Genomic DNA, 115,343 nt, shown 5'->3' on the forward strand with positions numbered 1-115,343 from the left:
GTGGTGTCGACGGTGCTCATCACACGTCCTCGTTTCGGAGCAGCGAACGCACGTAGAAGAAGGCCAGGCCGAGCATGATCAGCGCGAAGATCACCGCGATCGCGCTCGCCTCGGAGTAGTTCCCCTGGGCGACGCCGTAGCGGTAGATGTAGGTGCCGATCACGTCGGTGTTCGCGGCCGCCGACGACTGGCGCAGCGCGTAGACCTGGGTGAACACCCGCAGGTCCCAGATCACCTGCAACATCAGCACCACGGCGATCACCGGCTTGATGAAGGGCACGATCACCTGCCGGAAGCGCTGGACCGGGCCTGCGCCGTCGAGCTCGGCCGCCTCCAGCACCTCACCGGGCACCTGGGTCAGGGCGGCGAACAGGGTGAAGGCGACGAAGGGCACCGACTGCCAGGTCACCAGGAAGACCACGACCATGAAGAAGGTCAGCGGCTGACTGAGCCAGGCGAAGCGGTCGAAGTCCAACCCGATCTGGGTCAGCACGTAGTTCACGACGCCGTAGGAGGTGTCGAACATCCACTGGAAGATCACGGTGCTGGTCAGCGCGGGCATCGCCCAGGCGAGCAGCAGGCCGACGCTGACCAGCAGCTTCATCCCCTTGCCCAGCCGGTTCATCAGCAGCGCGATCAGCATGCCCAGGGTCATGGTGGCGATCACCAGGACGACCATCAGGGCGAAGGAGCGACCCATCAGGGTCCAGAACTCGGCGTCGGTGAGCACCTTCTGGTACTGCTCGAATCCGACGAAGTTCGGTGCCTTGCCGGAGAAGAGGTTGTTCTGCCGGGAGAAGTCCTGCACCGAGAAGATCAGCATCCGCACCAGCGGGTAACCGAGGAACACGGCCAGCACCGCGACGGCGGGGACGAGGAGGGCGAGCGCGGACCAGGAGACGCCGCGGTCGCGGGTGTCCCGGATCCGCTTGCGCTTCGGCGCGCGGGTGGGCGCGGTGGAGACAGACATGGGCGGTCCTTGCAGACGACGTGGATACGGCGAGCGGCGGGGAGCCGTGGGGCCACCGGTGACGGCGGCCCCACGGACCCGCGATGATCAGCGGTTCAGTGCGTCCGTGATCTTGTCGTTCGCGGTGTCGGCCGCCTGCTGCACGTCGTTGCCCTGGGCGATCTCGGTGAACAGGGTCTCCATGATCAGGTCGGACTCGACGTTGGACCAGCCCGGGGCGACCGGGGTCAGCTTCACGTTCTCCGCCGCCTTCGCCGCCGCCTGGGCCACCGGGGTGTCACCCATCTCGGAGGCCAGCGAGACCTTCGCCGGGGTCAGCCCGGCCTTGGCCAGGATGGTCTGGTACTCGTCGGAGAGCATGATCTGCATCGCCTTGTAGGCCAGGTCCTGGTTCGCCGCCTGGGCCGGGATGGCGATGTTCGAGCCACCCAGGAACACCGGGGCGGTGTCGTCGGCGGACTCACCCGGCAGGGCGTAGACGCCGATGTCGGACTCCGAGTCCGGGCAGCCACCGTTGTCGGCGCTGATCAGCGACCCCTGCACCCAGCCCGGGGCGGACAGCGTGGCGACCTCACCGGCACACCACGGGATCTGCGGGTCGGTCTCCTTGGCGTCCGGTGCGGCACCGTTCGCGTTCAGCATGATGTCCTGGATCTTCTCCAGGCCGGCCACCGACTCCGGGGAGTTGATCGCGCCCACCCACTCGCCGTCCTTCTCGACCGCGAGCTCGCCACCCTCGGACCAGATGAAGGGCAGACCGTTGCGCCAGTCCTGACCCGGGTACCAAATGCCCGAGTAGTTCGGCTTGTCGGCGTTGGCGGTCTTGAGGGTCTTGCCGGCCTCGATGTACTCGTCGAGCGTGGTCGGCACCTCGACCCCGGCTGCCTGGTAGGCGGCCTTCGAGTAGAAGACCAGGCGGGAGCCGGCGTAGTAGGGCACCGCGTACAAGGTGTCGTCGTAGGTGCCGATCTCGACGAAGCCGGACAGCAGGTCGTCGCCGCCGAGCTCCTCGTACTTGTCGTCCAGCGGCATGAAGGCGCCGGCCGAGGTGAAGGTGGTCGACTGGGTGTTGCCGACCTCGACGATCTGCGGCGAGGTCTTGGGGTCGGTCATCGCCTGGGACAGCTTGTCCACCAGGCCGTCCCACTGCTGCTCCTCGATCACCAGGTCGGAGCCGGGGTTCTGGTCCTCGAAGGTGGTCTCCAGGTACTCACGGGCCTCGTCGGGGGTGTCCGAGCCGACCAGCCACACCTTGACGGTGGCTCCGTCGCCACTCGAGGTGCTGTCGCCGCTGCCCGAATCGCCGGACGAGCAGGCGGTCAGCGCGAGCGCCGCCGCCGCACCGACGGCCGCCATACGTAGGATCTTCACGTTGGTGTTCCTCCCAGATGCGAGGCGAGCGCCGGTTGGCGTCGCCGGGTTGAAACCAGCACTGCATGAGGCCGGCTCGGGGTGGTCACGTCACTCCGAGCTGGCCGTTCAGGACCAGGGCGGCGGCGCCGGACAGCGCCCCGTCCTGGTCCAACGAGCCCGTCCTGATCACCAGGTCATCGCCTATCAACGGCATGGTCCGGCTCCGGACAGTGGTGAGCGCGGCCTCTCTCAGCGGTCCGTCGAGCAGTTCCGGCGGACCGGAGAGCAGGACCTCGGAGAGGTTGAGCGCACTGACGACGGGTGCCAGGGCCACGCCCAGCTTCCGTCCTACCGACGCCAGCACGGCGTCGGAATCCTCGGGGCTGCGGTCGGTGGTGGCGCGGCGCAGCGCCGGCAGCGACAGCAGGGTCTCCAGGCAGCCGGAGCGACCGCAGGCGCACAGCAGCGGTTCGGGGTCACCGGCGCGCAGGTCGCGGTCGTCGACCACGGTGACGTGGCCGATCTCCCCCGCCGCGCTGTTCGGGCCGCGCACCAGCATGCCGTCCAGCACCAGTCCGGCGCCGACGCCCTGCCCGATGGTGACCACCATCAGTCCGGCCCCGGCGGCCCCGCCGTAGGTGTACTCCCCCAGCGCCCGGGTGTTCGCGTCGTTCGCCACGTAGACCGGCACGCCCAGGGTGTCGGTGAGCGTGGCCGCCAGCGGCAGGTCGTACCAGGCGCGGTTCGGTGCCGAGATCACCACGCCGCGGGGGTCGATGACACCCGGGGAGCCGATCCCGATCCCGATCACCGGCCGGCTCGCGGCCGCCGACAGCAGCTCCCGGCACAGGTCCTCCAGCACCGTCACCGCGTCGGCGCCGGTGCGGCCGTCGAGGGAGGCCGAGTGCCGGGCGACCACGGTGCCGGTCAGGGTCATCACCGCGCCGCGCAGCTTCGCGTCGTCGGCCAGGTCCACCGCCAGGACGTGGAACTCCTCCGTGCGCATCCCGACCAGGGTCGCGGGCTTGCCCACCTTGCCCTCGGGCCGGATGCCCAGCTCGGCGACCAGCCCTTCGGAGATCAGCACCGAGACCAGGTCGGAGATGGTCACCCGGGTCAGGCCGGTGCTGCGCGCCAGGTCGGCGCGGGAGGACGGGCCGTTGTGGAACAGGTGCTGCAGGACCAGCGAGCGGTTGTGCGCGCGGCCGTGCTCCGGAAGGAGCTTGCCGGTGGGTCGCAGGGTCCGCCCGACTCCCCGAGGAGCAGGGCGACCGGCCGACCGCGTCGCTGTGGTCATGTTTGTTAGTGAAGCTTCCTTACAAACTCCGACGCAAGGGGTTCAGGCAACCGTGACCGGAACGTGACCGGGGGTTCACCCGGGCGACATACCGCCCACCGGTCAGGCGTCCGCGCGGGTCCAGCCGAGGGCGCCCGGGTACTGGGTCGACCGGGTCGCCACCGCGATCCCGGCCCGCAGGGCGTCGCCGATCGTCGCCCCGCGGGCCAGCTCGGCGCCGATCGCACCGTGCAGCACATCCCCGGCGCCGAGGGTGTCCACCACGCGCGCCACCGCGGGCACCGGCAGCAGCACCGGGTCGCTCCCCCGCTCCACCAGCCGCGCCGGTCCCGCCCCCGCCGAGCGCGCCACGGACAGCACCCTCGGCCAGCGGTCCAGCAGGACGGCACAGGCGGGGTCGTCGTCGCCCGCAGGCATGACCGGGCTCTGCTCGGCGGGCTGGATGGGCGCGAGAGGTCCCGGGTCGGCGTGATTCGGCAGCGCGAAGTCCGCCGAGAGCACCGCGTGGTCGACGTGCGCCAGCAGCCCGTCCAGCCCCGGCTTCCACGATCCGCCGTCCAGCAACACCGGGATCCCCCGTCGCCGCGCCTCGGCCGCCAGCGGCACCGCCGCGCTCAGATGATGCCCGTCCACCAGGAGCGCCGTCGCCCGGTCCAGCAGGCCCGCGTCCGGGGCGGGCAGGGTCGGCATACCGACGGCGTTGACCGAGGCGACGGCACGCTGTCCGGTGGCCCGGGTGATCAGCACCGTGGACACCGGAGGGCTGGCATCGGTGTCCGCTGCCAGGTCGGTGACCGCCACCCCCGCGTCGGCCAGGCCCGCGCGCACCAGATCGGCGATCGGCCCCGTGCCCACGGCGGTGACCAGTCGGGCCGGCACGCCCAGAGCGACGGCGGTGGCGGCGGCATTGGCTGCCGGTCCGCCGAAGGTCACCGCGAGACCCTCGGCCACCACCTTCTGGTCCGGCGCCGGGACCGCCTCGACCACCTGCGACACGTCCAGGGTCACCAACCCGCAGCACACCAGCACCCGCCCATCCTGCCCGACCGCGCACGTGCCGGGGGCTCCGGCCGCGGGTCCCGGGCGAGGCGGGTGGAGGCGGGACTACGGTTGGTGCCTGACGCACTGTGCACTCGAGAGGGAGACCTGTGAGCACACCCATCGACGCGACCGCGACCGGCGCGTGGACCGCCCTGACCGCGCACCGCGACGGGCTGACCCCGGATCTGCGCGGCTGGTTCGCCGCCGACCCGGAGCGGGCGACCCGCCTGAGCCGGCAGGTCGGTGACCTGCACGTGGACCTGTCCAAGAACCTCATCACCGACGAGACGCTGGATCTGCTGACCCGGCTCGCGGACGAGGTGGACCTGTCCGGCCGCCTGGCGGCGATGTTCGCCGGTGAGCACATCAACGTGACCGAGGACCGCGCGGTGCTGCACACCGCGCTGCGCCGCCCGCAGGGTGCGACCCCGGAGCTGGTGGTCGACGGCCAGCACGTCGACGCGGATGTCCAGGAGGTGCTGGCCAAGGTCTACGCCTTCGCCGAGAAGGTGCGTTCCGGCGCGTGGACCGGCGTGACCGGTGAGCGGGTCGCCACCGTGGTGAACATCGGCATCGGCGGGTCGGACCTCGGCCCGGTGATGGCGTACGAGGCGCTCAAGCCCTACGTCCAGGACGGCTTGGAGCTGCGGTTCGTGTCGAACATCGACCCGACCGACCTGGCGGAGAAGGTCAAGGGCCTTGACCCGACCACCACGCTGTTCATCGTGGCCTCCAAGACCTTCGGCACCCTGGAGACGCTGACCAACGCGCGCCTGGCCCGGGACTGGCTGTGGCGCGGGCTGATCGCCGCCGGGGCGATCGACGACACCGAGGACGCCCGGACCGACGCCGTCGCGAAGCACTTCGTCGCGGTGTCGACCTCCCTGGACAAGGTGGCGGCCTTCGGCATCGACCCGGAGAACGCCTTCGGCTTCTGGGACTGGGTCGGCGGCCGGTACTCGGTGGACTCCGCGATCGGCACCTCGCTGGCGATCGCGATCGGGCCGGAGGGCTTCGCGGACTTCCTGGCCGGTTTCCACACCGTCGACGAGCACGTGCGGAGCACCCCGTTCGACCAGAACGTGCCGGTGCTGATGGGCCTGCTGAACGTCTGGTACGTGAACTTCCTCGGCGCTCACACCCACGCGGTGCTGCCCTACGCGCAGTACCTGCACCGGTTCCCGGCGTACCTGCAGCAGCTCACCATGGAGTCCAACGGCAAGTCGGTGCGGTGGGACGGCTCGCCGGTCACCACCGAGACCGGTGAGGTGTTCTGGGGCGAGCCCGGCACCAACGGTCAGCACGCGTTCTACCAGCTGATCCACCAGGGCACCCGGCTGATCCCCGCCGACTTCATCGCGGTCGCCAACCCGGCGCACCCGCTGAAGGACGGCGAGACCGATGTGCACGCGCTGTTCCTGGCGAACTACTTCGCGCAGACCAAGGCGCTGGCCTTCGGGAAGACCGCCGACGAGGTGCGCGCCGAGGGCACCGCGGAGGAGATCGTCCCGGCCCGGGTGTTCTCCGGCAACCGGCCGACGACCTCGATCCTGGCGGCGGAGCTGACCCCGTCGGTGCTCGGCCAGCTGATCGCGCTGTACGAGCACATCACCTTCGTGCAGGGCGTGGTCTGGGGCATCGACTCCTTCGACCAGTGGGGTGTCGAGCTGGGCAAGAAGCTCGCGCTGGAGATCGCCCCGGCGGTCGAGGGCGACACCGACGCGCTGGCGAGTCAGGACCCGTCGACCCAGGCACTGATCGCGAAGTACCTGGAGCTGCGCGGCTGAGTCCGCTCACACAGCGAAGGGCCCGGTCCACCTCGGACCGGGCCCTTCGTGCGTCGTCAGCGGCTGAACGCGATGGTGGAGAAGGAGACCGCCGGCAGATCGAGGGTGAGGACACCGTCGATGAGCTGGGCGTCCTCACGGGCGACCGGGGTCACACGCTCCGGGTCGTCGGCGCTGTTGCGGGCGTAGGGGTCGTCGGCGTGCAGGGTCGTCGCGGCGGTGACGTGCACGTCACCGAACCGGGACAGGTCCACGCTCAGGTCGGTGGCCTGCTCCGGGTGCCGGTTGACCACCAGCACCGACCCGGTGCCGGTCGACTCGTCCCAGGTCGCGACCGCGTCCACCGCCGGCACGTCGCCGTGCTGGGCGGTCGGGAAGGTGATCGACGTCGGCCGCACGTCCAGCACATCGCCCTTGGCCAGGGCGGCGATCTGGGCGAAGGGGTGGAAGATCGTCTGCTTCCACACCCGGCCACCCGGCTCGGTCATGATCGGCGCGATCACGTTGACCAGCTGGGCCTGGCAGGCGGCGTGCACCCGGTCGTTGTGCCGCAGCAGGCTGATCAGCAGGTTCGCGACCACCACGGCGTCGGCGGCGTTGTACTTGTCCTCCAGCAGCGTCGGGGCGACCGGCCAGTCGTCACCGGAGGGCACGATCGACTCCGCGCGGGACTGGTACCAGACGTTCCACTCGTCGAAGGAGAGCTGGATCCGCTTCTCCTTCTTCAGGGCCGCGCGCACGCTGTCGGCGGTGGCGACCACGTCCTCGATGAACGCGTCCATGTCGACGGCACTGCCGAGGAAGCTGGCCAGGTCGCCGTCGGTCTCCTCGTAATAGCGGTGGATGGAGATGTAGTCGACCTGGTCGTAGCACTCGGTGAGCACCACGCGCTCCCACTCGCCGAAGGTGTCCATGTTCGGACCCGACGACCCGCAGGCCACCAGCTCCAGGTTCGGGTCGACCTGACGCATGGCGCGCCCGGCCTCGGCGGCGATCCGGCCGTACTCGTGGGCGGTCTTGTGGCCGGTCTGCCACGGTCCGTCCATCTCGTTCCCGAGGCACCACATCCGCACGCCGTAGGGCTGCTCGCCGCCGTTGGCCCGACGCTGGTCGGCCAGGGCGGTCGGCGCGGTGCCGTTGCAGTAGTCGAGGATGTCGACGGCCTCCAGCACGCCACGGGTGCCGAGGTTGACCGCCATCATCGGCTCGACGCCGGCCTTGGCGGCCCAGCGCATGAACTCGTCGGTGCCGACCTGGTTCGTCTCCAGGGAGTGCCAGGCCAGGTCGAGCCGGGCCGGGCGCTGGTCCTGAGGGCCGACGCCATCCTCCCAGCGGTACCCGGAGACAAAGTTGCCCCCCGGGTAGCGGACGGCGGTCACGCCCATCTCCCGGACCAGGTCGATCACGTCCTGGCGGAAGCCGTCCGCGTCGGCACTGGGATGGGCGGGATCGTGGATGCCGGTGTACACGCAGCGACCGAGGTGCTCCACGAAGGAGCCGAAGGTGCGCGGACGAACCGGCGAGACGATCAGGGCGGGGTCGACGGTGAGGCGTGCGGTGGGAGCTGCCACGCTGGGTCCTTCCGGGGAATCGCCGCGCCGCGACTCTGCGGGGCGGGGTCGGGGGTGACCGACGGCTGCCACTCTGCCGCAGCTTTACATCGATGTAAAGAGCACCGCGGGACCCCGCGCCCAGGGGATGGAGGCGCGGGGTCCGGGTGGCCGGTCGAGCGAGGGAGGCAGTCGCCGCACCCGCGACCGGCCGGTCAGGCGGCGGGGCCCTCGATCAGGGTCACCGTCGCGGTCTGCGATGCACCGGTGGCGGTGGTCCAGGTCAGCTGGACCTGGTCACCGGGCGCGTGGTCGGCGAGCGCCGCACTCAGCTCGTCGCCGGAGGTCACGGTGGTGCCGTCCACCGCGGTGATGGTGTCACCGGCCACCAGACCCGCCTGGGCGGCCGGGGTGTCGGCGATCACGCCGCCGACCACGGCTCCGGTGCCGGTCGCGCCGGGCAGGCCGGTGCTGGTGGTGGACAGCTGCACGCCGAGGAAGGCCGGCAGACCGATCGTCACGGTGTCCGACGCCTCGCCGGAGACGATCTGCTTGGCGACGGTCAGCGCGTCCTCGATCGGGATCGCGTAGCCGGTGATGTTGGACGAGCCGGAGGACGCGGCGGTGGTGATGCCGACCACCTCACCCTGGTCGTCGATCAGCGCACCCCCGGAGTCACCGGAGACCACATCCGCGTCGACCTGGATCAGGTTGGTCAGGTCCTCCCCCTTGGACACGCCCTCGGACTGCGTGGTGATCGACTGCTCCAGCCCGGTAACCGGACCGGTGGCGGCCATCAGCGTGCCGCCGCCCTCGGCGTTGCCCACCGCGGTCACCGTGTCACCGACGGCCGGGTCGCCATCCTTGTCGACGGTGGCCGTGGTCAGCCCGGAGGCACCCTGCAGCTGGAGCACCGCGATGTCCGCCGTGGAGTCGGTGCCGACCACGGTGGCGGTGTAGGTCTGGCCGGTCGCGGGCACCGTCACCTGGATCTCGGTGGAGCCCTCGACCACGTGGTTGTTGGTGAGGATCAGGCCAGTGGAGGTCAGCACCACACCGGAGCCGGCGGCCTCGGCGGAGTTGTACCCGAGCACGGTGTTGATCAGGACGACCCCGGTGGACTGCTCCGCCGTGGCCTCGGTGACGTCCAGCGACGACGAGCCCTGCACCTGCTCGCCCGGCGTCGTCTGCTGCCCGCTCTGGCCCTGCCCGCCCTGGCCCTGCCCGAGCTGACCGCCGAACGTGCCGAAGGTCGGGAGTTGGTTCTGGGCATCCGTGCTCGGCGCGGCAGCGAGGTCGGTGCCGTGGTCGGCGATGGCGATCCCGATGCCCATCCCGCCGCCGATCAGCCCGAGGGACAGCACCCCGGAGGCGAACAGGGCGATCGCGGTGCGACGTCGGCGGGGGCGCACGGACACGGGCGCGACGGGCTGCTCGGGCCCGAGGTACTGCTGCTGCGGGTCGAACGGCTGCTGCTCCATGACTACCTCCTGCTGACCGGCGCCCCAGTGGCGGCGATGGCAAGAAGTAGACGGCGGCAACCAGGAAGGGGGCTGGGGCTTTCCTGGGAGTGGGCTACGAAACGGTCTCCGGGCTCCCCCAGGTTCCCGGCCCTCGACGACGGGGCGGCACAGGACGGCACGCGCCGCCCCGTCGTCACGGCTCAGCGCGCGAAGCGCTCCGACCGCTCGACCGTGCGGGCCCCCTCGTCCTCGGACCAGGTGAAGACCGTGCGACCGTCGATCAGCACGTGCTCGGCCCGGGCGTGCACGTCCAGCGGGTCGGTGGACCAGACCACGACGTCACCGTCCCGGCCCGGCTCCAGCGCACCGATCCGCCCGTCGAGCCCGAGGAACTGCGCCGGGTTCACCGTCAGCGCCTCGATCGCGACCTGCGGGGACAGACCGTCCTTCACCGCCAGCGTGGCCTGATGCACCAGGAAGTTGATCGGCACCACCGGGTGGTCGGTGGTGATCGCGACCCGCACCCCGGCCCGCACCATGTCGACCAGGTTGGTGACCGCGCGGTCCTTGAGCTCGACCTTGGACCGCGAGGTGAACGTCGGCCCGTAGATCACCGGGATGTCCTTCTCCGCGAGGACGTCCGCGATCTTGTTGCCCTCGGTGCCGTGGTTCACGACCAGCTTGTAGCCGAACTCCTCCGACAGCCGGATCGCGGTGGCGATGTCGTCGTGCCGGTGGGTGTGCTGGTCCCACACCAGCTCGCCGTCCAGCACCCGGGCCAGGGTGTCCAGCGTCAGGTCCGCCTTGAACGGCTCACCCTTCGCCTCTGCCGCCGCCTTGGCCGCCCGGTAGTGCTGTGCCTCGGTGAACGCCTGCCGGATCACGTAGGCCACGCCCAGCCGGGTGGACGGGGTCTGCTTCTTGTCGCCGTACACCCGCTTCGGGTTCTCGCCCAGTGCCGCCTTCACGCTCACGGTGGTGGAGATGACCTGCTCGTCGACGGTGCGACCGCCCCAGGTCTTGATCGCCACCGTCTGGCCGCCGATCGGGTTGCCCGACCCCGGCTTGACCACCACCGAGGTGATGCCGCCGGACAGCGCGTCCCGGAAGCCCTCGTCCTCGATGTTGATCGCGTCCAGCGCCCGCACCCCGGCCATGTTCGGCCCGGTCATCTCATTGGTGTCGTTCCCGGCCCAGCCGAGCCCCTCCTCGTCGATGCCGACGTGGCCGTGCGCCTCGATGAACCCGGGCAGCACCCACTTGCCGGTGGCATCGATCACCCGGGCATCCGCCGGGACCTGCACATCGGCGCCGACGGCCTCGATCTTGCCGTCGCGGATCAGGACGGTGCCGCCCTCGATGACGGGGGCGGACACGGGCACGACGCGGCCGCCGGTGATGGCGACCAGGGAAGGTGTAGTCATGGGACCACACGGTAACTGTGGTCACTGTCGCCACCGGCCGTGCTGTGGCACCGTGACCTGCGTGCGATACGTGATCATCGGCGCCGGCGCGGTCGGCGGGACCATCGGCGGGCTGCTGCACGAGGCGGGACGGGAGGTCGTCCTGGTCGCCCGGGGTGCCCACCTGGCGGCGATGCGGGACGAGGGGCTGCGGCTGACCACGCCGGACGGCACCCGGGTGCTGCACGCGCCCACCGCCGCCGGGCCGGAGCAGGTCGAGCTGCGCACCGGGGACGTCCTGGTGCTGGCGGTGAAGAGCCAGGACACGGCGACGACCCTGGCGGCCTGGGCGGATCGGCCGGTGGACGGTGACCCGGAGCGGACGGCGGCGCAGGAGCTGCTGCTGGTGCTGGCGCAGAACGGGGTGGACAACGAGCGCACAGCGCTGCGCCGGTTCGACCGGGTGGCCGGGATGTGCGTGTGGCTGCCCGCCACGTTCCTGGAGCCGGGCCGGGTGTCGGCGGCGGGCGCGCCGGTGGCGGGGGTGCTGACCCTGGGAACCGTGCCGGTGTCCGACCGCACGGACCCGGATCTGGTCACCGTCTCCGAGGACCTGACGGCAGCCGGGTTCCGCGCGCCGGTGGTGTCGGACGTGCTGGCCTGGAAGTACGCGAAGCTGCTGTCGAACCTCGGCAACGCCGTCGAGGCGCTGTGCGGACCGCTGCGCGGCAACGACGCGGCCCGGGAGCTGCTGCACGCGGCCGTCGACGAGGCGGAGCGGGTCTTGGTCGCCGCCGGGATCGCCTGGACCGGCGAGGACGAGCAGGCCGCCGCCCGGGAGGGCTACACGCTGGTGGACCTGCCGGGTCAGGAGCGCGGGGGCGGCTCGACCTGGCAGTCGTTGCAGCGGGGTGCCGGGTCCGTCGAGGCGAACTGGCTGAACGGGGAGATCGTGCTGCTCGGCCGGCTGCACGGGGTCGCGACGCCGGTGAACGCGCTGCTGCTGCGCCGGGTCGAACAGGCTGCTGCCACGGGCGCGCGTCCCGGCGGCCACGACGCGGCCGATCTCCTGGCCACAGCGGTCGAACACCGCCGATGAACGACGCCCGCATCCTGCGCTGCACCGCAGGACGCCGAGGGGCCCGCGCGTGAGCCGCGTTCCGCCCGGATCGGGTCGGGAACTGCCTGCTGGGGCACCGGGCGCGCCGGGCGCCGGGCAGGAGCAGCGCCCGGAGGCCGCCGCCCCGCGGGTGCCGGCCGGGCCGGCGCAGACCCGGGTGGACCGGTGGGTGTGGGCGGTCCGGCTGACCAAGACCCGGGCGGCGGCGGCCAGTGCGTGCCGCGCCGGGCACATCCGGGTGAACGGTGAGCGCGCCAAGCCCGCGACGAGCGTGAAGATCGGCGACGAGGTCCGGGTGCGCGGCGAGGGTCCGGAACGGATCGTCGTGGTGCGGGCGGTGATCGAACGGCGGGTCGGACCGCCGGTGGCCGTGCAGTGCTACCGGGACGACACTCCCCCGCCCCCGCCGAAGGAGCACATCGCCCTGGCGGCGCAGCGGGATCGCGGTGCCGGGCGACCGACCAAGCGGGAGCGACGCGAGATCGATCGGCTCCGGGGCCGCTAGGTCCGCGCCGCCCGCACGCGCTCGATCAGCGCCATCGCGTCCTTCGGCGCCCGCACCTTGGTGTCGTTGTCGAAGAACACCCAGACGTCCAGCCCCCGGTCGGCCCAGTCGAGCACCTTCGCCGCCCACCGGTCGAGCGCCGGGTCGTCGTAGCCGGAGACGTACAACTCGCTGTCGCCGTGCAGCCGGACGTAGACCAGGTCGGCGGTGACGTCCTCGAAGTACGGCCAGCGACCGGCGGTGTCGGCGACCACCAGACCGATGCCCAGCTCGCGCAGCAGCTCCGGGAACTCCGGCGTGCGGAAGGTGTCGTGCCGCACCTCCAGCACATGTTGGATCGGCCGGTCGTCCTCGCTCGCGGTCCAGGCGCGCCCCTCACCGTCCAACCGTTGATCGTGCTGCCGGGCGAGGGAGGCGGCTGCCCCGGTGCTGCGCGGCAGCTCGGCGGCGAAGGCGCGCAACCGGTCGGCGTCGTAGCCCAGGGTCGGCGGCAGCTGCCACAGCACGGGGCCGAGCACGGGGCCGAGGGCGAGGACCCCGGAGGCGAAGAAGTTGGCCAACGGGGTGCGGGCGTCGGCGAGCTTCTTCATGTGCGTGATGAACCGGGGCCCTTTGACGCTGAACCGGAACCCGTCCGGCACCTCGGACCGCCACCGCTGGTACGACGCCGGCCGTTGCAGGGCGTAGAAGGATCCGTTCACCTCGATCGCCGTCATCCGCTCGGCGGCGTAGGCCAGTTCGGCGCGCTGCGGCAGGCCCCGCGGGTAGAAGTCGGCACGCCAGGGGGCGTAGCGCCAGCCGGAGATGCCGATCCGGATCTCGCCTACCATGCTGGCCGACGCTAGGCACCGACGCCTGGCCCAGCAACCGCGCCCGGCAGCCACCCGCTGTTCACCGGCCGGACGGACGGAGGCGGTACACCGTGGCCGTGGCCCCGCAGACAGCAGTCGTCGACACCGTCCCCCGCCGCCGCGTGCTGGCCTGGGCAGCCTGGGACTGGGGGTCGGCCGCGTTCAACGCGGTGGTGACGACCTTCGTGTTCACCCGGTGGCTGACCAGCGACGCCTTCGCCACCCCCGGCCTGACCGGCGCCGCCCTGGACCGGGAGCTGGCGGCGCACTCGTCCTGGCTGGGCTGGGGGCTGACGATTGCCGGGGTGCTGGTCGCGGTGCTGGCCCCCGCGCTGGGCCGCCGGGCCGACGGCACCGGACACCGGCGCCGGGCGCTGGCCTGGCTCACCGGGCTGACGGTGCTGGTCTGTGCGGCGATGGCGCTCGTCGTGCCGGACCCGGACGCGCTGACCCTGAACCTGGTCGCCGGGATCGCCCTGCTGGCGGTGGGCACCGTGACCTTCGAGCTGGCGTCGGTGCACTACAACGCGCTGCTGTCCGCCGTCTCCACCCCGGCGACGGTGGGTCGGGTGAGCGGGATCGGCTGGGGCGCCGGGTACCTGGGCGGCATCGTGCTGCTGGCGGTGCTGCTGGTCGGCTTCGTGCAGCCCGACGTGGGCTGGTTCGGGGTGACGGCGGACAACGGCGCGAACATCCGGGCCGCCGTCTTCGCCTCCGCCGTGTGGTTCGGGGTGTTCGCGGTGCCGGTGCTGATCGCGGTGCCGGAACCACCGGTGGTCGCCGGGGCACCTCGGGTCGGCTTCGTGGAGAGCTACCGCCGGGTGCTGGCCGATCTGCGCGGACTCTGGCGGGAGGCGGGCGGTCTGCGGGGCACCGTCGGATTCCTGCTGGCCAGCGCCGTGTACCGGGACGGGCTGACCGGGGTGTTCACCTTCGGGGCGGTGATCGCCTCCGGGACGTTCGGGTTCAGCGCCTCCGGCGTCCTGGTGTTCGCGGTGGCGGCGAATGTGGTGGCCGGGGTCGCCACCCTGGTCTGCGGACGCTGGGACGACGTGCTCGGGTCGCGTCGGATCGTGCTGGCGGCGCTGGTCGGCCTGGTGATCACCGGCATCGCGACCTTCGCCCTCGCCGACCGGGGACAGGCGGCGTTCTGGGTCTGCGGGCTGCTGCTGTGCCTGTTCGTCGGGCCCGCCCAGTCGGCGAGCCGCAGCCTGCTGCTCCGGGTCACCCCGCCGGGTCGGGAGAGCGCGATGTTCGGGCTGTACGCCACCACGGGGCGGGCCGCGAGCTTCCTGTCGCCGCTGGCGTTCTCCGTGGCGGTCGGGGTGTCCGGCAGTCAGCGGTGGGGCATCCTGGGCATCGTGCTGGTGATCGCCGTCGGATGTGGGCTGCTGCTCGCCGTGCGTCCCCGGGCGACGGCATGACGCTCGACTGGCGGCCCGATCCGCTCGGCCCGGGCTGGGAGTCGGCGGAGCTGCCGGTGTCCGTGCACGACCCCTCGTTGGTCGCCACCCTGGTCCGGCACGGTGCGCAGACGGCCGGTCCCGCGATGCTGCACCTGCACGGCTTCAACGACTACTTCTTCCAGACCCACCTGGCCGACGCCGCCCGGGAGGCGGGGCTGGCGTTCTACGCCCTCGATCTGCGCCGGTGCGGGAGGTCGTGGCGGCCCGGGCAACTGCCGCACACCGTGGCCGACCTGGCCGAGTACCGGGTGGACCTGGCGCTGGCCGCCCGGTGGCTGCGGGCCCTCGACCACGACCGGCTGGTGCTGCACGCCCACTCGACCGGCGGCCTGACGGCGGCGCTGTGGGCGGCCAGTCCGGCGGGGCGGGAGGCGGTGGACGCGCTCGTGCTGAACAGTCCGTGGTTCGACCTGAACGCGCGCTGGTTCCAGCGGGTGGTGTCGACCTGGGTGCTGGACACCCTGGGGCCGCTGGACCCGGACCGGGTGATCGCCGACGGGCCCTCCGCGTACTCGTACCACCTGCACCGTGCGCATGGCGGGCGCTGGGACTACGACCTGACGATGAAGCCCGCCGACGGGTTCCCGGTGCGTGCCGGGTGGCTGCGGGCCGTGCGTCGTGGTCAGGCCCGGTTGGCGCGCGGGCTGGGCATCGACGCGCCGGTCCTGGTCGCCACCGCGGCGGAATCCGGTCCGAACCGGCTGGACAATCCGCTGCTGGACGCGCAGGACACGGTGCTGGACGTGCGGCAGATCTGGGCCCGATCACGACAGCTCGGACCCGACGTCACCGAGCTGCGAGTGCCCGGGGCGATCCACGACCTCACCCTGTCCGCCGACCGGCCCCGCGCGGTGTACCTCGACGGCATGCTCGCGTGGGTGCGCCGGACGCTGGCCGACCGAGCCGCCTGAGCAGCGGGCCGGGCGGCCTCGAGGTCGTCAGTTCCGCCCCGAGTTCGGTGTCGGGACTGCCGAACTCGGGCGCGAACCATCGAACTCGGCGTGGGCGACGGCGAGCGGCGGTCCGGGCGGGCGATCGTGGGGGCGCGTGTGACCTGCGGGATGGTGGGCATGTCGGCGCCGTCCGGCATGCTGGCGCGGTGCCGTCGTCCCGCACCCATCGCCCGGACGGTCCCCTCGACCTCCGACTGACCCTGAGCGCCCTGCGCCGGGGTGCGGGTGACCCGACCCTGCGGATGGTCGCCGACGGATCGATCTGGCGGACGGTCCGCACCCCGGACGGCCCGGCCACCCTGCACCTGACCGCCCGGCCGGGCGAGGTCACCGGCACCGCGTGGGGGCCCGGTGCCGATCGGGTGCTGGACACCCTGCCCGCCCTGCTCGGCGACCACGACGACCCGCGCACCTTCGACCCGGCCGGACATCTCGGCCTGCACCGCGCGGCCCGCGCCCTGCACGGTCTGCGGATGACCCGCAGCCTCGACCTGTTCGGCTCCCTGGTCCCCGCCGTCCTGGAGCAGCGGGTGGTCACCGTCGACGCGCAGGCTGCCTGGTCGTTCCTGGTCCGGCGACACGGCTCGCCCGCCCCCGGCCCGGCGCCGGAGGGGATGCGGGTCGCCCCCGACCCGGCCGGCTGGCGCGAGGTGCCGGTGTGGGACTGGCGACGCGCCGGGGTGGACGACGCCCGCACCGGTGCGATCCGGCGGGTGGCCTCGGTCGCCGCCAAGCTGGAACAGGCGGTGGAGCTCGGGTCGACGGCGGAGCTGACCCGGCGGATGTGCGTGGTGCCCGGGATCGGGCCGTGGACCGCCGCCGAGGTGGCCCGCCGGGTGTTGGGCGACCCGGATGCGGTGTCCGTGGGCGACCTGCATCTGCCCCGCCTGGTCGCCGCCGCGGTCGGGCACCGGGTCGAGCAGCACGAGGTGCTGGACGCCCTGGGGCCGTGGGCGCCGCACCGCGGGCGGGTGGTGCGACTGCTGGAGCTGGTCGAGCACCGCACGACCGGCCGGGACCGGCCGCGACCGCGCCGGGCCGCCAGGTTCGGCTGACCGGGCGGCACGAATCGCTGGACCGGGAATGCCACGCCGACCCCGCACGCTGCACAATGGATCGGTCTGGCCCCGAGCAGAGGAAGCATCCGTGAACCAGCCCCGCATGAACGTCGAGTCGTTCAACCTGGACCACCGCACCGTCGCCGCGCCGTACATCCGGCTCGCGGACAAGAAGGTGCTGCCCGCCGGTGACGTGATCAGCAAGTTCGACGTGCGCTTCACCCAGCCGAACAAGGCCCACCTGGAGATGCCGGTGGTGCACTCGCTGGAGCACATGTTCGCGGAGCACTCCCGCAACCACTCCGACCGGGTGATCGACTTCTCCCCGATGGGCTGCCAGACCGGCTTCTACCTGATCCTGCAGGGCGAGTGGGCGCAGGAGGAAGTGCAGGAGCTCGTCGCCGCCACCCTCACCGACATCACCACCGCCACCGAGGTGCCCGCCGCCAACGAGGTGCAGTGCGGCTGGGGCGCCAACCACACCCTGACCGGCGCGCAGGAGGCGGCGACGACCTTCCTCGCCCACCGCGACGAGTGGAGCCAGGTCACCGCATGAGCCTGACGCATGTGCGCGCGGTGATCGCCGTCGCGATGCCGGACGAGGCGGCGCCGTTCCTGGAGCGGGCGGACCACATCGCCGAGCCGGTGACCGTGGGTGGTGCCGAGCACCACGAGATCGAGCTGTCCGGGCAGCCGGTGCTGCTGGTACGCGGCGGGATCGGACTGGCCAACGCCGCCTCCGCCGCCTCGGCCGCCCTGGTCCTGGTCAGCGCTGCCGGTGGGCAGCCCGCCGCCCTGATCTCCGCCGGGTCCGCCGGCGGCGTGCAGGCCGGGGTGCACGTCGGCGAGGTCGTGGTCGGCACGGAGCACCTGTACACCGGCGCCGACGCCCGGGCGTTCGGCTACGCGCTGGGCCAGGTGCCGGGGATGCCGCCGGTGTACACCGGTGACCCCGAGCTGCGCCGGGCGGCCCTGGCCGCCGAGGTGGGCGACCTGACGCTGCGGGCCGGGCTGATGCTCTCCGGCGACCAGTTCGTCGACGCGCAGCTGGTCGGCCCGGTGCGGGAGCAGTTCCCCTCCGGTCTGTCCACCGACATGGAGACCACCGCCCTGGCCCAGGTGGCGCACGTCTACGGCGTGCCGTTCCTGGCGGTCCGGGGCATCTCCGACCTGTGCGGCCCGGCCGGCGCCGACGACTTCCTGACCCATGTGGACGACGCCGCGGAGCGGTCGGCCACCGTGGTCGCCGGGCTGCTGGCCCGACTGTCCTGACAGCGCGGCGGGGCCGGGTGGTGCGCGCACCACCCGGCCCCGCCGCTGTCGTCACTCCTCGCTCGGGCCCAGATCCGGTCCGGCGACGAAGCCGACCCGTGGCCGCGCGGCACCGTGCAGGTCCAGGATCACGATCCGGTTGTCGCGCTCCCGGAGCAACGGACCGGGCACGTACAGCGTCCCGGTGGGTGAGGCCGACCAGTACCGGCCGAGCAGGAAGCCGTTCACCCAGACCAGTCCCTTGCCCCAGCCGTCGGTGCGCAGGAAGTGATCGGCACCCGCCACGGTGTCGAAGCTGCCCGCGACCAGCACCGGACCGGACACCGGTGCGGACGGGTCGAGCCGGGCACCGCGGTCGAGGGCGGACAGCAGCTCCGACCCCAGCGGGTCGAGGGCCAGGGACACCGTGTCCCAGTCGGTCAGCTCCCGGACCGCGGTCCGGGCACCGCCGATCAGCCCCTTGGCCTCACCGATCCGCTGCCCGTAATTGACCCGGCCCTGGTCCTCGACCAGCACCGTCAGCTCACCGGCCCGGCGCGGCAGCGACACCGTGGTGTCGTGCGTGGTGCGGGACAGCACGCCGACCGGTTCGCCGTCCAGCAGCACCACCGCCCGATCCCGTGCCTCCCCCACCGTGAGCACCGCGTCCTGTGCGGTGATCGTGGTGCGGTAGGCGATCAGGCCGTCCCACTGCTCGGCGTCGTCCATCGTCGGCAGCCGGTCCCAGTGCCGGGTGTCGCCGAGCAGACCGGCGTCGATCGCGTCCAGCAACGACAGCCCGGTCGACAGCGTGACCGCGAACTCCGGCGCCGGTTCCGGGTCGGCGGGCAGTTCCTCCGGCACCGGGGCGTACCGGGCGATCACCGACCGCATGGCGTGGTACTTCGCGGTCGGCGCACCGTGTTCGGCCAGCGGCGCGTCGTAGTCGTAGCTGGTCGTGATCGGCAGGTAGGTGCCCTTGTCGTTCGCCCCGTTGGTCAGACCGAAGTTGGTCCCACCGTGGAACATGTACAGGTTCACCGACGCGCCCTGGGCGAGCAGATCGTCCAGGTCCTGCGCGTTCGTCTCCGGCGGGGCGACGTGGTGGTGCTGCCCCCAGGAGTCGAACCAGCCGTTCCAGAACTCCATGCACATCAGCGGCCCGGTGGGCTGGTGCCGCCGCAGCAGTGCCAGCTTCTCCGTGGCCCGGGAACCGAAGGTGACGGTGCGGTGCAGCTCGGGCAGTGAGCCCCGCTCCTGCATCGCATCGTCGGCCTGGTCGCAGCTGAGCAACGGCACGGTGATCTCGTGGCCGCGGACCAGCTTGATCAGGGCGCGCAGGTACTCCGCGTCCTCGCCGTAGGCGCCGTACTCGTTCTCCACCTGCACGGCGATGACCGGCCCACCGTGGTCGATCTGCCGGGCGGCCACCAGTGGCAGGTGCTGGTCGTAGTACTCCGCGATCGCGGCGAGGTAGCGCGGCTCGTGCCGGCGCACCCCGACCTCGGGATCGGCCAGCAGCCACCCGGGCAGTCCGCCGCCGGTCCACTCCGCACAGATGTACGGGCCGGGCCGGACGATGGCGTACATCCCCTCGGCGGCGACCAGGTCCAGGAACCGGCCCAGGTCCCGCTGCCCGGTGAGGTCGAACACCCCGGGCCTCGGGGCGTGGAAGTTCCACGCCACGTAGGTCTCGATGGTGTTCAACCCCATCAGCCGGGCCTTGCGGATCCGGTCCGCCCACTGGTCCGGGTGGACCCGGAAGTAGTGCAGCGCCCCGGAGATGACCTGGAACGGCTTCCCGTCCAGCAGGAAGTCCTGCTCGCCGATCTCGAACCTGCTGTTCATCACTTGACCGTGAAGCCCTGCTCGTTGCCGTAGCTGATCGTCTTCTGCTGCCAGTCGGCCAGTCCCTCGGTCAGCGTGGTGCCGGAGACGTACGCCTGGCCCACGGTGTCGTTGAAGATGCTGTTGGCGTAGACCTGGTAGGGCAGGTACTGCCAGCCCTCCACGACGTCCTCCGCCGACTGGGAGAGGACCTCGTTGATCTTCTGCCCGCCGAAGTAGTCGAACTCCTTGTTCAGGAACTCGTCGGACTGCAGGTCAGCGGTGGTCGCCGGGAATCCGCCCATCTCGATCCGGGTGGCGACGCCGTCACCGACGGTGGCGTAGTGCAGGAAGTCGTAGGCGAGCTCCTTGTTCGCCGATGCCTCGGTGACCGACAGACCGGAGCCGCCGTTCTCCGCGGTGGCCGACTGCCCCGCCTCCCACTGCGGCATCGGGGCGACCCGCCACTGCCCCGCGGCCTGCGCGACACCGGACTCCAGGTTGCCCGGCATCCAGGCGCCGATGGTCAGGGTGGCGATGGTGCCGTTGCCCAGGCCCTGGTACCACTCGTCGGACCAGGAGCTGATCGGGGCCAGCAGGTCGTCGTCGATCAGCTGCTGCCACAGCCCGGCGAACTTCGCGGAGCCCTCGTCGGTGAAGTCGACGGTGACGTCGGTGCCCTTCACGCTGTACGGCTTGCCGCCGGCCTGCCAGATCATGCTGGTGGTGAAGCCGGCGTCACCGGTGTCGTTGGTGATGTAGACGTTCGGGTCGGCGGCGTGCAGGGCCTTCGCCGCGGCGACGTACTCGTCCCAGGTGGTCGGGATCTCGATGCCGTACTTCTCGAAGACGGTGGTGTTGTAGAACATCGCCATCGGGCCGGAGTCGGCGGGCAGGCCGTAGATCCCGTCGCCGGACTGCACGGCGTTCCACGGTCCGGGGCTGAAGGTGCCGTCCAGGTCGGAGGCGCCCAGGTCGGACAGGTCGGCCAGCGCACCGCCGAGGGCGAACTGCGGCAGCGCGTAGTACTCGATCTGCGCGATGTCCGGCACCCCGGATCCCGCGGCGACGGCGTTCTGCAGCGCGGTGTACTGGTCGTTGCCGGTGCCGGCGTTCACCACGTCGATGGTGACGTCCGGGTTCTCCTTCATGTACTGCTCGGCGATCGGCTCGACCGTGTTGTCCCAGGCCCAGACGGTGAGCTTCCCGCCGTCGGCGGCGGCGTCGGTGGAGTCACCGCCGGAGTCGGAGCCGGACGAGCAGGCGGTCAGGCCCAGGGCGAGGGCCCCGACCACGGCGGCAGTGCGCCAGAGGGTGCGATGAGACATGCCAGTTCCTCACATCATTGTGTAGAAGGGGTGGGTCATTCCTTGACGGAGCCGGCCGCCAGCCCCGACTGCCAATAGCGCTGCAGCAGGAGGAAGGCGACGACCAGCGGGAGGATGGTCAGCAGGGCACCGGTGATCACCAAGTTGAAGATGGCCTGGCCACCGGCAGTGGCTGCCTGCGCGTTCCAGGCGTTGAGCCCGAGGGTGAGCGGATACCAGTCGGGGTTCTTCAGCATGATCAGCGGCAGGAAGTAGTTGTTCCAGGTCGCGACCATGGTGAACAGCAGCACCGTGACGATGCCGGGGCCGAGCAACGGCAGGCTGATCTGGCCGAAGGTGCGCAGTTCGCTGGCACCGTCGACCCGCGCCGCCTCCATCAGCTCGGTCGGGATCGCCTCGGCGGCGAAGGTCCACATCAGGTACAGCCCGAACGGGGAGATCAGGGACGGGATGATGACCGACCAGGGCGTGTTGGTGATGCCCATCTTGCTGAACATCAGGAAGGTCGGGACGGCCAGCGCGGTGCCCGGCACGGCCACCGCGCCGATCACGATGGCGAACACGGCCTTCTTGCCCGGGAACCGGAACTTGGCCAGGCCGTAACCGCCGAGCACCGCCAGCAGCGTCGCTCCCCCGGCGCCGACCACCACGTACAGGATCGTGTTCAGCAGCCAGCGGACGAAGATGCCGTCCTGGTAGGTGAGCGTGTCGGCGATGTTGCTGAACAGCGCGAAGTCGCCGCTGAACCACAGGCCGAAGGAGTCGAAGAGCGAGTTCTGGGTCTTGGTCGCGTTGATCAGCAGCCAGGCCAGGGGCACCAGGCTGTAGAGCAGCACGATGCTGGTCAGCACGGTGAGCAACGGGCTGCGTCGGGTGCGGGGCTTGTCGGCCCTCGGGGTGCGGGTGCGCAGGGCGGTGGCGGACATCGTCACGACTCCTTCCGCATGCCGCGGAGCTGGACGACATACGCGACGATCATCGTGAGGACGCCCATGATGATCGCGACCGTCGCCGAGTAGTTGTACTGCTGGCCGGAGAAGCCGAGCGAGTAGGCGTACAGGTTCGGGGTGAAGGACGTGGTGATCGCGTTCGGCGCCAACGACTGCAGGATGCTCGGCTCGTTGAACAGCTGGAACGACCCGATGATCGAGAAGATGGTGGCGATCACCAGCGCGCCCCGGATCGCCGGGAGCTTGATCGCAGAGATGATCCGCCACTGCCCGGCGCCGTCGATCTCCGCCGCCTCGTACAGGCTGTGCGGGATCACCCGCAGCGCCGAGTAGAAGATCAGCATGTTGTAGCCGACGAATTCCCAGGTCACGATGTTGCCGATCGAGGCGAGCACCAGATCGGGTGACAGCGGGTTCGGGAGGCTGATCCCGAAGGCGTCGTTGATGTTGCCGATCAGGCCGAACCGGGTGCCGTACATGAAGCCCCACATCAGGGTGGCGACCACGGCCGGCACCGCGTAGGGCAGGAAGATCGAGATCCGGAAGAAGCTCTTGCCGTACAGCCGCCCGGAGTCGATGGCCAGCGCGACCAGCAGCGCGATGCCGAGCATGATCGGCACCTGGACCACCAGGAACAGCGCCACCCGACCGGCCGCCGACCACAGCTGCGGGTCGCTGAACGCCCGGGTGTAGTTGTCCAGACCGACGAAGGCGTTGCCGCCCACCAGCTGCTGGCGGAACAGGCTGAGGTAGATCGAGTAGCCGATGGGTGCCAGGAACACCAGGGCGAACACGATCATGAACGGTCCGACGAATCCCCACCCGGTCCAGCGCCGGGAGACACCCCGGGCACTACGTCGAGCGGGGGCCGCCACGGCGGGTCTCGCCAGGGCGGGTGGGACGGTCTGCGTCACGGGGGCCACTCCTTCGTGGGCTGATGTTGACGTCAACATCCGGTGCGGCGTCACGCTGCCACAGCGCCGGGACCGCCGTCAACACCGGGAGGGTCACGGAATGGTGACGTCACCATTTCACCCGTTCCGCTCGGATGTTCACGTCATCACCGCTACCATCGCCGCATGTCCCGGGTCTCCCGCCCCAACCCGTCCATCGCCGACGTCGCTCGGCTGGCCGGTGTCTCCGCCCAGACCGTGTCCCGGGTGTCCACCGGTGCCGACAACGTCCGGCCCGCCACCCGCGACCGGGTCCTCGCGGCGATGGACGAGCTCGGGTACTCGCCGAACCACGCCGCCCGCGCGCTGCGATCCGGCAGCTTCGGGACCATCGGGATGATCGCCCACCGCCTGGCCCGCACCGGCGAGTCCCGCACCGTCGAGGCCGTGGTCGAGGCAGCCAGGGCCGAGGGCTACACGGTCAGCCTGGTCGACGTCAGCTCGCCCTCCTCCGACGAGGTCACCGAGGCCGCCGCCCGGCTGTCGCACCAGTCCATCGACGGGCTGGTCATCATCCGCGCCGAGACGGCGACCCCGACCAACCTCGCCCTGCCGCCCCGGGTCCCGGTGGTCGTGTCCGACAGCCGGTTCGCCGGGCACCACCCCGCCGTCGGCGCCGACCAGGTCACCGGCACCCACCTGGCCGTGCAACACCTGCTCGACCTCGGCCACCGCACCGTGCACCACCTCGCCGGACCGGTCAGCTCCGCTCCGGCCGAGATCCGGGTCGAGACCTGGCGCGAACACCTGATCGGTTCCGGCCGCGCCGTGCCCGAACCCCTGCGCGGCGACTGGTCGGCCCGCTCTGGCTACCAGCAGGGCCAGCGGATCGCCGCCGCCGCCCGCCGCGACCGGATCACCGCCGTCTTCACCGCCAACGACGAGATGGCCGCCGGGTTGATCCGCGCGCTCTCCGAGGCCGGGCTACGGGTGCCGCAGGACGTGTCGGTGGTCGGCTTCGACGACATCCCGCTCGCCGAGTTCCTCTGGCCGCCGCTGACCACGGTGCAGCAGGACTTCCAGTTGATCGGGCACCAGCTGATGGACCTGCTGCTACGCCAGATCCGGCACCACGAGCAGCTCTCCGATCAGCGGATCGTGGTGCCGACCCGGCTGGTGGAACGGGGCAGCACCGCCGCACCACGGGAGTGACGGTCCGACGGGACCCCGCCGGCGACCAGCGAGGTGTGACCGACCCGACCGAGGCCCCGACCTACGCGGTGTGACCGGCCCGACCGAGGCCCCGACCGGCGCGGCGTGACCACCACCGGAACGAGTGGACCCGCGCCCGCTCCACAGCGCCCAGCCGGAACACCCCGGACCGCGCGACTCAGCGCGCCGTCCGTTCCGGTGCCACCGGGGCGTCCTCCGCCGGCCCGCCGCGCTGTCGAGGCACCGCCGACAGCGCCCCGATCGCCCGGCTCACCGCCTCCGGGTCCCGGGTCACCAGCACCGGGCACTCGGCGCGGTGGGCCACCGCGCGGCTCACCGACCCGAGCACGAGGCTGACGAACCCACTCCGTCCCCGGGCGCCGACCACCACCAGCGCCGCATCCGCCGACCGTCGCACCAGCACGTCCTGCGTGCGCCCCTCGACCAGCCGCACCTCGGTGCGCAGCTCCGGCCGGGTGGCGCACCAGCTCACCGCCCGGTCGGCGACCTGCTGCGCCGCGAGCCGGGCACCCTCGGCGGTGGACGGCGCTCGCAGGCCGCACAACGGCGGCGCCGAGGTCTGCGCCACCGCGGTCCACGCCACCAGGACCTGCAACGGGACGCCCAACGCCTCCGCGGCGTCGCGCCCCTCCTCGATCGCGACGAAGGATGCCGGCGACCCGTCGAAGCCGACCACCACCGGTCCCTGCCGGATCGGCGCGGCATCCGGCACCACGGCCACCGCCGTCGGCGCATTGTGCAGCACACCGGAGGCCACCGACCCGATCAGCGGACCGCCACGGCGACCCGCTCCGTGGCGACCGATCACCACCATCGGCGCATGGATCGCCCGCTCGGTCAGCACCGCCACCGGCGAGCCGAAGTCCAGCACCGGCCGCACCGTGATCTCCGGCGCCGCCTCGGCCGCGATCCGTGCCCCTTCGGCGGGCACCTCCCGGACCTGCTCGACCACCCGTCGACCGAGCCAGGTGTCCCCGGCTCCACCATTCGGTTGCCCGGCGAATCCCCAGGCGCACACCACCTCGACCGGCCTGCCGCGTTCCCTGGCCCGGGCGGCCGCCCACCGCACGGCGGTGGCGGCCTGCGGCGACCCGTCGTACCCGACCACGATCGCGCTCCGCATGACGCCCTCCTCGACGTTGCCATCTCCACCATGCGTCGAATCGCGACCGCGCGCCAAGGGACGAGGGTCCCGGACCGACGCATCGCGCGGATCCGGCACCACCCGCCCTATCGTGGGCGCACCGCACCGCACCGCACCGCACCGCACCCACCCCACCACCCGCCTCCGCCCGCACCCACCCCGCCACTCACGCCCGGCCCGCCGCCCGCCTCCGCCAGCACCCATCCCCCGGCCGCTTCGGCTTCCGCCGCCGAGTTCGGCAGTCCCGCCCCGAGGTCGCTGTCCTCGATGCCGAACTCGGGGCCGATGTCACGACTTCGACACCCACCCGGGGGACGCCGACCCCCGCACCCTCCGCCGACCGAGAGGTTCCCCGTGCGCCGTCCGGCCCTGATCCTCGGCACCGTCGCCCTCACCGTCGTCGCCGTCGTGCTGGTGGTCCTGGTCCTGCGCGATCCCCCGGCCCCGACCCCCACCGCGAGTGCCACCATGCAGCCCACACCGAGCGTCACCCCCGTCGTCCCCACCGAGCTGAGCACGGTGCTGACCACCGACTTCGACGACCCGGAGCAGGACGCGGCGGGTTGGGAACCCCTGGGTGAGGGCGTCGAGGCGCTCCGCTCCGAGGAGGTGCCGCACACCGGGACCGGGTCGTTGCTGGTGACCGGCCGGTCGGCGCCGTGGAACGGGGCACAGGTGGATGTCACCGGGCTGGTCTCCCCCGGCATCCAGCACACCGTCGCCGCCTGGGTCCGGCTGGGCCAGGGCGGTGGTGACGATCCCGGTGCCGTGCGCTCCGGCACCGTGCGCATGACCCTGCAACGCACGGGGGACGCCGAGCAGTTCTGGCACGTTGCGGACGCACGGGCCACCGCCGACGGCTGGACCGAGCTGACCGGCACCGTCACCCTGCCCGCCGACACCACCGACGGTCAGTGGCGGCTGTACCTGGAGAGCGCCGATACCCTCGCCGACCTGCGACTGGACGAGGTCCGGGTGTCCCGGCCGACACCGCCGGTCCAGACGGAGATCGCCTCGCTGGCCGGATCCACCGACGTGCCGATCGGCACCGCGGTCGCCGAGCAGGACCTGTCCGGCCGCCCGGCGGAGCTGCTGCTGCGGCACTTCGATCAGCTCACCGCCGAGAACGCGATGAAGCCGTCGGTGGTGCAGCCCACCGAGGGGCAGTTCGACTTCGGTCCGATGGACACGATCCTGGACTTCGCGGTCGCGCACGGCCTGGCGGTGCACGGCCACACCCTGGTCTGGCACCGGTCGACGCCGGACTGGTTCTTCACCGACCCGGACGGCCGCCCTCTGACCGCGGACCCGGCCGACCAACAGCTGCTCCGGGACCGCATGCGCGCCCATATGCAGGCCATTGCCGAGCACCTGACCGAGCGCTACGGCGCAGCGAACCCGGTGAACTCCTGGGACGTGGTCAACGAGGCACTGGACCCCGGGGAGGGCGACGGTCTGCGTCATTCCCGCTGGTACGACGTCCTCGGCCCGACCTACATCGGCACTGCCTTCGACACCGCCCGTGCGGTCTTCGGTCCCGATGTCACGCTCGTCCTCAACGACTACGACACCGACGCCCCGGACCGCCGCCGCGCCCTGTCGTCCCTGCTGAGCACGCTGATCGCCGACGGGGTGCCGATCGACGCGGTGGGCCACCAGATGCACCTGCGGGTCGGGTCGTCGGTCGCTCAGGTGGACGCCACGCTGGATGCGGTGGCGGACCTCGGTCTGCGGCAGGCGATCACCGAACTCGACGTGGCCCTCACCGCGCCCGACCAGCAGCTCGACACGGTCACCGCCGACCAGCTCACCGCACAGGGCACCCTGGTGCGGCAGCTGGTGGAGACCTTCCTCGCCCACGACCCGGAGTTCATCAGCGTCTGGGGCCTTTACGACACCCGGACCTGGCTGCGCAGCTGGCCCCGCGACCGACCGCTGGAGGCACCCCTGCTCTTCGACGACGACCTGCAGGCCAAACCCGCCTACCACGGCTTCCTCGCCGCCCTCACCTCCTGATCCCGGCCCCGCAGCTGCGAACCCGGGCCAGCAGGGTTCGCCGGACCGGACGGCGGGGTCGCGGACCGGCGGACCCGAGTCGGGCGGGGTCGCGGACCGGCGGACCCGAGTCGGTCGGGTTCGGGGCCCGGGGGCGGTCAGCGGCGCGTCGACGCCGTCACGGTGAACTTCGGGTTCCGGGCGACCTGGCGGGTCGGTCCGACCAGCGCGTCCAGGCTCGGGCGGTACCGCAGGTGGGAGTTCCACACGCACCAGAGTTCCCCACCGGGCCGCAGCACCCGGGCGGCGGCGGCGAACAGCTCGCGCGCCAGGGAGTCCTCCACTGCCGCCCCGATGTGGAAGGGCGGGTTCAGCAGCACCAGGTCGACGCTGCCGGCGGCGATGCCGTCGGTCCCCCGCGCCCGCTGCACCCGCACCCGGTCGGTCAGGTCGTTGGCGGCGACGGTGGCGCGGGCGGAGGCGACGGCGGCGGCCGACTCGTCGGTGGCGATCACCCCGATGTCCGGTCGGCGCAGCGCGAGCGTCCCGGCGAGCACCCCGGTGCCGCAGCCCAGGTCGACAGCCTGCCGGGCATCCGGCACCGCCGCCGCCAGGTGCTCGACCAGGAAGCGGGTGCCGATGTCGATCCGCGCCCCGGCGAAGGCCGCCCCGTGCGCGCAGACGGTCAGCCCCAGGTCGTCGTGCCGCACGGAGACCGGCCACCGGACCGGCGCCGAGGCGGGGCCGCTGGCGTGCAGCACCCGGGACTTCTGCCGACCCCGGCTGGCGTGCACCGCCGAGAAATGACGGCCCAGCACCTCGTTCATCGCCGGTGACATGTGCTTGTCCCGACCCCCGGCGACCAGGACCACCTGCGGGTCGGCATGGGCGGCGATCAGGCCGGCGACCTCGTCCAGCGCGTCCAGTGACCGGGGCAGTGCGAGCACCACCACCCGGGCACCCGCGACCAGCTCGGGCACCAGATCGCATGACCGGTACGCGGCGGTCATCCCGGCCCGTTCGGCGTTGGCCGCGAGCGCCAGTTCACCGGTCAGCCGGTCGGAGTGGCTGCGCAGCCCGGTCAGGCCGAAGCGCGCTGCCGCACCCAGGGTGAGTGCCCCGTACCGGTCACCGATCACCACCACCGTCCCCGGCGCGGCATCCGCCAGCGCCGGTGCCGCCTCGTCCAGGATCAACCGGTCGGCGGCGTCGACGGCGACCAGATCCGGCGACGGGATCTCCGGCTCGCATCGCAGGGCGGCGAACAGGTCGTCGGTCATCCGTCCAGTATCGCAGCGGCCGGGTGATCACCTGTCGTGATCACCCGGCCCCGCTGGCGTCGAACCCGCGTCGGCCTCATCGGGCTGCGCCGGGCCGTGTCGGGCTGCGCCGGGCCGTGTCGGGCTGCGCCGGGCTGTGTCGGGCTGTGTCGGGCTGTGTCAGTCCAGGATCGCCTTGGTGACCGCCACCTGCTCGGTCAGCACCCCGCCGATGGTCTGCTGGGTCTCGTTGATCCGCTCGACCACGCCGCCGATCTTGGCCAGCGAGGAGATCACTCCGTCCACCTGCTGCTGGATGGTGCGCACCTTCTCCCCGACCTGCGTGGTGGCGGCGGCGGTCTCGTTGGCGAGCTCCTTCACCTCGTGTGCCACCACGGCGAAGCCGCGGCCTGCCTCCCCGGCCCGCGCCGCCTCGATGGTGGCATTCAGGGCGAGCAGGTTGGTCTGGGCGGCGATCTGCTGGATCACGGTCACCACCTCGCTGATCTCGGCACTCGACGCACCGAGTCCGGCGACCTCACGGTTGGCGTCGTCGGCCAGGCGCTGCCCGTCACCGGCGACGGTGGTGGCGGCCAGCACATTGCGCTCCACCTCCTGGATCGAGGTGACCAGCTCCTGGCCCGCGGTGTGCAGTCGCGCCGCGGCGGCGTGCCGCTCCAGCGCCTGTCCGACCAGGAAGGCGGTGTTCCGCAGCGCCTCGCGGCGGCTGTCGGACAGGTCCAGCGTCCGGGTGGCGAAGAAGTCCATAGTGCCGACGACCCGTCCGTTGACCTGGATCGGCAGGCACACGCCCGACTTCACCCCCGCGCGCTGGGCGGCCGGTGCGCGCACGCAGTCGGTCAGCTCGCCCAGATCGGCGACGAACACCAGGTCCCGTGCCCGCCAGGCACGTCCGGCCAGTCCGACCCCTTCGGCGAAGGAGGCGGTCCGGGTCACCTGACGGAACTCCGCCCCGGCGTCGCCCAGCTCCTGCAGGAAGGTGAGGGCACGCTGGTGCTCGTCCAGCTCCCACACCGAGGAGTACGCCCAGCCGAAGCCCTCCTTGATCGCGACCTGGGCGCGGCTGATCGCGTCCTGTGCGGTGTCGGCGCTGGTCACCTCGTGGATGACCCGGTTCACCGCCGCGATGTCCTGTGCCGCGTCGGCCTGGCGCTCGGCGGTGGCGATCCGCTCGATCGCCTGGGAGACCAGGACGCCGATCGCGCGCAGGGTCTCCAACCGTTGCGCGGACGGGGCGAGGGTCTCGGTGCTGAAGAAGTCCATCGTGCCGGTGACCTGGCCGTCCTCGGTCAGCGGGAAGCAGATCCCGGACCGCACCCCGGCGCGCTGGGCGGCGGGCGAGCGCACGCAGTCGGTCAGCTCACCCAGATCGGCGACGAACACCAGCTCCCGCGCCCGCCAGGCGCGGCCGGAGAGTCCGACGCCCTCGGTGAACGATGCCGAGCGGGTGACCTGTCGGAACTCCTGCCCGGCGTCACCGGACTCCTGGGCGAAGTGCAGCGCGTTGTCCTCGGCGATCCGCCAGTAGGACCCGTACGCCCAGCCGAACCGCTCCCGCACCACATCGAGGGCCACGCGCACGGCGTCCTGGGAGGTGTGCGCCTGGGCCAGCGCGAGCACCACGGCGGTCACGGCGTCGACATTCGCCCGGGATTCGGACAGTTCCAGGGCGGCGAGCGACGACGCGACTCGGGATCGGGACAGCATTGTGGGGACTCCTCGGTTCTCGGCACACACCCCCGTCATCGGACCTGATCGGCCCGCGCTCAGTGGGGATGAGGCAACCGCCCGGGGTTCACCCGCAGGTCAGGCACCTGGGGTCCACGATGCATCGCCGCTGGTCATGCGGCCACCCGAAGACGAACGGGGCCCGGGTGAATCCCCGGACCCCGTTCGTTCACGACCGACCTGGATCAGGCCTCGTGACGGCTCGCGCGACGCCGCAGCAGCGCACCTAGCCCGACCAGCAGCAGGGCGACCAGCCCAGCGCCGCCGACGCTGGCACCAGTGATCGCCAGCTTCGTGGTGGTCGACGGCGGAGCGTCGTGCGGCGGGTTCCGCGTCGTCGGCGGGTCCGCCCGCGGCGGGTCGTCCTGCCCCCGGTCGGACGCCGTGTACACCGCGGTGCCGGTGCCGGTCACCGTGCTGCCCGCTTCGGTGCCGGTCGCGGTCACGGTGAGCGTGTGCGATCCGGCCACGGCGGTCTGCGTCGCGGTGACGGTGAGCGACTCGCCCGGTGCCAGGTTGCCGGTGAAGCCGGCGGGCAGCTGCCACGCGACCTCGTCCGACAGGGTGATCCCGGTCAGGGTGGTCGCCCCGGTTTTGGTGATCACCGCCGAGACCTCCAGTTCGTCACCGGTGGTCACCGCGGCACCCGTGCCGGTCGGGTACTCCTGGTCACCGATCAGCACACGAACGCCGATCGCCGACGCCGCGGGGACCTGCACCTCGGCCTGCGCGGCCGCGGTCAGGGTCGCCCCGGAGCGAGTGATCGCGGTGACGGTGACCTGCGAGCCGACCAGGTGCGCGTCCAGATCCGCCTGGGTCAGGACACTGGTCGCGGTCGCCGTGGCGCTCGCCCCCGGTGCCAGGGTGCCGTCGCAGTCCAGCGTCCAGCCCGCGCCGAGGCTCACCCCGGTCAGAGTGGCCGGACCGGTGTTGGTCACGGTGGCTGTCCAGGTCACGGTGCCGCCGACCACTGCCTCACCGGCCAGCACGCCGACCTCCGAGACAGTGACCGCGGAGGCGGTGACCAGCTCGGCGGAGACATCGGCACTGGCGGTGACGGTCTCGGCAGCGATGTCCGTCCCGGTGGCGGTGCCGGTCACGGCGAGGGTCCCCGCCGCCACCTGCTCCTCGGTCAGCACGCTGCTGACCACCACGGTCACCGACTCACCCGGAGCCAGCTCACCCGGGGTCCCGGGCCAGGTCCAGGTGAGCTCGGCACCGGCCAGCGCGGTGTCCACCCCGAGGTCGGTCAGGGTGTTCTCCCCGGTGTTGGTGATCGTGTAGGTGATGGTCACCGGGTCACCGGCGATCGGGTCGGCCGGCAGCGGCGTCAGCTCGGCGGTCACCGACATCCCGGACTCCAGGAGGTCGTAGCCGAAGTCGACGCCGGTCAGTGCCTGCGATTCGGCCACGGTCACCGCGGCGGAGTCGCTGCCCGCCGGGGAGACGGTCACCGCCGCGCGCCCGGCGTTCACCGTCGACCGGTCGACGGTGACGGTGTAGTCGCCGGCCACCAGCCCGCCGAACCGATAGGTCCCGTCGGCGTCCGTGGTGGTGGTCGCCCCGGTGGACAGCGTGACGGTGACGCCCGCGATCCCCGGCTCGTCGGCGGTCAGCTCGCCGTCTCCGTCGAGGTCGGCACGCACCTGCCCGGTGATGGACGAGGCGCTGATCGGTTCGGCGGTGTAGGTCGCCGCGTCGGTGGCGGTGATCGTCGCACCGTCCGGGCCGCCAACGGCGGTGACCGTCACGGTGCCGGTGTGCTCGCCCAGCGCGGCGGTGGTCGTCCCGGTGACGACCGCCGACTCCCCCGGCGCCAGCGTCCGGTCCGCCAGGGTGATGCCGGTCAGACCATCGGCGTCGACCAGGGTGATCCCGGTGAGCGTGGTGTCACCGGTGTTGGTCACGGTCGCCGACCAGGTCAGCGCGTCCTTGTCCGTGACGATCAGACCCGGTGCTGCCTGGTGCTCGCCGTTCACCGTGAGGTCGACGGTCACGGTGGACTCCGGAGCGAAGGTCACCGCACCCGAGCCGGTCGACGTGGCCTGCTCCGCGGTGGCGGTGATCGCCCCGCTCGCCGACCCCGCGTCCACCTGCGCCTGGGTCAGGGTCGAGGTCCCGGTCACGGTGACCGACTCCCCCGGCGCCAGGCTGGTCGGCACACCGGTCCAGGTGACGGTGCCGTCGGTGCCGTCGCTGCCGGTCAGGCCGGTGAGCGTGACGGCGCCGGTGTTGGTCAGCGTGGCCGACCAGGTGTTCCCGGCCCCGGCCTTCGCGGCGCCGTCCAGGACACCGGTCACCGTGCTGGTCATGGCAGCGGCGGCGTCGAAGCTGACCGCCACCTCCTCCGTGGCCGTCAGCCCGGTGCCCGCGTAATCGGCGGTGGCGGTGCCGGTAGTCGACACCCGCCCGGCGTCCACATCGGCCTGGGACAGCGTGTAGTCGACGGTGTAGGTCGCCGACTCGCCGGCCGCCAGGGTCCCGGCGGTGCCGGGCCAGGCCCAGCTGCCGTTGCTCTGTGCCGCGTCCAGCCCGTGTCCGACCGCCACCTCCGAGACCGGGGTGTTGCCGGTGTTGGTCACGGTGAAGGTCAGCGTGACGGTGTCCCCGGCCTTCGCGGACTCCGGTGCGGTGCCGGTGGCGTCGAGCGTGATCGCCGCGTCGGCCTCGTGGTAGCCGAAGTCCTGTTCGGCGACCGTGCTGTCCTGCGGCACGCTGACCGTCGCACCGCTGCCCAGGGTGTCGCCCATACCGGCGGTCTGCAGCACCGGGTTCGGGAAGGTCGAGCCGTCGGCGGTGAGGGTGTAGTCGCCGCTGCTCAGCTGCGTGAGGGTGTACCCGTCCTGCGCGTCGGTCCGGGTGCTGTGCTCGACGCCGTCGGCACCGACCAGGGTGATCAGCACACCGCCGATGCCGTTCTCACCGGAGCCGCGGATGCCGTCACCGTCCGCGTCGTTCCACAGCGTGCCGGTCACGGTGGAACTGACCACCTGCACCGGGTAGCTCGGGCTGGACACGCTGACGCTGCTGCCGACCCACGCCTCGGCGCTGTTGGCGAGCACGTCGCCGCCGTGCTGACCGGTGGCGTTCAGCACCAGACGCACGGTGCCGGCCGCACCGCTCGCCGGGGTGGCGACCCGCACCGCGGTCACAGTGGACATGTCCGTGTCGGCGGTCAGCGGCGCCCAGGTGGCTCCGGCCCCCTGGGTGCCGATGCTCGCGGGGTCGGTGCTGGTGACCTCGATCGCGCTGTCGGCCAGATCGCCGAGCAGCTCGACGCTGGCCAGGCTCAGGGTCGCGGAGGTGCTGGTGCCCCGGCTGTCACCCTCGTACGGCAGCACGTCCAGCAGGTAACCCGCCTGGTTCGCGGTGGACGCGCCGTAGTTGTACCAGTTGGCGTTCCATTGCACCGTGGTGTCGGCGGTCTCGATCACGGTCGGGGTGGCCGTCCCGTCGACCGCCAGCGCCTGCAGCTGCGTGATCCGGGTCGATCCGCTCGCCTTGGCCGTGCCGTCCCCGAGGGGGTCGACCGAGTAGGTGAGCACGGAGTTGGCGTATGCCCGATCGGCGGGGGGCGCCCAGGGCGGTGGTGCCGAGGAGGTTGAAGGCGTACATCGTGGTGGTCGTGCTCGACACCGTGATCGGGTCGTGCTCGAACACCAGGACGGGTCCGCTCACGTCGTCGCTGGTGGCGGGCAGACCGTCCGGGCCGTAGTCGGCGTCGGTCATCGACACCAGCGTCCAGCCCTGGTCCAGTGCGTCCTGGTAGTCGACCGTGGTCAGCACCGCCGGCAAGGTCACGGTGAGACTGACGTCCTCGACCACCAACGGATCGGTGGTGGCGGGCGTGAAGCGACCCAGACCGAAGCCCTGCCGCACCAGGTACGTGATGTCGCTACCGCTCATCACCACGTCGGTCGGCGCCACCAGGCTCGACACGACCAGAGGGGTGACAGCGAGGCTCGCCTCCCGGGTCAGGGTGTCCTGGCCGTCGGCCGTCCAGACCGCGGTGGTGGCGAAGGTGGTCGATCCGAGGGCATCGGTGTGCACTTGGACCGGGACGTTCAGCAGCAACTGGGTGGCGCTGGATGCCGTCCCGCCCACTGCCCACGGGTCGGTCAGGACCACCCGGACACCCTGCACCGCGTCGGCACCACCGGCGGCCGCGACGGAGTCGACCCACGTGTTCGCGGCCGGATCGGTGGTGGTGTTCCCGGCGGTGTACTGCACGGTGTACCGGTCGGGATCCACGGCCTGTCGGGCGGCGGTGAACACCGCGATGTCCGAGGCGTCGCCGACCAGGGTGCCGATCGAGCCGTCCCAGAACTGGTAGCCGACCAGGTTCGTCGCGCCGACCGATCCGGCATCCCGCCAGTACGCGGGCACGTACTGGGTGCTCAGCAGGGTGGTCGCGTCGTTGCCGATCGGCGAACCGGAGCTCATGGTGGTCCAGTCGACGTACGGCAGCCACCCCACCGGCAGTGTGTCCACCGGGTCGGCGGTGCCGGAGTACCCGCCGATGGTCTCGGACGCCGAGGCGTTGTACAGCTGGTCCGGGTCGGTCTTCTCCTCGTAGTACACCGGGATGGCCCTGCTCGCCGAGTAGGCGGGCAGCAGCGTGCTGCCGTCGGCGGCGGTCACCGCGTCGTAGCTGGTGGTGTACGTGACGTTCGTGGCGTCCGCCTCGGACTGCGGGAGCTTGGCCGCCTGGTAGTACAACGAGACGGTCGGCTCAACCGTGCTGGTCGGCATCTGCAACAGACTGAGCGTGATGGTGTTGCCGTCCACGCTGTCCACCCGCAGGTATGCGGCCGAGGTGCCGTTCACCGTGACGGCGTCCGCCACCGGACCGTCGTAGCTGAGCGTGATCGTGATCGGCAGCGTGAGGGTCGACGGGTCACCGGAACCCGCCTGCTCCACGACCGCGCGCACCTGGACACCCAGGGAGACGCTGCTGGCCTTCTCGGTGCCGGACCCGAAGTCGTAGCGGGTCGGGGTGGTGAGGCTCGGGGTGGTGGCGGCGACCAACACCTTCAGCTTGCTGGCCACGGTCAGCGCGGCGGCGGTGGCGGTCTTCGTGCCGGTGCCGTCGGTGCCGATCAGCTCCGGGGTGTACACGCTCCCGTTGGGCACCGTGTTGGCCGGTGTGGCCTTCAGCCCGGGGATCGTGACCATGGTGCTGTTCGGCACGGACATGGTCGAGGTCAGGGTGCGCCCGCCGTCGGTGACCTGGTAGCTCGACGAGTACACGGCGGAGGTCGAGTTCAGGTTGGTCGGCGAGCTGGTGACCAGGTCCAGCCCTCGGGCAGCGTCTGGCTGATCGTGCCGTCGACCAGGTTGCTGGCGGTGATCGACCAGGCGAAGGTGGCGGCGACGTTGGTGCCGATGATGCCGTTGCCGTCGACGGTGTCGTCGACACCGGGCGCCGTGCCGTCACCGGTCACGCTGATGCCCAGCGCGTCGATGGTGCCGGTGACGGCGCGGGCGGAGGAGGCGGGCATGGTCACCAGTCCGACAGCCGTCAGGATGACGACGATCAGGCCGGCGACCGCACGGACAGCACGGGCGCTGCCAGGCGAGGCTGAGATGGACAATGAGGCTCCCAAGAGGACAGGTGCCGCCAGACGATCTGGGCACACTGCCTGTCAGGTTCAGCCTGCTGAGTAGGCCCCCTACGCACAGCGGTGGAGCGAAGCGGGAAGATCAGCGTCGATCTGAGTGCGCATGCCCGACGTTCTGGGTGGGACACCCCTACGGCTCATGGCCGGAGCTGCACGCTCCACCTACCGGCGGTGTCCAGCCCCACCAGCACCGGCCCCGCCAGCTCGAGGGTCTGTTCCACCCCGCCGTCCGCACCGAAGCTCATCGACCGCCGATCGCCCGTCAGCGCCACGGCGCGGGCCGTCAGTTCGGCGTCGGCCAGCACCCAGAGCTGCGCCCCGGTGTCGGTCAACCGGACCACGGCGGGGCCGGTGCCTTGCTGGACACCGGCCGACGGCGGGACGTCCTCGGCCGCCAGCACCCGCAGCGACCACTCACCCTCGGCCTCGACCAGCAGCCCGGGATCGTCACCGCGGCTGAGGTCCACCAGGTACTGCCCGGTCAGCGGTGCGGCACCGTCGACCCAGCGGCTGCCGGTGGCGACGCTGCTCACCGCGACCGGACCCGAGCAGGCCGAGCAGTCGAGTGCGGCGACGACGGCCGGGTCGCCGCTCGGGGCCGTGAGGTCGACCACCGCCGGTCCGGTGGCGGTGACCTGCGCCGGGGCGCCGGCCAGCACCGCCCCCAGCTGGAGTTCCTGATCCGGCAGCTGGACCGTGGACGCCGTCGGCATCAGCGGTGACTCGGTGCTCGGCACCGGCTCCGGGTCGGCCGGCGATGAACACCCGGCGACGACGAACACGCAGAGGACGAGGAGGGCGGGACGCACCCGACCATTCTCACCGACCGCGGGCCACCCACCCCCGGGACAGCGGTCCCGGGGTCAGTCCGGCAGGTGGCCGTGCACCAGCCGACCGCGGGACACCACGGCGACGATGTTCTCGGTGCGCAGGTCCGCGATGTCCTCCCACGGCCGTCCGCGCAGGATCACGAAGTCGCTGCCCAACCCGGCACGCAGCCGCCCGGTCACCCCACCCAGACCGATCGCGTCCGCGGCGTCCGAGGTGGCCGACACCAGAGTGCGCTCGGCCGACCAGCGGAACATCGCCGCCATCGTGCGCACCTCCTCCATCTGGTCGCCGAACTGGACGAACTGCCCGGAGGCGTCGGTGCCGAGCACGAACCGCACCCCGGCCTCGGCGGCGGTGGTGAACCCGGCGTCCCGGATCGCGACGACCTCCTGCGCCTTGGCCTGGGCCTCCGCGGAGACCGGGCGCCGCGCCTCGGCGATGATGTCGTTGATCAGCAGGGTGGGGGCCACCGGCAGGTTCCGCTCGACCAGGGTGGCCAGGTGCCGCTCCTCGATCGCGGTGCCGTGCTCGATCGAGTCGACGCCCTCGGCCAGGGCGATGTCCAGGCCCTCGGCGGAGTGGGTGTGCGCGGCGACCAGCAGGTTCATCGCGTGCGCCTCGTCGACGGTGGTGGCGATCTCGGCGCGGGTCTGGTTGCGCCAGCCGACCTTGTCGCCCATCGAGAGCACCCCGCCGGAGGTGTAGATCTTCACGCCGCTGGCCCCGGCCCGCGCCCAGGTGCGGACCAGCTTGCGGCACTCGTCCGGGCTGTCGGCGGTCGGCGGGCGGTACGGGTAGTGCGGCGGCACGAACAGGTCACCGTGGCCGGCGGTCATCCCGACCTGGCCGTGGGACAGCAGGCGCGGACCGGTGAGGATCCCGGCGTCGAAGGCACGGCCGACCGCGAGCTGGATCGAGTCCGCCGCCAGGTCCCGCAGCGTGGTCACGCCGCCCCGGGCGCACCGCAGCGCATTGGCCGCCAGGTGCAGCGAGCGCTCCTCGGCCGGGGTGATCAGCGGCCAGGTCGACGCGTCCTTGGCGGGTTCACCGGCCGGGTACCCGAGGTGCACGTGGGTGTCGATCAGCCCCGGGATCACCGCCAGGTCGGTGTGCCGTCCGGCCGCTTCCTCCACCGCGAGGATCCGGTCCTCGGACCAGGTGAGGCGGCTCGGGCCGTGCAGGCGCTCGCCGTCCCAGAGCGGGAGCCCGTCCAGGTGCTGCTCGATCGTCATGCTGAAAGTCTCTCCTAGAGCTGGGGATGAACGGTGGCCAGGACGGTGCCGTCGTCGCCGACGACCGGGATCTCCCGCCACCGGTCGAACGCACCGCACGGGTGGCTGATCCCGAACCGCAGCGCGGTGCCGGGGGCGAGCCGGACGCCCGCGGGCAGGCGCAGGAACGCGTGGTGGTCGTTCACCCCGGTCACCGTCCAGTCCTCGTGGCCGAGCACCACCGGCAGCCGGTCGTCGGTGGGCACCTCGCGCCGGCCGAAGTCGACGATCGCCAGGGTGTCCTCCGGCTGGGACAGCACCCGGGCGTGCAACTCCAGCGCCGCCCGGAAGGTGTCCCGCAGCGGCGAGGTGCGCTGGTAGACGCCGTGATCATGGGTGAGGTAGCAGCCGGAGCGCAGCACCAGGGTCCCCGGCAGATCGCCGAGGACCGCCAGCACCTCGTCGAAGTAGGAGGAGCCACCGGCGGTGACCAGCGGGGCGTCGACCTGCTCGGCCAGCGCCCGGACCCGGTGCAGCAGCGCCGCGCGGGGCGCGGGGTCGTGAGTCAGCCCCTCGAAGGCGGCGATCCCGGCGAAGGCCACCGCCGGGGTGCCGCGCAATCGGTCGATCAGCGCGCGGGCGGCGTCGTCGTCCCGGAACCCGGTGCGACCACCCGGGGCGCCGAGCTCCACCAGCAGCCGCAGCGGACGGTCCGGGGTGTGCCGGGCGAGCCGGTCCAGCACCAGGTCGAGCCCGGCGTCCGAGTCGACGTAGGTGAGCAGGTCCGGCGCACCGTCGACCAGCAGGTGTCCGGCCACCCAGTCGATCGCCTCGGGGTCGACCAGCAGGTTCGCGTGCAGGATCCGCGGCACGCCCCAGTCGGCCAGCGCGCGGATCTGCCGGGGGGTGGCGGCGGTCATGCCCCAGGCACCCGCGGCCAGCTGCCGACGGACCAGTTCCGGGGACATGTGGGTCTTGGCGTGCGGGGCCAGTGCGGCACCGGCGGCGCGGCAGTACTCGGCCATCGTCGCCAGGTTGTGCGCGAGGGCGGACTCGGAGAGCACCATCCGGCTCATGCCCGCAGCACCCGGCCCGCCCGCTCACCGGTGAACTCGCCGTCCACCACCACCGGGGTCCCGGCCAGCACCGTCCACCGCACGCCGGTCGGTCGCCGCCACGGCTGCTGCACGGTGCCGTCGTGGCCCACGGTCTGCGGGTCGATCACCGCGATGTCCGCGATGGCGCCGGGGGCCAGGTAGCCGCGGCCGGGCAGCCCGATCGCCCGGGCCGGCAGGCTGGTCATCTTGCGCACCGCCTCCGGCCAGCTCAGCACCCCCAGCTCGCGGACGTAGCGGCCCAGCACGGTCGGGAAGCAACCCCAGCCGCGTTGGTGGGCGTTGCCGACCGGCACCGAGTTGTCCGAGCCGATGGCGATCAGCGGGTCGGCCAGGATCGCGCGCACGTCTTCCTCGGCCATCAGGCGGTAGACCATCATCGCGCCGGGGTCGGCCACGATCAGGTCGCACAGGGTGTGCCAGGGATCGCCGCCCAGCTCGGCCAGCGACCGACCGAGCTTCGTGGTGTCCCGGTGCATGGAGACGAACACGCCGTCCGGGCTGGTCTGCGACCAGGAGCCGGAGCCGGGCCCACCGGCGGCGCCCCGCTGGAACAGGTCATGTCGACCCTCCGGCGTGGACAGCCGCCGCACCAGTGCCTCGCGGCCACCGATCTGCGCGGCGGCGGGCAGCAGGGCGGTCAGGAAGCTCTCCCCGGTGGTGTACGGGTAGGCGTCACCGAGCACCTCGATCCCCCGGCCGCGCGCCTCGTGCAGGGTGGCGAGCAGCTCCGCCGACCGGCCGTGGTTCGCCGATCCGGCCGCCTTGCAGTGCGAGACCTGCACCCGGACCCCGGTGCGCCGCGCCACCTCCAACGTCTCGGCCAGGGAGGCGGTCAGACCGTCCCCCTCGTCGCGCATGTGGGTGGCGTAGGGCCGACCCCAGCGCGCGGCGACCGCCGCCAACGCAGCGACCTCCTCGGTGTCGGCGTACACCCCCGGGGCGTAGATCAACCCGGTGGACAGGCCGAACGCCCCCTCCGCGAAGGCCCGGTCGGCCAGCGCGACCATCCGGTCCAGTGCGCCGGGTCGCAGACCCTCGTCCATGCCGTTGGCGCTGATCCGCAGGGTGTGGTGCCCGACCAGCGACGCGACATGCGTGGTGGGTCCGTGCTGCTCGACCGCGTCCAGGTACTCGGCGAAGGACCTGGGCCAGGAGTCCACACCGGCGGCGACCGTGGAGCTGATCGGCCGGTGCAGCTCGACCGCCGTGTCGTCGACCAGCGGTGCCGCCGAGTTGCCGCAGTTGCCGACCACCTCGGTGGTCACTCCCTGCAGCACCTTGAACGGCTGCGGGTCGGCCATGAACGGCACCACGTCGGAGTGGGTGTGCGGGTCGATGAACCCCGGCGTGACCAGCAGGCCGTCGGCCTCGATCACCCGGGTGCCGGTCGGGGTATCCAGGTCGGTGCCGATCGCGGCGACCCGGTCACCGATCACCAGGACATCGGCACGCACCCCGTCGGTCCCGGTGCCGTCCAGCACCGTCCCACCCCGGACCAGCAGGCTCACGACAGCTGGCCCATCCGATCCAGCACCAGGGTGTCCGCGATCGAGACCACCGCGTAGGCCAGCATGGTGACCGCCGCGATGGTGATCGCCGCCGCCCACATCTGGTCGTAGCCGAAGGACCCGGCAGCGCGGGAGATCGCCCCGCCCAGACCCTCACCGGTGGACAGCCACTCGGCGATCATCGCGCCGGTGACGGCGGTCGGCACCGACACCCGGGCGGAGGCCAGGGTTGCCGGGATCGCCGCCGGGAGCGCCACCTTGCGCAGCACCGTCCAGGACGATCCGCCGTAGGCCAGCACCAGGTCGCGGTGCTCGCCGGTCACCGAGCGCAGTCCGAACAGGATGTTCGCCAGCGCGGGCAGGAAGACCACCAGCAGCACGATCACCGTGACCCCGGTGACGTCCCGGCCGAAGATCAGCGTGATCAGCGGGGTCATCACCACCAGCGGGATGGATCGCAGCACCATCGCGGTCGGCATCACGATCCGCTCCGCCACCGGGGAGATGCAGAAGACCACCGCGAGCAGGAAGGCACCGGCCAGTCCGACCAGGTAGCCGATCCCGGCGTCACGCAGCGTGACGGCCAGGTTGTCGGCGATCACCGTGCGGTTGTCGGCCGCGCCGTCCGTGGTGAACAGCCACTCGAACACCTGCCACGGCTGGCGGGCGATCAGCGGGTTGACGTCGAAGGCGAACAGCACCAGCGACCAGATGGCGACGGCGATCACGACCGCGATCAGCAGGGTGCCGATCCGGCGGAGCAGGAAGGTGGTCATCCGCGGCGCTCCTTCGCCCAGGGGGTGGCCAGTCGGCCGAGCAACCCGACCAGCCCGTACCCGGCCAGCGAGATCAGCCCGGTGAGGATGCTCAGCGCCCACACCCGGTCCGGCATGATCTGGCGCTGCGCGGCATTGAGCGCCACGCCGATCCCGGAGTCGATCCCGCCCAGGTACTCCCCGACGATCGCGCCGAGCAGCGCGCCGGGCACCGCCACCTGCAACGCGGTGGCCAGGGCGGGCAGCGCGGAGATGAGCTGCACCTTGCGGATCTGGGTCCACCGACCACCGCCGTAGGCGGCGACCAGGTCCAGCGAGCTGCGGGAGGCCGACTTCATACCCAGCAGCGCACCGACCAGCGTGGTGAAGAAGACCAGCAGCGCACCCAGGAAGATCGCCGAGGCCCGGCCGCCGAACATCGCCATGATGATCGGGCCGATCGCGGTCAGCGGCAGGCAGGAGCTGATCACCCCGACCTGGGTGACCACGCCCTCCAGCTTCGGGACGACCAGCACGAGGGAGGCGACCGCCAGGGCGATCAGGTTGCCCCACAGGTAGCCCTGACCGGCCCGGCTCAGCGTCGGTGCCAGGTTCGCGGAGTAGAACGACCAGCCGTCCCGGCCGACCGAGCGCAGCACGGCGTCCGGGGTCGGGAAGCTGGTGGAGTTGGTCAGCCCGGCGGTCATCGCCCACCACAGGGCGATCAGCAGCAGGATGCCGACGGTGCCGCCGACCCAGGGGCGGGCCAGCGCGGAACGGAATGCCGACACTCAGTGCTCCCCGAACAACAGTCCGGACAGGTGGTCGACCACCTCGTGGAACTCGGGTGTGCGCATCAGTTCCGGGGTGCGCGGCCGCTCGAACGGGATCTCCACGATCTCGACGATCCGGCCCGGCCGGGCGGACATCACCGCGACGTAGTCGGACAGCAGCGCCGCCTCGGAGATGCCGTGCGTGACCATCAGGGTGGTGGCCGAGCGCTCGGTCCAGATCCGCTGCAGCTCGAAGTTCAGCCGCTGCCGGGTCATGTCGTCCAGCGCGCCGAAGGGCTCGTCCAGCAGCAGGAAGTCCGGGTGCACCGCCAGCGCCCGGGCGATGGACGCGCGCTGGCGCATGCCGCCGGACAGGTGTGCCGGACGGGCGTTCTCAAAGCCGGTCAGGCCGACCAGCTCGATCAGCTCGTCCACGGTGCCGTCGTCCTGGCGACCCTGGATCTCCAGCGGCAACTGGATGTTCTTGCGCACCGACCGCCAGGGCAGCAGCGCCGGGTCCTGGAAGGCGATGCCCATCCCGGGGGCGCGCTTGCCGGTGGCGACCTCGGTGCCGTTGACCGCGACGGTCCCGGCCGTGGCGGTCTCCAACCCGGCCAGGATGCGCAGCACCGTCGACTTGCCGCAGCCGGAGGGGCCGAGCAAGGACAGGAACGACCCGCGCGGGGTGCTCAGGCTGACGTCGGCCAATGCCTGCACCTGGCGGCGGCCGGTCGTGAACACCTTGTCCAGGCCGGTGATCTGGATGCCGGGCGGAACGGGCGCACCCGCCCCCGCGTCCACCGAGGGGGGCGGGGACGGGGAGGCGGGTGCGGTCTGGGGGGATTCGGTCACTTCAGAAGATCCGGGTTCTCCGCGATGACCTCGTCCAGCAGGCTGAGGTCGAACAGTTCGTCGGCGGTGATGTCGATGCCGGCGAAGGCCAGCGAGTCGATGGTGCCCTGCTGCAGATCGTCCGAGATCGTCAGCAGGCCGTTGGCCTGGGTGTCGTCGGTGGCGATCAGCTCGGCCTGCCGGTCGAAGGCCAGGGTCATCGCGTCGCGGTCGTACTCCTGGTCCTTGCCGTACTTGTCGACGGTCAGGGAGACGGCGCGCTCCGGGTCGTCCAGCGCGCCCTGCCAGCCCTGCACGGTGGCGAGCAGGAACGCCTTGAGCTCGTCCGGCCGCTCGTCGATGGTCTGCTGCGAGGCGACCAGCACCTCGCCCACGATCGGCAGCCCCTCGTCGGCGAGCAGGAACTCGACGGCGTCGAAGCCCGCCTGCACCAGGGTGGTGGCGCCGGAGGTGGTGTAGCCGATGTAGCCGTCGACCTGGCCGGTGGTCAGCATCGAGGTGTCGGACAGCGGCACCGTGGTCACGTCCGCGGCGTCGATGTCGTTCGCGGCCAGGAACGCGTTCCAGACCAGAGTGTTCGAGTCGGAGACGGCGATGGTCTTGCCCGCCAGGTCGTCCGGGCCCTCGATCGGGTCGGAGGCGGCGGAGACCAGCGCGAACGGGTTGCGCTGGTAGGTGGCACCGATGATCTTGACCTCGGCACCCGCCTGGATCGCGGGGGCGGTGATCAGCGGGGAGGACAGGCCGACCAGCGCCTGGCCACCGGCGACCGCGGCCTCGGCGGAGGTGGCCGAGGAGCCACCGGCGGTGAGCGTGACGTCCTCGAACCCGGCGTCGGTGTAGAGCCCGTCCTCGACGGCGACGTACTCACCGGCGAACTGGGTGTTCTTCAGCCAGGACAGCTGCACGCTCACGGCCGGGAAGCCGCCGTCGGAGCCGGAGGTACCGGCGGAGCTGGTGCCGTCGGCACCGTCGGAGCTGGAGCAGGCGGTCAGCAGCAGGAGTCCAGCGGCTGTTGCGGCGACCGCGGAGAGCAGCCCCTTGACACGGGCACGGGAGGTGCGGGTCACGTCTACCTCGGATCAGGTTCGGGCGGCCCTCGGACGGGCCACGAGTACGACGGGGTTCATGCAACCCTCCAGCCCCGGCGCGCCGCCATGTGGGATCGTCCGAAGTCCGACCGCCCCGATGGTGCGATCCGTTGTGCATCCCACCGAGGGCGGTCACATGCCGGACATCTGATCACCCCGCGCTGGCCGATCCTCCAGCCGCAGGAGGCACCCGCGGCCTGGTCGTTGGGTGATCGTCCGATGTTGCGTCCGAGACCGCTGTGATGGACTTTTCGGCACCCCCGATTCCCCTGTCGAGAGGACGCGCGTCCCTGTGTGGCCCACCGCTGAACTCCATGTGCACATCGAGGGCACCCTGGAGGCGCCCCTGATCCGTGCCCTGGCCCAGCGCCACGGCCTGCCCGTCCCTGCCGGGATCGACGACCGAGCTCCCTACCCTGATCTGCAGGCGTTCCTGGACGTCTACTACGCGAACCTCACGGTGCTGCGCACCGAGCAGGACTTCGCCGAGTTGACCACCGCCTACCTGGAGCGGGCTGCGGCCGCCGGGGTGCGGCACGCGGAGATCTTCGTCGACCCGCAATCGCACACCGACCGCGGCGTCCCGATCGCCGCGGTGCTGGACGGCGTGCTCGGCGCCCTGGAGGCCGGACGTGAGCGGTTCGGCATCAGCTCGGGTCTGATCGTCTGCTTCCTGCGCCACCTCGGTCCGCAGGCGGCCGCCGACACCCTGGAGGCCGTGCTGCCCTGGCGGGACCGCCTGCTCGGGGTCGGCCTGGACTCCTCCGAGGTGGGCTTCCCGCCGTCGCTGTTCCGCGCCGTGTTCGCCCGGGCCGCCGAGCTGGGGCTGCGCCGGGTCGCGCATGCGGGCGAGGAGGCCGGGCCGGACTACGTGTGGGAGGCCCTGGACGTGCTGGGTGCGGAGCGGATCGACCACGGCAACCGTGCCCTGGAGGACGCCGAGCTGGTCGCGGTGCTCCGCGAGCGCCGGATCCCGCTCACCGTCTGCCCGCTGTCCAACCTGGCACTGCGCACCGCCGGACCCGACCTGGCCGACCACCCGCTGGCCGTGATGCTCGACGAGGGCCTGCTCGCCTCGGTGCACTCCGACGACCCCGCGTACTTCGGCGGCTACCTGGACGACAACGTCCGGGCGCTGACCACCGCGGGCGCCCTGCCCGAGTCCCTGCTCGGACCGCTGGCGGTCAACGCCGTGCGTTCCGCCTTCGTCGACGAGGAGCGGCGCGCCGAGCTGCTCGCCGCGATCAGCGCGCACGCCGCCCGGATCGGCGCACCCGACCCGGTGGGGGTGGCCGCCTGATGCGCGCCGCCGAACTGACCGTCGGTCGCCGGTTCGTCGTCGCGCTCGACCCCGGCGACGAGGTGCTGGAGGCCCTGGCGAAGCTCTGCGCGGAGCAGGACATCCGCCAGGCCACCATCCCGGTGTTCTCCGGTGCGTTCCGCAGCGCCCGGTTCATCGCCGCGCACACCCCGGTGGACGATCAGGAGCCGCCGCTGCCCCAGGAGGTCACCGTGACCTACACCGAGGGCATCGGCTCCGGCACCATCCTGTGGGACCAGGACACCGCCCGCGCCGTCCCGCACCTGCACGTCGCCCTCGGGGTGAAGAACACCGGCGCCACCGGCTACGCCGGGCACCTGCTCGGCGGCGAGGTGCACTACACCGCGGAGGTCGTGGTCGAGGAGGTGCTCTCCCCCGCCCTGCTCCGGGTGCCGGACGCCCGCGCCCACGGGATCGCAACCCTGCACTTCGGCTGAGCCACCCCCGCGCCCCGCGTGCCCGCCCCGGGAGCGGCGGTTCCCCCGCGCCCGCCCGCACTCCCACGCCGAGATCGGCAGCTTGCCCCCCGCACCCCCACACTCCCGCGTCGAGGTCGGCGCCCTCGGGGGCCCGGCGCGCTCCGCGCCGAGGTCGGCAGTTCGCGCCGCATCCGGCCCGGCGAACTGCCGAACTCAGGGCGCTACTGCCGACCTCGGGCGCGCGTGCCGACCCCGGGGGCGCGTGCCGACCTCGGGGGCGCGTGCCGACCCCGGGGGGCGCGTGCCGGCCCCCGGGACCACCCGCCGCACCCGGGGGGAGGGCTGAGCCGGGCGCGCGAAGGCCCCCGCACCCGGTCGGTGTGCGGGGGCCGTCCTCGCGGCGGATCAGCGCACGGTCAGCGCGTTCGCCTTCGCCTGGGCACCGAGCCACGCCAGGCTGGGCTTCGGGTGACGCTCGAACGTCTCCCGGTCCCAGCCGATCAGGCCGAAGGTCGGCCGGAAGCCGCTGGCCCACTCGTAGTTGTCGAGCAGGCTCCAGTGCAGGTACCCCTCGACGGTGATCCCGTCGGAGATCGCCTCGTGCAGGTGGGCCAGTGCCGCCTCGGTGTAGTCGATCCGGCGCGGGTCGTCGCTGGTCGCGATGCCGTTCTCGGTGACGAACACCGGCACGCCCCCGGTCAGCTCCCAGGCGGAGCGCACGCCCTCGGCCATCGCCGCCGGGTAGTACTCCCAGCCGGTGAGGGTGGTCTCCACCCCGTCCGGCACCTGGCGCGGTCCGTCCGGTCCGATGATGGTGCGGGTGTACGCCTGGACGCCGACCCAGTCGTCGCCCTTCGACATCTCCAGGTACCAGTCGTCGCGCGGGTAGCCGTACTCGTGCTTGACGTCCTCGCAGCCGGGTTCGGCCTGGAACGCCTGCGTGGCGATGGTCCACCCGGCGCGGATGCCGCCCACGCCGGACAGGATCTCCTGCGCCCGGTGGTGGCAGTCGAGCAGGGTGTCGGCGACCGCCAGGTCGGGGGCGGGCAGGCCATACGCGACCAGGTTGGCCGGGTCCTCGCCGCCGGCGATCATCGCGGCGATGTTCGGCTCGTTGATCGTGGTGACCCACTCGACGTCGTTGCCGAGCACCGGCAGGGCGGTCTCCACGTACCGGGCGAAGCGGTCGGTGGCGTCCGACGCCCGCCACATCCCCTCCTGCGCGAACCAGCGCGGCACGGTGAAGTGCATCAGGGTGACCATCGGGGTGATGCCCAGTTCGAGTGCGGTGTCCACCATGCGCCGGTAGTGGTCGATCTCCGCCCGGGAGACGAAGCCCTTCTCCGGCTCGATCCGTGCCCACTCGATGCTGAACCGGTAGGTGTCCAGGCCGGAGTCCTTGAGCAGCCGCATGTCCTCGGCGTACCGGTGGTAGCTGTCGGCGGCGTCGCCGGAGGGCTCGACGATGCTGGTGCCCTCGGCGTGCTCACGCGGCCACCAGTCGGAGTTGATGTTGTTGCCCTCGACCTGGTGGCCGGCGGTGGCGGCGCCCCAGTGGAAGCCGTCGGGGAACTGCAGGGTGTGTGCCACGGGATGTGTCCTTACTCGGTGTGGGAGGCCCAGAAGTCGGCCAGCAGGTCCGCTGTCGCTGCCGGGGCCTCGAGATTCGGTGAGTGCGCCGCGCCCGGCAGCACCGCGTAGCGGCCGCCGAGTTGCTCGGCGGTGCGGCGCTGCCATGACTGCGGCCACGCGATGTCGTCGTGCTCGCCGTGCGCCACCAGCACCGGCAGGCCGGTGGCGGCCAGTGCGGGGGTGACGTCCGTGGTGTCGGCCAGGATGTCGATGGCGGCGATGAGCTGGGCGGTGCTGGTGGCCAGGGACCGCTGACGGTGGAACTCCGCCTCCGGGTCCAGCTCGACCGGTTCGCCCTGGGCCAGGGACCAGGCGAGCTCGGGGTTGTCCAGACTCCACAGGTCGGCCGCACCACCCGCCGCCAGGAGCCGTGCGCGGAGGTCGGCCTTGCGACCGGGCCAGCCGTGCGGGCCGGAGCAGAGCAGGGTGAGCGACCGGAACCGCGCCGGGTCGGCCACCGCGGCGGCCGAGGCCACCGTGCCGCCGAAGGAGTGCCCGAGCAGGTGCACCGGGCCGCCGATCAGGTCGACCACCTGGTGCAGGTCGCCCGCCAGCAGGTCCAGGCCGTAGTCGGCCACCCGGGGCAGCGACACCGAGTCGCCCTGCCCGCGCTGGCTGATCGCCCAGGCGTCGAACCCGCGCTCGGCCAGCAGCGGCAGCAGCACCCGGTGGTCCTCCTTGGACCCGGTGAACCCGGGGACCAGGAGCGCCGTGCCACGGCTCCGGCCGGAGGGCACCGCGTGCAGGGCCGTCAGCTCGCCCACGCCGATCCGCAGGGTGGTCGCGCCCGCACCGCCGAAGCCGGTCATGAGGCCTCGAACCGTCGGCTCGGCTGCGGCACGGCGGCCAGCAGCTCGGTGGTGTACGCGTCCTCGGGGAAGCGCATCACCTGGGCGGTCTCGCCGCGTTCGACCACCCGGCCGTGGTGCAGCACCATGATCTGGTCCGCGATCACCCGGGCCGACAGCAGGTCGTGGGTGATGTAGAGCAGCGACACCCCGGTCTCCCGGCGCAGCTCCTGCAACAGGGCCAGCACCCCGGCCCGCAGCGACACGTCCAGCATGGACACCGGCTCGTCGGCGATCAGCACCTGGGGATCCGACGCCAGCGCCCGGGCGATCACCACCCGCTGCCGCTGACCACCGGACAGCTGATGCGGGAGCTTCGCGGCGAACTGCTCCACCGGGGTCAGGCCCACGGTCTCCAGCAGTTCGAGCACCCGCGCCCGGGCCGCCTCGCCCCGCAGGCCGGTGAAGTTCTCCACCGGTCGGGTCAGGGTGTACTCGACGGTGTTCAGCGGGTTCAGCGCCGAGTACGGGTCCTGGAACACCATCTGCATGTCCGCGTGCAGGCCGCGCAGCTGGCGACGGCTCAGCTTCTCGACCCGCCGCTCGCCGAAGGTGACGCTCCCGCTGGTGGGCTTCTCCACCCCGGTCAGCATCTTCGCGATCGTCGACTTGCCCGACCCGGACTGCCCGACCAGTGCCAGCGCGCCACCGGGTTCCAGGGTGAAGGACACGTCGTCCACCGCCGTCACCGCCTGCTCGCCGCGCCGCGGCGCCGGGTAGACCTTGCTGACGTGGGAGACCACCACCGCGTCCTGCGCGACCCGGTCGGTGGGCGCCGTGACATCACGCGAGGTGATGCCGGGCAGCTCCACCACTTCGGCCCGCGGGTCGGCGTAGTGCGACAGCAGCATCCGCGTGTACTCGTGCTGTGGCCGCTGGAACACCTCACGAGCGGGGGCGTCCTCCACGATCCGGCCGTCGTGCATCACCGCCACCCGCTCGGCGGATTCCAGCACCACCCCCAGGTCGTGCGAGATCAGCACGGCGGTGAAGCCCTCGGCCTTCTGCAGCTCGCGGATGGTGTCCATCACGGCGTGCTGCACCAGCACGTCCAGGGCGGTGGTCGGCTCGTCGAAGACCATCAGCCGAGGTTCGAGGGACAGCGCCAGCGCGATCGACACCCGCTGCCGCATGCCGCCGGACAGTTCGCCGGGATACCGGTCGAGCACCGTGGCAGGCAGCTGCACCTTGTCCAGCAGTTCGATCGCCCGGGCCCGCCGCTTCGGCTTCGGCACGTGCTGGTGCGCGGCGAAGATGTCGCCGAAGTGGTGCCCGATCGACCGCACCGGGTTCAGGGCGTTCATCCCGGACTGCAGCACCATCGCGAAGCCGCCGCGACGCTGCTCACGCAGTTGCTCGGCGTCCATCTGGGCGATGTCGGTGCCGTCGAACAGGATCCGCCCGGAGGCGATCCGCGCCGGGGCCTTCGCCAGCCGGGTGACGGCGAAGCCCAGGGTGGATTTGCCCGAGCCGGACTCGCCGACCAGGCCGATGAACTCGCCCTCCGCCAGGCTCAGGCTGACCCGGTCCACCGCGGTGGTCGGTTCGGCGCCGCGGGGTTCGTAGACGACCGTCAGGTCCTCGATCTGCAACAGGCTCATCGGCCGGTCCCCTCTCGCAGGCGCGGGTTGGACAGGCCGTCCACGCCGAAGTTCACCAGGGTCATGGAGGTGGCGAGCAGGGCGATGCACAGGCCGGGGGCGAACAGCAGCACCCACTGCCCGGTCAGGATCGCCATCGAGTTCTGCGCCCAGAAGATCATCGATCCCCAGCTCACCGTGGCCATGTCGCCCAAGCCCAGGAACGACAGCCCGGACTCGGCGAGGATGGCGGAGGTCGCGGCGCCGAAGAACGATCCGGCGATCATCGACGTCATGTTCGGCAGGATCTCCCGGAACACCACCCGGGCCGGTCGCTCGCCGGAGAACACCGCCGCGGTCACGAAGTCGCGGCTGCGCAGCGACTGGGTCTGCGAGCGCAGCACCCGGGCACCCCAGGCCCAGCCGGTGATGACCACCACCAGGATGATCATCGGCAGCCCACCGTTCTGCAGGTAGGCGGCGATGATGATCATCAGCGGCAGCCCCGGCATCACCAGGAACAGGTTGACCAGGAAGTTCACGACGTCGTTGCCCCAGCCGCGCAGGTAGCCCCACGACAGGCCGATCACGACCGCGACCACGGTGGACAGCCCGCCGGCGATGAAGCCGACCAGCAGGGAGATCCGCGAGCCGTAGATCACCTGGGACAGCACGTCCTCGCCGTTGCCGGTGGTGCCGAGCCAGTGCGCCGACGACCCCGCCTCGTTGCGGGCGAAGGAGTCGTCGTGCGGACCGTAGGGGGCGAGCACCGGGGCGAAGATCGCCATCAGGACGAACAGGCCGAGCAGGATCAGACCGACCCGTGCCTTGGGGTTGGCCCACACGGTGGCGACGCCCCGGCTGAGCACCTGGAACGCCCGGCCGACCCGGGTCCGGCTCGGTCGACGCGGCGGCTTGGGGACCACCGTGCGATCGGGCATGGTTGTGGATTCAGTCATGAGTCACCGCCTCGTCCGCGGGTCGAGGACGCCGTAGAGGATCTCGACCAGGAAGTTCGCCACCAGCACGCTGACCGTGATCATCAGGAACAGCGCCTGCATCAGCGGGAAGTCCTGGTTGGTCACCGCGTTGTAGAGCAGATAGCCCACGCCGGGGTAGGCGAAGACCTGTTCCACCAGCAGCGAGCCGCCGACCACACCGCCGAGCGCCATGCCGAAGCCGGTGAGGTTGGGCAGGATCGCGTTCCGTGCGGCGTAGCGGATCGCCACGGTGCGACCGCGCAGGCCGTTGGCCTCGGCGAAGGTCACGTAGTCCTCGCCCAGGGTGTTGATCATCGTGTTGCGCATCCCGAGGATCCAGCCACCGAGGGAGGTGAGCAGGATCGTGATCGCCGGCAGCGCCGCGTGGTAGAGCGCGTCACCGATGAACTCCGGGGAGAAACTCGGCACCGTGCCCGCCGAGTACGCACCGGAGGTCGGGAACCACCCGGCGACGTACCCGAGGAAGAACACGATCAGCAGCGCGGTCCAGAAGTACGGGAAGGCCGACAGGAAGCTCCCGGTCATGGTCGGCAGCGAGTCCATCCAGGTGCCGCGCTTCCACGCCGCGCCGATCCCGATCAGGGTGCCGATCACGAAGGCGATGATCGTGACCAGGCCGACCATGATCAGGGTCCAGGGCAGCGCGCCGGCGACCAGTTCGGACACCTGCTGGGGGAAGAACGTGTAGGAGACCCCGAAGTCCAGGGTGACCACGTTGTGCAGGTAGCTGACGTACTGGTCCCAGATGCTGCCACCGGGGACACCCAGTTGGGTCTCGATCGCCCGCTGCACCGCCGGGGTGACCGGGCCGTTCTGGGCCAGCCGGGCGATGGCGGCGTCCGCCGGGGACCCGGGCATCAGACGCGGCAGCAGGAAGTTCAGCGTCACCGCCGCCCACAGGGTCAGCAGGAGCAGACCGAATTTGCGCAGGGCATAGCGCACCGGAGCCTCCTTCGAAGGGGTGAGGGCCGCACCCGGGCCGTGACCGACCCGGGTGCGACGGTGATCAGGAAGCCGGCTTCAGGCTGGTCAGGATGAGCAGCGGCGTCTGGTCCCAGGTCTTGGGCGACGCGTACGGGTCGTCGGCGCTCGGCCAGCCGGTGAACGACTTGGTGGAGAACAGACCCCAGGACCCGCCGTAGAACAGCGAGATCACCGGCAGCTGGTCGTAGGCGATCTGCTGCAGCTCCTGCGCGATCTCGTCCTGGCGCTGCTCGTCGACGGTGACCTTCAGCTCGTCCAGCAGGGCGTCGGCCTCCGGGGACTGGAAGCGACCGAAGTTGCCGGCCGCAGTGGTGCCGACCTCCTCGTAGAACTGGGCGCCCATCATCGCGCCGAAGTCCTGGTAGGGCTGGCCGGTCCCGCCGACCGTGCCCATCACCATGTCGAAGTCACCCGAGCGCATCTCCTTCTGGTACGCGGCGGGCTGCGGCTGCACGACCTCGACGTTGACGCCCACGGCGGCCAGCTGGTTCTTCACCTGCTGCACGCCCTGCAGCCAGTCGGACCAGCCGTTCGGGGTGGTGATCTTGATCGTCAGCTGCTGGCCGTTCGCGTCCACCAGCTGATCGCCGGACATGGTGTAGCCGGCGGCGGCGAAGTGCTCCAGCGCGGCGTCGTTGTCCTGCTCGATGATGCCCTGGTTCGGCAGATCGGGGTTCAGGATCTTCTCCTGCGAGGGCAGCATCAGACCGGACTGGCTGGCCTGGTCGACGTAGCCCTGTTCGGCCTTGTCGGCGATGGCCTGCTTGTCCAGGGCCGCGGCGATGCCCTGCCGGAAGTCCAGGTTGTTGTACGGCGCCTTGGTCATGTTCGGGATCAGCGCGATGGTCGCACCCGCCGGGTACCAGTAGGTGTTGTGGTCCGGGTTGGCGGCGACCCAGGTGTCCTCGACGTCGCTCATGAACGCGTATGCCCAGTCGTAGCCCTTGTTCACGATGTCCAGCTCGGAGTTCGCGGCTGGCTGGATCAGCTCGTCGGCCGCGACCTTGTCCGCCTGCCAGTACGACTCGTTCTTGACCAGGGTGTACTGGTTCGGGCTGAAGTCGCCGAGCGTGTACGGGCCGGTGCCGATCGGGTCCTCGTTGGCGTAGGTGACCGGGTCGGCGACGCCGGACCAGATGTGCTCCGGCACGATCATGGTCTGGGCGATGATGACCGCGGCCGGCACGTCCTCGCTGGACAGGTGCACGATCACGGCGGAGTCGTCACTGCTGTCGACCTCCGTCGACGCGATGTGCTCGCCGATCCCCTTGAGGTCGAGCTGCGGGTTCTTCATCAGCAGGTCGAAGGTGTAGACCACGTCCTCGGCGGTGAAGTCCTCGCCGTCCGACCACGTCACGCCGTCCCGCAGGTGGAAGACGATGGTGCTGGCGTCCGGCTGCTCGTAGGACTCGGCGAGCCAGGGGGTCTCCTCGCCGGACATCTCGTTGACGATCACCAGCGGCTCGTAGATGTAGCTCGCGGTGTTCCGCTTGGTCGGCGAGTACGGGTTGAAGTTGCGTTCGAAGGTCGGCGAACCGTTGTCCGCCGCGATCAGCATCGAGGTGGTGCCGTCGGCGGCGTTGCCACCGCCCGAGGTCTGGACCGGGGCCGCACAGGCCGTGGTGACCAGCACTGCCGCGGTGACAGCCGCCGCAGCGAGCGTCCAGCGCTTCATGGGTCGATCTCCTCCACATTGAGGGCGGCCCGGGCGGGCCGAACATGTGGGCGACTGTATGCGCTTACATCGAATCGGGCAACACCGGCCCCGGCGAGCCGACGCTCAGGCCGCGCAGCCGCAGGAACGCCGCAGCAGCACCCGCACCGGCAGGTTGATCGTCGCCGGAGCCAGCGTCGGGTCGGCCATCCGCAGCCGCAACCGCTCCACCGCCGCCCGACCGAGTTCGACCATCGGCTGACGCACCGTGGTCAAGGTCGGCGACACCGCCAGACCCGCGTCGATCCCGTCGAAACCGGTCAACGCGACCCGCCCGGGCACATCCACCCCGGCCGCCGACAGCTCGTCCAGGAACCCGAGCGCCGTCTGGTCGTTCGAGCAGACCAACGCCCGGGGCAGCTCCCCCGCAGCCAGCATCCGCGCCGCCAGACCGCGCGCGGTGTCCCGGGTGAAGTCACCCCGCACCGCCGGGGTGTTCGGCACCGGCAACCCCGCCTCGGCGAGCGCCGCGCAGTAGCCGAGGAACCGTTCGGCGTCGTCCGGCGCATCCGCCGGACCACCGATGAACAGCAGGTCGCGCAGCCCGTGATCGGCGATCAGGTGCGCCGTCAACGCCCGCATGCCCGCCGCGTTGTCCACGCTGATGTGATCGTGCGCGTCGCCCTCGATCCGCGGCCCGGCCATCACCACCACCGGGATCCGGCGCGCGATGTGGCTCAGCACGTCGTCCGGCACCGTCGCCGACAACACCGCCAACCCGTCCACCCGACCGGCCAGATCCGAGACCAGCGCCGCCGGCTCCGCGCCGCGGGCCACCGCGATCATCACCGCGAGCCCGGTCCGCCACGCCTCCAGCTCGGCACCGCGCATCACCTCGCCCATGTAGAGGCTGCCGGGATGGACCGCCGGCTGGTCACCGCTGTCGGTGATCACCTCCACCGTCTGCCCCACCGCGACCGGCGCGGGCAGATCGGCCGGGTCGTCGATCCCGTCCACATCCGGGAAGCACAGCCCGAGCACTCCCGTCTGCCGGGCCGCCAACCCGCGCGCCGACCCCGACGGCACGTAGCCCAGCTCCTGGATGGCCGCATGCACCAGCGCCCGAGTCTGCGCGCGCACCTCATCCGGCCGCCGCAGCACCCGCGAGACCGTGGCGATCGACGTACCCGCCCGCTCCGCCACGTCATACACCGTCGGCGTCTTCGCCACCGGTCCTCCCATACTGCGCTGGCCTCCTCGCACCGCCGAGACTACTGAAACCGACTCTCGGCGACCTCCGATGCGTCGGTCTCCGTCGTCTCGACGCCAGCACGATCGCGGCTCATGCGTCCGGGTCTTCTTCGTCGAGGCAGACCATGGCGAGGAAGAGGTCGACGCGGTCGGCCATGGTGCTCATGTCGCGGTTGGTGAGTTCTTCGATCCGCGCGATCCGGTAGCGCAGCGTGTTCGTGTGCAGGTGCAGGGTCCGGGCGGTCTCCTGCCAGGCACCGCCGCCGTCCAGGAACGCCCGCAACGTCCCGACCAGATCCGCGTTGTGCCGCTGGTCGTAGGACAGCAGTGGCGCCAGCACCTCGTGGGCGTAGCCGTGCCGGGTGCTCTCGCCCAGCATCCGCAGCAGCGCCCGGTGCCCCTGCACGTGCAGGGCGGTGGACACCAGCACCGGGTCAGTGCCCACGGCGTTCTGCGCTCGCTCCAACGCCGTCGCCAACGCCGAGTTCAACCGGCTCACCCCGGACACCGGGTCGCTGATCCCGATCCGCAGCTGACGACCCGCCAACAATGACCCGTGCTCGGCGGTCAACTGGTCGGCCAGCGGCAGCTCCGGCTCCTCCGACCCGTTCACCAGCAGGAACACCGTGTCGTCGATCGGCGCGCCCATCACCCGGTGCCCCCGCGCCGCCAGCGTGCGCTGCACCATGTCCTGCACGGCCGCCACCGGGAACCGCGGATCCTCCACCCGGGCGACCAGCACCGTCTTCTCGTCCTGCGGCGCCAGACCCTCCAGCCGCATCCGCGCCGAGATCGCCCCGGGCGATGCCTCCTGGTCCCGGATCGAGCGCACCAGCTCCGCCACCTGGGCATTGCGGGTCTGCCGCCACCGGCTGGTCAGCTCCATCTCCACCCGAAGCGCACCGACCAGGGCATCCACCGCCAGGCCCATCTCCTCCGAGAACCCCCGGTGGTCACCCCAGCAGCCGAAGAACCCGGTCCGATCCCGACCACCGATCCGGGTGACCGTCGCCGGGCCGCGCTCCCCCACCACGATCAGGCGCTGCTCCTCGTCGCGGCGCAGCATCGTGTTCCACTGCTCCGCCACCTGCACCCGCTCCGGCACCTCGCCCGCCGACGCCAGCATCGTCCCGGTCTCGTCGATCACCCAGCAGCCCACCGCGAACTCCGCGCTGAACAACGCGAGCAGCTCGCTCAGGCCGCCGCCCCGGGACACCGTGTCCGCCAGCCGCCGACTGAACTTCATCGAGCGCTCGGCCATCCCGCTCGCCGAGCCCGGCTGCCCGCCCGCGATCACATCGGCGATCCGCCGGAACGACACCCCCGGCGACACCGTCAGAAGCGTCAGCCCCAGCTCCCGCGAGCGCTCGATCACCTCGTCCGGGATCACGCCGATCTCGATCAACCCCACGACCACCGCTGCCACCTGCTGCCGCGCCAGCGCCCCGAGGAAGGTCGCCGCCCCGTCCTCGCGGTCCAGCCACAGGCCACTGGTCAGCACCAGGTCGCCCGTGGACAGGAACCGCGACGGGTCGGGCAGGTCGGTGATGTACGCGGCGGTGACCGGCCGATCCAACGCGTCGGGCTCGGCGGTCACCAGGCTCAGGCCGAGCTCCGGCGTCGCGAGCAGCTCACGGACGTCCAAGGGTCACCACCGTCCGTGCGCGCATCGGCACATCTTAGGCGGCGGTGCCGTAGCGCCGCAGAGCCGTCTCTCGGCTCCGATCAGCTAGCTGCCCCCGCGATGTTCACCAACCAGGTCACCCCGAACCGGTCGATCAGCATCCCGAACGCGTCCCCCCACGGCGCCACGGTCAGCGGCTCGATCGAGGTCGACCCCTCGGACAGCTTCTCCCAGTACCCGCGCAGCTCGGCATCGGAGTCGGCGTCGCCGCTCAGCGACACCGAGATGGCGCCACCCGGGGTGTAGTCCATCGAGTTCGGGGTGTCCGCGGCCATCAGCACCAGCCCGTTCGACCCGACCAGCTGCGAGTGCATGATCTTGTCCTGCTCGTCGGGGTCCTGGCTGACGCCGAACTCGGCGAACGTGCTGCGGGTCAGCTCACCGCCGAACACCGACTGGTAGAAGTCCATCGCCTCCCGCGCGTTGTCGCGGAAGCTCAGATACGGGGCGAGGCGCGTGGGCATGACCGGCTCCTTCGACGACGCCATGTGACACAGCTCACTGTCCAGCCGCGCCCGGTCGCCGTCAAGGGCTCAGACCAGGTCCAGCGCCGACGCCGCCGCCAGCAGCTCGTCCACCACCGCCGCCACCGCGGGACCGGGTTCACGTCGGGTCGCCCGGTGCCGCGCCACCAGCCGCCGGGACCCGAGACCCGGCACCGTCGCCACGGTGACCTGCTCCGGCAGGTCGCCCTGCAACGCCAGCGCGGGCAGCATCCCGATCCCCTGCCCGGCGGCGACCAGCGACAGCGCCACGTCGAAGTCGTAGTAGACGTGCCGGACCGTCATCGGTGCCACCGATGCGGCGATCCGGCCCAGCGCGCGCGCCGCCGCCGTCCCGGGCTCGGCGCCCAGCCAGGTCGCTCCGGCCAGGTCGCTCAACTGGGTCGGGGTCGCCACGGCAGGGGGCAGCACCGCCCGCCACGGCTCCTCCAACAGCACCACGTCCCGCTGTCCGCGCGGGACGTGACTGTCCGCGTCCTCGTCCCGCTCCAGCAGCACGATGTCGGCGTCACCCTCACGCAGCCGCCGCAGCGACTCCGCCGGCTCGCGCTCCTCGATCACCAGATCGATGCCCGGATGGCGTTCGGCGATCACCGCCAGCGCCGGAGCGATCACGGTTCGGATCGCGGTCTGGAACCCCGCCACCGTCACCCGGCCGGAGAGTTCCCCCTCCATCGCCGCCAGCGACTTGCGCGCCTCGACCAGCTCCGCCTCGATCCGTTCGGCCGCCTCGGCCAGGATCCGGCCCGCCGCCGTCAACGTCGCCCCGCGCGGCCCCCGGTCCAGCACCGCGACACCTTCTTCGGCCTCGAGGCGCTGAATCTGCTGTGACACGGCGGAGGGCGTGACATGAAGCAGATCCGCCGCTGCCAGCACCCCACCTGCCCGGTGCACTGCCAGCAGGACAGCAAGTCTTCGCGGGTCCGTTGCCAACGCTTTACTCCTTAAGCTCCGCTACATCCCTGGTCCAACTTTGTTCGATTGTGCTGAAGCGCGCAAGCGGTCAAACTCGTGGTGTCGCACCGGCTCCGGGTCGGATCGCACGGGCGACTCCCCCCACCCCTCAGCCGCTTTCGTCATGCCCGGAGAACGCCCATGTCCGCAGTCATCACCGCCCTCGGATGGGTCGGCGCGGTCACCTGCCTGATCGCCTACGTCTTCGTCACCCGCGGCACGTGGGCCCCCACCTCCGGTCGTTACCAGCTCGCCAACGTGATCAGCGGCCTGTTCATGGGCCTGGTCGCCGCGTCCTCCGGGGTGTGGCCCTCCGTGCTGACCAACGTGGTGTGGATGGTCGTCGGGGCGCACGCCGTGATGGTGGTGCTGCGGGCGCGTCGGCAGCGGGCCCGCGACCGGGCGGCGGCGGGCGCGATGATCCCGACCCAGGCGGCCGCACCGGCGATGGAGTCGACGCCGGTCGGGCTGGTCGCGGACGCGGCTCCGGTGGGGCTTGCGGCGGCCTGACCGGCTCCCGCTTCTAGAAGTCCACCAGCCGCAGCGTCACCCGCACCGGCCCACCCAACGACAACCCTTCCGCGTCCCGCACCACCCGCTTGATCGGCAGCCAATAGCCGTCCTCACCCGGGAAGATCGACGTGCGCCAGGCGGTCCCGCCGACAGTCACGTCCACCCGCACCGATCCGAACCCCCGCGTGCGGCCCTCGGCGCGGTCGAGGATCCGGTCCGACTCCTCTTCGGGCACTGTGACGAACGTCCACAGGTCGGGTCGCGCGTCCCACTTCCACAGGGGCGCGGTGAAGGTCAGGTGCATGGGGCCATGCTGCCCGAGTGAACCGACAGTGCGGCGCAGTCGTCCCGCACTGCCCCTAGCCGCGCACGCGTTCGCCCGAATCCTGCGCCAACTCGCCCTTCAGCGAGACGCCCGGCCGCATGTGGAGCCGACCCGTCATCCGGGCACGTGAACGGTCGACCATGGACGGACCTGAACGAGTATCGGTCAGAGAAACCGCCGAAAGCACGGCGTCGCACAAGGACACGGTCCCACCGACGCTCGCACCAGAGGCCTTGACCGTCGCGCCAATCTCGGCGTGATCGAGCACGACGTCCTTCCCACACGTTGCGCCCGCGAGTTGCACCCCGCCAACGACCTGCACCGAGCTCAGGTCCACGACCCCAGCGATCGAGGCACCGCCAAGAGTGATGGCCCCGAAGACACGGGAGTCCTTCATCACCAAGTCGCCACCTACATTCAAGCCCGAAAGTTGCGCCACCACGGGCTGACCGAGATTGCGCATGCCCGCCATCTTCAGATCACCATGGCATCGGGCGTCATCGAACCGAAGCTCGCGACCCCACGTTGTTCCGTTGAACGAGGCGACACCTTCGAACGCCGTACGCGCGAACCATGATCGATCGACGAACCTCGCTTCATCGAACCAGGCCGCCTTGTAGAAGGTCGCGTCGGAGAAGGACGAATCCGATTCGATGGTGGCGCCGACTAGCGTCACCGCGCCGTGAAAACGCGTCCCGTTTGCGCGGATACGCAGCCGGACGCCACGGAAGTCAAGGTCTTCGACGTCCGCGCCGGAGAGGTCAACCGTGTACACGGTGTCGCCCGCGTCGTCAGCGGGAGGGAGTAGGCGTCGCATCGCCCGCAGTGCAGCTTCCTGCACGATGTCGTCCCGGTTGCGCGCCCGGGGACGGGCCACCCGCGTCCGCGTCCGGACGACGGCGGGGATCCGGATGACCGCGCCGAGGATGTCCAGCACCGCTTGGGTACGATCGGGTTCGAGCGTGGCGAGATCGCGAAGCATCTCGATCGCACCGATGCGTGCTGCGTCCCCCTCCTCCTTCAGCATGGACACTGCCTGGCCGAAGCGCTGGTCATCGAGTCGGCGGCGTTCCATCGCCAGCTGGCTTCGATCGTGATCACGCCTGATGTTGGACAGCCACAGCGTGATCGCTCCGCCGATGACAGCGGCACACACCGAGGCAGCCTGCACCGCCTGACTCGATCGGGACGCGGCACGACCCGCCACCTCGGGAGTCGTCACGAAGACGAAGATGCCGACCGCCACTGCCACGACGATCGTGGCGATGATCGCGACCGCGACGGCGAGTCCTGCGGTCATGCGCCGACGATTCCGCCCGGCCAGAGACCGTCGCCAAGAAACGATCTGCGTGCCGATCAGTGTGGCCGATCCTGCCCCGACCGCAACCGCAACGAGCGTCAACCAAGAGTCGATGGAGTCCCGTTCCGCGAGAACCCAGGCGGCACTTACCAGCAGCAGCGCTGCCGGGATGACGATCCTCCTCAGCCGGCGATCTCCGAACACGGACGTGGGCGCAAATATCTGACCAGGCACGCCCTTACTCTTGCGCGATTCGATAACCGGGCACTGCAATGTGCGCCACCTGGGTGACCCGCGCGTGTCGCGCTCTCGGAAGCTAGAACCGCCGCCGCCCCGCCCACACCGCATGCCCCAACGGCAGCACCGACGCGAGCATCAACCCGGTCCCCCACCCCGGCGCGTCCACTCGGAGCACCGCCCCCGCGACGATCAGCCCGACGAAGACCACCGCCGACACCACCCGCCCGACAGCCCGTTCGACCGCGGCGATCCGCCGCTCGGCGGCCGGCGCGGCGACCGACAGCCGCCCCTGTTCGGCCTGCCGCAGCACGCTGTCCATCCGGCTCGGCAGACCGGCGATCACCGAGGCTGTGGCCAACGCCCGCCGGCCGAGGTCCTGGACGGTGCGCCCACCCTCGTCCCGGACCAGCGTCCCGGCATAGGGCTCGACGGCCTCCCACATGTTGAACGTGGGGTTCAGCGTGCTGCACACGCCGGACACCAGGGAGATCGCCCGGATGATCAGCAGGAAGTTCTCCGGCAGCTGCACCGGCAGGGTGCGCAGGGTGTCCCCGAACTCGTCGGCGAAGGCTGCCATCTCGCGCCGGTCGACCACTGCCAGCTCGGAGACCGCCATGCCGCCGAACCGGTCGAAGAGCTCGGTCATCGCCCGCTCCAGTCCGGCGGTGTCGGCGGTGGGCAGCAGCACACCGATCCGCTGGATCCCGGCGACCATGCCCCGGGCGTCCCGGGCGACGATCGCGATCACGACCTCCCGCAGGCCGGCGCGCAGGGTGTCCGGGATCTCGCCCATCATCCCGAAGTCGACGAATGTCAGCGTCCAGTCCGGGTCGCCCGGTGTGACGAACATGTTGCCGGGATGCGGGTCGGCGTGGAAGAAGCCGTGCACGAACAACTGCTCGAAGGTGACCCGCGCGAGCTCGTCGGCGACCGCGTTCGGGTCGATCCCCGCTGCGCGCAGCCGGTCCAGGTCGGAGATCTTGATCGCGCTGACGTCTTCCAGCGTGAGCACCCGTCCGGCCGTCCGCTCCCACGCGACCCGGGGCGTGGCGACCCGGGCGTCGTCGGCGAATCCGTCCCCGAACCGCTCGGCGCTGCCCGCCTCGTGCAGGTAGTCGATTTCCAGCAGGCTGGTGGTGGCGAACTCCTCGACGATCGCGGGCGCGTCGACCCGGGAGGACACGAACCGCACCCGGCTCAGCCACCCGGCGATCTTCCGCAGCGCCGCCAGGTCGATCCGCACGATGGTGTCGATCCCCGGCCGCTGCACCTTGACGATCACGTCGCCGAACCCGGCGTCCTCGGCCAACGCCGTCGACAGCCGGGCACGGTGCGCCTGGCCGAGCGACGCCGCCGCCACCGGCTCCGGGTCGAAGGCGGCGAAGGCCCGCTCCAACGGCACTCCGAGGTCCTGCTCGGCCACCCTCCGGATGCCGTCGAAAGGCACCGCGGGCACCTCGTCCTGCAACCCGTCCAGCTCGGCGGTGATCTCCGGCGGCAGCACGTCCAACCGGGTCGACATGAACTGCCCGACCTTGATCATCAGCCCGCCGAGCTCCAGCGCCAGCCCGTGGAACCGCCGGGCGAACCGCCGCAGGCGCTCGGTGCGGCCCCGGTCGGACAGTCCTTGCAGCCCGAACCGGGGCAGCACGAGCTCGAACCACCACTCGACCACCATGAATCGCGCGGCGAACCGTACGATCCGCCGATACCGAGCCTGCGCCTCGCGCGCCGTCAGCTCGCGGTGCCTTACCGGCATCCCTTAGCCCTCGGCGAGGATCGTGTAGATCTTCCGGCGGGCGTCGTTCACCACCTGCACCGCCTGGTCGATCTGCTCCGGTGTCGCGTCGTGCCCGAACTGGGTCAGCGCCTGCGCCAGCTTCACCCCCGCCTTCGGCAGCGCCGACGCGCGCTCGGCATTCTTGCTCTGCGCCGACTCCCACGGGGCCGAGTCCGCGTCGGCGGCGGCAGCCCTGCCCGCCTCGGTCAGCGCGTAGGTCTTCTTCTCCCCGAGCGTCTCGACCCGGACCAGCCCCTCGTCGGCCAGCAGCTGCAGCGTCGGGTACACCGATCCCGGGCTGGGCCGCCAGGTGCCGCCGCTGCGCTTCTCGATCTCGCTGATCAGCTGGTAGCCGTGCATCGGCTCCTCGGCCAGCAGCGCCAGGATCGCGGTGCGGACGTCACCACGCGCGCGGCGGGTCTGTCCGGGACGGTGCTCCAACATCTCGCGGGCGCCCTCGACCATCTCGCGCAGGCCGGAGCTGAGTCGGTCCGTGGTGAACCCTTGCATGGCAACCTCCCGAGGTAGCGATACGTACCGATATATCGTAAACCCGTGTACCGAAGCGCGCAGGGACGACAACGCCCCGGCCCGCACGATGGCGGACCGGGGCGCGGTCGACAGTGGAGGTGGCGGGAATCGAACCCGCGTCCGATGACGTGGAACCAGGGCTTCTCCGGGCGCAGTCCGCAGCTGCTTTTCTCGGCCCCCACCATCACGCGGACAAGTAGTGGACGGGCCCAGTCATCTAAAAGTCCCCGCAGCCCCGATGACAAAGGCTACGAGCAGTGGCTCCCTAGATGACGCCAGGAACTGAGACGGAAGCTAGCTCAGGCTGACGGACTTCGGGACTCGCTCAGGCGGCGAGGGCGAAGTCGGTGCGCTTGGAATCGGCACCTATAGGTTTGCATGGAGCGTTGACGAGATGACCATGCATCCTCGGCCCGCTTCCCCTGGATCGACGATCACCGTCGAAACCGATCACCCCCTGTGAAGTTGTCAAGCACCACGCGAACGCGGCACGGACAGTCTACGGCTCCAACCACGTGGTGCGCACCGTGATTCCCGACGCGGCCACGCCCGCCGTGCGGACTCCTGACCGCGCCGTCCAGCCGGGGTTCCGGGTCGCGTCGCTCGCTCCGGGTCCGGCGTGCGATCCCCCACCCTCGGCGGGACGATGCCGCGATGACGCATGATGCCGACCCCACCGATGGCCGCCGGGAGACCGTCGACGAGCGGATGGACCGCAACTGGAACGAGCTGCTGCAGGAGCTCCGGGTGGCGCAGACCGGGGTGCAGATCCTGACCGGGTTCCTGCTGACGGTGCCCTTCCAGTCGCGGTTCACGGAGCTGGACGGGTATCAGCGGTCGGTGTGCCTGGTGCTGGTGGTGCTGGCGATCACCGCGACGGCGCTGATCGTGGCGCCGGTGTCCCTGCATCGGGTGCTGTTCCGGCGGCACCGCAAGGAGTCGTTGGTGGCGCATGCCGACCGGTTGGCGCAGGCCGGGTTGGCGGCGCTGGCGCTGGTGTTGGGCGGGTCGGCGCTGCTGCTGTTCGACATCGTGCTGGGCCGGGCGGCGGGGGTGGTGGCCGGGGCGACGGTGCTGCTGGTGCTGGCGGTGCTGTGGGTGGTGGTCCCGGTCCGGTTGGCCCGGGCCGCGCGGTGACCGACCCGCGACGGCGGTGACGGGCGCGGCGAGGTCGGGTCGCCCCTGATCGCACGCGGGGCCACGATGTGCCCCATGGACCTGCCCGTGATGCCCCCGGTGAAGCCGATGCTGGCGAAGGCGGTGACCGCGATCCCGCCGGGCCACGTCGAGCCGAAGTGGGACGGCTTCCGCACGATCGTGTTCCGGGACGGCGACGAGGTGATCCTCGGCAGCCGCAACGAGAAGCCGATGACCCGGTACTTCCCGGAGCTGGTGGAGTCGATCAAGGCGAACACCCCGGACCGGTGTGTGTTGGACGGGGAGATCGTGCTGGTCGCCGGCGACCGGTTGGACTTCGACGCGCTGCAGCAGCGGATCCATCCGGCGGCGAGCCGGGTGCAGCTGCTGAGCGAGCAGACGCCGACGTCCTTCGTGGCCTTCGACCTGTTGGCGCTGGGCGACGAGGATCTGATGGGCACCCGGTTCGCCGAGCGGCGGTCGCGGCTGGTCGAGGCGCTGCACGACGCCGACGACCCGATCTTCCTCACCCCGGCGACCACCGACCCGGACGAGGCGCAGGACTGGTTCACCCGGTTCGAGGGTGCCGGGTTGGACGGGGTGGTCGCCAAGCCGCTCGACGGGATCTACCAGCCGGACAAACGGGCGATGTTCAAGGTGAAGCACCAGCGGACCGCCGACTGCGTGGTGGCGGGCTTCCGCTGGCACAAGACCGGTGACGTCCTCGGGTCGTTGCTGTTGGGGCTGTGGACCGAGGACGGCCGGTTGCAGCACGTCGGGGTCGCCGCGTCGTTCCCGATGGCCCGCCGCAAGGCGCTGGTCGAGGAGCTGGCGCCGTTGCGGACGGACGTGCAGGACCACCCGTGGTCGCAGTGGTCGGACCAAGCGGCGCACGAGGGGCAGCGGATGCCGGGGGCGGTGAGCCGGTGGAGCGGCGGGAAGGACCTGTCGTTCGTGCCGCTGCGACCGGAGCTGGTGGTCGAGGTGTCCTACGACCACATGGAGGGCGACCGGTTCCGGCACACCGCGCAGTTCCAGCGCTGGCGACCGGACCGCGACTCCGCCAGCTGCACCTACGCCCAGCTGGAGGAGCCGGTGCGCTTCGACCTGGCGGAGGTTCTGGGCCAGCATTGAGGCATGCGCATCCGCTCGATCACCCCCGATGACGCCGACGCGGTGCGGGACATCTTCGCCGCCGGGATCGCGTCCGGGAACGCCACCTTCGAGGTCGCGCCGCCGAGTTGGGCCGACTGGGACGCCAAGCATCACCCGGACCTGCGCTACCTGGCCGTGGACGACGACGGCACCGCGCTTGGCTGGGTCTCCGGCACTCCGGTGTCGGCACGGGCCGCCTACGCGGGGGTGCAGGAGCTGGGGCTGTACGTGGCCGAGCATGCCCGGGGTCGTGGCATCGGCACCGCGCTGCTGCGCACCGCCGTCGAGCGTGCGCCGGGCCTGGGGTTGTGGACCTTGCAGTCGACGATCTTCCCGGAGAACACCGGCAGCCTGACCGTGCACCGTCGGCTGGGTTTCCGAGAGGTCGGCCGCCGCGAGCGGATCGCCTTGATGACGGTGGGACCGTCCGCCGGGCGGTGGCGGGACACCCTGCTGCTGGAACTGCGACTGGCGTGAACGCGCGCAGCCGACGATCCGCTCCTAGGGTCGACCGGGTCCGATGCCCGATCCGGAAGGACCGACTCCGATGACCCGCACCCGCCCGCACGATGTCGTGGTGATCGGCTCCGGCTTCGGTGGCCTGTTCGCCACCAAGGCTCTGGCCGACGAGTCCGATGTCCGCGTGACCGTGATCGACGGCACCGCCCAGCACCTGTTCCAGCCGCTGCTCTACCAGGTGGCGACCGGTGTGCTCTCGATGGGCGAGGTCTCCCCCGCCACCCGCGAGGTGCTCAAGAACCAACGCAACGCCCGCGTCCTGATGGGCACGGTGACCGACATCGATGTCGACGCCCACGAGGTGATCTCCACCAGCCCGATCGGGGAGAAGCGCGTCCACTACGACAGCCTGATCGTGGCCGCCGGTGCCGGGCAGTCCTACTTCGGCAACGACCAGTTCGCCGACCACGCCCCCGGGTTGAAGAGCATCGACGACGCCCTGGAGCTGCGCGGGCGGATCTTCGGCTCCTTCGAGCTGGCCGAGCTGTCCACCGACCCGGAGGAACGCCGGATGCTGACCACGTTCGTGGTGGTGGGCGCCGGACCGACCGGGGTGGAGATGGCCGGACAGCTGGCCGAACTGGCGCACCGGTCGCTGCGCGGCAACTTCCGCGGCCTGGATCCGGCACAGGCGCGCATCCTGCTGGTCGACCCGGTCCCCGCGGTGCTCCCCGGCTATCCCCGCTCGCTGCAGCAGGCGGCCGCGCACACCCTGGAGGGCCTGGGCGTGGAACTGCTGATGGGCCACAAGGTGGTCGACGTCAGCTCCGACGCGGTCGAGGTCGAGGACAAAGACGGCAAGCGCACCCGGATCGCCAGCCGGTGCAAGGTGTGGGCGGCCGGGGTGGCGGCCTCACCGCTCGGCAAGATCCTGGGCGAGAAGACCGGTGCCGAGGTGGACCGTGCCGGTCGCGTGGTCGTGGAGCCGAACGGCTCGCTGCCCGGGCACCCGGAGGTGTTCGTGGTCGGCGACATGGCCTCGCGCCAGGGGGTGCCGGGGGTGGCACCGGCCGCCATGCAGACCGGCCGGTACGCGGCCGAGGAGATCCTGCGCGCCGTGCGCGGCGAACCGAGCGCCGGACCCTTCGAATACCACGACAAGGGCAGCCTGGCGACGGTCTCGCGGTTCCAGGCGGTCGCCCAGATCGGGCCGGTGCGCACCTCCGGGTTCACCGCCTGGCTGCTCTGGCTCGGCGTGCACCTGTTCTACCTGGTCGGCTTCAAGAACCGGCTGACCACGTTGCTGCACTGGACGGTGAGCTTCATCGGGCGGGGACGCTCCGAGCGGACGGCGACCTGGCAGCAGGTGGTCGGTCGCACGGCGCTCCGCAAGCACAACGCCGACCAGGCCACCGCCGAGGCGGCCAGGGAGACGACGCTCTAGCGGTCGCGCTGCTCGCGCATCGCCCGCTGGGCCTCGAGGTTGTCCTGGCGCTCGCGCAACGACTGGCGCTTGTCCCAGTCCTTCTTCCCGCGCGCCAGGGCGATCTCGACCTTGGCCCGACCGTCGAGGAAGTACAGCGACAGCGGGACGATGGTCTGACCCTTCTCCCGGGTCTTCGCCTCCCAGCGGTCGATCTCCTGGCGGTGCAGCAGCAGCTTGCGCTTGCGGCGCGGTGCATGGTTGGTCCAGGTGCCCTGCGAGTACTCGGGGATGTGCACGCCCTCGAGCCACATCTCGCCGCCGTCGATGGTGCACCAGCCGTCGACCAGTGAGGCCCGGCCGGCCCGCAGCGCCTTTACCTCGGTGCCGCTGAGCACGACACCGGCCTCCATCACGTCCTCGATGAAGTAGTCGTGGCGGGCCTTCTTGTTGGAGGCGACCAGCGCCCGTCCCTGTTGCTTGGCCATCGGCCCCTCCTTCCGCGTGTGCGATCTACCGGCCCGACAGCCTAACCGGGGACGACGGGTCGCCCCCAGTCAATTCGCTACAGGCCGAGCAGCGGCCGCGGGTTCACCGTGGCGCCGTTCACGTACACCTCGAAGTGCAGGTGGCAGGCGGCGGAGGTCCCGGTGTTGCCGGAGTAGCCCAGCAGCTGGCCCTGGGACACCGACTGCCCACCGCTGACCACGAAGGAGGTCATGTGGTTGTAGGAGGTCATCAGCGACGACCCGTTGTACAGCCCGTGGTCGACCATCACCTGGTTGCCGAAGCCGTTGCGCCACTGCGCCCACTGGACGGTGCCGTCCTTGGCCGCGTAGATCGGCGTCCCGCAGTAGGTGCGCAGGTCGATCCCGGCGTGCAGTCGGTAGTAGCCCAGGATCGGGTGCAGGCGCATCCCGTACTCGCTGGTCACGTGGATCGGGTTGATCGATGTCGGGTTGCCGAACAGCGCTCCGGTGACCGGACCGGCGGCCGGGGCGGGCTGACCCGCTGCCGCCGCGGCGGCCGCCGCGCGCTTCTGCTGCTCGGCGGCGATCGCGGCGAGCTGGTTCTCGATCTTGGTCGCCTCGGCGTCGATGGCCGCGATCTGCGACTCCACCGCTGCCTTCTGGGTGGCGAGCTGGGCCTGCTTCGCCTGCTCCTGGGAGATCAGGTCCTCGACCTCGGCCTTGCGGGCGGCCGCCTCCTGGCGGGCGGTCTCGGCCTGGGCGACCTTCGCGTCGGCGTCGGCCTTGAGGGTGGTGATCCGCTCGCGGACGGCGGTGAGCCGGGCCTGGCTGTTGCGGTTGTTCGCCTCGACGGCGGTCAGCTCGTCCAGCACCTGACCCTGGGCGCGCTGGGCGGTGTTGGCGGCGCTGTAGCTCTCGGTCAGGTCCTCGACGCTGGTCGCGCCCATCACCAGGCTGAACGCGCTGCTCTCCGAGTCACCGCCCTGGTAGGCCTGGCGTGCCATCTGACCGACCTGGGTGCGGATCTGGTCCGACTTGGCCGAGTCCTCCTCGATGGTCGCGCTGATCGTGGCTTCCTGGTCCTGGGCGTCCTGGAGCTGGCTGGCGATCAGCGCCTGCTCCCGCTCGTACCCGGCCAGGGTGGACTCCGCCGTGGCGAGTGCCTGCTGGGCGGCCGGGAGCTGCTGCTGGACCTGCTGCAACGCGATCGCGGTGTCCGCGTACTCGGCGTTCAGGCCCTCCAGGGCCGCCTCGGCGTCGGCCTTCTGCTGTTCGTTCGCCGACTGCTGGCTCTGCGCCGTCGACTTCTGGTCGTCCAGGTCGTCGGCGGCGGCGGGTCCGGCCAGCACCACACCGGCGAGCAGCGCGAGGGTGGTGGCGAGGGTTGCCGACACCGACCGACGACGGGGACGCGACTGTGCTGCCATCGACTCAGACCTTCGTGTATCGACTCAGGGTGACCAGGGAGGAGATCGCCGCCAGCAGGATGGCGACCCCGACCAGCGCCGGGGCGATCAACCACACTTCGTGCGTGGAGACGTAGGGCACCCATTGCAGGGTGCCGCCCAGCCAGTCGCCGATCACGAACTTCACGGTCGCCCACAGCCCGGCCACCGACAGCAGGGCTCCGATGGTGGCGGCGATCGCGCCCTCCAGCATGAAGGGCAGCTGGATGAACAGGTTCGACGCGCCGACCATCCGCATGATCCCGGTCTCGCGCTTCCGGCTCATCGCCGACAACCGGATGGTCGTGGTGATGAGCAGCACCGCCGCGAGCAGCATCACCCCGGCCAGGCCCACCGACAGCAGGGTCGCCCGGTTCAGCACCAGGAACAGGGTGTCGTAGATCTCGCGCTGGTCCTGCACGGTCTCCACGCCCTGACGGCCCTGGAGCACGTCGGCGACCACCTGGTACTGCTCGGGGTCGGTCAGCTTGATCCGCAGCGACTCGTTCATGTCGTCCGCGGTGATCACCTGGGACCAGAAGTTGCCGGAGAACCGCTTCTGGAACGAGTCGTAGGCCTGCTGCTTGGTCTCGGTGTAGATGTGCTCGATGTAGGGCTTGATGTCCGGGGCGTCCAGCGCCTCGGTGATCGCGTCCTTCTGCTCCTGGGTGACCTCGCCACCGGCGCAGGTCGGTTCGGTCGACTCCCCCGCCGGGCAGAGGTAGACCGACACCTCGACCTTGTCGTACCAGTCGTCCTTCATCTTGCTGATCTGCATCTGCAGCAGCGCGGCGGAGCCGACGAAGGTCAGCGACACGAAGGTCACCAGCACGACGGAGATCGCCATGGACAGGTTCCGGCGCAGGCCGATCCCCATCTCGGAGAGGATGAATTGCAGTCTCATGATCGTCCCCTCACCGGTCCGAGCCGTAGACGCCGCGGGACTGGTCGCGGACCAGCTCACCGCCGGACAGCTCGATCACGCGCTTGCGCATCTGGTCCACGATCTCGTCGTCGTGGGTGGCCATCAGCACCGTGGTGCCGGTCCGGTTGATCCGGTCGAGCAGCCGCATGATGCCCAGCGAGGTCGTCGGGTCCAGGTTTCCGGTCGGCTCGTCCGCCAGCAGGATCGCCGGGCGGTTCACGAACGCGCGGGCGATCGCCACCCGCTGCTGCTCACCACCGGACAGCTCGTGCGGACGACGCTTCTCCTTGCCCGCCAGCCCGACCATCTCCAGCACGTCCGGCACGGTGGACAGGATGTGGTGCCGGGGCTTGCCGATCACCTGCAGCGCGAAGGCGACGTTCTCGAACACCGTCTTGTTGTGCAGCAGCCGGAAGTCCTGGAACACCGCACCGATCTGGCGGCGCAGCTGCGGCACCTTCCAGTTCGACAGCGTGGTCAGGTCCTTGCCCGCGACGAAGACCTTGCCGCCGGTCGGCCGTTCCTCACGCAGCACGAGCCGCAGGAAGGTCGACTTCCCGGAGCCGGAGGCACCGACCAGGAAGACGAACTCCCCGCGCTCCACCTCGAGGGAGATCTGGTCCAGCGCGGGACGTGCGCCCCGGGCGTAGACCTTGGTGACGTTCTCGAATCTGATCACAAGCGTGGCGGGCCAGCTGTCGGGGACGGGAGGGTCGTGCGCCTGGCCTTCGGGCACGGTACGCAGCCCGGTGCCGTGACCCGACCGTGACACGCCGCCCGCTCGCTGTGAAGCGGGGCACCCCGCCCGGTATGCGCGGTTTGTCAGTCGATCGAGGCGGACCGGCGCCAGCGGATGCCGGCCTCGATGAAGCCGTCGATGTCACCGTCGAACACCGAGGCGGTGTTGCCGACCTCGTGCTCGGTGCGCAGGTCCTTGACCATCTGGTACGGGTGCAGCACGTAGGAGCGCATCTGGTCGCCCCAGGACGCCTTGATGTCGCCGGCCAGTTCCTTCTTCTTCGCGTCCTCCTCGGCCTTGCGGACCAGGAGCAGGCGGGACTGCAGCACGCGGAGCGCGGCGGCCCGGTTCTGGATCTGCGACTTCTCGTTCTGCATCGAGACCACGATGCCGGTCGGGATGTGGGTCATCCGCACCGCGGAGTCGGTGGTGTTCACCGACTGACCACCCGGGCCCGAGGAGCGGAACACGTCGACCTTGATCTCGTTCTCCGGGATCTCGATGTTGTCGTCGCTCTGCTCGATCAGCGGGATGACCTCGACGGCGGCGAACGAGGTCTGGCGGCGGCCCTGGTTGTCGAAGGGCGAGATCCGCACCAGGCGGTGCGTCCCGGCCTCGACCGACAGGTGACCGAAGGCGTAGGGGGCCTTCACCTCGAAGGTCGCGGACTTCAGCCCGGCCTCCTCGGCGTAGGAGGTGTCCAGCACCGAGGTCGGGTACCCGTGGCGCTCGGCCCAGCGCAGGTACATCCGCATCAGCATCTCGGCGAAGTCCGCCGCGTCCACACCACCGGCACCGGCCCGGATCGTCACGACCGCCTCACGCTGGTCGTACTCGCCGTTCAGCAGGGTGCGGACCTCGAGCTCGCCCAGGTCCTTGCGGATGGTCTCCAGCTCGGCCTCGGCCTCGGCCAGGGTCTCGGCGTCGCCACCGTCCTCGGTGGCCATCTCGACCAGGGTCTCCAGGTCGTCGATCCGGGCCGCCAGCTTGTCCACCCGGTCCAGCTCGGCCTGGGTCGAGGACAGGGCGCTGGTGACCTTCTGCGCCGCCTCGGGGTCGTCCCAGAGGTCGGGGGCCGACGCCTGCTCGGTGAGCTGGGCGATCTTGGCCTGGAGGGCGGTGGGGTCGGAGACCGCCTGGATCGTGCCCAGCGTGGAACGCAGGTCGCGGATCTCGGCGGGGAAGTCGGTGGCTGCCACGACGAGTCAGGCTACCGTCCCACGGCGCCCACCGGTGACCGACTAGCGTGTGAGCGTGAACATCCCCTTCCCTTCCGGGACCCAGCACACCCTGACCCTCGGTGAGCAGCGGGCAGTGATCGCCGAGGTCGGCGCGAGCGTCCGCGAGTTCTCCGTGGGCGGCCGGGACGTGGTGCTGCCGTTCCCCGCCGAGCAGATCCCGCCCGCGTTCTCCGGTGCCGTGCTGGCCCCGTGGCCCAACCGCCTGGCGGACGGTCAGTACACCTGGCTCGGCGTCGAGCACCAGGTCCCGCTGACCGAGCCGGACCGGCGCAACGCGCTGCACGGGCTGGCCGCACAGGTGCGCTGGACCGCCGTCGAGGTCGGTGCCGACGCCGTGACCTTGCAGCACGACCTGGTGCCGACGCCCGGGTACCCGTTCCCGCTGCGACTGACCGCGTCCTATCGCCTGACCGCCGACCGCGGCCTGACCGTGCAGGTCACCGCGACCAACCTGGGCGACCAGCCCGCACCCTACGGGGTCGGCTTCCACCCGTGGCTGTCCCCCGGCGACGCGACGGTCGACGAGTGCACGCTGCGGGTGGACGCCGCCGCCATCGTCACCGTCGACGACCGCCTGCTGCCCACCGGCACCGCCCCGCTGACCGGGTCCGCCGACCGGCGCAGCCCGCAGCCGCTGGCCGGGGTCGCCCTCGACGACGCGTTCCTGGACGTGAACCGGGACGCCGACGGCCTGTCCTGGATCGTGCTCGGCTCCCCCGACGGCCACGGGTCGGCGGTCTGGATGGACGGGTCGATGGACACCTGGCAGGTCTGCACCGGCAACGGCATCCCGACGATCAACCGGCGCGGGGTGGCCGCCGAACCGATGAGCTGCATCGCGGACGCCTTCCGCACCGGTGAGCGCCTGGTCCGGATCGAGCCGGGTGCCGCGCACACCGTCACCTGGGGCATGACCCTGGTCTGAGGCCGGAGACGACGAGGCCCCCTCCGGATGATCCGGAGGGGGCCTTCGTCTGTCACTCGCCGTAGTAGAACCCGTCGGTCTGCACCTTGGTGTACTCCCAGTGCCAGCGCTCGTACGGGCCGGAGCCGCCGGGCTTGGCCCACGCGGGGTTCTCCCAGCCGAAGGTGGCCGCGTTCTCGTTCAGCCAGTCCCACTGCACGCCGGTGGTCAGACCGGAGCAGAAGTCGACCGCCAGGCCGAAGCCGTGGTTGGACTTGCCGGTGGCCGCCGCGAAGCTGCCACGGGACGCCTTCACCGCGCTCTGCTGCGCCAGGGTCCGGTAACCGGAGGACAGGCACATGTCCGAGCCGAACTTCGCGACGTACATCGCGTTCAGCTCGGCCAGTGCCTCGGCGGCGTCGGCCCGCAGCTGGGTGCCGCCGTCCCACAGGGTGCACAGGTCGGCGGAGGGCAGCTGTCCGTTCGGCGCGTTCGGGTTGGCCACCTGACCGGAGCAGCCGGGCAGGATCTCCCGCTCGGCACTGCGGCTGGCGGCCACCTCGCTGCGCACCTCGGCGGCGTCGGTGGACAGCAGCGACGACGGCGGCACCAGGGTCGATCCCGGCGTGCCGGTCAGCGCCTCGACGGTGCTGGGCAGGTTCGCGTCGTCCACGGTCGACTCACCGGTGGCGGCGACCGAGCGGTCCTCGTGCTGGGTCAGCGGGACGGCGACCGTGACGGCCGCCAGCGTGACGAGCACGCCGGAACGAACACCCCAGCGCGCGGCCGGGTGACCGGTGTGCGCAGGCTTGTCCTGGGCGACGGCCGGGGCCGCGGGGGTGGGGCGACGACGGGAGCGCCGGGTGCCGGCCTGCTCCGCCTCTCGCAGCTGCCGACGGGTCGCCGGTGCGGCGATGTCGGCGGGCGCGATCTGCGACGCCACGGGACCTCCGTTGTGGTGCGGACATGGGGATCCCCGGTGACCCGGACACAGGTCGACCCTGTGGGAGGGATCCGGGGGAACGATCACGGAACAATAACGGCTGCGGGCACTCGGTTCCAAGACCCCTGATCAGATCCGGTGCGGACGATGCCTGATATGTCGAGGACCCGGCCCCCGACTCAGCGCGGCGGAATCCGCAGGTGTCCGCGCTGCATCGCGTCCCTGACCTCGCCGACCAGCTCCTCGAGGATGTCCTCGAGGAAGACAGCACCCACGACGACGGTGTGACCGGATTCACCCGTCTGCTCCACCCGGGCCACGTGCACCCCCGAGCGCTGCATCGCCGCGAGCGCCTCCTCGACCTCGTCCCCGGGGGCGACCACCGCGGTGGTGCGCACCCGCCAGGCCGGCACCGGCAACCGGCGGGACTCCCCGTCGGCGTAGAGCACGTCCTTGACATGCAGGTAGCCGGTGGGGGCGCCGTGGGCGTCCAGCACCGGGAACCGGCTGAAGCCGGTCTTGGCAACCAGCCGCTCCACCTCCTCCGGCGTCACGTCCACCGGGACGGTCACCAGCTGGTCGCGCGGGATCATCACCTCGGCCGCGGTCCGGTCGGAGAACTCCAGCGCACCGGACAGCAGGCCCTGCTCGTCCTCCAGCAGACCCTCCGCCTGCGACTGCTCGACGATGGACTGCACCTCCTGTGCGGTGAAGGCGGAGGCGACCTCGTCGCGCGGGTCGACCCGGAACAGGCGCAGCACGTGGTTCGCCAGCCAGTTCAGCGCCGTGATGATCGGCTTGACCACCCGGCCGAGCCAGACCAGCGGCGGCCCGAAGACCAGGACCGCACGATCCGGGCCGGAGACCGACAGGTTCTTCGGCACCATCTCGCCCAGCACCACGTGCAGGTAGACCACCAGCAGCAGCGCGACCACGAAGCCGATCGGGTGCGTGAACTCGCTGCCGACACCGAGGGCGTGCAACGGCCCCTCGATCAGGTGCGCGATCGCCGGTTCGGCGACCACACCGAGGGTGGTCGAGCAGATCGTCACGCCGAGCTGGGCGCAGGCCAGCATCAACGACACGTGCTCCATCGCCCACAGCACCGTCTGCGCGCGGCGGTCACCGGCGGCCGCGAGCGGCTCGATCGCCGAGCGACGCGCGGAGATGATCGCGAACTCGGCGGCCACGAAGAACGCGTTGCCGGCCAGCAACAGCACCGCCAGCACCAGGGCCACGGTCGGGTTCACTCGGTCACGTCCTCGTCCTGCGGCAGCACGACGACCCGGTCCACCCGGCGCCGCTGCATCGACTCCACCGTGAGCTCGATCCCGGGCAGACGGACCGTGTCACCGACCTCCGGCACCCGGCCCAGCTCGGCCATCACCAGACCACCCAGCGTCTCGTAGCGGGCATCGTCCGGGACCACCAGCCCGGTCTGCTCGGTCAGCTCGTCCGGGCGCAGCAGCCCGGAGACCACCCAGGCGCCGTCGGCCCGGCGGGAGGCGGCGGTGCGGCGGCGGTCGTGCTCGTCCGCGACGTCACCCACCAGCTCCTCGACCACGTCCTCCAGCGTGACCACCCCGGAGGTGCCGCCGTACTCGTCCACCACCACGGCCATCTGCAGGCCCTGCTCGCGCAGCTCCACCAGCAGCGGACCGAGGTGCACGGTCTCCGGCACCCGGGGCGCCTCGACCATCAGCGCCGCGGCCGGGACCTCACCGCGTCGCTCGTAGGGCACCGCGATCGCCCGGCGCAGGTGCACCAGGCCGATGATGTCGTCCGAGTCCTCGCCGAGCACCGGGAAGCGGGAGTGCCCGGTCTCCCGGGCCAGCCGGATCACCTCGGTCGCCGGGTCCTCGCGGTCCACGGTGACGATCCGCTGCCGGTCGGTCATCACATCCACCGCCGACAGGTCGGTGAACTCGATCGAGTTGGTCAGCAGGGTGGCAGTCGACTCGTCCAGGGTGCCGACCTGCGCCGAGCGCTTGACCAGCGCGGCCAGCTCCTGGGGCGAGCGCGCGCCGGACAGCTCCTCGCGCGGCTCCACCCCGAACCGGCGCAGGATCGCGTTCGCCGACGAGTTGAACAGGGAGATCAGCGGCCGCAGCCCGGTGGTGAACCCGTGCTGCAACGGCGCGACGAACCGCGCGGTGCCCATCGGACGACTGATCGCGAAGTTCTTCGGGACCAGCTCGCCGAACAGCATCGAGAACCCGTTCACCAGGATCACCGTGATCACCCCGGCCACCGCGACGCCCGCCGCCTGCCCCAGGGTGCCGGTCAGCGCGCCGCCGAGCAGCCGGTTCACCGCCGGCTGGGTGGTGTAGCCGAGCAGCACGGTGGTCAGCGTGATGCCGACCTGCGCGCCGGACAGCTCAGTGGACAGTCGCCGCAGCGCCTTGAGCACCGTGTTGCCCCGGCGGTCATCGGCCCGGGTCTCCTTGGCGACCACCCCGGGGTCCAAGGTCACCAGGGAGAACTCACTGGCGACGAAGAGGGCGGTCCCCGCCGTGAGCAGCACGCCGAAGAGGATCAGCAGCCAGTCGGTCAGCACCGGTCACCGCCGGTCACATCGTGAGGAGGAACAGTTCTGAGGAAGCCGGCGCGACGCCGGCCACGACTTGAGCTGGGCATGGTCGCAGCATCATACGAAAACCTCCACACCCGTGTGCCACGCTGAGTCCATGACCTTTGCCACTCGCCCCGGGTCCCCGGCGGCATCCTCCGGTCCGGGTGCCGTCACCGCCACGGTGCTCGTCGTCGAGGACGAGCCCGCCATCGCCACCGCCGTCGCACGTCGACTGGCGGCCGAGGGCTACCAGGTCGAGACGGTCGGCGACGGTCTCGCGGCGGTGGACGCGGCCACCAGGATCCGCCCGGACGCCGTGGTGCTGGACGTGATGCTGCCCGGCATCGACGGCCTGGAGGTCTGCCGCCGGATCCAGGCCGACCGCCCGGTTCCGGTGCTGATGCTCACCGCCCGCGACGACGAGACCGACATGCTGATCGGCCTCGGCGTCGGCGCCGACGACTACATGACCAAGCCGTTCTCCATGCGCGAGCTGGTCGCCCGGGTCAAGGCCCTGCTGCGGCGCCAGCAGCGCGCCGCCCTCGCCGCCGAACAGGCCAGCACCACCAGCGGTGCCGAGCCGCCGGTGACCATCGGCGACCTGGTGATCGACCGGGCGCAGCGCCGGGTGCACCGGGCCGGCACCGAGGTGCACCTGACCCCGACCGAGTTCGACCTGCTGCTGGCCCTGGCCGCCAGCCCGCGCACCGTGCTCACCCGCGAGCGTCTGCTGGCCGAGGTCTGGGACTGGGTGGACGCGTCCGGCACCCGGACCGTCGACTCCCACGTCAAGGCGCTGCGGCGCAAGCTCGGCGCCGACCTGATCCGCACCGTGCACGGCGTGGGCTACGCACTGGAGCCCGCCACCGGCACCGACGATGAGTGACCGGTGACCGGCACGCCCCGCCGTGACCGCGAGCGACCGATCGCGGCGGCGACCTCGCTGCCCCGGCTGCCGGACGTGCGGCCGCTGGACCGGTTCAAGTCGCTCAAGATCAAGCTCGGGGTGCTGGTCGCCGCGTCCTCCGGTGTGGCGGCACTGCTCACCTGGTTCGGGCTGAACAACACCCTCGGCCCCACCCGGACCTTCCCGGTGGTGCTGGTGATCGTCCTGGTCTTCACCCAGTTGCTCGCCCGCGGCATGACCTCTCCCCTGCGCGAGATGACCTCGGCCGTGCGGTCGATGGCCGCCGGTGACTACACCCGCCGGGTGCGGGCCACCTCCCGGGACGAGGTCGGGCAGCTCGCCGAGGCGTTCAATCGGATGGCCGACGAGCTGGAGCAGACCGACACGATCCGTCGCGAACTGGTCGCCAACGTCTCGCACGAGCTGCGCACCCCGGTGACAGCGCTCCAGGCGTCGCTGGAGAACATCGTCGATGGGGTGGACGACCCCGACCCGGAGACGATGAAGGCCGCCCTCGCGCAGACCCAGCGCCTGAGCCGCCTGGTGTCCACGCTGCTCGACCTGTCCCGCCTGGAGGCCGGTGCGGTCGAGCTGAACCTGACCGATGTGCCGCTACGCGAGTTCCTGGAGGAGGCCGCCAGCGAGGGTCGGCTGGTCGGCGCCAGCAAGGCGCTGACCTTCCCCGTGGTGGTCGAGCCGGAGAACCTGGTGATCCCCGCCGACCGCGAGCGCCTGCACCAGATCCTGGCCAACCTGGTGCAGAACGCCGTCCGGCACTCCCCCGTCGGCGCGGAGATCCGACTGGAGGCGCACCGCTCCGGCGGCTGGGTGCGGCTCGACGTGGTCGACCAGGGTCCGGGCATCCAGCCCGATCAGCGCGAGCGGGTCTTCGAGCGGTTCGCCCGGGGCAACACGCCGGCGATCACCGGGCAGATCTCCACCGGTGGCACCGGGCTGGGGCTGTCGATCGTCCGCTGGGCGGTGAACCTGCACGGCGGGACGGTGGGGGTGGCGGACACCCCGGTGGGCTGCACGATGCGGGTGATGCTGCCGTCGCGGCGGCAGAGTCGGCGCAGCGGCGGGAGTCCCGCGACCAGCGGATAGGCACTTGTTCTACCCCCAGTAGAACAGCTACGGTCGACCGCATGACCGCTCCGGCCATCGAGATCCGCCACCTGACCAAGACCTTCGGCCCCGTGCGCGCCGTGGACGACCTGAACTTCACGGTGGCCCCCGGCCGCGTGACCGGCTTCCTGGGCCCGAACGGCGCGGGCAAGACCACCACGCTGCGGATGCTGCTGGGCCTGGTCTCCCCCACGTCGGGGACCGCCACCATCGGCGGTCAGCGCTATGCCGAGCTCGACCAGCCGTTGCGCGCGGTGGGCGCCGCCCTGGAGGCGAGCGACTTCCATCCGGGCCGGACCGCCCGCGACCACCTGCGGGTGTCGGCGCCGAAGGCCGGGGCGAGCGACGCGCGGGTCGACGAGCTGCTGGAGCTGGTCGGACTGGGCACCGCGGCGACCCGCCGGGTCGGCGGCTTCTCCCTGGGCATGCGGCAGCGACTCGGACTGGCGGCCACACTGCTGGGCGACCCGCCCGTGCTGTTGCTCGACGAGCCGGCGAACGGGCTGGACCCGGAGGGGATCCGCTGGTTGCGGGACCTGCTGCGCAGCCTGGCGGCCGAGGGCCGGACGGTGCTGGTGTCCAGCCACGTGCTGTCCGAGGTGCAGCAGACGGTGGACGACATCGTGGTGATCGCCCGGGGCCGTCTGGTGCACGCCTCGACGTTGCCGGAGCTGGTGGCGATGGCCGAACACCGCGTCGTCGTGCGCACGCCGAACCCGGCCGGGTTGCACGCCCTGGCGGAGCGCTCGGGCTGGACGGCCCGGGCCGGACACGAGGGCGCGGTGGAACTGAGCGGCGTCGACCCGGCGACGGTGGGCCATGCGGCCTTCACGGCCGGGATCGAGCTGCACGAACTCAGCAATCGCGGGGCATCACTGGAGGACGTGTTCCTCGGCCTGACGGCCCCGGCAGCATCGACCGAGGGGGCGACCCGATGACCGACACCCTGCGGGCCGAGTACCGCAAGCTCGTCACCACCCGGCTGTGGTGGGTGCTGCTGCTGACCATGTTCGCCTACATGGTGTTCATCGCCGCGGTGATGGCCTTCGCGCTGACGGCATCGCCCGGCTCCGGGGTGGAGACCGACCTCCCGGCAGCGACGATGGACGACAGCACGGCCGCGATCACCATCTACACCCTGGCCGCGGCCCTGGGTTTCGTGTTCCCCCTGCTGGTCGGGGTGCTGTCGGTGACCGGCGAGTTCCGGCACCACACGATCACCCCGACCCTGCTCGCCGAGCCGAACCGCACCCGGCTGATCGTGGCGAAGCTGCTGGCCAGCGTGCCCCTCGGCGTGCTGTTCGGGTTGGTCGGCGCCCTGGCGACCACCGGGACCGGCGCGGCGGTCCTGGCGGTGATGGACCACCCGACCATGCTGACCGACCCGCAGGTGCTGGGATCGGTCGGTCGCACGGCACTGGCCCTGACGGTCTGGTGCGTGCTCGGCGTCGGACTGGGCTGCGTCCTGACAAATCAGGTGCTGGCCATCGTCGCGGTGCTGGCGTTCACCCAGTTCGTCGAGCCGCTGGCCCGGCTGCTGTTCGGCCAGATCGATGCGCTCTCCGGTGTGGCGGCGTTCCTGCCCGGTGCCGCCGGTGAGGCGATCAGCGGCGGGTCGTTCTACAGCCAGGCCGGTGCCGGTGACCTGCTGCCGGGCTGGGCGGGTGCGGCGGTGCTGATCGGCTACGCGGTGCTGTTCGCGCTGATCGGGCGACTGACCACCTTCCGCCGGGACATCAGCTAGACGTCAACCGGTCGGCCAGCGCCGCCAGCGGACCGATGGCGGAGCGGATCGCCTGCGCGTCCGCGGCGTCGAGTTCCGCCAGCGCGGAGGCCAACGTCTCGGCCCAGCTCGCCTCGATGGGCTCGCGACGACCGGCGCTGCGCGCGGTGGTGGTCAGTCGCACGACGCGCCGATCGGCCTCGTCCGGGTGTTTCTGGACCAGACCGCGCTCGATCAGGCCCCGCACCGCTGCGCTCGCGTTGCTCTGCCGCAGCCCGAGCCCGCGGGCCACCTCCCCCAGCGACGACGAGGGTCGGCGATCGAGGAAGCGGACGATCTGGAACTCGGTGGGCGGCAAGGGCTCGACGTCGTCGGCGGGGGGTTCGGCGTGCCGGAGCGCCCAGGACAGATCGTGGACGGCGGACCCGAGGCGGCGCAGCGCTGCGGTGGACATGGCACCAGCTTACCGATTACTTATGAACTGATATACAGTCCGCTGCCATGTCCGTCACCACCGCGCCGCCGCGCACCGCACCCCTCGGCACCGGCCTGCCGCTCGCCGTCACGACCGTGCTGGCATTCCTCACCGCCGTCGCACCGCTCGCCACCGACATGTACCTGCCGGCCTTCCCCGGCATGGCCCAGGACCTCGGCACCACCGCCTCGGCGGTGCAACTCACCCTGACCACGTTCATGATCGGGCTGGCCATCGGACAACTGGTGATCGGCCCGCTGTCCGACCAGCGCGGACGGCGAGGGCTGCTGATCCTCGGCACCGCGGTGTTCACCCTCGCCGGTGCCGCCTGCGCACTGGCACCGAACATCGGCGTCCTGATCGGCGCCCGCTTCGTGCACGGCTTCGCGGGAGCGGCGGGGATCGTGCTCGCTCGCGCCGTCGTCGCCGACCGGGCCAGCGGTGCCGCCGCCGCCAAGCTGTTCGGCCTGATGATGATGATCCAGGGCATCGCCCCGGTCGCCGCCCCGCTGCTCGGCGGCGCGCTGTCCGAGGCGATCGGCTGGCGCGGGATCTTCTGGGTGCTGACGGCGATCAGTGCCGTGATGCTGGCCTGCGTCCTGACGCTGGTGCCGGAGACCCTGCCGCGCGAGCGGCGCACCACCGGCGGGCTGCGGACCACCGCCGCCGATGCCCGCCGGGTGCTGAGCAACCGCCGCTACCTCGGCTACACCGGCGCGATGGTGTTCGGCTTCGCCGGGATGTTCGCGTACATCTCCGCCTCGCCCTTCGTGCTGCAGAACGTGCTCGGGCTGTCGGTCGGCTGGTACTCGGTCGCCTTCGCGGTCAACGCCCTGGGCATCGCGGTCGCCAGCGCGGTGAACGCCCAGCTGGTCGGACGGTTCCGGCCGCTCGCTCTGCTGCGCACGGGTGTGATCGCCCTGGTGGTGGTCGGCGTGCTGCTGGTGGTGGACGCGACGGTCCTCGGCCTGCCACTGTGGCCGACCCTGATCCTGCTGTTCGCCTCCACCGCGAGCCTCGGCCTGGTCGCCGGGAACGCCACGGGCCTGGCCACCGACGAGGCATCCGGTGCGGCCGGGACCGGATCGGCGGTGATGGGCGCGTTGCAGTTCGCCCTCGGTGCCGCCGTGTCGCCGGTGGTCGGGCTGGCGGGTGAATTCTCGGCCGTGCCGATGGCGGTCACGATGATGGTCGTCGCCCTGCTCGCAGCGGGCTCCCTGGGGCTGGCCCGGACCCGTTCTTGACCTCTCTTGACATCAAGACAACTCGTGGATGATGTGCCCTTGAGCAGGCACGGAACCCGCCCGGCGCGTTCACCCGCCCGGTGAGGAGAGTGTGCTCCGGACCACGTATGGTGGCCGGGACAGAACCGGCGATGACGCGGTCCGATCGACCGCGGAGGAAGTGGGCGATCCTCGCGTGTCCCAGCAGGCGGATCCAGACGTGAACCGAGCCGATTTCGGCGCGAACGCGTGGCTGGTGGACGAGCTCTACGAGCAGTACCTCCAGGACAAGAACGCGGTCGACCCCGCGTGGTGGGAGTTCTTCGAGGGCTACCGGCCCTCCCCGCCGGACGGGACCGGCTCCGGTGAGGAGGCGACCCCCGCGAAGCCGGAGCTGTCCGAGCCCCCCACCCCCACGGCCAAGCACCCGCAGCCGCAGGCGAAGACCGCCGAGCCGGAGACGAAGTCCCCGGGCACCCCGGCCCAGCCGAGCGAGCCGACCGACGTGTCCAACCCGCCGACCGCGCCGATCGCGACCGCGCAGCCGGCCACCGCCGCGTACGCGGCCCAGGCGCGTTCCGACCAGCCGGAGCCGGAGCCGGAGCCCACCGACGAGGTGCAGCGCCTGCGCGGCCCCGCGGCCCGGGTGGTCACCAACATGGAGGCCAGCCTGGAGGTGCCCACCGCCACGTCGGTGCGCGCCATCCCGGCCAAGCTCCTGGTCGACAACCGGATCGTCATCAACAACCACCTCGCCCGCGGGCGGGGCGGCAAGGTGTCCTTCACCCACCTGATCGGCTTCGCGCTGGTCGAGGCGGTGGGCGAGATGCCGTCGATGAACGCCGCCTACACCCTGGTCGACGGCAAGCCCGGTGTGATGAGCCCCGCGCACGTCAACCTGGGCCTGGCCATCGACCTGGCGAAGCCGGACGGCACCCGCCAGCTCCTGGTCCCGAGCATCAAGAAGGCCGAGACCCTCGACTTCGCCCAGTTCTGGTCCGCCTACGAGGACGTGGTCCGCCGCGCCCGCGGCGGCAAGCTCGGGGTCGACGACTTCGCCGGGACCACGATCTCCCTGACCAACCCCGGCACGATCGGCACCGTGCACTCGGTGCCGCGGCTGATGGCCGGCCAGGGCGCGATCATCGGCGTCGGCGCGATGGACTACCCGGCCGAGTTCGCCGGGACCAGCGACGAGCAGCTGAACAAGATGGGCGTCTCCAAGGTGCTCACCGTGACCAGCACCTACGACCACCGGATCATCCAGGGCGCCGCCTCCGGCGACTTCCTGCGCATCCTGGCCCGCAAGCTGCTCGGCGAGGACGGCTTCTACGACCGCGTGTTCACCTCGCTGCGGGTGCCCTACGAGCCGATGCGCTGGGTGCGCGACGCCGGGCACGACCCGGACGCCGAGGCGATCAAGCCCGCCCGGATCGCCGAGCTGATCCACTCCTACCGCTCGCGCGGCCACCTGATGGCCGACACCGACCCGCTGGCCTACCGGCTGCGCAAGCACCCGGACCTGGACATCCAGAACCACGGCCTGAGCGTCTGGGACCTGGACCGGGCCTTCCCGACCGGCGGCTTCACCGGCAAGCCCCGGGCCACCCTGCGCCAGGTGCTGGCCCTGCTGCGCGACTCCTACTGCCGCACCACCGGCATCGAGTACATGCACCTGCAGGACCCGCGGCAGCGTCGCTGGCTGCAGGAACGACTGGAGTCCGGCTACGCGCCCACCCCGCGCGAGGACCAGCTGCGCATCCTGCGCCGGCTGAACGGCGCGGAGGCCTTCGAGACCTTCCTGCAGACCAAGTATGTCGGCCAGAAGCGGTTCTCCCTGGAGGGCGGCGAGTCGCTGATCCCGCTGCTGGACGCCATCCTGTCCCGGGCCGCCGAGGGCGGGCTGGACGAGGTCGCGATCGGCATGGCCCACCGTGGTCGCCTGAACGTGCTGGCGAACATCGCGGGGAAGTCCTACGGCCAGATCTTCAGCGAGTTCGAGGGCAACCAGGACCCGAAGTCGGTGCAGGGCTCCGGTGACGTGAAGTACCACCTCGGCACCGAGGGTCACTTCACCGCCGAGTCCGGTGCCACCACCCGGGTGTACCTCGCCGCGAACCCCTCCCACCTGGAGGCGGTCGACCCGGTGCTGGAGGGCATCGTCCGGGCCAAGCAGGACCGGATCGACCTCGGCGGCGACGGCTTCTCCGTGCTGCCGATCCTGATCCACGGCGACGCGGCCTTCGCCGGGCAGGGCGTGGTCTTCGAGACCCTGAACCTGTCCCAGCTGCGCGGCTACCGCACCGGCGGCACCGTGCACGTCATCATCAACAACCAGGTCGGCTTCACCACCGGGCCGAGCAGCTCGCGGTCCTCCCAGTACGCCACCGACGTGGCCAAAGGTCTGCAGGTGCCGATCTTCCACGTCAACGGCGACGACCCGGAGGCCTGCGTCCGCGCCGCCGAGCTGGCGTTCGAGTACCGCGAGCAGTTCGACCGGGACGTCATCATCGACCTGGTCTGCTACCGGCGTCGCGGCCACAACGAGGGCGACGACCCCTCGATGACCCAGCCGCTGATGTACAACCTGATCGAGGCCAAGCGCTCGGTGCGCAAGCTCTACACCGAGTCGCTGGTCGCCCGCGGGGACATCACCCTGGAAGAGGCGGAGCACGTGCTGCGCGACTACCAGGCACAGCTGGAGCGGGTCTTCGCCGAGACGCGCGAGGACGGCTGGACTCCCCCGCCCGCCGACGCCGAGCCGGTCGCCGGGCTGGAACGCCCGGAGTCCCAGCGCGAGGACGCCGGGGTCATCATCGGCTGGCAGACGGCGGTGTCCGCCAAGGCGCTGGAACGGATCGGCGCCGCGCATGTGCGCGCCCCGGAGGGCTTCACCGTGCACCCGAAGCTGGCCCAGTTGCTGGCCAAGCGGGAGCAGATGTCCCGCGAGGGCGGTGTGGACTGGGGCTTCGGCGAGCTGCTGGCCTTCGGGTCCCTGCTGATCGAGGGCACCCCGGTGCGACTCGCGGGGCAGGACTCGCGGCGTGGCACCTTCGTCCAGCGACACGCCGTGCTGCACGACCGCAACACGGGTGCCGAGTGGACCCCGCTGCTGTACCTCTCCGGCGACCAGGCGAAGTTCTGGGTGTACGACTCCTCGCTGTCCGAGTACGCGGCGCTGGGCTTCGAGTACGGCTACTCCGTCGAGCGGCCGGACGCGCTGGTGCTCTGGGAGGCCCAGTTCGGCGACTTCGTCAACGGGGCCCAGACCGTGATCGACGAGTTCATCAGCTCGGCGGAGCAGAAGTGGGGCCAGCACTCCAGCGTCGTCCTGCTGCTGCCGCACGGGTACGAGGGCCAGGGGCCGGACCACTCCTCCGCCCGGATCGAGCGGTTCCTCCAGCTGTGCGCCGAGGGCAACATGGTGGTCGCCCAGCCGACCACGCCCGCGTCGTACTTCCACCTGCTGCGCCGCCAGGCCTACGCCCGGCCCCGTCGACCCCTGGTGGTGTTCACCCCCAAGTCGATGCTCCGGCGCAAGGAGGCGGCCTCGCCGATCGCCGACTTCACCTCCGGCACGTTCCGCCCGGTGATCGGCGACGAGCAGGCACAGGCCGAGGCCGTGGACCGCGTGCTGCTCTGCTCCGGCAAGATCTACTGGGATCTGGTCGCCCAGCGGGAGAAGCTCGGCGACCACCGCACCGCGATCCTCCGGGTGGAGCAGCTCTACCCGCTGGACGTGGAGTCGATGCGGGCAGCGCTCGCGCCCTTCGACGGGGCCGAGCTGGTCTGGGTGCAGGACGAGCCGCGCAACCAGGGTGCCTGGGGCTACCTGTCCCTGGCGCTGCCGCAGCTGGTCGGCGCACCGGTGCGGGCGGTCAGCCGTCCGGCCTCCGCGTCCACCGCCGCCGGTACCGCCAAGGCCCACCAGGCCGAGCAGGCCGAGCTCCTCGCGGAGGCGTTCGCCCGCTGACCCGGGCAGCGGCGGGGGTGGGGACGAACCGTCCGCACCCCCGCCGCTCGGTCCGGCCCGGTCCGGCCCGGTCCGGCCCGGTCCGGCCCGGATCCACCCCGGGGTCGCGCGTCGGAATCGCCCGAATCGCCACGCGTGGGCGAGGATGGGCACCGCGCGGGGTCCGCGTGTGACACGAAGGGTGGGAACTGTGGGTGAGCAGCCGCTGCGCCTCCTGGTGATCGGCGACGAGCTGGCCGCCGGGTCCGGAGATCCGCGGGCACTGGGCTGGGTGGGCCGCGTGGTCGCCCGGACGACAGCCCCACAACCGCCCACCGTGCTGACCCTGGCCGTGCCGGGCGAGAGCACCAGTGAGCTCGCCGCGCGCTGGGAGCAGGAGGTCGACCGGCGCCTGTCCCCCGAGGCCGACAACCGTCTGGTGATCGCCCTCGGCCGCACCGACCTGACCCAACGGGTGTCCCTGGCCCGCAGCCGACTCAACCTGGCCAACATCCTGGACGCCGCCGACCAGCGCCGGGTGTCCGCCTTCGTGGTGGGCCCGCCCCCGGGCGGCGGGGTGGACGGCACGGCCCTGGCGGATCTGTCGGCCGCCTTCGCCGACGTCGCCGGTCGCCGCCGGGTGCCCTACGTCGACACCTACACCCCGCTCGCGGCGCACGAACAGTGGCTGGCCGACCTCGCCGCCGGTGACGGGTCGCTGCCCGGCCAGGCCGGTTACGGCCTCATCGCGTGGTTGGTCCTCCACAACCACTGGAACACCTGGCTCGGCCTCCCCGAGGACCTCGGCTGACCCGCCGACCCTGGACCCCGCCGATGGCCCCCGCCAGCGCTATCGCGCGACCGGGCCGTCGAATCAGGACAGCAGCCCGGCGGCGCGCAGCTCGACGGTGAGGTCCTGCGGGTTCGAGGCGGCGGCGCACGCTTCCTCGTAGTCGACGATCCCGTCGGCGAACAGCTGGACCAGATGCTGGTCGAAAGTCTGCATCTTGTAGTACTCGCCGCCGCGGATCAGGTCGGCCAGCGGCTCGGTGCTGGTCGGGTCGACGATCGCCTCGGCGGTGCGCCCGGTGTTCACCAGCACCTCGATGACGGCGATCCGGCCACCGGAGTGGGCGCGGCGGGCCAGACGCTGCGACACGATCCCCCGCAGGGACTGGGACAGCGCCACCCGGATCTGCTGCTGCTCGTGCGGCGGGAAGAAGTCGACGATCCGGTTCACCGACTCGGCCGCGTCGATGGTGTGCAGCGTGCTCAGCACCAGGTGACCGGTCTCCGCCGCGGACAACGCCGCGCGCACGGTCTCCACGTCACGCATCTCACCGACCAGGATCACGTCCGGGTCCTGGCGCATCGCGGCCCGCAGCGCGACGGTGAAGTCGGCGGTGTCCTGCCGGATCTCGCGCTGGGAGACGATGCTGCGCTTATCGGAGTGCAGCACCTCGATCGGGTCCTCGATGGTGACGATGTTGGCCTCGCGCACCGTGTTGATCAGGTCGATCATCGACGCCAGCGTGGTCGTCTTGCCGGAGCCGGTCGGGCCGGTGACCAGCACCAGACCGCGCGGCTCCAGGGCCAGCTCGCCGACGATCTCCGGCAGGCCGAGCTCCTGCAACGACTGCGCGCCCACCCCGACCAGACGGAAGACCATGCCGAACGTGCCGCGCGCCTGGTAGGCGTTGACCCGGAACCGTCCCACCCCGGACAGAGAGAACGCGAAGTCGGCCTCGTGGTGGTCGGCGAAGGTCGGCATCAGGTCGTCCGGCAGCACCTCCTCCAGCATGAAGGCGGTGTCCTTGGGGCTCAGCGAGGGCACCTGCAACCGGCGCAGCCGGCCGTCCACCCGGACGCGCGGCTCGGAGCCGACCTTGACGTGCAGGTCGGAACCACCCGCCTGGACCAGGGCGTGCAGCAGGGGGACGACGGACTGGGGCTGATCGCTCACACAGGTCCTATCGGTCACCCGGGCACGAAGGATGAGCCCCAGACCGCGCATGACGCGGAGCACCCGAGGGATGTGGGACGATATCGGGTGACAACCGGCGCGCCAGCGCCAGGAGCCAAGGAGATTCCGATGAGCAAGCGTGGTCGCAAGCGTCGTTCCCGTGCGGGGAGCTCCGCGAACCACGGCAAGCGCCCCAACGCCTGAGCGCTGCCGAACAACGTACGAGGGCCCGGTGCATCAGCACCGGGCCCTTCGTCGTTCGTCAGCGGATCAGTTCGCGGGCTCCACCCGGACCGTGGTCAACTGCGCACGGATCCGCAGGCGCAGGTCGCTGGGCGCCTCCTCCTGGCAGCAGCGCTTGACCAGGTCCTTGAGCACCTGGTCGACCGCCACCTCGTCCAGGCACGGTCGGCACTCCTCGATGTGGTGGCGCACCTCGTCGGCGTCGGCGGTCGCCAGCTCCCGATCGAGGTAGGCGAACAGACGGTCCACCTTCTCGTCGCAGTCCGGCCCCGCGCAGGCCCCGGCGTCCTTGGCCGCGTCCTCGCCGCTCATCGTCCCCTCCTCGATCCAGCAGCGCCGCTCTCCGACGCATCGTCCCCGGCACCGACCAGCCCGCGGTCCCGGGCGTAGTCGGCGAGCATCTCGCGCAACTGGCCGCGACCACGGTGCAGACGGGACATCACGGTCCCGATCGGCGTCCCCATGATCTCCGCGATCTCCTTGTAGGCGAAGCCCTCGACGTCCGCGAGGTACACCGCCATCCGGAAGTCCTCCGGCAGCCGCGCCAGCGCGTCCTTCACATCGGAGTCCGGCAGGTGGTCCAGCGCCTCCGCCTCGGCCGAGCGCAGGCCCGCCGAGGTGTGCGACGCGGCCCGCGCGATCTGCCAGTCCTCGATGTCGTCGGTCTGCGACTGCTGCGGCTGACGCTGCTTCTTGCGGTACGTGTTGATGAAGGTGTTCGTCAGGATCCGGTACAGCCAGGCCTTGAGGTTCGTGCCCGGCCGGTACTGGTGGAAGGCGGCGAACGCCTTGGCGAACGTCTCCTGCACCAGATCCTCGGCGTCGGAGGGGTTCCGGGTCATGCGCAGCGCGGCGCCGTACAGCTGGTCCAGGTAGACCAGTGCCTCGGCTTCGAACCGCTCGCTGCGCGCTGCCGTGTCCTCCGACTCGGGCGCACGTGTGGTGTCCTCGCTCATCGAGGCCGAGCCTAGTCGCGTCCGGGTGCTCGTGAGCACTCGTGCCCCCGACCGGGGTCGCTCCAGGGTCGTCGTCATCATGTCGGGCACAACATGACGGGCACGTCGATGCATTCCCGGTCTAGCGTGGGAGATGGACGCCTCGCACCCGAGTCGTCCGAGTCGAGGAGGACCCCCATGCTGCTGCGTCGCATCGCCCGCCCGCTGTTCGCGTCCTGGTTCGTGGCCGAGGGCGTCGACGCCCTGCGCCACCCCGAGGGCCATGTCACCACCGCCCGCACCGCGCTGGGGCGCCTGGACGCCAAGGTCTCCGCCGACCTCGACCTGGACGAGCGCACGCTCACCTCGGTCATCCGCGCACACGGTGCCGCCACCGCGGTGGCCGGTGGCCTGCTGGCGCTGGGCAAGCTGCCCCGGTTGGCCGGCACCGCCCTCGCCCTGCTGACCCTGCCGCTCGCCTTCGCGGAGCTGGCACTCGACAAGGAGCACAGCGGGCCGAAGCGCGAGCGGCGGCAGCGGCTGCTGCGGCCGCTCGCGCTGACCGGTGGTGCGCTGATCGTGGCCGCCGACACGCACGGCAAGCCGAGTGTGCGCTGGCGGGTGGAGCACGCCAAGGCCGTCCGTGCGGCCGCCGCGAAGACCGCCCAGGCACGTGAGGCGCTGCATCGCGACTGAGGGCGGGCCGATAGCCTGAGCCCCATGACCGGCACCGCGATCCTCCCGTCCCCCGAGTACGACGGCACGCTGCCGCTCTGGTCGGCGCCGCCGGTCTCCGGCCCGCTGGACGCCACGGTCGAGGTGCCCGGGTCCAAGTCGCTGACCAACCGCTATCTGGTGCTGGCGGCCCTGGCCGACGGTCCGGGACGGTTGCGGTCACCGCTGCGCTCCCGGGACAGCCTGCTGATGGTGGCCGCCCTACGGGAGCTCGGCATCGCGGTGCGGGATGAGGGCACCGACTGGCTGGTGACCCCGGGGCCGGTCCGCGGCGGCGGCCGGATCGACTGCGGGCTGGCGGGCACCGTGATGCGCTTTCTGCCCGCCGTCGCCGCCCTGGCCGACAGTCCGGTGTCCTTCGACGGGGACCCGCACGCCCGGGTGCGGCCGATGGGTCCGGTGCTCGCGGCACTGCGGGACATCGGTGCCGCGGTGGTCGAGGAGGGCGAGCCCGGCTTCCTGCCGTTCCGCGTGACCGGCGGACCGTCGGTGCGGGGTGGGGCGGTGCGGGTGGATGCCTCCGGGTCCTCGCAGTTCGTCTCCGGCCTGCTGCTCACCGGTGCCCGGTTCCCCGAGGGGCTGACCGTCACGCATGTCGGTGCCACCCTGCCGAGCCTGCCGCACATCGACATGACCGTGGCCGCGCTGCGGGACGCCGGGGTGGAGGTGGACGACTCGGTGCGTGGCACCTGGCGGGTATCCCCCGGGCCGATCGCCGCCCGCGACGTCCGGGTGGAGCCGGACCTGTCCAACGCGGCGCCGTTCCTCTGCGCGGCGGTGGTGGCCGGCGGCACGGTGCGGGTACCCGGCTGGCCCGCGCACACCACGCAGCCCGGTGGCCTGCTGCCCGGGATCCTGGAACGGATGGGTGCCACCTGGTCGCTGGACGGTGACGTGCTGAGCGTCACCGGCACCGGCCGGCCGATCGGGATCGACCTGGACCTGAGCGCCGCCGGTGAGATCGCCCCGACCATCGCCGCGGTGGCCGCGCTGGCCGAGGGTCGCACCGTGCTGCGCGGGATCGCCCATCTGCGCGGTCACGAGACCGACCGGCTGGCGGCCCTGTGCACCGAGATCCGCCGGCTCGGGGCGCTGGCCGAGGAGACGTCCGACGGGCTGATCATCGACCCCGCCCCGCTGCGTCCCGCCGTGGTGCGGTCCTACGCCGATCACCGGATGGCGACCTTCGGCGCACTGATCGGCCTGGTGACCCCCGGGGTCGAGGTCGAGGACATCGCCACCACCGGCAAGACGATCCCGGACTTCGCCGGGCTGTGGACCTCGATGCTGGCCCGGAGCTGAGCGACGTGGCACGGCGCGAGTACGACGAGCGGGACATCCGGGTCCGGCCCAGCCGCAAGGGCACCCGGCCGCGGACGAAGACCCGCCCGGAGCACGCCGACGCCGAGCGCGCGCTGGTCACCGGGGTCGACCGCGGCCGGTACACCGTGCTGGTGGACCCGGACGGCCCCGGTGAGCGGATCGCGACCGCGATGAAGGCCCGCGAGCTGGGCCGGGACCGCGTGGTGCCCGGTGACCAGGTCGACCTGGTGGGCGACACCTCGGGTGCCGAGGGGTCACTGTCCCGGATCGTCCGGATCGCCGAGCGCAGCACCGTGCTGCGTCGCACCGCCGACGACACCGACCCCTTCGAGCGGATCATCGTCGCCAACGCGCATCAACTGGTGATCGTGACCGCCCTGGCCGACCCGGAGCCGCGGACCCGGATGATCGACCGCTGTGTGGTGGCCGCCTACGACGCCGGGATGGACGCCCTGCTGGCGCTGACCAAGGCCGACCTGGCCGACCCGGCCACCCTGCGTGAACTCTACGAACCGATCGGGGTCCGGGTGGTGGTCACCCAGGTCACCGAGGCCGGGATCGACGGGCTGGACGAGCTGCGGTCGGCTCTGGACGGTCGCACCTCGGTGCTGGTCGGGCACTCGGGCGTGGGCAAGTCGACCCTGGTCAACGCCCTGGTGCCCCAGGCGCAGCGAGCGACCGGCCGGGTGAACGACGTCACCGGACGCGGCCGCCACACCTCCACCAGTGCGGTCGCCCTGCGGGTCCCGGACGCGGCACCGGGCACCTGGGTGATCGACACCCCCGGGGTGCGGTCCTTCGGCCTGGCGCACGTCGAACCGGACCGGTTGATCGGCGCCTTCGCCGACCTGGCGGAGGTGGCCGCGGAGTGTCCGCGCGGCTGCACCCATCTGGCGGACAGCCCGGACTGCGCGCTGGACGAGTGGGTGGCCGAGGCCGCCGAGGGCAGCGAGCTGCGGCAGTCGCGGGCCGACCGGCTGGACTCGTTCCGACGGCTGCTGGTCAGCCGCACGGCCGACTGATCAGTGGTCGGGGTTCAGCGGGTCGAGGTACTGCAGGGCGGCGTTGTGCAGATGACCGTTCGACACCAGGGCCGACCCGCCGAACGGACCGTCCTGACCGGTGATCGAGGTGAAACGCCCACCGGCCTCGGTGACGATCGGCACCAGGGCCGCCATGTCGTGCAGGGCCAGCTCCGGCTCGGCTGAGAGGTCGACCGCGCCCTCGGCGACCAGGACGTGCGACCAGAAGTCCCCGTAGGCGCGGGTCCGCCACACGTTGCGGCTCAGGTCGAGGAAGCCGTCCAGACGACCGTCCTCCTCCCACCCGGTCAGGCTGGAGTAGGAGAACGAGGCGTCGCGGATCCGCTGCACCTTCGACACCTGCATCCGGGTCGCCGCCGCCAGCGACCGGCCGGTCCAGGCCCCGGTGCCCACGGCCGCCCACCAGCGACGGTTGAGGGCCGGAGCGCTGACCAGGCCCATCACCACCTGATCGCCGTCCAGCAACGCGATCAGGGTGGCCCACACCGGCACGCCGCGGACGAAGTTCTTGGTCCCGTCGATCGGGTCGACCACCCACACCCGCGGGCCGTGGCCGGTGTCGGGGAGCTCCTCGCCGTGCACGGCGTCGCGCGGGCGGGTACGGGACAGCTGAGCTCGGATCAGCTCCTCGGCGGCGCGGTCGGCGTCCGAGACCGGGGTCAGGTCCGGCTTGGTCTCGACCCGCAGGTCCAGCGCCTTGAACCGCGACATGGTCAGCGCGTCCACCTGATCGGCGATCACGTGGGCGAGGCGGAGGTCGTCGTCGTACCGGGTCATGCCGTCAACCTACCGGGGCGGACGGCCCGGCCGGGGCCGTGCCCGGCTCTAGCGCGGGATCCGCGCGATCTCCGAGACGTCGTACCAGAGCAGGTCGCGCTCGGCGATGTCCTCCAGCGCGTCGTCGTCGCCGTCCAGTGCCCGCGCCACCTGGGGGGCGGCCTCCGGTTCGTCCACGTGCACGCAGATCACCTCGTCCGGGCGGACCGGCCCGGTGAGGGTGACCAGGCTGACCGGCTCGTCCTCGGCGGGCGGGGTGACGTCGACCAGATCGTCGGCGACCTCGACCGTCACCACCAGGCGCAGCGTCGGGGCGGACGGCGTGCCGGCCAGCAGCACCAGGGCATCGTCGGCGGCCATCAGCTGCGCCGCGAACTCCACCCCCTCCTCGTCCTCGTCCGGCAGCAGCGTGGTCAGCGCCGGGGTGACGGCGTGCGCACGGCGTGGCACGTCCAGGGTCAGGACCCCATCGCGGAGATCGTCCAGGGTGGCAGGCAGGTAGAGGCGCACGGGTCCAGTGTGCCGTGCCCTCAACGATCCCGCGTACACCCGGTACCTGACCTCGATCACCACTCCAATCTGGCCCGGATGACGCACGAGCCCGCGGAAGGGCGCTCAGCTGGGTCTAGAACTGACCAGATCAGCGGAGCGTGGCAAGGGGAACACGATGACGACGATGACGGCGACCAGGTCCGACGGGATGCCGGCGGGCGACGCGGCGACCCGGTGGGCCCTGCTCGAACGCGAGCTGGATCGGCCCTCGGTCGGTGTGCCGAGGCCGAGCGGCCCGGCACAGGACCGGCCCGACGCACCCCGGGACGGTGGGCCGGTCGAGGCCGCACCGGCGGCGACGCGACCATCGGACACCCGGTCGAACGGCGTCGAGCTCCGGATGGTGCCCGATGCGCCCCCGACGACCCGGCGACCGCTGCCACCGCTGCTGCCGATGACCGGACGCACCCGAACGCGGCACCCCCGGTCGGACGCGGAGGCGGAACCAGGGCCCCGGCCCGGGCGAGCACCGAGGCCGGGGCCAGGACAGGGATCGCGGCGCGCGGACGCCGGTGTTCGACACCACCCGGACGCCGGGCAGCACACCGACCCGGCGCGGACACCCCGGGTGCAGGACCCGGTCCGCGGGACGGTGGTGCCGCGGGTCGAACGATGGGGCGGCGGGGTGATCGCGGCCTACCACCATCAGGTCGTGCCGCTGTTCGCTCCGGGTGTGCGCGACGAGTCCGGGCTCGGCAGCGAACGGGACCGTCCACTCGCGACCCTGGATCCCGTGATCGCCTGTTCGATGCTGGCGACCGCCGCGCTGGAGGTCATCTCCGGGGCACGAGCCCTGGCGCAGCTCGCGCGATGGGTGACGCCCGGGATCTACGAGGACCTCGACCAGCGACGACGGCTGGCGCTCGCCGAGGACGGCACCGGGACGGATGCGCTGCTGTCCCGCCCGGCACCCGGCAGGGGGCGGCCGAAGGTGCGGCGGGTGCGGGCGATGCCGGTCGACGACCGCGTGGTCGAGGCGTCCGTGGTGTTGGCCTATGCCGACCGGGTGCACGCGGTGGCGATGCGGATGGTGGACGCCCACGGGTTCTGGCGGGCGGAGGCACTGGTCGTGGGCTGAGCGAGCCGACGCCGTGGGAGCAGCGGGCTGTCCTGCGGGTGGCCGCGGGACCGGGCGTGGCGGAGACGCCGACGGCCGGCACCCCGTGGGGCACCGGCCGTCGTGGGCCCTCGGCTCGATCAGCCGCGGCGGCGCTGCTGCTTCGCGGCCTTGCGCCGGGCCTCACGGTTGCCCGAGTCGTCGCCGGACGCCTCGGCACCAGTGCCCGGCGCGGAGTCGGCGGCAGCAGCGCGGGCGGCAGGACCACCCGCGGCACGACGACCACCGCCGGTCACCGTGGTGCCGGCGTCGCCGTCCACGCTCGGCGCCGAGTACTGCAGCGGCGTCTCGCGCTCCGGACCGTCGATGCCCTTGGCGACCAGCTTCGGCCCGTTGACCGCTGCCTGCGCCCCGACGGCCGGTGCACCCTCGGCGCCCTCGGTGCCGGGCTCGGCGACCTTGACCTCCAGGTTGAACAGGAAGCCGACCGCCTCATCCTTGATCCCGTCGGTCATCGCCTGGAACAGCTGGTACCCCTCGCGCTGGTACTCGACCAGCGGGTCGCGCTGGGCCATCGCCCGCAGACCGATGCCCTCCTTGAGGTAGTCCATCTCGTAGAGGTGCTCGCGCCACTTGCGGTCCAGCACCGAGAGGATCACGCGCCGCTCCAGCTGACGCATGTTCTCCACGCCGAGCTGCGCCTCCCGCTCGCTGTACGCGATCCGGGCGTCGGACAGCAGCTCCGCGGTGAGGGTCTCGGTGGTGAGGCGACCGATGCCGCCCACCGACTCGATCACCTCGTCCGCCTCGATCGACACCGGGTACACCGCCTTGAGCGATGCCCACAACGCGTCCAGGTCCCACTCCTCCGGGTGTCCCTCACCGGTGGCCTCGGCCACGTAATCGGTGACGACGTCCTCGATGAAGTGCTGCACCTGGTCCTGCAGGTCCTCACCCTCGAGCACCCGGCGGCGCTGCTCGTAGATGACCTCGCGCTGCCGGGACAGCACGTCGTCGTACTTGAGCACGTTCTTGCGGATCTCGAAGTTGCGGGACTCCACCTGCGACTGCGCGGAACGGATGCCGCGGGTCACGATCTTGGACTCCAGCGGCATGTCGTCCGGGAACCCGGCGCGGGTCATCATCGACTCGGCCATGCCCGAGTTGAACAGCCGCATCAGGTCGTCCTGCAGCGACAAGTAGAACCGGGACTCGCCGGGGTCGCCCTGACGGCCGGAACGACCGCGCAGCTGGTTGTCGATCCGACGGGACTCGTGCCGCTCGGTGCCTAGGACGTACAGGCCGCCGAGCTCCTTGACCTCGTCGTGCTCCGCCGACACCGACTCCTTGGCGGCGGCCAGCACCTCCGGCCACGCCGCCTCGTACTCCTCCGGGTTCTCGGCGGCGTCCAGGCCCTTCTCGGCCATCGCGGCGACCGCCATGAACTCGGCGTTGCCGCCGAGCATGATGTCGGTGCCTCGACCGGCCATGTTGGTCGCCACGGTGACGGCGCCCTTGCGACCGGCCTGGGCGATGATCGACGCCTCCCGCGCGTGCTGCTTCGCGTTCAGCACCTCGTGCGGGACACCAGCCTTGCGCAGCTTGCGGGACAGCAGCTCGCTCTTCTCGACCGAGGTGGTGCCGACCAGCACCGGCTGACCGGCGGCGTGACGCTCGACGATGTCGGCGACCACCGCGTCGAACTTGCCGTCCTCGCTCTTGTAGACCAGGTCCGGCTGGTCGACGCGCTGCATGCCACGGTTGGTCGGGATCGGCACCACGCCCAGCTTGTAGGTGCCCTGGAACTCGGCTGCCTCGGTCTCGGCGGTACCGGTCATCCCGGCGAGCTTGTCGTACAGCCGGAAGTAGTTCTGCAGGGTGATGGTGGCGAGGGTCTGGTTCTCGGCCTTGATCGCCACCCCCTCCTTCGCCTCGATCGCCTGGTGCATGCCCTCGTTGTAGCGGCGGCCGGGCAGGACACGACCGGTGTGCTCGTCGACGATCAGGACCTCGCCCTTGTCGACGATGTAGTCCTTGTCCCGCTTGAACAGCTCCTTGGCCTTGATCGCGTTGTTGAGGAAGCCGATCAGCGGCGTGTTCAGGGACTCGTAGAGGTTGTCGATGCCGAGGTAGTCCTCGATCCGCTCGATGCCCGGCTCCAGGACGCCGACCGTGCGCTTCTTCTCGTCCACCTCGTAGTCGCGCTCGGGCTGCAGACGCCGCACCGCCTTGGCGAACTCGGCGTACCAGCGGTTCGCGTCGCCGGAGGCGGGGCCGGAGATGATCAGCGGTGTGCGGGCCTCGTCGATCAGGATCGAGTCGACCTCGTCCACGATCGCGAAGTGGTGGCCGCGCTGGACCAGCTCGTCGGTGCTCCACGCCATGTTGTCGCGCAGGAAGTCGAAGCCGAACTCGTTGTTCGTGCCGTAGGTGATGTCCGCGGCGTACTGCACCCGGCGCTCGGCCGGGGTCTGGCCGGTGAGGATCACCCCGGTGGTCAGGCCCAGGAACCGGTACACCCGGCCCATCAGGTCCGCCTGGTAGTTCGCCAGGTAGTCGTTGACCGTGACGACGTGGACACCCTTGCCGGTCAGCGCGTTGAGGTAGGCCGGCGCGGTGGCGACCAGGGTCTTGCCCTCACCGGTCTTCATCTCCGCGATGTTGCCCAGGTGCAGGGCGGCACCACCCTGCAGCTGCACGTCGAAGTGCCGCTGGCCCAGGGTGCGCCGCGCTGCCTCGCGCACGACGGCGAACGCCTCGGGGAGCAGGTCGTCCAACGTCTCACCGTCGGCGAGGCGATCCTTGAACCGGTCGGTCTCCTCGCGCAGCTCGGCGTCGGAGAGCGAGGTGAAACTGTCCTCCAGAGCGTTCACCTGCTGGGCGATGCCCGACAGCTTCTTGAGGACGCGGCCCTCGCCCAGACGGAGGACCTTATCGAGGATCGCCACTAGCACTCCCGGATTCCGCGCCCCGAACCTGCAGTGCCGGGACGTCCACGGTTGGCCCGACCGACATGGACGGGCCCCGACCATCGTAGGTGAGGCGCTCCGGCCAGCGACAACCTTCGGTGTTCGCTCTCAGCGTCCTGTGAGTTCGGCGGCGAGCCGCGGTGCCAGCTCACCGCGCACCGCGTCGGCCACCGACACCCGGTCGAGGCCCGACCAGTCGGCCAGCAGGGCGAGTTCCTCTGCCAGGTCCGCCGTCAGCTCCGCCGGGGCCGCCGGGTGGCCGGGCACCGGGTGTGCCGCCAGCACCCGGAGCACTCCGGCGGCACGATCGGCCTTGAGGTCGACCAGCGCGGCGGGGCGTTCGCCGTGCAGGAACGGCAGCACGTAGTAGCCGTGCACCCGCTGGGCCTCCGGCACGTAGATCTCGATCCGGTAGCGGAGCCCGAACAGCTCCTCCAACCGGCGCCGTTCGAACACCAGCGGGTCGAACGGACTCAACAGCGCACGCCCGGTGGCTCGGCGCGGCAGGTCGGCCTCGGCGTGCATCAGCACCGGCCGCTCCCAGCCGCGCACCGTCACCGGCAGCAGCTCCCCCGCCTCGACCAGCTCGGCCACCGCGCGGCGACCGTCCGCACCCTTGATCCGGAAGTAGTCCAGCAGACAGCGCTCGGTGGCGACCCCGTGCGCCCGGGCGGCGATCGCGACCAGACGCCGGATCGCCTCGGCGTCGTCCGGCTCGCCGGCCAGGACCTCGGGCGGGAGCACCCGCTCGGTCAGGTCGTAGCACCGCTCGAACTGGGCGTTCCGGCGTGCCGACGTCACCTCGCCCGTGAAGAACAGGTATTCCAGGACGTGCTTGGCGGCGGTCCAGTTCCAGCCCCACTGGTCCCGCTCCCGCGGATGCTCGCCCTCCACCCGCAGGTGCACCTGGCGGGCGGTGAGCGGTCCCTCGGCGGCGATCAGGGCCCGGACCTCGGCGACCAGGGGTGAGTGGCGCAGCGGCACCTCCTTGATCGACCCCCAGGCGTAGGCCCGGTAGGCGCGGCGGCGCCAGCCCAGCAGCGCGTAGGTCGAGGGCGGCACGAAGGACGCCTCGTGGGCCCAGGACTCCACCAGCCGACGGGGCGCGGTGCCGGAGGCCCGGTCGATCAGCCCGGTGTCATAGGGACCGACCCGCGAGAACGTCGGCATCAGGTGGGCGCGGGCGAGCACGTTCACCGAGTCGATCTGCAGCAGCCCGAGTCGGTCGATCACCTGCTGGAACTGGCGCATGGTCACCGGACCGGTGCGAGGGCGGCGCGGGCGGTCGAGGCCCTGGGCGCGCAGGGCGATCCGCCGGGCCTGGGACAGGGACAGCGACTCCACCGGTCGTCGGCCGGTGAGCGGCGTCGGGGTGGCGTCGGCGGGTTTCGCGGTCACGCGTCCCATGGTGCCCGGCGGGTCCGACACGCGGACGCGACGACGCCCCGCCGCACGGGGCGCCGGGGCGTCGTCGGGGCGACCGGGTGCTGTCGCACGCGGACGCGATCAGGCGGTGGCGGTCACCGGTTCGCCGGAGGGCACGTCCTCCGCGTTCAGGTCGAGCTTGATCACGCCGTAGCTCCATCCGCGCCGGCGGTACGCCACCGAGGGCTGGCCGCTGTCGGCGTCGACGAACAGGAAGAAGTCGTGGCCGACCAGCTCCATCTCGTACAGGGCGTCGTCGAGGGTCATCGGCCGGGCACCGTGGGTCTTCTCCCGGATCACCACCGGGGAGTCGCCGAGCTGTGTCTCGACGGCACCGTCAGCGGTGCGGGTGACCTCCTCGGGCTCGGGTTCCGGCGCGGGGCTGAGGTCCGCGGTGTCCGGCAGCGGCGGGGTCACCGGGTTGCGGCGGTGGTTCTTGGTGCGGTCACGGGCGCGACGCAGGCGTTCGGCGAGCTTGTCGATCGCGAGGTCCAGCGCTCCGTAGCGGTCGTCGGCGCACGCCTCGGCCCGGATCACGGGACCCTTGCCGATCACTGTCAGTTCCACCCGCTCCGCTGCGGCTGCCTGACGCGGGTTCGGCTCGTGTGTCACCTCGACGTCGATCCGCTGCGCACGGGGGGCGAGGGATTCCAGCTTGGTGAGCTTGTCCGCGACGTGCTCGCGGAAGCGCTCGGGGATGTCGGTGTGACGGCCTGCGACGATGATCTCCATGGGGACTCCTCCTCGGAGTTCCGGGGGGCGGGTCGGGGACCCACCCGGTGACCTGCTCGGGAACGTGACCCCTTGCGGGGGCTGTACCGCACCACCTCCTCACGCGGCCGACCGCGGGAGAACCCACATCTCCAGCGGCTCCGCCGGTCGATGTCCGAGACACCACGCTATCCCCTACTGGCCTGCGGTTCCACCTGTCCTGACCTGTGAGTCGGCGGTGGGGTGGCGGCCAGGGTCAGCGCCCCGACGACGGGGTGTCCCGCCCCCTCCAGGGCCGCCCGGCAGGCCGCCAGGGTGGCGCCGGTGGTGAGCACGTCGTCGACCAGCAGCACGGGGGTGGCAGCGGCCGACGGGGACCGGGGTGCGCCGCGCCCGGTGCCCCGGACCGCGATCCGTCCGGCGATGTTGGCGCCGCGTGCGGCCCGGCCCAGACCGACCTGGTCGCGGTGCGCCCGAGCCAGGCGGAGGCAGGGGTACGGGGCGGCCCGGATGCCCGCGGCGCTCAGTCCACAGGCGGCGGCGGTGGCGAGCGGACGGAGCAGATCCTCACCCCGACGGCGACGGCCCGCGGCGGAGGGCGGAGCGGGGACGACCAGCAGTCGCTGGTCGTGCGGGCTGGCGCGCCGCCGCGCGGTCGGACCCGGCACGAGACAGCCCGGCGCGGGCCCTCTCCTGGTCGGGGCCGAGGGCGGGGTCGGGGTCGGGGTCGGGGTCGGGGTCGGGGTCGAGGGCGGGGCCGGGGTCGGGGTCGGGGTCGGGGTCGGGGTCGGGTTCAAGGGCGGGGCCGGGGTCGGGGTCGGGGTCGGGGCCGATCCGAGCAGGGCCGCCAGTTCCGGAGCGATGACCGCCGCGGTCAGTGCCGTGCGCTCGGCGAACCAGCGGGTGAGTTCCAGCCGGCCGCGGTCCTTCCAGGCGAGCACGGCGCGGCGGACAGCACCCTGGTAGGTCGCCTGGGTCCACACCGGCAGCGGTCCGTGGCCGTCCAGGCGGTCGAGGCGGTCGGCGTCCTCTTCACAGCGGCGGTGACCGGTCAGCCAGCCACGGACGCAGTCGGAGCACAGGATGACGCCGGGGTCGTCGCAGGCGGCGCAGGTCGCCGGGATGACCAGGTCGAGCAGGTCGGCGAGTGGGCCGGAGCGGCGGTGGACCGGGCTGGGGCGGGCGTGGGGCACGGCCTCCGACGTGGGGAGCGGTGCCGTGGGGGGCGGGTGAGCGTCGGGCATTCCCCAGGATCGATCCAGCGCTCGACGATGATCCAGCAGCACGGACCGCCGTCTGGGGACCCTCTCGCGGAACGCGGCCCTGTGGACAGCGGGACAGCTCGGTCACCCCGCGAACGACGGGTACCGCACGTCGTCCGCCACAGCCACCCAGCTCGGCCCCGACCGGGAGTAGATCTGGTCCTCGCTGTTGCTCAGGTACACCACGCTGTCCCCCTTGCCCCCGGCGATGTCCACCGGGTCGGCGATGGCACCCCGCGGCTCGCTGGCACCGGCGAGGGGCACCAGGTGGTAGACCTCCGTGACCACCGAGGAGGAGATGCCGAGCACGCCCAGCGAGGACTCGTCGACCCAGACCACCCGACTGGCGTCGACCAGGGTGGCACCGACCCGCTGCGCCGGTCCGACCGACTGCGGGGTGCCGGAGTCGTCGCGGACCACGGCGGTGACATCGATGCGCACACCGTCGGCCCCGTCCGAGATCACGGCGATCCGGCTGGCGTCCCGGGCGATTCTGACCGCCCGCACCTCCCGGTCCACCAGCCAGTCGGCGTCGATCCTGATCGTGCTCCCGGCGTCGTTCACGGCGATCAGCTGGCTGCTGTCGGCCACCGCGGTCCACACCCAGCCCAGCCGGTCGACCGAGGGTGGCACCAGCGCGGACTCGGTGGCGAGCAGGGTGGTCGACCGTTGGGCATCGGTCGGGAGGGTGATGAGCTTCGCGGAGCCGGACAGGCCGACCCGCAGCGGCCCACCGGGCTGCCGGGCGGGTGAGCGCAGATCCAGCCCGGAGACTGAGTCGACCCCGTCCACCGGGACGAACTCGCCGTGGCTGAGCTGCACCAGCGTGGCACCGCCCTGCACCGCCTCCAGGGCTCCGCCGGGGTCCTGGCCCCGATCGAGGGTGACCGGATCCGGCTCCATGGCGACACCGTCGGCGGAGACCTCGACGGTGCGCACCCGCGCGAGCCGCAGGGAGGCTTCCAGCTGGGCCTGCATCAGGCTGCGGTCGTGGGGTTCGGCGGGGAGGCCGCCGGCGGCCAGGCTGATCGCGGCGACCCCGTCGGCGTCCACCGAGACTGCGTCAGGTTGCAGAGTGGCGCCTTCCGGGATGGCGGTGCGGACGGCGTCCCGGAGCCAGGGCGAGGGGCCGGCGATCAGCGCGCGCACGATCGACGTCGCCAGGTTCCGCAACGGGAACCAGCGGGTCTCCGGCACCAGGAACGTCTCGTCCTGGGACAGGAAGTACAGGGTGGACGAGCGGTAGATCGCCTCGAAGTTCGGTTCGGAGAGCACGACACCGTCGTCGAGGGCGGCGATGCGCCACTGGCCCTCCGAGTCCTGCACCATGCCGAAGCTCAGGGTCTCCTCCGCACTGGGCCCCGCCTGGCTGTACCGGCCGTCGGCGTCGATCCGGGCGGCGACCTTGACCGTCACCTGCACCTCGGAGCCGTCCAGCCGCAGCTTGGGGCTGGACGCCGTCGGGTAGACGACGACCCGCTCGCGGGGCGTCCAGGTGCGGCGGGTCTCCCCGGACAGGTATTCGCGGGCGTTGCGGAAGTCGTCGCTCTCGGTGTCGGAGCGACGGGAGAACCCGGCCGCGCTGGCGCCGAGGAAGCCGCGCACGATGTCCTCCGGGCTGCCGTCCTGCGGCGGGGGGTCGCCGAGCAGCTCCACCGACTCCTGTTCGGTGTCCTGGTCCACGCCGACGCCGACCGGGCCGGAGGTGGGCATGGCGGCGCAGCCCACCAGGGCGAAGAGCACCACGAGCAGCAGCGCGATCCGTCGGGTCATCGGTCGGCTCCGTTCTGCTGGGCGGCGCGCTCGGCCGCTGCCTCGGCCCGGATCTGGGCGTCCCGCAGCGCCTGGGCGGCACGGGCGCGTTCGACGATCTCCATCGATCCGGTCACCGCCGGGAGATCGGGCAGGGCGGCGGGGTCGGATCCGTCCGCGCGGTAGTCGTCCACCGGGGTGTCGTCGATCAGGTCGTCCTCGGGCTGCAACGGCAGCGGCGAACCGGTGAGGGTGATCCCGGCGCGCAACGGCAGGGTCAGCCGGAAGGCGGCACCGTGGCCCGGGCGCCCCCATGCCTCCAGCCAGCCGCCGTGCAGGTGGGCGTCCTCCAGGGAGATCGCCAGCCCGAGTCCGGTGCCGCCGGTGGTCCGGGCGCGGGCCGGGTCGGCGCGCCAGAACCGGTCGAAGACGTGATCGGCCTCGTCCCGGGTCATCCCGACCCCGTGGTCCCGGACCGTGACCGCGACGGCCCGGGCATCGGTGGCGACGGTGACCTGCACGTCGGTGCCCTCCGCGTGTTCGATCGCGTTGACGAGCAGGTTGCGCAGGACCCGCTCGACCCGGCGCGGGTCGATGTCGGCGACGCACGGGGTGCCGGGTTCCACCACGCTGAGCCAGGAGCCCTTGCGTTCGGCGAGCGGGACCGCCTGGTCCACGGCGGCGGCGACCACGTCCCGCACGTCCCGCGCCTCGACGTCGAGCATCGCGGCGCCGGCGTCGAACCGGCTGATCTCCAGCAGGTCGGCGAGCAGGTCCTCGAAGCGGTCGAGCTGGGTCTGCATCAGTTCGGCGGAGCGGCGCAGCACCGGGTCCAGGTCGTCGCGGGAGTCGTAGATCATCGACCCCGCCATCCGCACCGTGGTCAGCGGGGTGCGCAGCTCGTGCGAGACGTCGGAGACGAAGCGGCGTTGCATCGCCGACAGGTGCTCCATCCGCAGGATCTGGTCCTGGAGGGTGTCGGTCATCGCGTTGAAGGAGCGGCCGAGCCGGGCCATCTCGTCCTCGCCGCGCACCGCCATCCGCCGGGTGAGGTCGCCGTCGGCGATCTGTTCGGCGGTCTCCGCCGCCTGCTGCACCGGGCGGACCGCCTGCCGGGTGACGAACCAGGTCATGCCGACCAGGATCGCGACCAGCACGCTGGCGCCGATCGCCAGCACGCCCTGCAGGAAGCTGAGCTGCTCCTGCTCGGCCTGCAGGCTGTACAGCAGGTAGAGCTCGTAGGTGCCGGCGGCGGGCACGGTGACCGTCTGGCCGACCATCACCGCGGGGTCGACGCCGGTCTCGGTGGGCCAGCCGACCGACTGCCAGCGCTGGCCGTCGCCCTCGGCGGTGGCGAGCCGCAGGTCCGGGGACACCAGGGCGACCATCGTGGAGTCGGTGGAGGCACCGGTGACCAGGATCGGCTGCTGCTGACCGCTGGTCCGCAGCACGGAGACCTCGCGTTCCCCCGACCCCCCGGCCCGCAGGCTGCGCACCGTGTCGTTGAGCAGCTGCTGCACCTCGGGGGCGGTGGTGGCGGTGGAGGCGTCGATGGTCTCCTGCGCCTGGGCGGCGGCACGGGCGCTCTCGGCCAGCACCTGGTCGACCCGCTGGGTGAAGAGTCCGTCGCGCACCGAGACGGACAGGTATCCGCCCAGCACCGCGAGCGCCACCAGTCCCCCGGCCAGGGTCAGGGTCAGCACCCGCAGCTGCAGCGAGCTGCGCCAGGCCCGGGTCAGGTGCCGCAGGCGCCGGGCGGTGCGGACGCTGACCAACCGCCACGTCCGGGCCAGCCGGTGCGGGGTCCTGACCGCCGCGCCGGACACCGGCTGGTCGTCGGTCATGACGCCGGGGTCGGTCCCGCCTTGTACCCGACGCCGCGGACGGTCACCACGATCTCCGGGCGCTCGGGGTCGGCCTCGATCTTGGAGCGCAGCCGCTGCACGTGGACGTTGACCAGCCGGGTGTCGGCGGCGTGCCGGTAGCCCCACACCTGCTCCAGCAGGACTTCCCGGGTGAAGACCTGCCAGGGCTTGCGGGCCAGCGCGACCAGCAGGTCGAACTCCAGCGGGGTGAGGGAGATGACCACGCCGTCCCGGGTGACCCGGTGGCCGGTGACGTCGATGGACAGGTCGCCGATCCGCAGGTGCTCCGGCGCGGGCTCGTCGGAGCGCCGCAGCCGGGCCCGCACCCGGGCGATCAGCTCCTTGGGCTTGAACGGCTTGGAGATGTAGTCGTCGGCGCCCGACTCCAGGCCGAGCACCACGTCGACGGTGTCGGCCTTGGCGGTGAGCATCACGATCGGCACCCCGGACTCGGCCCGGATCAGGCGGCACACCTCGGTGCCGTCCCGGCCGGGCAGCATCAGGTCGAGCAGCACCAGATCCGGCTGACTGGCGCGGAAGGCGTCCAGCGCCTCGTCGCCGTCGGCGCAGAACACCGGCTCGAAACCCTCCGACCGCAGCACGATGCCGATCATCTCGGCCAGTGCCGTGTCGTCGTCGACCACCAGGACGCGTCCCTTCATCCCGCCATGATGGCATCCGCGACAGGCTGACGTGGCACGATGTCGACCAGTTGCGCCACCGAGACCCAGGAGCACCGATGACCAGCCCGTCGGAGCAGGAACCCCAGCCGACCGAGCCCGGTGCCGAACGACCGGCACCGCGCTACGGCCAGTACGCCCCGCCGGGGTGGCAGGCACCGGGTGCCGCGACGCCGCCCGCCGCGCCCCCGGCGCCGGGCTGGGGCCAGGCACCGGGCTGGGGCGCCGGTCAGCCGGTGGGCTACCAGCAGCACACCCCGCCGCCGGTGCAGCAGTTCCGGCCGATGGCGGTGCAGCCGGGGATCGTCCCGCTGCGCCCGCTGAGCGTGTGGGAGATCATCGACGGCGCGTTCCGCGCGGTCCGGCACAACCCGAAGGTGATGTTCGGCGTCACCGTGGTGGGTGTGGCCGTCTCGGTGCTGATCTCCGCGGTCATCACCGCCTACGCCTCCCCGTTCACCACCGATCTGGTCCGCAGCGTCTACGACGGGCTGACCCCCGCCGAGTCGGACGAGCTGGCGTCGGTGATCGGCCCCGCCTACGCGACGGTGTTCTCCCTGCCGGTGTCGCTGGTCTTCACCCAGATCATCACCGGCGTGCTGATCCGCTCGGTGAGCCAGTCGGTGCTGGGCAAGGTGGCGACCCCCGCCGAGGTGTTCCGCGGGCAGGGTGGCCGGCTGGCCCGGGTGGTGGGCTTCGCCGCGCTGTCGGTGCTGGCGACCCTGGTGGTCGGCGCCGCGTTCGTCGGGCTGGTGGTCCTGGCCTCGTCCGCGAGCCTCGGCGCCGGTGTGGCGGTGGGACTCCTCGGGCTGCTGGCCTTCGTGGCCGCCGCGCTGTGGTTCTCGGTGCGCACGCTGCTGGTGCCCGCGGGGTTGATGCTGGAGGGCGGCACGTTCTGGACCACGGTGGCCCGCGGCTGGCGGTTGACCCGGGGTGGCTTCTGGCGTCTGACCGGGCTGTACCTGCTGGTGCTGATCGCCTCCTCGGTGGTCGCCGGGATCATCGGGGTGCCGTTCAGCCTGATCGCCGGACTGGTCACCCAGGACATGTCGCTGACCAGCTTCGGTGCGGTGGCGATCGTCTCGGTCGGTGAGGTGATCGCGACGACCCTGACCACGGTGTTCGCCGCCGGTGCCTACGCCCTGGCCTACATCGACGCCCGGATGCGGACCGAGGGCCTGGACGTGGAGCTGGCCCGGGCGGCGGCGCAGGACTGACCGCGTGCGCGTCGAGGTCCCGGTCGTCCCGGATGCCGATCAGGCCCGGGAGTGGCTGCAACGCGAGCTGGCGAACGTCGTGTACCGCGAGCGGGAGAGCCTGCTGCAGCGGTTCTGGGACTGGCTGTCCGGGCTGTTCACCTCGGTGCCCTTCGGCGGGGACGGCGGCCCGTGGTGGCTGCTCGGCCTGCTGGCGCTGATCGCGCTGGTCGCCCTGATCGCGTTCTGGGTGGCCGGGCCGGTGCGCCGCACCGACCGCACCGCCGGTCGGTCGGCCCGGGTCCTGGCGGAGGACGACACCCGCGGCGCGGAGGATCTGCGCGCGGCGGCGAACGCGGCGGCGAACGCCGGGGACTGGGCGACGGCGGTGGCGGAGCGGTTCCGCGCCCTGGTCCGTGGCCTGGAGGACCGGGCGGTGCTGGACGAGCGACCCGGACGCACGGCACGCGAGGCGGCGGCCGCCGCCGGGCAACGGTTCGGTGAGCACGCCGAGCGCCTGCACCGTGCCGCCGCCCTGTTCGACGGGGTGGTCTACGGCCACCACGACGCCCGACCGGAGGACGACGCCGAGCTGCGCGACCTGGACCGCACCATCGACCGGGCCCGGGTGGGCAGCCGATGAGCGCGACGGCGGTCCTGGGCGACGGCACGACTGCCCGCGGACGGGCGGCCTCGCGCTGGCGGCGGCTGCGCTGGGTGCTGATCGTGGTGGGGGTGGCGCTGGTCGCCGGGGTCGCCGCCCTGCTGCCCGGACCGCGGACGTCCGCCACCCCGCTCGGCCCGGACAACCCGGGCAAGGACGGCGCGATGGCGGTGGCCGAGGTGCTGCGCGACCAGGGCGTGCGCGTCGACTACGTGCGCAGCACCGGGGACGCGCTGGCCGCGGCCGATGCCGACAGCACGCTGCTGGTCACCACCGACCTGGTGCTCAGCACCGCTCAGGTCGGGGCGCTGGTGGACTCCCCCGCCGATCTGGTGCTGGTGGACTCCCCCGTGCTCGCCGCCGCCGCCACCGAGGGCACCCTGGGCTTCGGCTACCCGGCCGGGGAGGTCGCCTCGGCTCGGCACACCGCTCAGTGCCCCGATCCCGATGCCCAGGCCGCGGGGGCGATCCGGACCGGCGGTGTCGGGGTGAACGGGGTGACCGGCAGGCGGCCGACCACGCTGTGCTTCCCGCTCGGCGACGGCAGTCACGGCTACGGCAGCACCGAGGTCGACGGCCGCCGGATCGACCTGATCGGCGACAGCCTGCTGATCAGCAACGACCGGGTCACCGACGAGGGCAATGCCGCGCTGGCACTGCGCACGCTCGGTCGCCACGATCACCTGGTCTGGTACGTCCCGACCTCCGGCGACACCAGCGCGGCGGCGGCACCGGGCGGCGGGGTGACCGATCTGCTCCCGCCCCAGGCGGTGCAGCTCGGCCTGCTCGGTCTGCTGGTGCTGCTCGCGCTGGCGTACTGGCGCGGCCGACGACTCGGGCCGGTGGTCAGCGAGCGCCTGCCGGTGGTGGTCCGCGCGGCGGAGACCACCCGGGGCCGGGCACGGCTGTACCGCCGCGGCCGTGCCTATGGTCACGCCGCCGCCGCCCTGCGCGCCGGGGCCGCCGACCGCTGCGCCCGACGGCTCGGGCTGCCGACCTCGTCCAGCCCGCAGCACCTGGTCGACGCCCTGGCCCGGGCCACCGGACGGGACCCGACCGCCATCGGTGAGCTGCTGTACGGCCCACCCCCCACCGACGACCCGGGTCTGCGTTCCCTGACCTGCCACCTGGACGAGCTGGAGAGCGAGGTTCACCACCCGTGAGCGAGCCCTATACCCCCACCCCGGACCTCCGCGAGGCCCTGACCGCCCTGCGGGCCGAGGTCGGTCGCGCCGTCGTCGGCCAGGACGCCGCGGTCACCGGCCTGGTGATCGCCCTGCTCTGCCGCGGCCACGTGCTGCTGGAGGGGGTGCCCGGCGTGGCCAAGACCCTGCTGGTGCGCACCCTGTCCACCGCCCTCGACCTGGGGACCTCCCGGGTGCAGTTCACCCCGGACCTGATGCCGGGCGACGTCACCGGGTCGCTGGTCTACGACGCGCGCACCGCGGAGTTCTCCTTCCGGGAGGGTCCGGTGTTCACGAACCTGATGCTCGCGGACGAGATCAACCGCACGCCGCCGAAGACGCAGGCAGCGCTGCTGGAGGCGATGGAGGAACGGCAGGTGTCGGTGGACGGCACCCCGCGACCGTTGCCGGAGCCCTTCCTGGTGGTCGCCACCCAGAACCCGGTGGAGTACGAGGGCACCTATCCGCTGCCCGAGGCCCAGCTGGACCGGTTCCTGCTCAAGCTGACCCTGCCGCTGCCGCAACGCGCGGAGGAGATCGAGGTGCTGTCCCGGCACGCGGCGGGCTTCGACCCCCGCGACCTGGCCGCCGCCGGGGTGCGACCGGTGGCGGACGCCGCGCTGCTGGACCGGGCGCGGGCCGAGGTGTCCCGGGTGCAGGTCGCCCCCGAGGTGCTCGGCTACCTGGTGGACGTGGTGCGTGCGACCCGGCAGTCGCCGTCGCTGTCCCTGGGGGTCTCGCCCCGTGGTGCCACGGCGCTGCTGGCGACGTCGCGGGCGTGGGCCTGGCTGTCCGGCCGGGGCTTCGTCACCCCGGACGACGTGAAGGCCCTGGCGCACCCGACGCTGCGGCACCGGGTGCAGCTGCGCCCCGAGGCCGAGTTGGAGGGGGTCACCGCCGAGTCGGTGCTGGACAGCGTGCTGGCCTCGGTGCCGGTCCCCCGCTGAGCCGATGACGCTGACCTGGCGCGCGGTCGTGCTGACCGCGGTGGGTGCGGTGCCGGTGTTCTTCTTCCCGGCGCCAGGCACCGTACTGCTCTGGGGGCTGCTGGTGCTGGCGTTGTGCGTCCTGGACACCGCGCTGGCCGCCTCACCCCGGCTGGTCGCCGTGCTGCGGGAGGCACCGAGCGGCAGTGTCCGGTTGCACACCGACGCCCGGTCCCGGCTGCTGCTGACCCATACCGGTGCACGCCGACTGCGCGCGCTGGTCCGGGACGCCTGGCCGCCGTCCGCCGGTGCCGTGGACAACCGGCATGCGATCTCGCTGCCCCCCGGCGAGTCGACCCGGGTGCTGACCGCCCTGCTGCCCACCCGGCGCGGCACCCTGCGCGCCGACCGGGTCACCATCCGCACCGCGGGTCCGCTGGGCCTGGCCGGCCGGCAGGCGTCGCTGCGAGTGCCGGGCGAGCTGCGGGTGCTGCCCGAGTTCGCCTCCCGCCGCCACCTGCCGAGCCGGTTGGCCCGGCTGCGGGAGATGGACGGCCGGTCGGCGGTGCAGGTGCGGGGCCAGGGCACCGAGTTCGACTCGCTGCGGGAGTACGTGGTCGGCGACGACGTCCGCTCGATCGACTGGCGGGCCAGCGCTCGCCGGGCGGATGTGGTGGTCCGCACCTGGCGGCCCGAACGCGACCGGCGGGTGCTGCTGGTGCTGGACACCTCCCGCACCAGCGCCGCCCGAGTCGGTGACGCGCCGCGCCTGGACGCGCAGATCGAGGCGGCCCTGCTGCTGGCGGCGTTGGCGGGCCGGGCCGGTGACCGGGTGGAGCTGGTCGCCTACGACCGGGCGCTGCGGGCCCGGGTGACCGGGGTGGCCGGTGCGCGCCTGATGCCCGCGATGGCCGAGGCCCTGGCCGGGGTGGAGCCGGCGCTGGTGGAGACCGACTGGCCCGGCGTGGTCGGCCAGGTGACCGACCGGCTCAGTCAGCGCGCGCTGGTGGTGCTGCTGTCGGCGTTGGAACCGGCGGCGGTGGAGGCGGGACTGCTGGGCGTGGTGGACCAGCTGACGGCGCGGCACCAGGTGGTGCTGGCCAGCGTGCGCGACCCCGAGGTGGAGCAGCTGCGCGCCGACCGCACCGACCTGATGGCGGCCGCGGCCGCCGAGCGCACCGAGTTGGAACGCGCGGCGGTCGCCGGGTTGCTGCGCAGCCGGGGCGTCGAGGTGGTCGACGCACTGCCCGACGATCTGGCACCGCGGCTCGCCGACACCTACCTCGCGCTCAAGGCCGCCGGCCGGTTGTGACCGGCGCCCGCCGGTCGGTCACGGCTGCTGGGCGGTGGTCGCCGCGGCGTACTGCGTCTCGTACAGCTCCGCGTACAGACCACCGGCGGCGAGCAGCGCGGTGTGCGTGCCCTGTTCGACGACCCGACCCTGGTCCAGGACCACGATGCTGTCGGCATCCCGGACCGTGGACAGCCGGTGGGCGATCACCAGCGCGGTGCGGCCCACCAGCGCCTCGGACAGCGCCCGCTGCACGGCCGCCTCGGACTCGGAGTCCAGGTGGGCGGTCGCCTCGTCCAGGATCACGATCGGCGGGGCCTTCAGCAGCAGCCGGGCGATGGCCAACCGCTGCCGTTCACCGCCGGAGAGCCGGTAGCCGCGGTCACCGACCACGGTGTCCACCCCGTCGGGGAGTCGGCTGACCAGGTCCCAGATCTGGGCGCGGCGCAGTGCCTGCTCCAGCTCCGCGTCGCTGGCGCCGGGCTTGGCGTACTCCAGGTTGACCCGGATGGTGTCGTGGAACATGTGCGCGTCCTGGCTGACCACGCCGATGGCGTCCCGCAGGCTGTCCTGGGTCACGTCTCGTACGTCCTGGCCCGCGACCCGCACGGTGCCGGAGGTGGTGTCGTACATCCGGGACACCAGCTGGGTGATCGTGGTCTTCCCCGCCCCGGAGGGGCCGACCAGCGCGACCAGGTGACCGTGCGGCACGGTGAAGCTGACGTCGTGCAGGGTCTGGCCGGGGGCCTCGGTCTGGAGGCGGGCCACCGATTCCAGCGAGGCGAGGGACACCTCGGAGGCGGCCGGGTAGTGGAAGCCGACGTGGTCGAGCTCGACGGTGGCGGTGGCGCTGACGTCCCCGAGTGCTCGGGCGTCCGGACGGTCGGCGACGGAGGGCTTGAGGTCGAGCACCTCGATCACCCGCTCGAAGCTGACCAGGGTGGTCATGATGTCGACCTGGACGTTGCTCAGGGCGGTGATCGGTCCGTACAACCGGGTGAGGTAACTGGTCAGCGCGACGACCACGCCGACGGTGAGCGACCCGCGGATCGCCAGCACACCGCCCAGTCCGTAGACGATCGCCACCGCGACCGCGGCGACCAGGGTCAGGCCGATCCGGAACACCGCCGAGTACATCGCGCTGGTGATCCCGATGTCCCGGACCCGGGACGCCCGCTCGGCGAACACCCGGGTCTCGTCGGCGGCGCGGCCGTAGAGCTTGACCAGCTGGGCACCGGCGACGTTGAAGCGTTCGGTCATGGTCTGCCCCATCACCGCGTTCAGTTGGTAGCTCTCCTGGGTGACCGACGCCAGGCGACGGCCCATCGCGCGCACCGGCAGCACGAACACCGGCAGCAGGACCAGGGAGACCAGGGTGATCTGCCAGGACAGCGACAGCATCGCGGCGATCACCAGGATCACGGTGAGCAGGTTGGACACCACGTTCGACAGCGTGGAGGTGAAGGCCTGTTGCGCACCGAGCACGTCGCCGTTGAGCCGCTGCACGAGCGCACCGGTCTGGGTGCGGGAGAAGAAGGCCAGCGGCATCCGCTGCACCTGGTCGAAGACCTGGGTGCGCAGGTCGAGGATGAGCCCCTCGCCGATCCGCGCCGACAGCCAGCGGGAGGCGAGGTTCAGCCCGGCCGAGGTGATGGCCAGCGCGGCGACCACCGCTGCCAGGGCGATCACGAGGCCGGTGCGTCCGGGCACGATGCCGCGGTCGATGATGCGTTGGAACAGCAGCGGGGTGGCGGCACCGATCGCGGCGTCCACCGCGACCAGGATCAGGAAGACGGTGATCGTGCCTCGGTAGGGCCGGGCGAAGCCGAGGATGCGGCGCAGGACGTCGCGGGTCAGCTTCTTCTGCGTCACCGAGGGGTCGAGGCGGAAGGAGCGGTACATCGCCCGTCCGCCCATGCCCCCGGCTGGGGAGTGCATCGACATGGAGACCCTTCGACAGAGTTTTAGTGAGCGTACCTCTCAATGTCTCAGACTCGCTATATTGTTCCCATGCGTGAGCACGATCACGACCCGCTCCCCGCCGACGAGTTCTTCTGGCTGCTGCGCACCACCCTGCGCCGGATGCGCCGTGAGGTGCGCGACCAGTTGGCGCCGGTGGAGCTGACCCCGGCCCGGCACCGGATGCTGCGGGTGCTGGCCCGGTCCGGCGAGCCGCAGCGTCAGGCCACCCTGGCCGGCTGGCTCGACGTGGTGCCGCGCTCGATCACCTCGCTGGTCGACGACCTGGAACACGCCGGGCTGGTCGAACGCCGCCCCGACCCCACCGACCGACGCGCCACCCTGGTCGCGCTCACGGCGCAGGGCCGGGAGGTGCTGGCCGCCGCCGACACCGAGCGGCGACGCCGCGCCGACGAGCTGCTGTCCCGGCTCGACCCCGGTGAACGGGCGGAGCTGTTCCGCCTGCTGCACCGCCTGGCGGACGACTGACGGCTCAGCTCGCCGGGTCCTCGATCCCGAAGGGCAGTCGCCGCAGGCGGTCCCCGTCCCGCCGCTCGGCGGCGTCCGCCCGCAGCAGCGCCCGGTGGTCACGGTCGCGGCGGGCGGCCACCACCGCCGCCAAGAACTCCTCCGGACCGGTCCCGGGCGGTGGCGGCGGCGCGACGTGCCGCAGCGCCTCGTCGGCGAGCCGGGAGCCGAGGGCGGCACGGGACACCGGGTTCAGGCCCTGGGCCCGGACCAGGAACTGCCGCACGGTCAGGGCCAGACCGTCCGGCAGCCGACCCACGTCGGCACCGGCGGCCCACCCGGCCAGCCGGGGCGGCATCGGCACCACCTGGCGCACCGTCACCTTGCCCCGGACCCGGATCGCGTAGGTCCCGGCCAGCAGGTCCCCCAACCGCTTGCCCTGCGGCTGCACGATCGAGCAGATCAGCGCCACCGACCCCATGGTCAGCCACAGCTCCAGCACCCCGACCAGTGCCCGGACGAACGCCTGCCGGAACCGCACCGGGCCACCGTCGTCCCGCACGATCCGGATCCCCACCGCGAGTTTGCCCAGCGACCTGCCACGGCTCAGCGTCTCCACCGTGGTCGGCACCACCACGAAGAACAGCACCAGCAGCACGATGAGCAGGATCCGCGCCCCGTCGTCGGTGATGCTGCCGCCGGTCAGGGCGAGGCCGAAGAACACCAGGGCCCAGACCGCCACGACCACCGTCACGTCGATCAGCGCGGCCAGCGCCCGGGTGACGAAGGAGGTCGGCTGGTTCTCCAGCAGCACGCCCTCGCCGATCACCACGCCGTCGCGCACGTCGAGCGTCATGCCTGCTCCTGCCCTGGGATCGACCGGTCGGCCCTAGGGTAGCCAGCGTGGACATCGACGCGTTCATCGCCGTGCGGCGCCCGGCCTGGGACCGGCTCGACCAGCTGGCCCGCAGCCGCCGCCTGACCGGCGCCGAGGCCGACGAGCTGATCCGGCTCTACCAGGCCGCGGCCACCGACCTGTCCACAGTGCGCTCCGCCGCGCCGGACCCGGACACCGTGAGCCGCCTGTCCCAGTCGTTGGCCCGGGCCCGCGCCACCATCGCCGGTCGCCACGAACCCGCCTGGCGGGACGTCACCCGGTTCCTGGTGGTCGCCCTGCCTGCCGCGCTCTACCGGATCCGCTGGTGGTCGATCGCCGTCACCGGCGCCTTCCTGCTGATCGGTGGCGTGACCGCGTGGTGGGTGGCGACCCAGCCCGATGTGCTGAACGCGATGATGACCCCGGAGCAGCAGCAGGAGTACGTGACCACCGCGTTCAGCGAGTACTACGACCCGGGTGCCGGGTTCGCCGGGGTGGTGTGGACCAACAATGCCTGGGTGGCGGCGCTGTGCATCGGGGTCGGGATCACCGGGGTCGGCCCGGCCTACGTGCTGCTGAACAACGCGGTGAACGTCGGCGCCGTCGCGGGCCTGATGTCCGCCCACGACAGCCTCGGGGTGTTCTTCAGCCTGATCCTGCCGCACGGATTCCTGGAGCTGACCAGCATCTTCGTCGCCGGAGCCGCCGGGCTGCGCCTGTTCTGGGCCTGGGTCGCGCCCGGTGGTCGGCCGCGCGCGCGGGCCCTGGCCGAGGAGGGACGCTCGCTGATCACGGTGGCGATCGGCCTGGTGCTGTCGCTGTTCGTCTCCGGCGTCATCGAGGGCTTCGTCACCGGGTCGGCGCTGCCGTGGTGGGTCAAGATCGGCATCGGTGCGCTCGCCCTGGCCGGGTTCTGGACCTACACCATCGTGCTCGGTCGCCGGGCGGTGCGCTCCGGCGAGACCGGTGACCTGGCCGAGGACGAGGCCGGTTACACGGTGGCCGTGGCGGGCTGACCCCGACGACGGGCATCCGGCCGGCGCGCCGCCCCTGGTTCCGCAGGCGACGGCGGCGGCGGACGCAGCGCCGGGTGAACCGCGCCCAGCCACAGATCGGCCGCGCCCAGCGGGGCGGTGAGCACCTGACGGAAGCCGAGGGCGGTCAGGTCCGCCACCTGCGCAGGGTCCACCGTGACGGCGAATGCCTCCCGCCCGGCGGCCAGCTCGGCGGTGATCACCGGCGCGAGCAGCTCCGCCAGCAGGTCCAGCCGGTCCGGGCCCACCCGGTCGTCGGCAAGCAGGATCAGGACCCGCTGCGCCGTCGACCCGCGCAGCACGGCGATCAGCTCGGAGGTCGCCGCCATGATCGAGGGGAACGGGTCCTGCGCCGGGTCGGCGACCGGCTCGGGCGTCAGATCCAGCTCCCGGGCGATCACCCGGTGCAGGTCGAGCGCCAACCGGCTCGCCTCAGGGGGCAACCACACCGCGGCGGCGGCGACCTCCACCGACCCGTCGTCGTCCGCCCGGGCGCACCAGACCTCACCGTGTTCCAGCCCGCCGTGGCTGAGCACCAGCCGGGTCGCCGGACCTGAGCGCTCCGGGTGCGCCGCGCCGTCCGGGAGTCCGTCGGCGTCCAGGTCGATGAACGGGCGGTGGGCCTCCAGCAGTCGGGCGATCGGGTTGACGTCGACCAGCCCGGCCCGGGTGACCAGCCACCCGCTGTCCGGGACCGCGCTGTCGGGGATCAAGCGTTCGTGCACCACGTGACCCACCCGACCACTCGACCCTGGGAACTGCCTGATCACCACCAGGCGTCGATCGCCCGCCGCACCACCGGCTGCACCACCCGGTCGAGCCGGAGCAGGCCGAGCAGTGCCAGCCAGGCGGCTGCCGCGATCACCGGCCGGGTCAGCCACCAGGTCGCCGTCCACGGCTCGGGCACC

Annotated in this window: 103 protein-coding genes and 1 other RNA gene (2 of these 104 only partly in view); 37 read left to right on the forward strand and 67 right to left on the reverse strand. The window is 71.8% G+C overall.

Annotated features, from left to right (window positions below; genetic code table 11):
• The 5 genes from HGK68_RS11145 to HGK68_RS11165 all read right to left on the reverse strand — a co-directional run.
• Positions 1-20, reverse strand: the 5' portion of a protein-coding gene (locus HGK68_RS11145; protein ID WP_169166023.1) for a carbohydrate ABC transporter permease. 916 nt of this gene lie to the left of the window's left edge; only the first 20 of its 936 coding nucleotides appear in the window; it begins with the start codon at positions 18-20; its stop codon lies off the left edge, out of view.
• Entirely contained in the window at positions 20-970 is a 951-nt protein-coding gene (locus tag HGK68_RS11150) for a carbohydrate ABC transporter permease (protein ID WP_169166024.1), read from the reverse strand. The genes HGK68_RS11145 and HGK68_RS11150 overlap by 1 nt, the downstream gene beginning before the upstream one ends.
• An 87-nt stretch (positions 971-1,057) precedes the next feature.
• On the reverse strand, positions 1,058-2,341 hold the full coding sequence (locus HGK68_RS11155) for an extracellular solute-binding protein (RefSeq protein WP_246260297.1): 1,284 nt from the start codon (positions 2,339-2,341) through the stop codon (positions 1,058-1,060).
• An 85-nt stretch (positions 2,342-2,426) separates the two neighbouring features.
• A complete protein-coding gene (locus HGK68_RS11160; RefSeq protein ID WP_169166025.1) occupies positions 2,427-3,620 on the reverse strand; it encodes an ROK family transcriptional regulator in 1,194 nt (397 codons plus the stop codon).
• Between the two features lie 102 nt (positions 3,621-3,722).
• Positions 3,723-4,628 (reverse strand): PfkB family carbohydrate kinase, encoded by a 906-nt coding sequence (locus tag HGK68_RS11165; protein WP_246260300.1) that lies wholly within the window; start codon positions 4,626-4,628, stop codon positions 3,723-3,725.
• Positions 4,629-4,768: 140 nt separating this feature from the next.
• Between HGK68_RS11165 and pgi the strand changes: the two genes are divergently transcribed.
• The gene (gene pgi, locus HGK68_RS11170) at positions 4,769-6,448 is read left to right on the forward strand and encodes a glucose-6-phosphate isomerase (RefSeq protein ID WP_169166027.1); all 1,680 of its coding nucleotides are present in this window, start codon (positions 4,769-4,771) and stop codon (positions 6,446-6,448) included.
• 56 nt (positions 6,449-6,504) lie between these two features.
• Here the strand turns inward: pgi and arfA are convergent, their stop codons facing one another.
• The 3 genes from arfA to HGK68_RS11185 form a co-directional block, all read right to left on the reverse strand.
• Positions 6,505-8,019, reverse strand: a complete 1,515-nt coding sequence (gene arfA, locus HGK68_RS11175; protein WP_169166028.1) for an arabinosylfuranosidase ArfA — start codon at positions 8,017-8,019, stop codon at positions 6,505-6,507.
• 194 nt (positions 8,020-8,213) lie between these two features.
• Entirely contained in the window at positions 8,214-9,479 is a 1,266-nt protein-coding gene (locus HGK68_RS11180; RefSeq protein ID WP_169166029.1) for a S1C family serine protease, read from the reverse strand.
• 182 nt (positions 9,480-9,661) lie between these two features.
• Positions 9,662-10,885, reverse strand: a complete 1,224-nt coding sequence (locus HGK68_RS11185) for an amidohydrolase (protein ID WP_169166030.1) — start codon at positions 10,883-10,885, stop codon at positions 9,662-9,664.
• Between the two features lie 61 nt (positions 10,886-10,946).
• On the opposite strand from HGK68_RS11185, the gene HGK68_RS11190 reads away from it, so the two are divergent.
• Together HGK68_RS11190 and HGK68_RS11195 are read left to right on the forward strand one after the other, a co-directional pair.
• Positions 10,947-11,963, forward strand: a complete 1,017-nt coding sequence (locus HGK68_RS11190) for a ketopantoate reductase family protein (protein WP_169166031.1) — start codon at positions 10,947-10,949, stop codon at positions 11,961-11,963.
• Between the two features lie 151 nt (positions 11,964-12,114).
• Entirely contained in the window at positions 12,115-12,489 is a 375-nt protein-coding gene (locus tag HGK68_RS11195; RefSeq protein WP_206155868.1) for an RNA-binding S4 domain-containing protein, read from the forward strand.
• On the opposite strand, the gene HGK68_RS11200 is transcribed toward HGK68_RS11195, so the two are convergent.
• Positions 12,486-13,319, reverse strand: coding sequence for a DUF72 domain-containing protein (locus HGK68_RS11200; RefSeq protein ID WP_169166032.1), 834 nt, complete (start codon positions 13,317-13,319; stop codon positions 12,486-12,488). The two genes, HGK68_RS11195 and HGK68_RS11200, sit on opposite strands and share 4 nt — an antisense overlap.
• 98 nt (positions 13,320-13,417) lie before the next feature.
• Between HGK68_RS11200 and HGK68_RS11205 the strand changes: the two genes are divergently transcribed.
• The 5 genes from HGK68_RS11205 to mtnN all read left to right on the forward strand — a co-directional run bounded on the left by HGK68_RS11205 (position 13,418) and on the right by mtnN (position 18,089).
• Positions 13,418-14,764: an MFS transporter gene (locus tag HGK68_RS11205; protein WP_246260302.1), complete on the forward strand. Its 1,347-nt coding sequence runs from the start codon at positions 13,418-13,420 to the stop codon at positions 14,762-14,764.
• Complete coding sequence (locus HGK68_RS11210) at positions 14,761-15,717, forward strand: alpha/beta hydrolase (protein ID WP_169166034.1); 957 nt, start codon at positions 14,761-14,763, stop codon at positions 15,715-15,717. The genes HGK68_RS11205 and HGK68_RS11210 overlap by 4 nt, the downstream gene beginning before the upstream one ends.
• Positions 15,718-15,905: 188 nt before the next feature.
• On the forward strand, positions 15,906-16,814 hold the full coding sequence (locus tag HGK68_RS11215) for a DNA-3-methyladenine glycosylase family protein (protein ID WP_169166035.1): 909 nt from the start codon (positions 15,906-15,908) through the stop codon (positions 16,812-16,814).
• Positions 16,815-16,920: 106 nt separating this feature from the next.
• The gene (locus tag HGK68_RS11220; protein WP_169167086.1) at positions 16,921-17,373 is read left to right on the forward strand and encodes an S-ribosylhomocysteine lyase; all 453 of its coding nucleotides are present in this window, start codon (positions 16,921-16,923) and stop codon (positions 17,371-17,373) included.
• Entirely contained in the window at positions 17,370-18,089 is a 720-nt protein-coding gene (gene mtnN / locus HGK68_RS11225; RefSeq protein WP_169166036.1) for a 5'-methylthioadenosine/S-adenosylhomocysteine nucleosidase, read from the forward strand. Before HGK68_RS11220 ends, mtnN begins: the two co-directional genes overlap by 4 nt.
• A 51-nt stretch (positions 18,090-18,140) precedes the next feature.
• Here the strand turns inward: mtnN and HGK68_RS11230 are convergent, their stop codons facing one another.
• The 4 genes from HGK68_RS11230 to HGK68_RS11245 are packed head-to-tail and all read right to left on the reverse strand — an operon-like array spanning position 18,141 to position 23,126.
• Positions 18,141-19,916 (reverse strand): glycoside hydrolase family 35 protein, encoded by a 1,776-nt coding sequence (locus tag HGK68_RS11230; protein ID WP_169166037.1) that lies wholly within the window; start codon positions 19,914-19,916, stop codon positions 18,141-18,143.
• On the reverse strand, positions 19,916-21,223 hold the full coding sequence (locus HGK68_RS11235) for an ABC transporter substrate-binding protein (protein WP_169166038.1): 1,308 nt from the start codon (positions 21,221-21,223) through the stop codon (positions 19,916-19,918). The genes HGK68_RS11230 and HGK68_RS11235 overlap by 1 nt, the downstream gene beginning before the upstream one ends.
• Before the next feature lie 35 nt (positions 21,224-21,258).
• Complete coding sequence (locus tag HGK68_RS11240; protein WP_169166039.1) at positions 21,259-22,149, reverse strand: carbohydrate ABC transporter permease; 891 nt, start codon at positions 22,147-22,149, stop codon at positions 21,259-21,261.
• 2 nt (positions 22,150-22,151) lie between these two features.
• On the reverse strand, positions 22,152-23,126 hold the full coding sequence (locus tag HGK68_RS11245) for a carbohydrate ABC transporter permease (protein ID WP_169167087.1): 975 nt from the start codon (positions 23,124-23,126) through the stop codon (positions 22,152-22,154).
• Between the two features lie 126 nt (positions 23,127-23,252).
• Between HGK68_RS11245 and HGK68_RS11250 the strand changes: the two genes are divergently transcribed.
• Entirely contained in the window at positions 23,253-24,278 is a 1,026-nt protein-coding gene (locus HGK68_RS11250; RefSeq protein ID WP_169166040.1) for a LacI family DNA-binding transcriptional regulator, read from the forward strand.
• Between the two features lie 178 nt (positions 24,279-24,456).
• On the opposite strand, the gene HGK68_RS11255 is transcribed toward HGK68_RS11250, so the two are convergent.
• Positions 24,457-25,422, reverse strand: a complete 966-nt coding sequence (locus HGK68_RS11255) for a universal stress protein (RefSeq protein WP_169166041.1) — start codon at positions 25,420-25,422, stop codon at positions 24,457-24,459.
• 375 nt (positions 25,423-25,797) lie between these two features.
• On the opposite strand from HGK68_RS11255, the gene HGK68_RS11260 reads away from it, so the two are divergent.
• The gene (locus HGK68_RS11260) at positions 25,798-27,459 is read left to right on the forward strand and encodes an endo-1,4-beta-xylanase (RefSeq protein ID WP_169166042.1); all 1,662 of its coding nucleotides are present in this window, start codon (positions 25,798-25,800) and stop codon (positions 27,457-27,459) included.
• A gap of 137 nt (positions 27,460-27,596) precedes the next feature.
• Here HGK68_RS11260 and HGK68_RS11265 read toward each other — a convergent pair whose 3' ends face one another.
• The 13 genes from HGK68_RS11265 to HGK68_RS11320 all read right to left on the reverse strand — a co-directional run bounded on the left by HGK68_RS11265 (position 27,597) and on the right by HGK68_RS11320 (position 44,185).
• Positions 27,597-28,718, reverse strand: coding sequence for a class I SAM-dependent methyltransferase (locus HGK68_RS11265; RefSeq protein WP_169166043.1), 1,122 nt, complete (start codon positions 28,716-28,718; stop codon positions 27,597-27,599).
• Between the two features lie 159 nt (positions 28,719-28,877).
• Entirely contained in the window at positions 28,878-30,425 is a 1,548-nt protein-coding gene (locus HGK68_RS16270) for a GAF domain-containing protein (RefSeq protein ID WP_169166044.1), read from the reverse strand.
• Positions 30,426-30,631: 206 nt separating this feature from the next.
• The gene (locus tag HGK68_RS11275) at positions 30,632-33,607 is read right to left on the reverse strand and encodes a beta strand repeat-containing protein (RefSeq protein WP_246260743.1); all 2,976 of its coding nucleotides are present in this window, start codon (positions 33,605-33,607) and stop codon (positions 30,632-30,634) included.
• A gap of 160 nt (positions 33,608-33,767) precedes the next feature.
• Entirely contained in the window at positions 33,768-35,696 is a 1,929-nt protein-coding gene (locus HGK68_RS16150; protein ID WP_246260304.1) for a hypothetical protein, read from the reverse strand.
• 14 nt (positions 35,697-35,710) lie between these two features.
• Positions 35,711-36,040, reverse strand: coding sequence for a hypothetical protein (locus tag HGK68_RS11280; RefSeq protein ID WP_169166046.1), 330 nt, complete (start codon positions 36,038-36,040; stop codon positions 35,711-35,713).
• Between the two features lie 164 nt (positions 36,041-36,204).
• Entirely contained in the window at positions 36,205-36,876 is a 672-nt protein-coding gene (locus HGK68_RS11285; protein WP_169166047.1) for a hypothetical protein, read from the reverse strand.
• Positions 36,877-36,930: 54 nt separating this feature from the next.
• A complete protein-coding gene (locus tag HGK68_RS11290; protein ID WP_169166048.1) occupies positions 36,931-38,130 on the reverse strand; it encodes an amidohydrolase family protein in 1,200 nt (399 codons plus the stop codon).
• Positions 38,131-38,144: 14 nt separating this feature from the next.
• Entirely contained in the window at positions 38,145-39,185 is a 1,041-nt protein-coding gene (locus HGK68_RS11295) for an alanine racemase (protein ID WP_169166049.1), read from the reverse strand.
• Positions 39,182-40,735: an N-acyl-D-amino-acid deacylase family protein gene (locus HGK68_RS11300; protein WP_169166050.1), complete on the reverse strand. Its 1,554-nt coding sequence runs from the start codon at positions 40,733-40,735 to the stop codon at positions 39,182-39,184. Before HGK68_RS11300 ends, HGK68_RS11295 begins: the two co-directional genes overlap by 4 nt.
• On the reverse strand, positions 40,732-41,511 hold the full coding sequence (locus HGK68_RS11305; protein WP_169166051.1) for an ABC transporter permease: 780 nt from the start codon (positions 41,509-41,511) through the stop codon (positions 40,732-40,734). Before HGK68_RS11305 ends, HGK68_RS11300 begins: the two co-directional genes overlap by 4 nt.
• The gene (locus tag HGK68_RS11310) at positions 41,508-42,281 is read right to left on the reverse strand and encodes an ABC transporter permease (protein WP_246260306.1); all 774 of its coding nucleotides are present in this window, start codon (positions 42,279-42,281) and stop codon (positions 41,508-41,510) included. Before HGK68_RS11310 ends, HGK68_RS11305 begins: the two co-directional genes overlap by 4 nt.
• Complete coding sequence (locus HGK68_RS11315) at positions 42,282-43,064, reverse strand: ABC transporter ATP-binding protein (RefSeq protein ID WP_169167089.1); 783 nt, start codon at positions 43,062-43,064, stop codon at positions 42,282-42,284.
• A 47-nt stretch (positions 43,065-43,111) separates the two neighbouring features.
• The gene (locus HGK68_RS11320; RefSeq protein ID WP_169166052.1) at positions 43,112-44,185 is read right to left on the reverse strand and encodes an ABC transporter substrate-binding protein; all 1,074 of its coding nucleotides are present in this window, start codon (positions 44,183-44,185) and stop codon (positions 43,112-43,114) included.
• A gap of 313 nt (positions 44,186-44,498) precedes the next feature.
• Between HGK68_RS11320 and add the strand changes: the two genes are divergently transcribed.
• Both add and HGK68_RS11330 read left to right on the forward strand, forming a co-directional pair.
• Positions 44,499-45,506, forward strand: coding sequence for an adenosine deaminase (gene add, locus HGK68_RS11325; protein WP_169166053.1), 1,008 nt, complete (start codon positions 44,499-44,501; stop codon positions 45,504-45,506).
• A complete protein-coding gene (locus HGK68_RS11330; protein WP_169166054.1) occupies positions 45,506-45,964 on the forward strand; it encodes a PPC domain-containing DNA-binding protein in 459 nt (152 codons plus the stop codon). The genes add and HGK68_RS11330 overlap by 1 nt, the downstream gene beginning before the upstream one ends.
• A 387-nt stretch (positions 45,965-46,351) precedes the next feature.
• Here the strand turns inward: HGK68_RS11330 and HGK68_RS11335 are convergent, their stop codons facing one another.
• From HGK68_RS11335 to HGK68_RS11375, 10 genes are all read right to left on the reverse strand, one after another.
• Positions 46,352-47,536, reverse strand: a complete 1,185-nt coding sequence (locus HGK68_RS11335; protein ID WP_246260308.1) for a glycoside hydrolase family 1 protein — start codon at positions 47,534-47,536, stop codon at positions 46,352-46,354.
• An 11-nt stretch (positions 47,537-47,547) separates the two neighbouring features.
• The gene (locus HGK68_RS16155) at positions 47,548-48,387 is read right to left on the reverse strand and encodes an alpha/beta fold hydrolase (protein WP_246260310.1); all 840 of its coding nucleotides are present in this window, start codon (positions 48,385-48,387) and stop codon (positions 47,548-47,550) included.
• Complete coding sequence (locus HGK68_RS11340; RefSeq protein ID WP_169166055.1) at positions 48,384-50,027, reverse strand: ABC transporter ATP-binding protein; 1,644 nt, start codon at positions 50,025-50,027, stop codon at positions 48,384-48,386. Before HGK68_RS11340 ends, HGK68_RS16155 begins: the two co-directional genes overlap by 4 nt.
• Positions 50,024-50,965 (reverse strand): ABC transporter permease, encoded by a 942-nt coding sequence (locus HGK68_RS11345; RefSeq protein WP_169166056.1) that lies wholly within the window; start codon positions 50,963-50,965, stop codon positions 50,024-50,026. Before HGK68_RS11345 ends, HGK68_RS11340 begins: the two co-directional genes overlap by 4 nt.
• 3 nt (positions 50,966-50,968) lie before the next feature.
• Positions 50,969-51,949: an ABC transporter permease gene (locus HGK68_RS11350; RefSeq protein ID WP_169166057.1), complete on the reverse strand. Its 981-nt coding sequence runs from the start codon at positions 51,947-51,949 to the stop codon at positions 50,969-50,971.
• Between the two features lie 64 nt (positions 51,950-52,013).
• Complete coding sequence (locus HGK68_RS11355; protein WP_169166058.1) at positions 52,014-53,666, reverse strand: ABC transporter substrate-binding protein; 1,653 nt, start codon at positions 53,664-53,666, stop codon at positions 52,014-52,016.
• A 105-nt stretch (positions 53,667-53,771) separates the two neighbouring features.
• Entirely contained in the window at positions 53,772-54,875 is a 1,104-nt protein-coding gene (locus HGK68_RS11360) for a LacI family DNA-binding transcriptional regulator (protein WP_216859259.1), read from the reverse strand.
• A gap of 112 nt (positions 54,876-54,987) precedes the next feature.
• Complete coding sequence (locus tag HGK68_RS11365) at positions 54,988-56,541, reverse strand: PucR family transcriptional regulator (protein ID WP_169166060.1); 1,554 nt, start codon at positions 56,539-56,541, stop codon at positions 54,988-54,990.
• Between the two features lie 80 nt (positions 56,542-56,621).
• Positions 56,622-57,044 carry a VOC family protein gene (locus HGK68_RS11370; protein WP_169166061.1) on the reverse strand — a complete coding sequence of 141 codons (423 nt, stop codon included), beginning with the start codon at positions 57,042-57,044 and terminating at the stop codon, positions 56,622-56,624.
• A 69-nt stretch (positions 57,045-57,113) separates the two neighbouring features.
• Entirely contained in the window at positions 57,114-57,977 is an 864-nt protein-coding gene (locus HGK68_RS11375) for a LysR family transcriptional regulator (RefSeq protein WP_246260745.1), read from the reverse strand.
• Between the two features lie 201 nt (positions 57,978-58,178).
• On the opposite strand from HGK68_RS11375, the gene HGK68_RS11380 reads away from it, so the two are divergent.
• Positions 58,179-58,547: a CBU_0592 family membrane protein gene (locus HGK68_RS11380; RefSeq protein ID WP_206155740.1), complete on the forward strand. Its 369-nt coding sequence runs from the start codon at positions 58,179-58,181 to the stop codon at positions 58,545-58,547.
• Positions 58,548-58,560: 13 nt separating this feature from the next.
• Here HGK68_RS11380 and HGK68_RS11385 read toward each other — a convergent pair whose 3' ends face one another.
• The 5 genes from HGK68_RS11385 to ssrA all read right to left on the reverse strand — a co-directional run bounded on the left by HGK68_RS11385 (position 58,561) and on the right by ssrA (position 63,184).
• Positions 58,561-58,854 (reverse strand): DUF1905 domain-containing protein, encoded by a 294-nt coding sequence (locus HGK68_RS11385; RefSeq protein WP_169166063.1) that lies wholly within the window; start codon positions 58,852-58,854, stop codon positions 58,561-58,563.
• A 55-nt stretch (positions 58,855-58,909) separates the two neighbouring features.
• Positions 58,910-60,175 carry a pentapeptide repeat-containing protein gene (locus HGK68_RS11390; RefSeq protein ID WP_169166064.1) on the reverse strand — a complete coding sequence of 422 codons (1,266 nt, stop codon included), beginning with the start codon at positions 60,173-60,175 and terminating at the stop codon, positions 58,910-58,912.
• Between the two features lie 316 nt (positions 60,176-60,491).
• Positions 60,492-62,093, reverse strand: coding sequence for an ABC1 kinase family protein (locus HGK68_RS11395; RefSeq protein ID WP_246260312.1), 1,602 nt, complete (start codon positions 62,091-62,093; stop codon positions 60,492-60,494).
• Between the two features lie 84 nt (positions 62,094-62,177).
• Entirely contained in the window at positions 62,178-62,705 is a 528-nt protein-coding gene (locus tag HGK68_RS11400; protein ID WP_169166066.1) for a PadR family transcriptional regulator, read from the reverse strand.
• Positions 62,706-62,816: 111 nt separating this feature from the next.
• Positions 62,817-63,184, reverse strand: a transfer-messenger RNA (tmRNA) gene (gene ssrA, locus HGK68_RS11405).
• Positions 63,185-63,380: 196 nt separating this feature from the next.
• On the opposite strand from ssrA, the gene HGK68_RS11410 reads away from it, so the two are divergent.
• The 4 genes from HGK68_RS11410 to HGK68_RS11425 all read left to right on the forward strand — a co-directional run bounded on the left by HGK68_RS11410 (position 63,381) and on the right by HGK68_RS11425 (position 66,921).
• Positions 63,381-63,863, forward strand: coding sequence for a DUF6328 family protein (locus tag HGK68_RS11410; protein WP_169166067.1), 483 nt, complete (start codon positions 63,381-63,383; stop codon positions 63,861-63,863).
• Between the two features lie 75 nt (positions 63,864-63,938).
• Positions 63,939-64,997, forward strand: coding sequence for an ATP-dependent DNA ligase (locus HGK68_RS11415; RefSeq protein WP_169166068.1), 1,059 nt, complete (start codon positions 63,939-63,941; stop codon positions 64,995-64,997).
• A gap of 3 nt (positions 64,998-65,000) precedes the next feature.
• On the forward strand, positions 65,001-65,495 hold the full coding sequence (locus tag HGK68_RS11420) for a GNAT family N-acetyltransferase (protein ID WP_169166069.1): 495 nt from the start codon (positions 65,001-65,003) through the stop codon (positions 65,493-65,495).
• Positions 65,496-65,565: 70 nt separating this feature from the next.
• Positions 65,566-66,921, forward strand: coding sequence for an NAD(P)/FAD-dependent oxidoreductase (locus HGK68_RS11425; RefSeq protein WP_206155741.1), 1,356 nt, complete (start codon positions 65,566-65,568; stop codon positions 66,919-66,921).
• Here HGK68_RS11425 and smpB read toward each other — a convergent pair.
• The 5 genes from smpB to prfB all read right to left on the reverse strand — a co-directional run bounded on the left by smpB (position 66,918) and on the right by prfB (position 71,678).
• Positions 66,918-67,388, reverse strand: coding sequence for an SsrA-binding protein SmpB (smpB, locus tag HGK68_RS11430; protein WP_169166071.1), 471 nt, complete (start codon positions 67,386-67,388; stop codon positions 66,918-66,920). The genes HGK68_RS11425 and smpB overlap by 4 nt on opposite strands.
• Positions 67,389-67,465: 77 nt before the next feature.
• Complete coding sequence (locus HGK68_RS11435; protein ID WP_169166072.1) at positions 67,466-68,797, reverse strand: M23 family metallopeptidase; 1,332 nt, start codon at positions 68,795-68,797, stop codon at positions 67,466-67,468.
• 4 nt (positions 68,798-68,801) lie between these two features.
• Positions 68,802-69,719 (reverse strand): permease-like cell division protein FtsX, encoded by a 918-nt coding sequence (ftsX, locus tag HGK68_RS11440; protein ID WP_169166073.1) that lies wholly within the window; start codon positions 69,717-69,719, stop codon positions 68,802-68,804.
• 10 nt (positions 69,720-69,729) lie between these two features.
• Positions 69,730-70,419, reverse strand: a complete 690-nt coding sequence (gene ftsE, locus HGK68_RS11445) for a cell division ATP-binding protein FtsE (RefSeq protein WP_168629714.1) — start codon at positions 70,417-70,419, stop codon at positions 69,730-69,732.
• A 143-nt stretch (positions 70,420-70,562) separates the two neighbouring features.
• On the reverse strand, positions 70,563-71,678 hold the full coding sequence (prfB, locus tag HGK68_RS11450; RefSeq protein WP_169166074.1) for a peptide chain release factor 2: 1,116 nt from the start codon (positions 71,676-71,678) through the stop codon (positions 70,563-70,565).
• Between the two features lie 55 nt (positions 71,679-71,733).
• On the opposite strand from prfB, the gene HGK68_RS11455 reads away from it, so the two are divergent.
• A complete protein-coding gene (locus HGK68_RS11455) occupies positions 71,734-72,645 on the forward strand; it encodes an aldose 1-epimerase family protein (protein WP_169166075.1) in 912 nt (303 codons plus the stop codon).
• Positions 72,646-72,697: 52 nt separating this feature from the next.
• Here the strand turns inward: HGK68_RS11455 and HGK68_RS11460 are convergent, their stop codons facing one another.
• From HGK68_RS11460 to HGK68_RS11470, 3 genes are all read right to left on the reverse strand, one after another.
• A complete protein-coding gene (locus HGK68_RS11460; RefSeq protein WP_246260313.1) occupies positions 72,698-73,567 on the reverse strand; it encodes a M15 family metallopeptidase in 870 nt (289 codons plus the stop codon).
• Positions 73,568-73,746: 179 nt separating this feature from the next.
• Complete coding sequence (locus HGK68_RS11465; RefSeq protein WP_169166076.1) at positions 73,747-74,817, reverse strand: hemolysin family protein; 1,071 nt, start codon at positions 74,815-74,817, stop codon at positions 73,747-73,749.
• A complete protein-coding gene (locus HGK68_RS11470; protein WP_169166077.1) occupies positions 74,814-76,124 on the reverse strand; it encodes a hemolysin family protein in 1,311 nt (436 codons plus the stop codon). The genes HGK68_RS11465 and HGK68_RS11470 overlap by 4 nt, the downstream gene beginning before the upstream one ends.
• Positions 76,125-76,254: 130 nt before the next feature.
• Between HGK68_RS11470 and HGK68_RS11475 the strand changes: the two genes are divergently transcribed.
• Genes HGK68_RS11475 through HGK68_RS11490 form a run of 4 tightly spaced genes read left to right on the forward strand, consistent with a single transcriptional unit; the run spans position 76,255 to position 79,915 of the window.
• Positions 76,255-77,025 (forward strand): response regulator transcription factor, encoded by a 771-nt coding sequence (locus HGK68_RS11475; RefSeq protein WP_169166078.1) that lies wholly within the window; start codon positions 76,255-76,257, stop codon positions 77,023-77,025.
• 3 nt (positions 77,026-77,028) lie between these two features.
• Complete coding sequence (locus HGK68_RS11480) at positions 77,029-78,150, forward strand: sensor histidine kinase (protein WP_246260315.1); 1,122 nt, start codon at positions 77,029-77,031, stop codon at positions 78,148-78,150.
• A gap of 41 nt (positions 78,151-78,191) precedes the next feature.
• On the forward strand, positions 78,192-79,109 hold the full coding sequence (locus tag HGK68_RS11485) for an ABC transporter ATP-binding protein (RefSeq protein ID WP_169166079.1): 918 nt from the start codon (positions 78,192-78,194) through the stop codon (positions 79,107-79,109).
• Positions 79,106-79,915: an ABC transporter permease gene (locus HGK68_RS11490; protein WP_169166080.1), complete on the forward strand. Its 810-nt coding sequence runs from the start codon at positions 79,106-79,108 to the stop codon at positions 79,913-79,915. Before HGK68_RS11485 ends, HGK68_RS11490 begins: the two co-directional genes overlap by 4 nt.
• Here HGK68_RS11490 and HGK68_RS11495 read toward each other — a convergent pair.
• Positions 79,908-80,348 carry a MarR family winged helix-turn-helix transcriptional regulator gene (locus HGK68_RS11495; protein WP_169166081.1) on the reverse strand — a complete coding sequence of 147 codons (441 nt, stop codon included), beginning with the start codon at positions 80,346-80,348 and terminating at the stop codon, positions 79,908-79,910. The two genes, HGK68_RS11490 and HGK68_RS11495, sit on opposite strands and share 8 nt — an antisense overlap.
• Before the next feature lie 47 nt (positions 80,349-80,395).
• Here HGK68_RS11495 and HGK68_RS11500 point away from each other — a divergent pair, with 47 nt between their 5' ends.
• The 3 genes from HGK68_RS11500 to HGK68_RS11510 all read left to right on the forward strand — a co-directional run bounded on the left by HGK68_RS11500 (position 80,396) and on the right by HGK68_RS11510 (position 86,355).
• Positions 80,396-81,613 (forward strand): multidrug effflux MFS transporter, encoded by a 1,218-nt coding sequence (locus tag HGK68_RS11500; protein ID WP_169166082.1) that lies wholly within the window; start codon positions 80,396-80,398, stop codon positions 81,611-81,613.
• 199 nt (positions 81,614-81,812) lie between these two features.
• Positions 81,813-85,565 carry a multifunctional oxoglutarate decarboxylase/oxoglutarate dehydrogenase thiamine pyrophosphate-binding subunit/dihydrolipoyllysine-residue succinyltransferase subunit gene (locus HGK68_RS11505; protein ID WP_425483648.1) on the forward strand — a complete coding sequence of 1,251 codons (3,753 nt, stop codon included), beginning with the start codon at positions 81,813-81,815 and terminating at the stop codon, positions 85,563-85,565.
• A 145-nt stretch (positions 85,566-85,710) separates the two neighbouring features.
• On the forward strand, positions 85,711-86,355 hold the full coding sequence (locus tag HGK68_RS11510; protein WP_169166084.1) for a GDSL-type esterase/lipase family protein: 645 nt from the start codon (positions 85,711-85,713) through the stop codon (positions 86,353-86,355).
• 63 nt (positions 86,356-86,418) lie between these two features.
• On the opposite strand, the gene HGK68_RS11515 is transcribed toward HGK68_RS11510, so the two are convergent.
• Positions 86,419-87,507, reverse strand: coding sequence for a type IV pilus twitching motility protein PilT (locus HGK68_RS11515; RefSeq protein ID WP_206155742.1), 1,089 nt, complete (start codon positions 87,505-87,507; stop codon positions 86,419-86,421).
• A gap of 129 nt (positions 87,508-87,636) precedes the next feature.
• Here HGK68_RS11515 and HGK68_RS16365 point away from each other — a divergent pair, with 129 nt between their 5' ends.
• The gene (locus tag HGK68_RS16365; protein ID WP_123371254.1) at positions 87,637-87,711 is read left to right on the forward strand and encodes a 50S ribosomal protein bL37; all 75 of its coding nucleotides are present in this window, start codon (positions 87,637-87,639) and stop codon (positions 87,709-87,711) included.
• A gap of 66 nt (positions 87,712-87,777) precedes the next feature.
• Here the strand turns inward: HGK68_RS16365 and rsrA are convergent, their stop codons facing one another.
• Positions 87,778-88,062, reverse strand: coding sequence for a mycothiol system anti-sigma-R factor (rsrA, locus tag HGK68_RS11520; RefSeq protein WP_169166085.1), 285 nt, complete (start codon positions 88,060-88,062; stop codon positions 87,778-87,780).
• A complete protein-coding gene (locus HGK68_RS11525) occupies positions 88,059-88,784 on the reverse strand; it encodes a sigma-70 family RNA polymerase sigma factor (RefSeq protein WP_425483678.1) in 726 nt (241 codons plus the stop codon). Before HGK68_RS11525 ends, rsrA begins: the two co-directional genes overlap by 4 nt.
• Before the next feature lie 99 nt (positions 88,785-88,883).
• On the opposite strand from HGK68_RS11525, the gene HGK68_RS11530 reads away from it, so the two are divergent.
• From HGK68_RS11530 to rsgA, 3 genes are read left to right on the forward strand one after another with little or no spacing between them, the layout of a single operon-like run.
• Positions 88,884-89,381 carry a DoxX family membrane protein gene (locus tag HGK68_RS11530; RefSeq protein ID WP_169166087.1) on the forward strand — a complete coding sequence of 166 codons (498 nt, stop codon included), beginning with the start codon at positions 88,884-88,886 and terminating at the stop codon, positions 89,379-89,381.
• 24 nt (positions 89,382-89,405) lie between these two features.
• Positions 89,406-90,722 (forward strand): 3-phosphoshikimate 1-carboxyvinyltransferase, encoded by a 1,317-nt coding sequence (gene aroA, locus HGK68_RS11535; RefSeq protein WP_169166088.1) that lies wholly within the window; start codon positions 89,406-89,408, stop codon positions 90,720-90,722.
• A 5-nt stretch (positions 90,723-90,727) separates the two neighbouring features.
• A complete protein-coding gene (rsgA, locus tag HGK68_RS11540) occupies positions 90,728-91,765 on the forward strand; it encodes a ribosome small subunit-dependent GTPase A (RefSeq protein WP_169166089.1) in 1,038 nt (345 codons plus the stop codon).
• On the opposite strand, the gene HGK68_RS11545 is transcribed toward rsgA, so the two are convergent.
• Together HGK68_RS11545 and HGK68_RS11550 are read right to left on the reverse strand one after the other, a co-directional pair.
• Entirely contained in the window at positions 91,766-92,563 is a 798-nt protein-coding gene (locus HGK68_RS11545) for an inositol monophosphatase family protein (protein ID WP_169166090.1), read from the reverse strand.
• A 48-nt stretch (positions 92,564-92,611) separates the two neighbouring features.
• Positions 92,612-93,073, reverse strand: a complete 462-nt coding sequence (locus tag HGK68_RS11550) for a DUF6912 family protein (protein ID WP_169166091.1) — start codon at positions 93,071-93,073, stop codon at positions 92,612-92,614.
• A 610-nt stretch (positions 93,074-93,683) separates the two neighbouring features.
• Here HGK68_RS11550 and HGK68_RS11555 point away from each other — a divergent pair.
• Positions 93,684-94,193 (forward strand): Rv3235 family protein, encoded by a 510-nt coding sequence (locus HGK68_RS11555; RefSeq protein WP_169166092.1) that lies wholly within the window; start codon positions 93,684-93,686, stop codon positions 94,191-94,193.
• A 119-nt stretch (positions 94,194-94,312) separates the two neighbouring features.
• Here HGK68_RS11555 and secA read toward each other — a convergent pair whose 3' ends face one another.
• The 7 genes from secA to mtrA all read right to left on the reverse strand — a co-directional run bounded on the left by secA (position 94,313) and on the right by mtrA (position 104,818).
• Positions 94,313-97,120: a preprotein translocase subunit SecA gene (gene secA, locus HGK68_RS11560; RefSeq protein ID WP_425483649.1), complete on the reverse strand. Its 2,808-nt coding sequence runs from the start codon at positions 97,118-97,120 to the stop codon at positions 94,313-94,315.
• Between the two features lie 129 nt (positions 97,121-97,249).
• Complete coding sequence (locus HGK68_RS11565; protein WP_246260320.1) at positions 97,250-98,539, reverse strand: winged helix-turn-helix domain-containing protein; 1,290 nt, start codon at positions 98,537-98,539, stop codon at positions 97,250-97,252.
• A 108-nt stretch (positions 98,540-98,647) separates the two neighbouring features.
• On the reverse strand, positions 98,648-99,298 hold the full coding sequence (gene hpf / locus HGK68_RS11570) for a ribosome hibernation-promoting factor, HPF/YfiA family (RefSeq protein ID WP_169166095.1): 651 nt from the start codon (positions 99,296-99,298) through the stop codon (positions 98,648-98,650).
• A gap of 167 nt (positions 99,299-99,465) precedes the next feature.
• Positions 99,466-100,470, reverse strand: coding sequence for a ComF family protein (locus HGK68_RS11575; RefSeq protein ID WP_169166096.1), 1,005 nt, complete (start codon positions 100,468-100,470; stop codon positions 99,466-99,468).
• 153 nt (positions 100,471-100,623) lie between these two features.
• Positions 100,624-102,312, reverse strand: a complete 1,689-nt coding sequence (locus tag HGK68_RS11580) for an LpqB family beta-propeller domain-containing protein (RefSeq protein WP_169166097.1) — start codon at positions 102,310-102,312, stop codon at positions 100,624-100,626.
• Positions 102,309-104,135, reverse strand: coding sequence for an MtrAB system histidine kinase MtrB (mtrB, locus tag HGK68_RS11585; protein ID WP_169166098.1), 1,827 nt, complete (start codon positions 104,133-104,135; stop codon positions 102,309-102,311). The genes HGK68_RS11580 and mtrB overlap by 4 nt, the downstream gene beginning before the upstream one ends.
• Positions 104,132-104,818 carry an MtrAB system response regulator MtrA gene (gene mtrA / locus HGK68_RS11590; protein WP_169166099.1) on the reverse strand — a complete coding sequence of 229 codons (687 nt, stop codon included), beginning with the start codon at positions 104,816-104,818 and terminating at the stop codon, positions 104,132-104,134. The genes mtrB and mtrA overlap by 4 nt, the downstream gene beginning before the upstream one ends.
• A gap of 77 nt (positions 104,819-104,895) precedes the next feature.
• Here mtrA and HGK68_RS11595 point away from each other — a divergent pair, with 77 nt between their 5' ends.
• The 5 genes from HGK68_RS11595 to HGK68_RS11615 are packed head-to-tail and all read left to right on the forward strand — an operon-like array spanning position 104,896 to position 110,118.
• The gene (locus HGK68_RS11595) at positions 104,896-106,053 is read left to right on the forward strand and encodes a hypothetical protein (RefSeq protein ID WP_169166100.1); all 1,158 of its coding nucleotides are present in this window, start codon (positions 104,896-104,898) and stop codon (positions 106,051-106,053) included.
• 4 nt (positions 106,054-106,057) lie between these two features.
• The gene (locus tag HGK68_RS11600) at positions 106,058-106,675 is read left to right on the forward strand and encodes a DUF4129 domain-containing protein (protein ID WP_169166101.1); all 618 of its coding nucleotides are present in this window, start codon (positions 106,058-106,060) and stop codon (positions 106,673-106,675) included.
• Positions 106,672-107,859 carry a DUF4350 domain-containing protein gene (locus tag HGK68_RS11605; protein WP_169166102.1) on the forward strand — a complete coding sequence of 396 codons (1,188 nt, stop codon included), beginning with the start codon at positions 106,672-106,674 and terminating at the stop codon, positions 107,857-107,859. The genes HGK68_RS11600 and HGK68_RS11605 overlap by 4 nt, the downstream gene beginning before the upstream one ends.
• The gene (locus tag HGK68_RS11610) at positions 107,856-108,827 is read left to right on the forward strand and encodes an AAA family ATPase (RefSeq protein WP_210766869.1); all 972 of its coding nucleotides are present in this window, start codon (positions 107,856-107,858) and stop codon (positions 108,825-108,827) included. The genes HGK68_RS11605 and HGK68_RS11610 overlap by 4 nt, the downstream gene beginning before the upstream one ends.
• A gap of 4 nt (positions 108,828-108,831) precedes the next feature.
• A complete protein-coding gene (locus HGK68_RS11615) occupies positions 108,832-110,118 on the forward strand; it encodes a DUF58 domain-containing protein (protein WP_169166103.1) in 1,287 nt (428 codons plus the stop codon).
• Positions 110,119-110,136: 18 nt separating this feature from the next.
• On the opposite strand, the gene HGK68_RS11620 is transcribed toward HGK68_RS11615, so the two are convergent.
• The gene (locus HGK68_RS11620; RefSeq protein ID WP_169166104.1) at positions 110,137-112,041 is read right to left on the reverse strand and encodes an ABC transporter ATP-binding protein; all 1,905 of its coding nucleotides are present in this window, start codon (positions 112,039-112,041) and stop codon (positions 110,137-110,139) included.
• A gap of 66 nt (positions 112,042-112,107) precedes the next feature.
• Here HGK68_RS11620 and HGK68_RS11625 point away from each other — a divergent pair, with 66 nt between their 5' ends.
• Positions 112,108-112,545, forward strand: a complete 438-nt coding sequence (locus HGK68_RS11625; protein ID WP_169166105.1) for a MarR family winged helix-turn-helix transcriptional regulator — start codon at positions 112,108-112,110, stop codon at positions 112,543-112,545.
• A 4-nt stretch (positions 112,546-112,549) separates the two neighbouring features.
• Here the strand turns inward: HGK68_RS11625 and HGK68_RS11630 are convergent, their stop codons facing one another.
• Entirely contained in the window at positions 112,550-113,380 is an 831-nt protein-coding gene (locus tag HGK68_RS11630) for an RDD family protein (RefSeq protein ID WP_169166106.1), read from the reverse strand.
• Between the two features lie 47 nt (positions 113,381-113,427).
• Here HGK68_RS11630 and HGK68_RS11635 point away from each other — a divergent pair, with 47 nt between their 5' ends.
• Positions 113,428-114,417 (forward strand): stage II sporulation protein M, encoded by a 990-nt coding sequence (locus HGK68_RS11635; protein ID WP_169166107.1) that lies wholly within the window; start codon positions 113,428-113,430, stop codon positions 114,415-114,417.
• Here HGK68_RS11635 and HGK68_RS11640 read toward each other — a convergent pair.
• Both HGK68_RS11640 and HGK68_RS11645 read right to left on the reverse strand, forming a co-directional pair.
• Positions 114,393-115,160: a hypothetical protein gene (locus HGK68_RS11640; RefSeq protein ID WP_169166108.1), complete on the reverse strand. Its 768-nt coding sequence runs from the start codon at positions 115,158-115,160 to the stop codon at positions 114,393-114,395. The genes HGK68_RS11635 and HGK68_RS11640 overlap by 25 nt on opposite strands.
• A 41-nt stretch (positions 115,161-115,201) precedes the next feature.
• A protein-coding gene (locus HGK68_RS11645) for an acyltransferase family protein (RefSeq protein WP_169166109.1) crosses the window boundary here: on the reverse strand, positions 115,202-115,343 show its final stretch. The gene runs 947 nt beyond the window's last position; 142 of the gene's 1,089 nt are visible here — the last part of the coding sequence; its start codon lies beyond the right edge, outside the window — the gene reads right to left on this strand; its stop codon occupies positions 115,202-115,204.

Origin of the sequence: Cellulomonas taurus, from assembly GCF_012931845.1 — a bacterium.
Classification (GTDB): Bacteria; Actinomycetota; Actinomycetes; order Actinomycetales; family Cellulomonadaceae; genus Cellulomonas; species Cellulomonas taurus.

Bases quoted from the DNA above. Each gene is read 5' to 3' on its own strand.
- HGK68_RS11150 (WP_169166024.1), bottom strand. From the start codon at position 970: ATGTCTGTCTCCACCGCGCCCACCCGCGCGCCGAAGCGCAAGCGGATC.
- HGK68_RS11160 (WP_169166025.1), bottom strand. From the start codon at position 3,620: ATGACCACAGCGACGCGGTCGGCCGGTCGCCCTGCTCCTCGGGGAGTC.
- HGK68_RS11180 (WP_169166029.1), bottom strand. From the start codon at position 9,479: ATGGAGCAGCAGCCGTTCGACCCGCAGCAGCAGTACCTCGGGCCCGAG.
- HGK68_RS11185 (WP_169166030.1), bottom strand. From the start codon at position 10,885: ATGACTACACCTTCCCTGGTCGCCATCACCGGCGGCCGCGTCGTGCCC.
- HGK68_RS11200 (WP_169166032.1), bottom strand. From the start codon at position 13,319: ATGGTAGGCGAGATCCGGATCGGCATCTCCGGCTGGCGCTACGCCCCC.
- HGK68_RS11210 (WP_169166034.1), top strand. From the start codon at position 14,761: ATGACGCTCGACTGGCGGCCCGATCCGCTCGGCCCGGGCTGGGAGTCG.
- HGK68_RS11220 (WP_169167086.1), top strand. From the start codon at position 16,921: ATGAACGTCGAGTCGTTCAACCTGGACCACCGCACCGTCGCCGCGCCG.
- mtnN (WP_169166036.1), top strand. From the start codon at position 17,370: ATGAGCCTGACGCATGTGCGCGCGGTGATCGCCGTCGCGATGCCGGAC.
- HGK68_RS11230 (WP_169166037.1), bottom strand. From the start codon at position 19,916: ATGAACAGCAGGTTCGAGATCGGCGAGCAGGACTTCCTGCTGGACGGG.
- HGK68_RS11235 (WP_169166038.1), bottom strand. From the start codon at position 21,223: ATGTCTCATCGCACCCTCTGGCGCACTGCCGCCGTGGTCGGGGCCCTC.
- HGK68_RS11240 (WP_169166039.1), bottom strand. From the start codon at position 22,149: ATGTCCGCCACCGCCCTGCGCACCCGCACCCCGAGGGCCGACAAGCCC.
- HGK68_RS11245 (WP_169167087.1), bottom strand. From the start codon at position 23,126: ATGTTGACGTCAACATCAGCCCACGAAGGAGTGGCCCCCGTGACGCAG.
- HGK68_RS11250 (WP_169166040.1), top strand. From the start codon at position 23,253: ATGTCCCGGGTCTCCCGCCCCAACCCGTCCATCGCCGACGTCGCTCGG.
- HGK68_RS11255 (WP_169166041.1), bottom strand. From the start codon at position 25,422: ATGCGGAGCGCGATCGTGGTCGGGTACGACGGGTCGCCGCAGGCCGCC.
- HGK68_RS11265 (WP_169166043.1), bottom strand. From the start codon at position 28,718: ATGACCGACGACCTGTTCGCCGCCCTGCGATGCGAGCCGGAGATCCCG.
- HGK68_RS16270 (WP_169166044.1), bottom strand. From the start codon at position 30,425: ATGCTGTCCCGATCCCGAGTCGCGTCGTCGCTCGCCGCCCTGGAACTG.
- HGK68_RS11275 (WP_246260743.1), bottom strand. From the start codon at position 33,607: ATGTCCACTGTGACCGCGGTGCGGGTCGCCACCCCGGCGAGCGGTGCG.
- HGK68_RS11290 (WP_169166048.1), bottom strand. From the start codon at position 38,130: ATGACGATCGAGCAGCACCTGGACGGGCTCCCGCTCTGGGACGGCGAG.
- HGK68_RS11295 (WP_169166049.1), bottom strand. From the start codon at position 39,185: ATGAGCCGGATGGTGCTCTCCGAGTCCGCCCTCGCGCACAACCTGGCG.
- HGK68_RS11305 (WP_169166051.1), bottom strand. From the start codon at position 41,511: ATGACCACCTTCCTGCTCCGCCGGATCGGCACCCTGCTGATCGCGGTC.
- HGK68_RS11330 (WP_169166054.1), top strand. From the start codon at position 45,506: ATGCGCGCCGCCGAACTGACCGTCGGTCGCCGGTTCGTCGTCGCGCTC.
- HGK68_RS16155 (WP_246260310.1), bottom strand. From the start codon at position 48,387: ATGACCGGCTTCGGCGGTGCGGGCGCGACCACCCTGCGGATCGGCGTG.
- HGK68_RS11340 (WP_169166055.1), bottom strand. From the start codon at position 50,027: ATGAGCCTGTTGCAGATCGAGGACCTGACGGTCGTCTACGAACCCCGC.
- HGK68_RS11345 (WP_169166056.1), bottom strand. From the start codon at position 50,965: ATGACTGAATCCACAACCATGCCCGATCGCACGGTGGTCCCCAAGCCG.
- HGK68_RS11355 (WP_169166058.1), bottom strand. From the start codon at position 53,666: ATGAAGCGCTGGACGCTCGCTGCGGCGGCTGTCACCGCGGCAGTGCTG.
- HGK68_RS11370 (WP_169166061.1), bottom strand. From the start codon at position 57,044: ATGCCCACGCGCCTCGCCCCGTATCTGAGCTTCCGCGACAACGCGCGG.
- HGK68_RS11380 (WP_206155740.1), top strand. From the start codon at position 58,179: ATGTCCGCAGTCATCACCGCCCTCGGATGGGTCGGCGCGGTCACCTGC.
- HGK68_RS11385 (WP_169166063.1), bottom strand. From the start codon at position 58,854: ATGCACCTGACCTTCACCGCGCCCCTGTGGAAGTGGGACGCGCGACCC.
- HGK68_RS11390 (WP_169166064.1), bottom strand. From the start codon at position 60,175: ATGACCGCAGGACTCGCCGTCGCGGTCGCGATCATCGCCACGATCGTC.
- HGK68_RS11395 (WP_246260312.1), bottom strand. From the start codon at position 62,093: ATGGTGGTCGAGTGGTGGTTCGAGCTCGTGCTGCCCCGGTTCGGGCTG.
- HGK68_RS11400 (WP_169166066.1), bottom strand. From the start codon at position 62,705: ATGCAAGGGTTCACCACGGACCGACTCAGCTCCGGCCTGCGCGAGATG.
- HGK68_RS11410 (WP_169166067.1), top strand. From the start codon at position 63,381: ATGACGCATGATGCCGACCCCACCGATGGCCGCCGGGAGACCGTCGAC.
- HGK68_RS11415 (WP_169166068.1), top strand. From the start codon at position 63,939: ATGGACCTGCCCGTGATGCCCCCGGTGAAGCCGATGCTGGCGAAGGCG.
- HGK68_RS11420 (WP_169166069.1), top strand. From the start codon at position 65,001: ATGCGCATCCGCTCGATCACCCCCGATGACGCCGACGCGGTGCGGGAC.
- HGK68_RS11425 (WP_206155741.1), top strand. From the start codon at position 65,566: ATGACCCGCACCCGCCCGCACGATGTCGTGGTGATCGGCTCCGGCTTC.
- smpB (WP_169166071.1), bottom strand. From the start codon at position 67,388: ATGGCCAAGCAACAGGGACGGGCGCTGGTCGCCTCCAACAAGAAGGCC.
- HGK68_RS11435 (WP_169166072.1), bottom strand. From the start codon at position 68,797: ATGGCAGCACAGTCGCGTCCCCGTCGTCGGTCGGTGTCGGCAACCCTC.
- ftsX (WP_169166073.1), bottom strand. From the start codon at position 69,719: ATGAGACTGCAATTCATCCTCTCCGAGATGGGGATCGGCCTGCGCCGG.
- HGK68_RS11475 (WP_169166078.1), top strand. From the start codon at position 76,255: ATGACCTTTGCCACTCGCCCCGGGTCCCCGGCGGCATCCTCCGGTCCG.
- HGK68_RS11485 (WP_169166079.1), top strand. From the start codon at position 78,192: ATGACCGCTCCGGCCATCGAGATCCGCCACCTGACCAAGACCTTCGGC.
- HGK68_RS11490 (WP_169166080.1), top strand. From the start codon at position 79,106: ATGACCGACACCCTGCGGGCCGAGTACCGCAAGCTCGTCACCACCCGG.
- HGK68_RS11495 (WP_169166081.1), bottom strand. From the start codon at position 80,348: ATGTCCACCGCAGCGCTGCGCCGCCTCGGGTCCGCCGTCCACGATCTG.
- HGK68_RS11500 (WP_169166082.1), top strand. From the start codon at position 80,396: ATGTCCGTCACCACCGCGCCGCCGCGCACCGCACCCCTCGGCACCGGC.
- HGK68_RS11510 (WP_169166084.1), top strand. From the start codon at position 85,711: ATGGGCACCGCGCGGGGTCCGCGTGTGACACGAAGGGTGGGAACTGTG.
- rsrA (WP_169166085.1), bottom strand. From the start codon at position 88,062: ATGAGCGGCGAGGACGCGGCCAAGGACGCCGGGGCCTGCGCGGGGCCG.
- HGK68_RS11525 (WP_425483678.1), bottom strand. From the start codon at position 88,784: ATGACGACGACCCTGGAGCGACCCCGGTCGGGGGCACGAGTGCTCACG.
- HGK68_RS11530 (WP_169166087.1), top strand. From the start codon at position 88,884: ATGCTGCTGCGTCGCATCGCCCGCCCGCTGTTCGCGTCCTGGTTCGTG.
- aroA (WP_169166088.1), top strand. From the start codon at position 89,406: ATGACCGGCACCGCGATCCTCCCGTCCCCCGAGTACGACGGCACGCTG.
- HGK68_RS11545 (WP_169166090.1), bottom strand. From the start codon at position 92,563: ATGACCCGGTACGACGACGACCTCCGCCTCGCCCACGTGATCGCCGAT.
- hpf (WP_169166095.1), bottom strand. From the start codon at position 99,298: ATGGAGATCATCGTCGCAGGCCGTCACACCGACATCCCCGAGCGCTTC.
- HGK68_RS11580 (WP_169166097.1), bottom strand. From the start codon at position 102,312: ATGACCCGACGGATCGCGCTGCTGCTCGTGGTGCTCTTCGCCCTGGTG.
- mtrB (WP_169166098.1), bottom strand. From the start codon at position 104,135: ATGACCGACGACCAGCCGGTGTCCGGCGCGGCGGTCAGGACCCCGCAC.
- mtrA (WP_169166099.1), bottom strand. From the start codon at position 104,818: ATGAAGGGACGCGTCCTGGTGGTCGACGACGACACGGCACTGGCCGAG.
- HGK68_RS11595 (WP_169166100.1), top strand. From the start codon at position 104,896: ATGACCAGCCCGTCGGAGCAGGAACCCCAGCCGACCGAGCCCGGTGCC.
- HGK68_RS11605 (WP_169166102.1), top strand. From the start codon at position 106,672: ATGAGCGCGACGGCGGTCCTGGGCGACGGCACGACTGCCCGCGGACGG.
- HGK68_RS11615 (WP_169166103.1), top strand. From the start codon at position 108,832: ATGACGCTGACCTGGCGCGCGGTCGTGCTGACCGCGGTGGGTGCGGTG.
- HGK68_RS11620 (WP_169166104.1), bottom strand. From the start codon at position 112,041: ATGTCGATGCACTCCCCAGCCGGGGGCATGGGCGGACGGGCGATGTAC.
- HGK68_RS11625 (WP_169166105.1), top strand. From the start codon at position 112,108: ATGCGTGAGCACGATCACGACCCGCTCCCCGCCGACGAGTTCTTCTGG.
- HGK68_RS11630 (WP_169166106.1), bottom strand. From the start codon at position 113,380: ATGACGCTCGACGTGCGCGACGGCGTGGTGATCGGCGAGGGCGTGCTG.